This is a genomic window from Stappia sediminis (assembly GCF_009826895.1).
Taxonomy (GTDB): Bacteria; Pseudomonadota; Alphaproteobacteria; order Rhizobiales; family Stappiaceae; genus Hongsoonwoonella; species Hongsoonwoonella sediminis.
The window spans coordinates 115,344-230,686 of the sequence record NZ_WUMV01000009.1 but is presented as its reverse complement, the minus strand read 5'-3'; the positions used below and the strand labels follow the sequence as shown (position 1 = coordinate 230,686).

Here is a 115,343-nt window from a genome sequence, read left to right as displayed (position 1 = left end):
TGCGCACTGCGGTTCATGAAATCGAGGAAAAGATCGAGGAAGTCGGCACCGGCGGTTCGAGTACGGTGGAGCTGGATCCTCTGCGCGTGAAGATGCTGCAAATGCGCCGGCATGAGAAAGATTTCATCCTGCGTGGAGATGAAAAATACATCGGCCGCCTCGACAAGCGGGTGGACGAGTTCCTCACGCTATTGAAGGCGAACAGCTTCGATGAGGGCGCAAAAGCCGATATCAGGTCTTACCTGCTGAAATATCAGGAGCGATTCAAGGCATGGGCGGAAAGGAAGCAGGCGCTTTCTTCCGCTGTGGACACATTTCACGCAAGCCAGGAACTGATGAGTGAAATGCTCGCGAAATCAGAAGCCCGCGCCACGGAAATCGTTTCCGCTTCCACGATAGAACTCGATGAAACCCATGCGCGTTCTTCCTTGTTGATTGTCGTTTCCGGCGTGATCATTGCGCTGGCGAGCGCGGCCCTTGCATTTTTCATCGCGCGGTCGATCGCAACTCCCCTCTGCCACATCGCCGCAGGAATGACGGAAATTACGGAAGGCAACCTTGCAGCGGATCTTCCGGTTCTCAACTCCGGCGACGAACTGCAAGCACTTGCCGAAGCCGCTGCCGATTACAGAAAAAGCGCTGCCGCGCAAGCGGAGTTGCAGGAGTCCAGCCGCACCAGTCACGAAAAAACCCTTGCCGACCGCGATCGGCTGGAAGGCGCCATTGCGGCGTTCAGGGACCGGATCACGCAGATTGCGGCGACGCTCACGCGTCAGACCGACACCATGCGCAATTCTTCCAAGGCCCTGATCTCGATATCCGGGACTGCCTCAAGGGAAACCGAATCCGCGAAAAGGGCGGCCGAAAGCTCGTCTCGGAGCCTGGAGGGCGTCGCGGTAACGACGCAGCAATTGGCGGCCTCCGTCCAGGATATCGCAGGCCAGGCAGGCAAGGCGAGCTCGGCGATATCGAAGGCTGCCGACGTTTCCCGCTCGGCTGCCGAAGACGTCACGAATCTTTCGAACGCCGCCGAGCGGATCGGCGCCGTCGTCAGCCTGATTTCCGACATCGCGGCGCAAACGGATCTTCTGGCGCTGAACGCAACAATCGAAGCCGCCCGCGCCGGCGAAGCGGGCAAGGGTTTTGCCGTGGTTGCAACGGAAGTCAAGGAACTGGCGACGCAGACTTCGAAGGCGACCGAGGAGATTTCAGGCCAGATCCAGGCGATCCAGGCATCTACGGAATTGGCGGTCAAGGCTATAAAGGCGATCCACGAGACCATCGATGATGTCGACGGGCTTTCCGCGGGCATTTCAGCCTCTGTCAGGGAGCAGGAAGCGGCGACGCAGGAAATCGCCGACCGAATTGGCGGAGCGGCAAGCGGGGCAGGGCAGATCACGGAAAATGTCGACACGGTGGAAAGGACGATCTCCGAGAACAATCGCGAGGCGGCAAATGTCGATGAGGCGGCCAACGACCTCACCCGGCTTGCAGGGGAACTCGATGATACCCTCCACGGGTTCCTTGCATCGGTGAATGCAGGCGTGGCCGCCGCATAGCCCTCCTTCCGACGCGGGCCGATTTCGTGATCGGTCCGTTCACCGCAATGCGTCTCCCGGAAGTGGCGAAGGTATCCTATCCTGTAAGGCAAGAACGCTGCAGAAGCCTGCGGCGAACAGCCGGGGAGCAGGTATATTGCCCGCCCTATTCGTATCACACGGCGCGCCGGACCTTGCGGTTCTCGATACGCCGGAACGCGGTTTTCTGGAAGGCCTCGCAGCCGACCTGCCGCGTCCGCGCGCGATCGTCAGCGTATCGGCGCACTTCGAGACGACAAGACCCGCCGTCGTCGCCGATCCCGCGCCGGAAACGATCTACGATTTCGGCAATTTCGATCCGCGTTTGTTCGAAATCGTCTATCCGGCGCCGGGTGATCCGCAACTCGCCCAAAGGATCGCGACGGGAATGCGCGAGCAGGGGCAAGCTGTCGACGTGCTGGAACAGCGCGGGTTCGACCACGGGACATGGGTGCCGCTGACGCTTGTCTACCCGCAGGCCGACATTCCGGTCGTCCAGCTTTCCGTTCAGCCGCGCGAGGGACCGGAGCATCATTTGCGCATCGGGCGGATGCTGCGCGACATCCTGTCCGATGACGTGCTTTTGTTCGCGAGCGGCGCATTGACCCACAATCTGCGAGAGCTTTTCAGCGGCGGCATGCCAGCGCTTGATGCACCCGCGCCGGACTGGGTCAACGACTTCGGCGACTGGGTTGGCGATCGGGTGGCGGCAGGCGACGAAGCCGCACTGCTCGACTATCGCGCCCGCGCGCCGCATGCCGCGAGAAACCACCCGACGGACGAGCATCTCTTGCCGATTTTCGTTGCCATGGGATTTGCGGGAGAGGGATGGAACGGCCGCAGGCTTTTCGCAGGACACTCGCGCGGGCTTATCCGGATGGATACGTTCTCTTTCCAATGAGGCATTGAACGCTTCTACAAACCGTCTACAGCCGACCTGCCCGTACGATTGAGTTACTTGACCTAAGGTAAAAATGATTGGACACCTGATCGTACAGGGGTGAACGCGATTCGCAGTCGGAGTAGCGGGGAGGGGAGTCGTGCAACTGACCCCGATGGACCTGTCGCAGTTGTCCGTTCTGGTGATTGACGACAATTCGCACATGCGGACTCTGCTTCGTGCGATCCTGACCGGATTTGGCATTCGCCGCATTTTCGAGGCAAACGAAGGCGACCGTGGATATTCCTCCACTGTGGACCATCAGCCTGATATCGTCCTATGCGACTGGGTGATGTGGCCCGGCGATGGTGCGGACTACATGACCCGGCTGAGAGCCGATGAAGACCGACGCATCGCCATGACACCCGTCATCATGCTGAGTGCCGACACGCGTAAAGCGGTGATCCTCAAAGCGCTCCAGCTCGGCATTCACGAGTTTCTCGCAAAGCCCGTTTCTCCCGCACTCATGTATGCGCGCCTTGAACGCACGGTGCGCGAGAACCGCCCCTTCGTAAGGCGGGGGCGCTATTTCGGGCCCGTGCCAAGAGCGTCCATTCCCATGCCGGCAGCGAACGGCCAACGCAAGGAACCACCGTCAGGGGAAGACGAAGCCGTCTTCATATGATCTATCGGCGAACCGGCGATTGCATGGATGGCCATGGCGGGATAAACCGCTGACATGACCGACGAAAGCGCTTCCCGCATCGAAAACCGTATCCGTATTGCCGTAGCGCAATTCAACCCGACCGTGGGCGATGTTCGCGGCAACCTGGAACTTGCGCGAAAGGCGAGGGCCGAGGCAACGCAGGCAGGCGCCGATCTGGTGCTTTTTTCCGAATTGTTCCTCTCAGGCTATCCGCCTGAAGACCTGGTGCTGAAACCTGCATTCGTGCGCGCCTGCCGCAAGGCCCTCGACGAACTGGTGGAAGATACGAAGGACGGCGGGCCGGGCGTTGTGATCGGGTTGCCGTGGCGCGAGGGCGAACTCCTGCACAACGCGGTTGCCGTTGTCGATCGCGGCCGGGTCGAGGGGGTGCGCTTCAAGGTCGATCTGCCGAACTATGGCGAGTTCGACGAAAAGCGCGTGTTTCAGCCGGGCCTCTTGCCGAGCCCGGTCGGCTTTCGCGGCGTGCGCCTTGGCGTGCCGGTCTGCGAGGACGTGTGGACCGACGAGGTTTGCGAGTGCCTGGCGGAGACAGGCGCCGAAATGCTGCTCGTCCCGAACGGCTCGCCCTATTACGCCAACAAGGCCGAAGTGCGCCTGCAGGTGGCGGTCGCCCGTGTCGTGGAGAGCGGACTGCCCTTCATCTATTGCAACCAGGCGGGTGGTCAGGACGAACTCGTTTTCGACGGCGGATCCTTCGCGCTGCAGGCGGACCGGCGGCTCGCCTTCCAGATGAAGCAGTTCGAAGAGGGCATAGGCGTTACGGACTGGGTTCGCGGCGAGGACGGAAGCTGGATTTGCGAAAGCGGCCCGACGGCGAGCCTGCCCGATCTTCACGAGGCGAACTGGCGAGCCTGCGTCATTGGCTTGCGGGACTACGTGCGCAAGAACGGATTTCCGGGCGTGGTGCTGGGGCTTTCAGGCGGTATCGACAGCGCGGTGGTGGCGGCCATGGCCGTGGACGCGCTGGGGCCTGAAAAGGTGCACTGCGTCATGCTGCCCTACCGCTATACATCGGAAGAAAGCATCACGGACGCCGATCAGCTGGCGAGGGACCTCGGCATTCGCTACGACACCGTGCCCATCGCCGAACCCGTGGAAGGTTTCCAGCGCGCGCTTGCCAGTGTGTTCGAGGGTACGCAAACCGGCGTCACGGAAGAAAACCTGCAGTCGCGCGCGCGCGGAGTCATCCTGATGGCGATCTCCAACAAGTTCGGCTACATGGTGGTCACGACCGGCAACAAGTCCGAAATGTCGGTGGGATACGCCACGCTCTACGGGGATATGAACGGCGGCTTCAACCCGATCAAGGACCTCTACAAAACGGAAGTCTATGCGCTTGCCGCGTGGCGCAACGAAAACCGGCCCGAAGGAATGAAAGGGCCGGGGGGGATCGTCATCCCGCCGAACATCCTGACCAAGGAACCTTCGGCCGAGCTTGCCGAAGGCCAGAAGGACCAGGATAGCCTCCCGCCCTACGATGCACTGGACGACATCCTGGAATGCCTCGTGGAAAACGAGATGTCGGTGGGCGACATCGAGGCGCGCGGCCACAGTCGCGAGCTTATCCACCGGATCGAGAACCTGCTTTACATTGCCGAATACAAGCGCCGGCAATCGGCACCGGGCGTGAAGATAACGCGCAAGAATTTCGGCCGCGACCGGCGCTATCCGATAACCAACCGTTTCCGCGACCGCAGCTGATCTCAAAGGAGTGCGGGCGCAGCACCCGGTCTTTTCAAACCCAAGACCCGGTTATCGCCGGTGAGGCAATCGCAATGTCGACATACAGGTTTGTGGTCGCAAACATCCGCTGGCTTTCGGCGGGCCTGCTGCTGACGCTGTTTTCAAGCTTCGGCCAGACGTTCTTCATTTCGCTCGTCGCAGGCGACCTGCGCGAAACGTTCTCGCTGTCGCATGGCGACTTCGGCGGGCTCTACATGATGGCGACGCTGTTTTCCGCGGCAACACTCGCGATGTTCGGCAAGATCGTCGACGACCATTCGATCGCGGTTATTTCGACCGGGGTGATTCTGGGTCTTGCGCTTTTTTGCATCGGCATGGCGAACGTCTCGTCCGTGTGGATGCTCTTCGTCGTGATCTACGGTCTCAGGTTGTTCGGCCAGGGAATGATGACGCATGCGGCGATGACGGCGATGGGGCGATGGTATTCCGCCGAACGCGGCCGGGCGGTTTCGATGGCGACACTCGGCCACCAGATCGGCGAGGCGACGCTGCCATTGATTTTCGTCGCTCTTTTTGCCGTCGTCGGCTGGCGCGGCGGCTGGTGGATCGCAGCGGGGCTTCTCGTGCTTGTCGGCTTGCCCGCGCTTTTGTGGCTGTTGCAGATCGAGCGTACGCCGCGTGCAAAGAAGGTTTCCGGCGCGCCGGAAACAGGCCGTCAGTGGACGCGCGGCGAAGTGCTGCGCGATCCCGCATTCTGGATCATGTCCTGTGGAACGCTGGCGCCGGCCTTCATCGGCACGACGATCTTTTTCCACCAGGTCTATCTGGTGGAGTTGCGCGGCTGGACGATGGAGCTTTTCGCCTCGGCTTTCACGGCGATGGCGATCATGACCATCGTTTTCGCGCTGGTTACAGGCTGGCTGGTCGACAGGTTCACCGCGGTGCGGATCCTGCCGGCGTTTCTTCTGCCGCTTGCTGCGGCGTGCCTCGCGCTTGCCGGGATTACGCATCCGATCGCCGCCTTCATCTTCATGATGCTGCTGGGTGTAACCTATGGCATATCCTCCACGCTTGTCGGCGCGCTGTGGCCGGAGGTCTACGGCACGCGCCACCTCGGTGCGATCCGCTCCATCGTCGTGGCGATGATGGTGCTGTCCTCCGCCCTTGGGCCGGGCGTCACGGGCTGGCTGATCGACATCGGCGTACCTTACGAGACGCAGATGGTGGCCATGGCGGTCTATTGTGTCGGTGTCGCAATGCTGATGGGCGTTATTTCCGTACGGGTCACGCGGCGGATGAATGCGACCGCCTGATCCCGCTCTTGCCGGAAAGCTTCAATTTGGGTAGGGACTTCGCCCATGTCTGTTACCGTTCGTTTTGCCCCGTCCCCGACCGGCTATCTCCACATCGGCAATGCCCGTCCGGCGTTGATGAACTGGCTTTTCGCGCTGAAGAATGGCGGAAAGTTCGTGCTGCGCTACGACGATACCGACCGTGAGCGTTCGCGCGCCGAATATGCGGATGCGATAGCGGAGGATCTTGCCTGGCTCGGCATTCACCCGCACCGGGTGGAGCGCCAGTCGCAGCGGATCGCCATTTATGATGCAGCGGCAGAAAAGCTGAAAGCGCGAGGCCTCATCTACCCCTGCTACGAAACGCCGGACGAACTGGAACGGCGCAGGCGGCGGGCAAGAGCGCTCGGACGCCCGCCCGTCTACGACCGCGCCGGCCTGAAGCTGACCGACGAGCAGCAGGCGACGCTGGAGGCGGAAGGCCGCAAGCCGCATTGGCGCTTCCTGCTGCCGAATTTCACCGACGATCCGTTCAGGACCGAGCGAACCGAAGTGCATTGGGACGACCTTTGCCGCGGGCCGCAGACGGTCGATCTTGCATCGCTCTCCGATCCCGTGCTGATCCGCGCTGACGGCAGTTACCTCTACACGTTCCCTTCGATCCTGGACGATATCGACATGGGCGTGAGCCACGTCATCCGGGGCGAAGACCATATCGCCAACACCGGCGTGCAGATCGCGATTTTTCGGGCGCTTGGCGCGGAGCCGCCGATTTTCGCCCATCACAACCTGCTGACGACGGCCGACGGAGAGGGCCTTTCCAAGCGCTCGGGCGCCCTGTCGCTGAGAGCTTTGCGCGATGACGGGCTGGAGCCGATGGCGGTTGCCTCGCTTGCCGTGCTGACGGGCACGAGCCACGCGATCGAGCCGATTGCGACAATGGAAGAACTGGCGGTAACGCTGGACCTTGCAAGCGTCTCCAAATCCGCAGCGAAATTCGACCCTGCCGACCTCAGGCCTCTGAATGCCAAGCTGGTGCATGCGATGAGCTATGAAGAGGTGGCGGAACGGCTGAAGGAGCTTGGAACCGAAGGCAATGCCGCGTTCTGGGGTGCGATTCGCGAAAATTGCGAAACCGTCTCGGATGCGCTCGGCTGGTGGAAGGTGGTGACCGGGCCGGCCAAGCCGAAGGTCGACGACGAAGATCGAGAATTTGTCGCGCTTGCCGGCGATTGCCTGCCGGACGAACCATGGTCGGAAGAAACCTGGAGCGAGTGGACGAAACTCCTCAAGGAAAAGACCGGGCGCAAGGGACGGGGGCTTTTTATGCCGCTCAGGAAGGCGATTACGGGCCTCGACCACGGACCCGACATGAAGCGCTTCCTGCCCGTCATTGGGCGACGTAATACCTTGGACCGACTATCCTGACGTTGCTCTTGCCCGGATCGGCGGGCTTTGCGATGACGGGTTTCGGCTCTTCTTTTCGGCTGTCGCCGAGTTTCGAAACGGACGGTGACGATGCCTCGGGTGCGAAACCGAGGCGGATGTTCATTGCCGTGTCGGGATCGGCGCCATCGGGGATAACGGGGGCCGGCAGGCGATTCTCCATGCCGGAAACGAGCGTGTCCGGCTCGAACGACTGCGTATTCGCGTTGGGTCGGGCCTGAATGTCTCCGCTTCTGATCAGACTCGCGATTGCTTCTTTCCGCCGGGGATCACCCTGGCAACTGCAGCCTTCGACGAATTTATTGCGGAAAACGAACGCGTTTTCCTGCTTCCGGTAGGGGATGCCTTCGAGGGAAACCATCTCTTCCGCCGATTCGCCGGGATTGAGATGAACGTAGAGCGAGGTTTCCACTGCCGGGCACATGGAGCGGCAGATGATCTCGTCGCGCCCGAAGCCGTATTTCGTCGTCCTGAAGCTGACCGGAAAATAATAGCCGTCACAGGTCCTGACGCAGAGCGTGCGGTAATATCCGCTTCCGAAACGCGCCGAAGCGAGGCCCTGCTCCTCCTCACGCGGCTGGTTGTTGCGCGCGTAAGCGGCGCGAGACCGGTTCGCGCCATCGCGGTGGCGCGAGGATATGCCGAGCGAAGCATCCCCCTCCCGCCGGCTGGTGAAGCCGGCTTCGGACTGGTCTTCTTCGTGCGATGGCCATGGGGAGGCTATTTCTTCAATGCAGCCCTGCCGTTCGAATTGCCGCTCAAGCGCTGCGCGCCTTGTGTCGTTTTCGCCGGACGGGCCGGCATAGCGATCGCGCAGCGCTTCCATCTTCTCGAGATTGGCGCGCATGCGCTCGATCTTCGTCATCATCGGTTCGCAGGCCGAACCGAGATCGCCGTCTGCACAGCCGTAGCGCAGGGCATCATGCTCCGCGGTGCGCAACGCCATGGCCTGACGCGTGGCTGCCGCATTCCACTTCGCGTATTCGGGGTGGACGGATGCGGCGCGCCCAAGTGCCGCCAGGCGCGCTTCCAGCACCTCGCAATCCGCCGCGATAGCGGGAGGCGCCAAGAGAGCGCCAAAACCTGCCGTGATGACCACGGCTGCAACCCGCGCCCTGATCGAGCGGATATCCGGCATGCCTTCAAACGTCCTTCCCGACGGATTGCGGGTGCAAGATGCACCTGATGCGCAACCGATCACTCGATAAAGACTATCTCAGCGGAAAGAGAGGGAAACAAGCGAGGCTTTTTGCTCATGACCGCCCTTTGTCTCTTGCAAGGAGCATTTCACCTGCCAGCCGAAAGGATGTTTCCGTCAGTTGTTCCAGTATCCTTTCGAGCGATTCCTGTTCTTCCGGTGACAACGAGGCGACGAGTGCGCGGGAAAAGGCGAGGGCATCCGGGGTAAGCTCTGCATAGATCTTTCGCCCTTTGGGCGTGAGTTCGAGAAAGCTTTCACGCATGTCCTCGATGTTCGGCTGACGCTCGACAAGGCTCTTTTTTTCCAAAGAGGCCACGGCGCGGCTGACCTTCGTCTTGTGCATGCGGCTGTGTGCGCCGATATCCTTTGCCGTCATCCTGCCGTACTGACCGAGGGTGGCGACCACCCGCCATTCGGGTATGGCAATGCCGAAGCGGCTTTCGTAAAAGCGGGCAAGCGACTGGCTGACGGTTTCAGCAAGGACATTCAAGCGGTAGGGCAGGAAGTTTTCCAATTCGAGCAGGGCACGGTCACCCTTTTGTTCTTGCCGGTTCATCGATCGCCCTCTATCTCCGACCCTTGATTTTTTGAATCGGATCACGCTGAGAAATAGCGCTTCGCGTATCCAGACTATCAATCCCATCAGCTCAAGTGAAGATTGTTGCAGGTGAAATCAATTGACGGAGTCTGATGGCACGACCGGAAGCTCGAAGGCGTCCAAACCGCCTCCGCAAAGTGCGGCGCTGTTTTGGCTGGTGTCGTGCCACGTCTTTATTTTGCCGTTGTTGGGCTTCTTTACTCCCATAGTGACTGGGGTAATATTCATGTTACTTAAAGTCACGTATAACGTTGAAGCTTGGTCGCTCGCGTCAATACTTGTTCTGGCGTCAATAATCATCCACTGGCGCCTATGGTATCTGGCACGAAGCGAGGGGCGGAAACTACTTGAATGGGTCACGGTATGCCTGGGAGTTCTGAGCCTGTGCAGCCTGTTCGGGGTTGGAACAATCTCGCCGCTGGTGGCGGCAGTGCGCCTTATGGAATTGAGCATCTGATCGGAAGATGCGGTTCCGAAGTGACGCCTCGCCAGTAAAAACACTGAAAGTCGGGTCAATGAGTAAAGAGTTCGCATCCGTCGGCGATACGGAAGAAAAGTCTATTTCCTTCAACGAGATCGGCCGGGGCTGCTATGCCTTCACCGCCGAGGGCGACCCGAATACCGGAGTTGTCGTCGGCGACGACAGCGTGCTCGTGATAGATGCGCAGGCGACGCCTGCGATGGCTGAAAAAGTGGTCGACAAAATTCGCAAGGTAACGAGCAAGCCGATTCGTCATCTCGCGCTTACCCACTATCATGCGGTCCGTACTCTCGGCGCCTCCGGCCTGGAAGCGGACAACGTCATCGCTTCCGACCTGACCCGCCGAATGATCGCCGAGCGCGGCGAGGCCGACAGGAAAAGCGAAATGGGTCGCTTCCCGAGGCTTTTTCGGGATGCGGAATCGATTCCCGGCCTGACATGGCCGAGCTTCACTTTTTCCTCGGCCATGTCCGTCTGGCTCGGAAAGAGGGAGGTTCGCCTGTCAACGCTCGGCCGTGGTCACACGATGGGTGACATCGTCTGCTACGTTCCGGACGCCGGTGTCATGTTCGCGGGCGATCTCGTGGAGCATCGTTCCGCATGTTATTGCGGCGATGCCCACCTTGCCGACTGGCCGAAGACGCTTGACCGGATCAAGGCGTTCAGGCCGAAAGCGCTGATGCCCGGGCGAGGGGATGCGCTGATGGGAGCGGAGGCGGCGGACGGGGCGATCGACCTTACGCGCGGCTTCATCGTCACGCTTTTCGAGACCACGAAAAGGGCCGTCAATGATGGCGCCTCGCTCGCCGAGTGCTACGAGGCCGTACGTGCGGCGATGGATCCGAAGTTTTCGGATTTCGCAATCTACGAGCACTGCATGCCCTTCAATGTCGCGCGTGCTTTCGACGAGGCATCGGGCATCGATCACCCCGTGATCTGGACCGAGGAGCGCGACCGCGAGATGTGGGAGGCCCTTCAAGGCGTGGCCGAAGCGCCAGATGCGTCCTCGAACGGCGAGGACGATACCGACGAGGTGGTGCTCCAGGAAGAAGACGCAGCGCAGTAGAATTCCGCATTCACCGGTCGCGAGGGGACGGGAGAGTTCCTATATGCCTTTCGTGCAACCGAACGGAGTATTCTGATGCGCCTTGCCGGACTTGCCGTGGCGACCTTGATTTCAGCGGCCGCGAGCGTGGCTCACGCCCAGGACGAACCCGACCTGATATTCAAGAAATCGACCGTCTGGAAATTCCTGACGCCGGACCACAAGCTCGCGACCTATGCGATAGACGATCCGCTGATCGAAGGCGTGGCGTGCCATTTCACGGTGCCGGAAAAGGGCGGGATTTCCGGCTGGATCGGCGTGGCGGAAGAAGTGTCGGATATCTCGCTCGCCTGCCGGCAGGTGGGTCCCGTAACCTTCAAGGAAAAATTCGAGCAGGGCGACGAGATGTTCCGCCAGCGCCGCTCGTTCCTGTTCAAGAAAATGCGGATCGTGCGCGGCTGCGACACGAAACGCAATGTGCTCGTCTATCTGGTCTATTCCGACAAGATCATCGAGGGTAGCCCAAAGAATTCGACGTCGACCGTGCCGATCATGCCGTGGGGCGACAAGGCTGCGCCGCGCTGCGGGGATTGGCTCGACGAATAGCAGCGCCGATCCGGCGAACCGCCGATGCTGTCAGCCCGCGGTCTCTGCAAGCCCCTGTTTGGCGGCGGCGAGCACTTCCGGCGGGCAGAAATGGCGCTGGAGAAGGTGCATCACATCCTTGGCGGCTTCGCTCGCGAGCCTGTAGTAGATGGTCGTCCCGTCGCGGCGGGTGGCGACGATTCCTTGCGCGCGCAAAAGCGCCAGCTGCTGGGACACCGTCGGCATTCGCATGCCGGTGAGATCCGCAAGCTGGCCGACACTCACCTCTTCCTCCGCCATGTGGCAAAGGAGCATGAGACGCGGCGCTGACGCCAGCATCTTCAGGAAGGTGGCGGCTTCTTCCGCCTTGTCCTCAAGAGGGTTCATGACCATCGACCATCGTTGGACCCGGTAGACGCACGGGGATTGGGTTCTTTGCCACATTGTCGGACGCAATTGCGGCAAGGCGCGGTACGCGACGGAATAGCGCCAGAAGTATATCCACATCCGGTGTATCGATTTCAAGAGACGCCGGGAACGCACACCGATTATTCTTGGAAAAGCCGATGATTTCTCAACGGAAACCCTAAAATTTTACAGAACGACAAAAGCCGGCTCCAGGCAGGCACTGCGCATGCGCCGCATATGCACCGGCAGGTTCGCGCGGCGAAGCTACAACGCCCGCGAGCATCAGGAACGGCGCAAAAAGAGCTGTCAGGATGAAGGCGCGTGCGGCGAAGGCAAGGAGGTGCTGGTGCATCGGACGGTTCTCGCAACTCGGGTACTGATGATGCCGCAAACCTACCCGAATGCCATTGAACGCAGCCTGAGGGGACGATTTAGCTGCCGTTCAGGTTCGTAAACGCTTCGATCCATGTCTTTGCCTCGCGCTCGGGGGTTGACCGGCAGGGTCATTCGGGTCAAAAGCTTCTGTCATGACAACGGCCGCGAAGACGATCATTCCGACGATCATTATTTGCAGCTAGCGACATCGCTGGCTGTGGCCGTTCTCCTCATGCAGATGCGCCCCAAGGGGCCTTGAGACGGACGCCCCGGCCAGCCGGCTGGAGGATGGTCCGCCGCATGCGAGCGATCACCTCTTTCAATTTGTTTACCGCGCGATGGCAATTTCGCGCTGGAGGAGACGGATCGGCATGAGTGAGGCGACGCCCACCGGGCATGAGCTGACGCTTACCAATACGCTGACGCGCGGACGCGAGATATTCGTTCCGCAGGACCCGGAAAACGTGCGCATGTACGTGTGCGGGCCGACCGTCTATGACTACGCGCATATAGGCAACGCACGGCCCGTCGTCGTCTTCGACGTTCTCTACCGTCTCCTGCGCCATCTCTATGGCGAGGATCACGTCACCTATGTGCGCAACATCACTGACGTCGACGACAAGATAAACGCCCGAGCGGCGAAAGAGGGCGTTTCGATCCGCGATCTCACCGAACGCACGGCGGCGCAGTTTCATGCCGACATGCATGCGCTTGGCGCGCTTGATCCCACGATCGAGCCTCGCGCGACCGAGCACATCGAAGACATGAAGGCGATGATCGAGACGCTGGTCGAAAAGGGCAATGCCTACGAGGCCGAAGACCACGTGCTGTTCGACGTTTCCTCAATGGCGGACTACGGCAAGCTGTCCGGCCGATCCGTCGAGGACATGAAGGCAGGCGCGCGTGTCGAGGTTGCCCCCTACAAGAAAGGGCCGATGGATTTCGTGCTCTGGAAACCCTCCAAAGAGGGCGAGCCCGGCTGGACGAGCCCATGCGGGATCGAAACGCCTGGACGCCCCGGCTGGCACATCGAATGCTCGGCCATGGCGGGCAAGCATCTGGGCAAGACGTTCGACATCCACGGCGGTGGGCTGGACCTGACGTTTCCCCACCACGAGAACGAACTCGCCCAGTCGCGCTGCAGCCACGGCACGCAGATCATGGCGCGCTACTGGCTGCACAACGGCTTCCTGCAGGTGGAAGGCGAGAAGATGTCGAAGTCGCTCGGCAACTTCTTCACCGTGCATGAGCTGCTGGATACCGACAAGGTCGGCGGGCGGAAATGGCCCGGCCTGACGATCCGGCTCGTCCTTTTGATGACGCAATATCGCCAGCCGCTCGACTTTACGGAGAAATCGCTGGTGGAAGCGGAAAAGCTGCTCGACCGCTGGGCCGAACTCATGAAGGCGAACGAGACAAGCCTCGGCTTCGGGCGCAAGCCGCCGGAGGAGATCGTCACCGCCCTTTGCGACGATCTGAACACGCCGCGTGCGATCGCTGCGCTCCACGCCTTCGCGCGCGATGCACGAAAGGGCGAATTCACAGCGGCGCAGAAGCTGACGGATGCACTGGAATTCCTCGGCTTCAATCCGAAGGGAATGTTCTCACGTGCCGAAAAGACCGAGATCGCCAGCGCCGCCGACCCGGCGCTTGCGGAGCGGGTGGAGGGTCTGATCGCGCAGCGTCTTGCCGCGCGCGCGGCGAAAGACTGGGCGGAGGCCGATCGTATTCGCGATGAACTGACGTCTGAGGGAATTCTACTAAAGGACTACAAGGACAAGCAAACGGGCGAACCGAAGACATCCTGGGAGGTGAGCCGGTGACCGAAGAACTATCGATCGTGCATACCGGCGGATGTCAGTGCGGTGCGGTGCGTTTCCGCGTCGAGGGCAAGCTCGGCACGGCATCTATCTGCCATTGCCGCATGTGCCAGAAGGCCTATGGATCATTCTTCGCGCCGCTTGTTGACGTGCCCGCCAAAGGGTTCACGTGGACGCGGGGGCTGCCACGCATGTTCCAGAGTTCGAACCATGTCGCGCGCGGTTTTTGCGCCGATTGCGGCACGCAGCTTACCTACGAGGCGCCGGGAGATTCGATCGCGGTGTCGATAGGGGCGTTTGATAATCCGGATGAGATCGAGCCGACAATCGAGTACGGAACCGAGGGCAAGCTTCACTATGTCGACGATCTCGCTTCGCTGCCGAAGCGGGAAACATTGGATGATACGGAAGGTGCGCCTTTTCTGAAGTCCATCGAATCCTATCAGCATCCAGATCACGAAACCCCGGAGTGGCCCGTCAAGGAGCGCAGGAAATGAGCCGCGAGCGCCTTTATCTCTTCGACACGACCTTGCGCGACGGCCAGCAGACGAGCGGCATCGACTTTTCCGTCGATGAGAAGATCGCGATCGCGGACCTGCTGGAGCGACTTGGCGTCGACTACGTGGAGGGTGGCTACCCCGGCGCCAACCCGACCGACACGGCATTCTTCGCCGAAAAGCGGACGAAGAAAGCGGCTTTCACCGCATTCGGCATGACCAAGCGGGCGGGGAGGTCCGTCTCGAACGACCCGGGCATTCAGGGCCTGCTCGAGGCGGAGGCGGATGCGATCTGCTTCGTCGCCAAATCCTGGGATTATCATGTGCGCGTAGCGCTTGAGACCACGAACGAGGAAAACCTCGTCTCCATTCGCGACAGTGTTATCGCTGCAAGGGAGGCGGGCCGCGAGCCCCTGGTCGACTGTGAGCACTTCTTCGATGGATACAAGGCCAACCGGGACTATGCGCTGGCCTGCGCCAGGGAAGCCTATGAGGCGGGTGCCCGCTGGGTGGTGCTTTGCGACACGAACGGCGGCACCATGCCGGGCGAGGTGCGCCGGATCGTCGAGGACGTGCAAAGCGTTGTGCCCGGAAGCTACCTCGGCATCCATGCCCATGACGACACGGGACAGGCCGTCGCGAACTCGCTGGTGGCCGTGGAAGCCGGCTGCCGGCAGATCCAGGGCACGCTGAACGGTATCGGCGAGCGCTGCGGCAATGCCAATCTGACGTCGCTCATTCCGACCCTGATGCTGAAGGCGCCCTACAGCGAAATGCTCGAAGTCGGCATCAGCGAGGAGGGCCTTCGCGACATCTCGGCGATTTCCCACGCATTCGATGAGCTGATCAACCTTTCGCCGGATGTTCATGCGCCCTATGTGGGCGCGAACGCATTCGCCACGAAGGCCGGAATCCATGCCTCCGCGCTCCTGAAGGAGCCGGAGACCTATGAGCACATTCCGCCCGAAACGGTGGGCAATCGCCGGCGCGTGCTCGTCTCCGACCAAGCGGGCAAATCGAACCTTCTCAACGAGCTGACGCGGATCGGCATCGAGGTCGATCGCAAGGACCCGAGGCTCGACGGACTTCTGACCGATATCAAGGAGCGCGAGGCGCAAGGTTATTCGTATGAAGCGGCGGATGCCTCGTTCGAGCTTCTGGCGCGGCGCAGGCTAGGTGAAGTGCCGGTTTATTTCGACGTGAAATCCTTCCGCGTGATGGTGGAGCGGCGTTTCAACGCGATCGGCGAACTCGTTACCGTGTCGGAAGCCGTTGTGAAGGTCGATATCGACGGCGAGACGCGCATGTCTGTCGCCGAAGGCAACGGTCCGGTGAACGCGCTCGATATCGCGCTCAGGAAGGACCTTGGCCGATATCAGACGGCAATCGACGGGATGGAGCTCATCGACTTCAAGGTGCGTATCCTGAACGGAGGCACGGACGCCGTCACCCGCGTTTTGATCGAAAGCCAGGACAGGGCGACGCACAAGCGCTGGTTCACGATCGGTGTGTCGGGGAATATCGTGGATGCCTCCTTCCAGGCGCTTGTCGATTCCGTCACATATGCCCTCCTGAAGGCTGGCGCCTGAGCCTTCCGTCACCACTTGAAATCGAAGCCGGCGGACGAATTTCGCGCGGCCTCTTCCGGAGTTTTCATGACCGAGATCGCCCACGCACGGACGGCGGAGCAGGCGGAGTTCCGCCTTGGAATGATGGCGGGCCTTTCCGCCTATCTGCTTTGGGGTTTCCTGCCGATCTACTACACGCTTACCGATGAGGTGTCGGCGCTCATCGTCGTGGCGTATCGCGTGATCTGGTCGGTCGGTTTCGTCGCCCTTTATCTCGCGCTCGTCGGGCGCATGGGCGAAGTTCGCGCGATCCTCGGTGACCGGAAGCTTCTTTCGCGGCTTTTCGTGTCGGCCTGCGTGATCTCGCTTAACTGGCTGACCTTCATCTGGGCGATCGATGTGGGGCGCGTGCTCGAAGTCAGCTTCGGCTATTTCATCAATCCGCTCGTCAGCATCGTCATAGGCATGGTGCTGCTGGGCGAAAGGCTGAACAGGACGCAAGCTGTGGCCGTCTGTCTGACGGTGGTCGCAATCGGCATTCAGGCCGTCTCTATCGGCGCTTTGCCCTGGGTTTCGCTGGTGCTCGCCTTCACTTTCGCGACCTACGGCTATCTGCGGAAGACAATTCCCGTTGGTGCGACACCCGGTCTCCTGACAGAGGCGTTGGTCGTCAGCCCGTTCTTCCTAGCTCTGCTGCTCTACCTCGGCGGCAGCGGGGAAAACGTCCTGCCGTTGGAAGCTCCCGGCCTGATGGCCGCCCTGATCGGCACGGGAGCCGTCACGGCGCTGCCGCTGATCCTGTTTGCGACCGGTGCCCGGCGGCTGCCGCTTTCCGTCATGGGGTTCATGCAGTATGTCGCACCGTCCATCCACTTCATCCTGGCGATCTCTCTGTGGAACGAGCCGCTATCGCAAGCGAAACTGGCAAGCTTCGTGATGATCTGGATATCGCTGGCGATATTCTCCGTCGACATGCTGCGCAGGGGGCGGGGTCGGTAAGACCCTCACAGAGCCGCAACAACTCCGACAACCGCTGCCTGGATCGCACATGCGCCGCAGTAAACACGCAAGGCACGCGTAATATCGTCGGCATCCGCTTCCCGCCGGCCTTTTTCGTTCATGAACGGATCCTCGACGGCATAGCCGCGGTAGCGGCGCGGACCGGCGAGGGCGAGATCAAGAGCACCGGCCATGGCGGCTTCCGGCCAGCCTGCGTTGGGCGAACGGTGGCGGGGGGCATCCGCCATCATGACCTTGAACGCATTGGCGATACTGCCGCGCGCAAGCGGAGCGGAAAATGCGATGAAAAACCCCGCAAGACGGGAGGCGGGAAGGTTTACCAGATCGTCGAAGCGGGCCGACGCCCAGCCGAAATCCCGATGCCTTTCGGTCTTGTGGCCGACCATGGAATCGGCCGTGTTCACGGCCTTGTAGGCCATGAGGCCCGGAAGCCCCAGCAGTAAGAACCATAAAGCCGGCGCGACGATGCCGTCCGAAAAATTTTCCGAACAGGATTCGATTGACGCACGGGAAACGCCGGCTTCGTCCAGCAGGTCGGGGTCGCGCCCGACGATCATCGCAACCTCGCGACGCGCCGCGTCTAGAGCGCTTTCCACGAAAGCGGGATCGCTTTCGTGACAAGAATTCGCTCCAGAATCATTATCTTGAGCATAACCTTTTCGCGAAATCCGATCCGGGTTTCGCGGATTATGCTCTAGGCCATGCCTTGCCAAAGAGTCGCGAACGCGTGCGACGTGGTCATAAAGGCTGCGTTGCGCAAGAAAGATGGCGGCAATGAGCACGATGCCGATCTCGCCATAGGGAATGAGGCGAAGGATGCCTTCGATCAGCAGACCCAGCGCGAACGAGACGGCGACAAGTGCGGCCAGAAAGGCCGTCCCATAGGTCTTCTTCAGGCGTGGCGACAGGTCCGATGTGTTGAAATCCTGATCGGCAATGGAAATCACTGCGCCGAACAGCGCGACCGGATGAGGCAGGCGGCGCCATAACCAGTCCGGATCGCCCAAGGCCGCATCCAGAAGCAGGGCTGCGAGCAAGAGGGCGGCAACGTCGGGAAACAGCAGCATGCCGTGTCAGATTTCGGCCAGAGATTCCTGAAGGCCCGTCTTCAGCCGCTCAAGTTTGTGAGTGCCGCCAGGCAGGCCGAACCGGATCCAAGTGGGAGCGTAGGCGAATTTCCGCGTCCAGATGTGCCTTTTTCCAAGTGCGCTGTGAAGAGCTTCCGCCTTTTCATGCGCGGCCAACGCGAACAGGGGCGTTCCGCCGAAAACCGTGAGGCCGCATTCGTGAAGAGCGATGTTCAGGTCGGCGATCTCATCGGCGAGCGTGGAAAAAGCCTTTGCCTGCCATTGCTTGTCGGACAGGGCCTTTGCCCCGATTTCGATTGCCGGACCGGACACGGCCCAACTTTCAAGCGAGGCGGCAATGCTCGCCGTGATGTTTCTTGGGCCGACGAGAAAGCCCAGCCGCAAGCCCGCAAGCCCGAAAAACTTGCCGAACGAGCGCAGCACGACGACCGGCTCATTGGTTATGTGCGGCAGGATGCTTGCCCCGGGGACGCAATCGGCGAACGCTTCGTCGACGATCAGCCAGCCGCCCCGGCCGCCGAGTTCGCGCGCCAGATGCAGGAGCGATTTCACGTCCGTCAGCCTACCGTCCGGATTGTTGGGATTGACGATGACGGCAATCCGGCAGCTTTCCGGCATGGAATATGGATTTGCGGATTCGACGACCGTTCTGCCCGCGCCACGCCAGATTTCGGCGTGGCTGGCGTAGGTCGGCGAAACCACCGCCACATCCCCATCCGGCAGGAGGCGCGGCAGCCAGCTCAGGATCGATTGGGTGCCAGGCGCTGCCGCAACCCCCAGGGCATCCGGAATTGCGTAGCTTTTCCGCGCTGCCTCAAGCAAGCCGTTGAGATCGCCCGCCGATGGCAAGCGTTGCCAGGCATGGTGCGGAAGGTCTTCAGGCAGGGGGTAGGCGTGCGGGTTTATGCCGGTCGACAGGTCGAGCCAGTCTTCTAGAGTACCGCCGTATCGGCGCATTGCCGCGCCGAGGTCTCCGCCATGTTCCATCGTCAGCTCTCATTTTGCAGCGCAGGGAATCCGAACCTCGCGAGTATCGCTTCTATATCTTCCGGCGCCGGCTCGCCAACCACCCTTGCGACACTTCATGCCTTGACAGCGGCGGTATTCAAGCGCATTGAAAAGAACAAAAGAAGAACATTATACTATCACCTCCGTGCCGTGGACATCCGCCGATGACGAGCCGAAGAGCCAGATCACCCCTTGATTTCGATAGCAAGGCGCTGCTTGCGTGCCTGGGAAACGCCCGCGGCGAGCTGATCGCCGCGCGCAGCGCCATGAGGCCGCGCTCTGGCCTTGCGCGATGCGTCGATGCGTTGATCGACGATATCGACGAACTGGCACTCGTCATGACCGGGCGGCGAGAATATTTCCACTCCGGGGGACATGCGAGGCTTTCGGGAAAAGCCGCCGAAGGGTGAAGTCAACCCATCCCCGTCACGCTTGGACGGTCGCCGAAGCGCTTGCGGTCGTCCCACTCGCTCCAGACGGCCATGGCGCACCATGCGGCAACGTAAATGGCGCCCATCGCGATCATCACTTCTCCTGGAATCGGCCCCACGTCCGCCCTGCGCATGAACTGGTCCATGCTGGTGAGGGGAATCGGGTGGACGATCAGCTTGCCGACATAGGAAGCGGCCTGGATCAGCAGAATCCACAGGTAGTTGCGGCGGATGCGTCGGCCGAGCGCCGTCATGAAGGAGATGTGATAGTGCGGATGCCAGTAATCCTCGGCAAGCGTCGCCTGCCAGCCTTCTTCCATGTGCAAATCGCCATCGACCAGCATCGGCGCGTAAAGATGGTTTTCAATCCATCGGGCCCGAGCGCGCCAGACATTGAAGTACCGATATCGCCGCGCTTCCAACATCAGGAAGAACAGGATCAATATGCCGACAAGGACGAGGGGCAGCGGCGATGCGCTCGGTGAGGAAAAGGTGATCGAAAGCGCGACGCCAAGCGTCACCACCGCCCAGTTGGTCGTAGTGTCCAGCCGCGTACGCCAGATCGTGCTGCGGTAGATCTCGCCGCGATAAAGATGCGCAATTGCGCCAAGTTCGGCGCTCGAGAGTTCCCGCCGCCGCTTTTTCGTATCGGTATCGGCCATCCCGTCCTCCCGGCGTTTCCGGCCGAACGCATCGGAGAACTATAAAGTCTATCTCACAAGCCGTTGGAATTCACGGATTTCCGGCAAGAGCTAAATCGCGGCTCATACTGCGGAGGCAAAAAAGGCGGAAAGGAAGAATGCAACGGCCACACGCGATGCCGCCACGCCGGGGCGTGTCTCAATCTCTTGGCAAACCGAGGAATTTCAGGATGGAGGCCTCGCCCGGAATCGAACCGGGGTATACGGATTTGCAGTCCGCTGCGTCACCACTCCGCCACGAGGCCATGCAGCGTCTTTTCAATCAGTTGCCATGCGCTGTCAATCGGTGTGTGCGAAATTGTCGATGTATGTGTGCAAAAATTTGTTTGCCGGCCGCACGCTCACGAACTCGACAGGCTGTAGAGATGGCGCACGCCGGCGGAACTCCAGAAAGGCAGGATCAGGCGATTGATCGTCATGCCATGCTCGCCTTCAAGCGTCTGCACGCTGATTTGCACGGTATCGTGAACCGGATGATCCGTGCGTATGGCGTCGTGAAGTCCTGCCGCGATCTTTCGTCGTACCGACGGCGGCAGGGCCGGTCGACTCAGGTTCGGCGAATTGGCCCATTCAAGCCCCATCCAGCGGGCGATTACACTGTCTTCTCCGCAATAAAAGAGCGCGGGGCTGTCTCCGTCCTCCGCCTTGTCGTCGAATATCGCAATTTGTTTCATCAATGGATGCAGGGCTTTGTCCGGCCGTCCGCCCGTCTTTTGCCAGATCCGATAAAGTTCAGACTGGGCGGCATTCAGATGCGAGGGCGGAGGCATGTCGAATGGTGCGTGAACCGGCGCCCGGCAGGGGCCGTGCAGCGCAAGGCCGACGATGGCGCTTGCCAGGCAAAGCCGGCAACGTTCCAGAACAAGCTCCTTTTCCGCGTCGCTTAGATTTTCCGTGTCGCAAACCCCGAAGAGTTGCCGGATGGCGCCTTCGAAAAAGGTTTCCAGACCAAGGCGCGAAACCGTTTCGCGAAACTCCACAAAGCGGGAGGAAATCGGTCGCTTCAGGCTGAGATAGGGCGGAGTCGCAGCGTAATTGCCAAACATATAACCGAACGAAAATGAGGCCTACAAACGCAAGCCCGCAACGCGCGAGCCTTCAAGTATCTGATTTTTCGGGCTTCTGCGTTATGAGATCGTTATAGACCCAGGCCATGATCTTTCCGAAATCGTCCAGTGAACCACTTCCGCCGATGAGGGAACGTTCGAAGGCCACGGCCTGACCATAGGCCTGCTCGATCAATGTGTAGCTCGCCAGTTCGCCGTCCGATGGCCGTGCAAGCGAAGAAGCGCCATGCACGTCCATGCCGCCCAGATCCCGGATGAAATGGAAAGAGCTCTGAGCCGGCGCGTCGAACAGAAAATGCGCTCCCGCATCCTCCATTCCCGGAAATCCGATGACGCCTTGAGACACGTTCGAAAAACCGGACGGATGCCGGTTCTCGTTATCGCGCTCGCTTGCAAGCTTTTCTGCCTTGTCTGGATCGTTGTCGGAATCGCTCATCGCGCAAATCTGAAATTGCTGCAGGAAACAAAGGCCTTCGACAAAGCCGGATAATACCCATCATCCGCGGCCATTTTATTTCGAACCGTCGTTACCGTCCAGTTTACGGCGCGGGAAAGGGATGTGGATTGTGCACAGTCTGGCCCCCGGCGGACTGAAACAGCGCCTTTGCAACGCTGTGTGCGACGTGGGCGAGGTTCGCCCCTCTTCGATTCGCATGACGGGAGAGCTTGTCATGAGCGGCTTCGCCCGCTAATGAGGCTTCGGCGCAGACGCGAATATGAACGAGGTACGCCATGGGCGACTTTACCCAGTCCCGAATCCGTATGGTGGACACCCAGCTTAGAACCAACGATGTCACCGACTATCGGGTTCTCGACGCCATGCAGGAAGTGCCGCGAGAGCGCTTCGTACCGAGCGCCAGGCGGACCGTCGCCTATATCGATCAGGATATTCCCGTTCAGGGGGACGGGGCCGGACGCTATCTCCTGAAGCCCCATATCCTGGGCCGCCTCGTGCAACTTGCCGATGTGAAGCAAGACGACGTGGTACTGGTGGTGGGATGCAGCACGGGCTACAGCGTAGCCGTCCTTGCCAAGATCGCTCAGTCGGTCGTGGGGCTGGAAGGCGACGAAGCTCTGGTGGACGCCGCGTCCGCCACCCTGATCGAACTCGGCATCGAGAATGGAGCGGTGGTCCAGGGCGAACTTACCGCCGGCTGCGCTTCCGAAGGACCGTATGACGTCATCCTGATTGACGGAGCGGTGGAACGTCTGCCCGATGCCTTGACAGCTCAACTCAAGGACGGAGGCCGGCTGGTCACGATCGAAGGGCGCGGCGGCTCGGCATCGGCCCGGATCTATACGCGCTCCGGCGACACCGTTTCCGGTCGATTTGCCTTCAACGCGGCGGCGCATGTCCTGCCGGGCTTTGAGCGACCGAAGGAATTCAGTTTTTAGTCAGGCGAATACAAAGCCTCTCTCTATACGCGGAAGGCCCCGAAAGAACTTCAATTTCAAAAGCATGACGGCCGAGTATATGTTCCCCGTGTGGTTATGGAGTTTGAAATACGCTGCAGAGGCGGCTGCTGAAACGAGGCGTATTTAAAGTACGCCACACGAGGTTGCAGCGACAATTTAACGGTTCGAGGCGCCTGAACCCGAAATCGCTTCTCCGGCATGAGAATAGAATGGGGCCGCGCGGCCGGTCTCCAGCTATAACGAAGTGTTTGGCCGGGTGGCTGGCCGCTGCATCTTGTTTTCCGACATGTATTTCTTTGGCGTTTCGTACGCCATTTCTATCAATCCGACAGATCCTGCTCACGTTAATGTGCCGGCCAATTGGCCGACACATAGTACCTTCGCCGGAACTGCCGCTATTTAAGAGGCGATTGCAGGTGGCTGGCTTGCCGCGAGGTGTCGCATTTCTTGGAGCTTCCGCTGTTGCTGCAATGCCGCAGGTGGCAAAAATCGATGGGAATTCCTGCGTTTCGGTGTTGTTTGTTTGCTTGATCCGGATATCAGTAAGGGAACCGTTAGGAGTCGTGCGTGCAACCTGAGGGGACACGCCATGGGGGAAAACTCCGGCCTGCCGCCATAACGACAACGCCGGCAGGCATCCGGACCAAGGGTGAAGATGAGCGTAGTGATGCGGACAAGTGTAGTTTACCGAGGACTTCTGAGCGCGCTGGCCGGTGTAGCGCTTCCACTTGTCGCCATGTCGTCAAGCCACGCGCAATCCATCAGCGAAGCGCTGGCGCTCGCCTACCGAAACAATCCGACAATCAACACGGCCCGGGCCGAGCTGCGATCGGTCGACGAATCGGTGCCGCAGGCGCTTTCAGGCTGGCGCCCTCAGATTTTCGGCAATTTCGACGTGGGCGGCGTTTACAGCAACAACAATCCGGGGTCGGACAACTACAGCAATACGGCGTCGCTCGGCTTGTCCGTGCAACAGGCGCTCTTCCGCGGATTTAGAACCGTGAATTCGACGCGGCAGGCGGAGGCGATCGTCCGCTCGCAGCGCGAAAGCCTCAGGGCCACGGAACAGAATATCCTTTTCGATGCCGCCGCATCCTACATGGATGTGATTCGCGATACCGCCATCGTTTCCCTGCGCCGGAGCAATATCTCGTTCCTGCAGGAGCAGGTGCGCGCCGCGCAGGACCGGTTCGAGGTCGGTGAGGGAACCCGCACGGACGTTTCCCAGGCGCAGGCCCGTCTGGCCGATGCCCAGGCACAGCTGAACCTTGCGCTTGCGAACGTAAATACGAGCCGCGCCATTTTCCGGCAGGTGATCGGACAGGATCCGAAGAGCCTTTCCGCCAGCACGAGCATTCTGAAATTCCTGCCGAAGTCCGTGGAACTCGCTATCAGCATCGGTGCGCAGGAACATCCGGCGATCCAGGGGTCGCTGCATCTGGTCGACGCCGCCATCTTCAACGTGAAGACAATCGAGGGCGAGCTTCTTCCGACCGTGACGCTGGAAGGCAACGTCGGGCGCCAGTGGTATCCGCCGAATTCGAACCAGACTTCTTCGGATGCGGCCACTATCTTCGGACGTGTGTCGGTACCTATCTATCAGGGTGGCCAGGTATCCTCGCGTGTTCGCGAAGCCAAGGAAGACCTGGGTCAGGCACAGGTACAGGTGGATGTGGCACGTGACCAGATCCGCGCTTCGATCGTTTCCGCCTGGGGGCAGTATCAGGCGTCGGTGGCGTCCATTTCCGCGGCACAGGCGGCAGTGTCGGCAAACCAGCTGGCGCTTGAAGGCGTCATCGAAGAGCAGCGGGTGGGGCAGCGCACAACTCTTGATGTGCTCAATGCGCAGCTGGAACTCGTGGACAGCCGCGTGCAGCTCGTGACGTCGCAGCGTGATCGTGTCGTTGCCGCTTACCTGCTGATCTCGACGATTGGCAGGTTGAGTGCGGAGCGGCTCGGCGTGCCCGCCCAAATTTACAAGCCCAAGGAACATTACGAGGAAGTGCGCAACAGCTGGTTTGGTATCAGGACGCCGGACGGCCGCTGAAGCTTACCTACCGGCAGTGCTGCCGGGCTGCGAAATTTCGACAGATTATTGGACTTGACGGCCGCAATCGTAAGGATTCGCGGCCGTTTAGCTCTTTGCCCGACTCTGTCGCACGCGGTATATTTTGTTTACCGATTCGCGATTTCGCGCGTCGACCTGACGAAAGCAATCGTGCAGCGAACGGAAATGCTGTCAGGACGCATCGCGCGGCGAATTCGGCCGGCCATTCAGCTTCCGGGCGAATTCCCGGAATGCGGTTGGACCTAAAGCGCTTTCCATTCGGATGGAATCATCTGAAGATCGTGAAAGCGTTTATTTCGACCCGAAAGGGTGTTTATGGCCGTTGCTCCGGACAACCGGGCAACGGACCACCCACGGGGTGGGGCACGTTGAAGTTTTGGGGGACCTGATGGCCAATCCAAACCCGGCTCAAGAACCGTCGATGGAAGAAATTCTGGCGTCGATACGGCGGATCATTTCCGACGAAGACGCTCCGGCGGCTGAGCCATCCGGCGGCGAGCCCGCACCAAGTGCGAAGACTGGCGAGGCGGACCAGATGGAAGCTACCGGGGAGGCCATGTCCCAGGACGATCTGGACAAGCTTTTCGATTCCGATGCGGATACCGCAATCGAGGAGCCGGAAGCCGCGCCTTCGGAGACGGAAGAAGAGGATATTCTGGAGCTGACCGAAGAGCAGGCGGTTTCGGGAGACACTGCTGAAAAGCAGGAAGCAGGCGAGGAGCAGCCTGATCCCCTTGAAGACGGGGCAAACGATGAGGATGAGTCCGAAATCGCGTTCGTAGATTCCGGTGAGGTCGATGAAGCGGCCGATAACGCCGCCGAATTTTCCGAGCCGGACAAGTTGGAAATTGCCGCGGCCGTTCGTGCGGGGACTTCGGAGGAAGTCGATCGCCTCGTTTCGCCTTCGGTCGATACCGCGGTGAACAGCGCTTTCAACAGTCTTGCCAATACCGTGCTGATGAACAACGCCCGCACGCTTGAGGATCTGGTAAAGGATATGTTGCGGCCGATGTTGAAGGACTGGCTCGACCAGAACCTGCCCCCGCTTGTGGAGCGTCTCGTGCGACAGGAAATAGAAAGAGTTACCCGGGGGCGGTGACAATCGGGACAGACCGGACGAAGCCGCCTCCAGGGGCGGCTTTTTTGTTGCTGGCATCGTATGAAATTGCGCCGGGAGTATGCCGTGACGGCGGATAACGGGATAGAAGTAACAAAGCGCAACCGTGGCGAAGCGTTGCGGCGGTTGACTTAGCTTCAAGCTTCCGATTTACACCCTCTCGACATCCTTGAGATCTGGAACACTCCATGCTGGACAAAACTTACGATGCGGCGGCGGTGGAGCCGCGGATCTACGACACGTGGGAAAGCGCCGATGCATTCCGGGCCGGCGCCGGGGCGGAACCGGGCGCAGCGACCTATTCGATCGTGATCCCGCCGCCGAACGTCACCGGTTCGCTGCACATGGGCCATGCGCTGAACAATACGCTGCAGGACATCCTTGTAAGGTTCGAGCGTATGCGCGGGCGTGACGTGCTCTGGCAGCCGGGTGTGGACCACGCCGGTATCGCCGCCCAGATGGTCGTCGAGCGGCAGTTGATGGAGCGTCAGGAACCGGGGCGCCGCGAAATGGGACGCGAAGCCTTCGTCAAGCGCGTTTGGGATTGGAAGGCCGAGTCCGGCGGCATGATCCTGAACCAGTTGAAGCGGCTTGGCGCGTCCTGCGATTGGTCGCGCGAGCGCTTCACAATGGACGAAGGGCTTTCCCGCGCCGTCCTCGAGGTCTTCGTTTCCCTTTTCAAGGAAGGCCTGATCTACAAGGACAAGCGCCTCGTCAACTGGGACCCGAAGCTTCAGACCGCAATCTCCGATCTTGAGGTCCAGCAGCTCGAGATCAAGGGAAATCTCTGGCACTTCCGCTATCCGCTCGAAGGTGGGGAAACCTACCAGGCCCCGGTCGAGTGGGACGATGAGGGCAATGCGACGGCGTTCGAAACGCGCGACTACATCGTCGTCGCCACGACGCGGCCGGAAACGATGCTGGGCGATACCGCCGTTGCCGTTAACCCGGAAGACGAACGCTACAAGGGCCTGATCGGAAAGCATGTGATCCTGCCGCTCGTCGGCCGCCGGATTCCGATCGTCGCCGACGACTATGCCGATCCGGAAGCGGGTTCCGGCGCGGTGAAGATCACGCCGGCGCACGACTTCAACGACTTCGAGGTCGGAAAGCGCCACGGCCTTGCGATGATTTCGGTCCTCGACCGGGAAGCCAATATCAGCCTTGGCGAGAACGAAGACTTCCTTGACGGGGTACCGGCGGACGAGAGGCTGCGCAAAACCGTCGATGCGCTCGACGGGCAGGAACGATTTGCCGCCCGCAAGAAGCTCGTCGGGATGATGGAGGCCGAAGGCTGCCTGCATGCCATTGAAGACCATACGCATATGGTTCCGCATGGCGACCGCGGCGGCGTCCCGATCGAGCCGTTCCTGACCGACCAGTGGTATGTGGATGCCGCGACGCTCGCCAAACCCGCGATTGAAAGCGTGCGGGAGGGACGCACGGCCTTCGTGCCCAAGACATGGGAGAAGACCTACTACGACTGGATGGAAAACATCCAGCCGTGGTGCATCTCGCGCCAGCTATGGTGGGGACATCAGATTCCGGCGTGGTACGGGCCTGACGGCGCGGTATTCGTGGAAAAATCCGAGGAAGACGCGCTCAAGGCCGCTCAGGCGAAATTCGGCCGCCCGGTCGAAATCGTCTCGCAAGCGCAAGCGCTGGCGCGCTGGGAAGAGGGCGGCGAGGAGACTGTCGCTCTTCATCGCGACGAAGATGTGCTCGACACCTGGTTTTCCTCGGCACTCTGGCCGTTTTCCACCCTCGGCTGGCCCGACAAGACCGAAGAGCTTGCCCGCTATTACCCGACGAGCGTTCTGGTTACAGGCTTCGACATCATTTTCTTCTGGGTCGCGCGGATGATGATGATGGGCCTTCACTACATGAAGACCGAGCCGTTTCATACGGTCTACATCCATGCCCTCGTTCGCGACGAAAAAGGGCAGAAGATGTCGAAGTCCAAAGGAAACGTGATCGATCCGCTCGATCTGATAGAGGAGTATGGTGCGGATTCTCTGCGTTTCACCCTGGCGGCAATGGCGGCGCAAGGACGAGACATCAAGCTCTCTCCGAGCCGCGTTGCCGGATACCGCAATTTCACGACCAAGCTCTGGAATGCCGCGCGCTTCGTCGAGATGAACGGGGGCGTTCGCGTTGCCGGCTTCGACCCCGCGCAAGTGTCGCAGACGATAAACCGCTGGATCGTCACCGAGACGGGCCGCACGATCGGCGCCGTGACCGAAGCGCTGGAAAACTACCGGTTCAACGATGCAGCCAACGCGGCTTACCGCTTCGTCTGGAACACATATTGCGATTGGTTCCTGGAGTTCGCGAAGCCGATCTTCAACGGCGATAACGAGGAGGCCAAGGCGGAAACGCGTGCGACGGCCGCGTGGGCTCTGGATGAAACCCTGAAGATCCTGCATCCGTTCATGCCATTCCTGACGGAAGAGCTTTGGGCGCGTACCGTTGAAGGTGCTGCACCGCGCGCCGAGCTTCTTCTTCATACGCGGTGGCCGGGCTCTGTCGGCGGCGATGATGTCGCGGCAGCGGAAATCAACTGGCTGGTCGACGTCATTTCGGAAATCCGCTCGGTGAGAGCGGAAATGAACGTGCCGGCTGGCGCGCAAATCCCGCTCGTCGTTACCGGCGCGCAAGCGGTGACGCGTACAAGGCTCGATACGCATGAGGCCCTGATCAAGCGCCTTGCACGCGTCGAATCGATTGCCCTGCAGGAGGCCCTGCCGAAAGGATCGGCCCAGATCGTCGTCGGCGAAGCTACATTCTGCCTTCCTCTGGAGGGCGTTATCGACCTTTCGGCGGAACGTGCGCGCCTTTCCAAGGAGCTTGCCAAGATCGACGGCGAGATTGCACGCATTGATAAAAAACTCAACAATTCCGGTTTCTTGGCCAAGGCACCTGAGGATGTGGTGGAAGGTGAGAAGGAAAAGCGCGGCGAATACGGTGAGCGGCGAGGCAAGGTTGAGGATGCGCTTGCGCGGCTTGCCAATCTGGGGTGAGGATTGAAGTCACGGTCGGGAAAATGCATCGTCGAGCAATACTCGGGCGATGCCTTTTCCGGGCCGCAATCCGTGCCTAGAGCATATTTCGCCAAAGCTGAACCGGATTTGGCTACAGGGATATGTGCAAGGTATCGGATCCGGAGAAAATTCTTGTCACGAAAGCGGCTGTGCATTCGTGGGAAGCGCTCTCAACGCTTGAAATGATCTTGGTCACACGAGGATAGACGGCAAGCAATGGCAACGAGGCTGATGAACGCGGCGAAGCGAAGCGCCTCTGCCGTTGCAAGAGGCTGCGGTCTCCTTGTAATCGTTTCGGCGTGGATTTTGAATGCGCCTTCCGCCCAAGCGGAGAAGATAGCCAATCCCGTCGCAGTCTTTTCCGGCCTCGACAAGATCACGGGCCGGATCATCTCCTTCGATGTCTATGTGGGCGAGACCGTTCAGTTCGGCGCGCTGCAGGTCACACCGCGTGTGTGCTACACGCGCCCGCCAACGGAAGCGCCCCAGACCACGGCCTTCCTGGAAGTCGATGAAATAACGCTCAACAATGAAGTGCGGCGGATCTTCACCGGCTGGATGTTTGCCGCAAGCCCCGGCCTGCATGCCGTGGAACATGCCGTCTACGACGTCTGGCTCACTGACTGCAAGAGATCGTCGACCGTGCCGCCGCCAGAGGGATATTCCGGCCCGCCCGTGGAAGTCATCGAGGATGCGGGCGAGGACGTGCTCGCGGGCGATACGCCGCCTTCCGATGCAAGCGAAGTCAAACCCGTTCCCAAGCCCTTGTTCTGAAGTGCCTTTTCCGCAATGACAGGTCGGTCAGGGTTGGTCCTCATCTAGGATAGAAAGAACTTCCGCTCCGAGTATGCGGTCTGGAAGGACATCGAAATCGCCTTCATGGCGCAGCGCCTCTTCCAGGATCTGGTTGTACTTCGACTTGGGAACCTCGACAGCGCCCATGCTTGCCAGATGGTCCGTCACGAATTGCGTGTCGAGAAGCGTGAAGCCGCCAGCTTTAAGGCGCGCGACAAGATGCACGAGTGCAACCTTCGAGGCATCGCGGGCAAAGGCAAACATGCTTTCGCCGAAGAACGCTCCGCCGAGGCGCACCCCATAAAGGCCACCGACAAGCACGCCTGCCTGCCACGCTTCGACCGTATGACAGTGCCCCATATCGAACAGCGCGCCGTAGAGGCGGCGGATTTCCGCGTTAATCCAGGTCTTGCGGCGGCCGGGCGCGGGTGCCGCGCAACCGTTGATCACGCCCTCGAAATCGTGATCGATCCGGATGTCGTAGACGTCCTGACGGATGGTCCGCCTTAGTCTGCGGGGGGTGTGCAGCCCATCGATCGGGATGATGCCGCGCCGCTCCGGCTCAATCCAGAACAGCCCCGGATCGTCCTCCGATTCGGCCATCGGGAAGATGCCGCAGGCATAGGCTTTCAGCAAAACCTGCGGCGTTATTTCGAAGGCAATGTCACCGCCTCTGCCGGCCATGATTCTCCAACGGGACTCGAATCAGTCACTCTTGGCTTCGAGATATTTTTCAAGCCAATGGATATCATACATTCCGTTCGCGATGTCCTGATTTTGCAGGAGGTCGCGGAAAAGCGGGATGGTCGACTGGATTCCGTCGACGACGAATTCGTCCAGGCAGCGGCGCAGGCGCATCATGCATTCCACGCGGCTGCGACCGTGAACGATGAGCTTGCCGATCAGGCTGTCGTAGTAGGGCGGGATCCTGTAGCCCTGATAAACCCCGGAATCGACCCTAACGCCAAGTCCGCCGGGCGGGTGGTAATAGGTAATCGTGCCGGGGGACGGAGCGAATGTGCGCGGATCTTCCGCATTGATGCGGCACTCGATCGCGTGCCCCTCGAAGGTCACGTCCGACTGTTCGATCGACAGCGACGCACCAGCCGCGATGCGTATCTGTTCGTTGACCAGATCGATCCCGGTAATCATCTCCGTCACCGGATGCTCCACCTGAAGACGGGTGTTCATTTCGATGAAATAGAAGTTGCCGTCCTCATAAAGGAACTCGATCGTGCCGACGCCGCGATACTTCAGCTTGCGCATGGCATCGGCGACGATGCCGCCGATCTCTTCCCGCTGGCTCTTGTTGAGTGCCGGAGAGGGAGCTTCTTCCCAGACCTTCTGGTGGCGGCGCTGCAGCGAACAGTCACGCTCGCCGAGGTGAATGGCATTGCCCTTGCCGTCGCCGAGAACCTGGATTTCGATGTGGCGGGGCTTGCCGAGGTATTTTTCGATATAGAGCGCATCGTCGCCGAAGGCGGCTTTCGCTTCCGCGCGCGCGGTGGAAAGGGCGGTATCCAGGTCTGCTTCGCTCCTGGCGACCTTCATGCCGCGCCCGCCGCCTCCGGCTGCCGCTTTCACCAGCACCGGATAGCCGATCTCGCGGGCGATCGCATGGGCGTCATCTGTGGGTTTCACTGCGCCGTCGGAACCCGGCACCACCGGAATACCGAGCTTTTCCGCGGTCAGCTTCGCCTCGATCTTGTCACCCATGATGCGGATATGTTCCGCCGTGGGGCCGATGAAGGTGATCTTGTGTGCTTCGAGAATTTCCGCGAAACGTGCGTTTTCGGAAAGAAAGCCGTATCCCGGGTGCACCGCATCGGCGCCCGTGATCTCGCAGGCTGCGAGAAGCTGCGGAATATTGAGATAGCTTTCGCGCGCGGCAGGAGGGCCTATGCACACGCTCTCGTCGGCGAGCCTCACGTGCATCGCATCTGCATCCGCGGTCGAATGAACGGCAACGGTCTGGATGCCGAGTTCCTTGCACGCTCGCAGGACGCGAAGGGCAATCTCGCCGCGGTTTGCGATCAGGATCTTGGAGAACATGGAAGCCACTCCGTCATTCGATGACGACAAGAGGTTCGCCAAATTCGACCGGCTGGCCATCCTCCACGAGAATTGCGGAGACCCTGCCCGCACGTGGCGCGGGGATCTGGTTCATCGTCTTCATGGCCTCGATGATGACGATCGTATCGCCCTGGGCCACGGTATCGCCAACTTCCACGAATGCGCGCGCGCCCGGCTCCGGAGAGCGATAGGCCGTCCCGACCATGGGCGAGGGAACCGCGCCGGGATGGCCCGCGGGGTTGGAAGTGGGGGCGGCTTGCGGCGCCTCGGCCTGAGCACCGGCCGGTGTGGCGGCGGGTGCCGCCGCCGGGGCGGCCTGCACCGGTGCCTCGACCGTCAACTGACGGGCGACACGGACGCGGAAACCTTCACGTTCGAGTTCGATTTCGGACAGATTCGTTTCGTCGAGCAGCGTAGCGAGTTGCCGGATCAGTTCACGGTCGAACTGGTTTTTCTTTTCTGACATGGTCTTTGGTCTTCCGGTTCCCGATTGTTTGTCAGGGGCGGATCACGGTGGAAATCGCCTCGAGCGCCAGCCTGTAGCCGGTTGCGCCGAAGCCGCAGATCACCCCGCGCGCCACGGGTGAAACATAGGAATGATGGCGAAACGCCTCTCGCGCGAAGACGTTCGACAGATGCACTTCCACTGTCGGAATGTCGGCGGCGCGTATGGCGTCATGGATAGCGATGGACGTGTGGGTGTAGGCGGCCGGGTTGATCACCAGACCCTGCGCCAGGTCACCGGCTTCCTGAATCCAGTCGACAAGGATGCCTTCCACATTGGTTTGGCGGAATTCGATATCCAGATCCAGATCTTCCCCGACCTCCCGGCACATCATCTCAATTCCCGACAGGGTGAGCGAGCCGTATTCGTCCGGCTCCCGCGTGCCGAGAAGATTGAGGTTGGGACCGTTGAGGATGTAGATGGAGGCGGACATCGGACTCCCGTCGCGGTGGCGTGGACGCAGCGTCCCCGCTCACATATCCGCTCCTTATAGGCATTCGCACGGGTAAGGAAAAGCCCTCAGTCGCTTTGATCACAACCGGTTGCGGTCAGCAGGATGCCGAACCGCAATCGCGAAGGGCTGCGATCTTCTGTTTCAGCGTGTCATAGCCAACCGCACCCATGACAACCTCGTCGCCCAACACGAATGAAGGCGTGCCGGTAAGGCCCAGGCGGTTCGCCAGGGAATAGACTTCTTCGATCGTTGCGCGAACTTCCGGCGAAGACCCCATGGTGGCTTCGATGTCCGAACGGTTAAGGCCGATCTTTTCAGCCACCTGGAGCGCAAGCTCCTGATTGGCCTGCCCGCGGGAGCCCAGGAGGTTCTTGTGGAACTCCAGGTATTTCTCCGGGGCATTCTCTTTGACGGCGACGGCTACACGGGCCGCTTCGACCGAACCTTGGCCCAGAACGGGAAATTCCTTCAGGACGACGCGCAGGTTGTCGTCCTCGTCGAGAAGGCGAAGGACATCATCCATCGCGCGGCGGCAGTAACCGCAGTTGTAGTCGAAGAATTCGACCAACGTAACGTCGCCCTGGGGATTGCCGAGTTCCACCTGGCGCGTGGAGTTGAAGAGGTGTTCGGATGCCGAGCTTACGGCTTCCCGCCGGGCTGCGTTCTGCGCTGCCTCGTCGCGACGCTCAAGCTCGATCAACGCGTCGCGAACGACTTCAGGATTTTCCAGAAGGTATTCGCGCACGATCGAGCGGATCGCATCCCGGTCGGCCTCATCAACCTCCGCCAGGCCGGGAGTGGTGAAGGCGATGGATGCGATCGCGATCGCGAAAACGGCGCCGATGGCGCGGCGGAAACGGGTGGTCATTGCAAGCTCCCTTGTCGGCGGCAGCGGGAGGACATGTCTGCGCCGACGCATCTCGATTACCGTCTTAACTGAGGAGGTTTATACGACAGGATATCATCCGCTTGCAGCCATTCACGCGACCCGCGCTTCAAATTTTTTTGTGCGCGGCTGGCGTATTGCTTGGCGCCCCTGAGGTCGCCGCTGCTCATCAAGCCCTGGGCCGTGGCGAGATTTGCCTCCGCGGTTTCGCCCTGCCGGGAATGGGCAATGGCAAGCTGCTGATATCCTATCGGTGAATTGGCATCCATCTGAAGTCCGGCCTTCAGTATCTTTTCCGCTTCGGGAAGCAGCCCCGGATCATCCGAAGCGACCATCGCGAAACCGAGCCATATCAGGAACTGGCCTTCGCGCGGTCTCAGAGAGACCGCCCTGCGGAACGGTTCGATAGCCGCTCTCGGATTGCCGGATTCCAGAAGCGCCTGGCCCTTGAGCTCGTAGAAGTACGGGTTGTTGGGCTGCTGCCTGAGAAGACCGTCGATGATTTTCGAGGCGGCTCTGCCGTTGCGGCTTTGCGCGGCGACGACGGCCCTTGCGTATTGTGCGGCCATGCTCTTGTCGGAACGCGGGTAGGCGCGCTCCACCGAGCGCGGGTGGCTGGTGAACGCAAGCAGCTTGGCCCGCACCAGATCATGGCGTGCCTGAAGGGAAGCGGGAGCGGGCGTATCGTAGTACCGGCTTTTCTTCGCAAGCGTTTCCAGCGCATTCAACCGTTCGCGCGGAAGCGGGTGGCTGATGGCGTAGGGGTCCGCGTATTTCGCCGAAAAGAGGTTCTGGTCGGCAAAGCGGCTGAAGGTCGTCAGCATTCCCTTCGCCGATTGGCCGGTACGCTCGAGGTAGGTGAGCGCCGCGCGATCGGCGGTTGCTTCTTCGCCGCGCTGGTAGGACAGGAGAGAGCGTTTGGCAAAGCCCGCGCCCGCGGTCGCAAGCCCCGCGCCGCCGCCGGCCAGATCGGCCGAACCCGCGCCCGTGCCCGCCGCAATCGCGCCGACGCCCAGCAGTGCCCCGATCACGCCGATGATCTGGGCATTGGCGACGGCCTGGCGAAGGCGCGTCAGATGGTTGCCGGCAATATGCCCGGTTTCGTGCGCGATCACGCCGATGACTTCGCCAGGCGTTTCGGCGTCGAGAACGACGCCGATGTTGATGAACATGCGCCGTGAATCCGGAACGAAAGCGTTGAAGCCTTTATCGTTCACCAAGATTATTTCGACCTGCGAGCTGGGAATGCCCGCCGCCTTGAAGATCGGCTGTGCGTAATCGCGAAGGAGATCTTCCGTCTCGGCGTCGCGAACAAGCGGAAGCTTGCCCCTTTGCGCCTCGGCGGGAAGGGGAGCGCTGGACGCGGCTATCGCCATTGCCGCGATAAGCGCGGTCGCGCGGCGCCCGGCGCGTGACAACGAACGCTTCATCTTCGAAAGACGCTTTAACGCCAGGAGACTCTGGGGTAGTGGGTTTAAAATCATACTCACGCTCAGGCTCGCTTTCGCACGGTTTCGACCGAAGGTAGGAAGGCTCGCATATCCGGTCAACCGGGGCTTTCAATCGGCGCGATTAGGGAGCGGGATTGCGGCAGCAGGGTGGCGCGCAAGGCGCCGATATCGTGAAAATGCCGTAACGGGTTTCGTACCGTCGGCATCAGGGATCAATCTATGTTCGAACCGTCTCGAAGAAGCGCAGTTGAACCGTTCATCGCCATGGACGTGATGGCGGCGGCAAATGCACGTGAAGCGGATGGCCGGCGCGTCATACACATGGAGGTGGGCCAGCCCGGAGCGCCTGCTCCGCGCGCCGTGCTTGATGAAGCGCAATCCGCGCTCGGGCACGGGCGTTTCGGCTATACCGAGGCCAAGGGCATGCCGATACTTCGCGAAGCGATTTCCGCGCACTACGGCAGGGCATACGGAGTGGATGTTCCCGCGGAGCGGATCGTTGCCACGACAGGCTCGTCGGCCGGTTTCAACCTCGCGTTCCTTGCGGCATTCGACGCCGGCGACCGCGTCGCCCTGACCACGCCCGGATATCCCGCTTATCGCAATATTCTTTCGGCACTTGGCCTTGAGGCAGTCGAAATCGAAGTGGGCCCGGAAACACGTTGGGCGCTTACGCCGGAACTGCTCGAGGCGGCGCACAGGGAAAAGCCGCTGAAAGGCGTGCTCGTGGCAAGTCCCGCCAACCCGACCGGCACGATGATGACGCCCGATGCGCTGAAAGCGCTGGCGCAAGCGTGCGAATACCTTGGGATCTGGTTCATTTCCGACGAGATCTACCATGGCCTCGTGTTCGCGGGCGAACAGGAGACGGCGCTGCGCTATTCCGACAAGGCGATAATCATCAACAGCTTCTCGAAATATTACTGCATGACGGGCTGGCGCATCGGCTGGATGATTCTGCCCGAGATGCTGCTCAGGCCGGTCGAGCGGCTTGCCCAAAGCCTTTATATCTCGGCGCCCTATGTTTCCCAGATCGCTGCAGTCAAGGCGTTTTCCGCCACGAATGAACTGGAGGCCGTAAAGCAGGGTTACGCCGAGAACCGCGCAACGCTTCTGGAGAAGCTGCCGCGGATCGGCTTCGATGAATTGCTGCCGGTGGACGGCGCATTCTACGTCTATGCGAGCGTGCGCCGTTTTTCGAACGATTCGCATGATTTCGCCACGCGAATGCTTCAGGAAACGGGTATTGCGGCAACGCCGGGCGCGGATTTCGATCATAACCGCGGCCATCGTTACATGCGCTTTTCGTTCGCGGGCAACCATCAGGACATGGTCGACGCGATGGACCTGCTATCGGACTGGCTGAAATAGCAGCGGGATTGGGGCGAAATACTTCGCCCCAAGGTCTGGTTCGTTGCCCTTTGCGTTCAGAATTTCTCGGTGAACGGGCGCAATTCCAGTTCCCATGTCCAGGCACTTCGGGGCTGCGTCGCCACGTTCCAGTAAGTTTCGGCAATGGCATCCGGATGCAGGCGGCTGTCGTCGTCGGTGATGCCGACCTGGCCGTCGATGACGAAATGGGCGACGTGGATGTTCTTCGGCGCGAGCTCCCGCGCCATCGATTGCGCAAGTCCGCGAAGCGCGAATTTGCCCATGGCGAAAGCCGCCGATTGGGGAACGCCCTTGACGCTGGCAGTCGCGCCCGTCAGCAGGATCGTGCCGTGCCCCTGAGCTTCCATGCGTCTTGCCGCTTCCTGGCTGGCGACGAAGCCGCCCCAGGCACTGACCCGGATCGCGTTCAGCACGCCATCGCGGTCAAGCCCCGTCAGCGGCCCCCGCACGCGAGCGCTCGGGTTGTAGAGAAGGATATCTACCGAACCCAGCGCTTCATCGGCGTATTCGAAAAGCTTCTCGATAGCGTTCGCGTCGGCGGCATCGGCCTGAAACGTATGGGCGCCGGTCTCGGCTGCAAGATTTTTGAGTTTTTCGATATTGCGGGCGGCGAGAAGGACTTTCGCCCCAGCCTCGCTGGCGCGGCGGGCGAAAGCGCCGCTTATGCCTTCTCCCGCCCCCAAAATGACGACGGATCTGTTCGGGTTGGCTTTCATCTTCATTCCCGTTTCGAGGCGTTGTTTGGCGAATTAGCTCGCGGAGAAGATCGGTCGAATGTTTCGTGGCGGCAAGGCTGGTGCCAATCACATTCGAGATAGTCCATACGCAGGCGAATGGCGATGGAAACCTGTGGATTTTTGGCGTGCAATGAAATTCAAAAATGAAAAACCCCGCCGTAACTGACGGCGGGGCTTCAAACATTTGGATTGCGCTGAACGTCGGATCAAAAGAAGCCGCGGCGCTGCCACCAGCCGGAACGTTTCGGCTTTTTTTCTTCCTTCTCGACCTCGACGGTCGATCCATCGGGTTTTTCGGACACCACAACGGGCTCCTGCGAAGCAGCCGTTTGGCTTTCCAGCGGTGCCGAGGAAGCCTCCCGAGCGGCCGGCTCGGCCAAGTCCACCGATGCTACTGCCGCTCCTTCCGGCTTTGCGGGTTCGGCTTCTTCGACGGAAACCGTCGCCTCCGCTGCTTCAACGGGTTCTGCCGGGGCTTCCGCATTTACCTCGGCAGGCACAGAATCGTCCGCCTTGTCCGGCTCGGGGTTTGCGTCCGTCGATACCTGCTCGGGAATTTCCGTATCATCCGACGGCGCAGTTTCGTCCGTTTCCGCTTCCTCGGAGGCTGCCTCCTGATTTGCGGTATCGCCCTCGCGATCACCCTTGCGGCCCCGCCGCCCCCCTCGGCGGCCCCTGCGGCGCTTGCGCTTGCGGTCGTCTTCCTGTTGCTCGTCGTCGGCATCCGAAGCAGCGCTCTCCGCCTCGTCGTCCGGCTCCTCGTTGTCGTTGGAGACATTTGCGTCGGCTTCTGCACTTGCCGCCTCGCCGTCTCCCTGACCGGATTTGCGCCGGCGGCGCCGACGGCGGCGCTTGCCGCGTCCGCCTTCCTCGTCTTCACCGTTTTCGTCGGCGGCTATCGTTTCCTCAATGGTTTCGGCGACCGGCACAATCGTATCCGGCTGGACGATGACCGGTGCCGCGGCGGCATCGCGGTCAAGCAATTCGCCACGCTCGAGGACATAGTGCTGGCCGTTCACCATCGTATCGGCCAGCACCGAGATGCCGAGTACGAAGCGCGTTTCCAGATCGATGAGGTGGCTGCGCTTCTGGTTCAGGATATAGAGCGCAACCTCGGCCGGCGTGCGAACGATGATATTGTGCGTAACACCCTTGAGGAGCTGATCTTCCAGCGAACGAAGGACGTGAAGCGCGACCGATTCCACCGAGCGGATCATGCCCGAACCATGGCAATGCGGGCACACGGTGGTGGAACTTTCCAGAACGCCCGTGCGCAGGCGCTGGCGCGACATTTCCAGCAGGCCGAAATGCGAAATCCGGCCGACCTGGATACGCGCCCGGTCGTTCTTCAGGCATTCCTTCATGCGCCGCTCGACCGACCGGTTGTTCTTGTTCTCCTCCATGTCGATGAAGTCGATCACGATCAGGCCGGCGAGGTCGCGCAGGCGAAGCTGGCGGGCGATCTCTTCCGCCGCCTCCAGGTTCGTCTGAAGGGCGGTATCCTCGATATTGTGCTCGCGCGTGGATTTGCCGGAGTTCACGTCGATGGAAACGAGAGCCTCGGTCTGGTTGATGACGATATAGCCGCCGGACTTCAGCGTCACCTGCGGCGAGAACATCGCATCGAGCTGGGCCTCTACGCCGAACCGGGTGAAGACGGGCGTTGGCTCGCGATAGGGCTGGACGTTGCGTGCGTGGCTCGGCATGAGCATGCGCATGAAGTCCTTGGCCTCGCGATACCCTTCATCGCCGGCCACCAGCACCTGGTCGATGTCCTTGTTGTAGAGGTCCCGGATCGAGCGCTTGATGAGCGAGCCTTCCTCATAGACGAGACAAGGCGCGGAAGACTGAAGCGTGAGGTCGCGCACGTTTTCCCAAAGGCGCAGAAGATATTCGAAATCGCGCTTGATTTCCGCCTTGGTGCGGGACGCCCCGGCCGTACGCAGGATCACGCCCATACCTTCCGGCACATCCAGTTCCGAGGCGATCTTCTTGAGGCGCTTTCGGTCGGTCGGATTGGTGATCTTGCGCGAGATTCCGCCGCCCCGGCCGGTGTTCGGCATGAGCACGGAATAGCGTCCGGCAAGCGAAAGATACGTGGTGAGCGCAGCGCCCTTGTTGCCGCGCTCCTCTTTCACGACCTGGACGAGAAGCACCTGCCGGCGCTTGATCACTTCCTGGATCTTGTATTGCTTGCGGATCTTGGGCGTGCGCTGGGGCACTTCCTCCATCGCGTCTTCGGCGCCGACGGATTCGACTTCGTCTTCATCCCCTTCGTCGTCCGCCCCATTCGCGTCGCCCCCGTTCGCGTCGGAAGCCTTCGCGCGTTTCGGCTTGTCGTTCGCCTCTTCGCCGTTTTCCTCCGCGCCGCGCTCCTCAGCGTCTTCCGCCTCCAGAAGCGCCTGCCGGTCGGCGACGGGGATCTGGTAGTAATCGGGATGGATTTCGCTGAAGGCGAGGAAGCCGTGCCTGTTTCCGCCGTATTCGACGAAGGCGGCCTGAAGCGACGGTTCGACCCGGGTTACCCGGGCCAGATAGATATTGCCGCGTAGCTGCTTTCGATTTGCTGCCTCAAAATCGAATTCTTCGACACGATTGCCGCGCACCACGACCACCCGGGTCTCTTCCGGGTGGGCGGCGTCTATGAGCATTTTGTTCGCCATTGACTAGGATCTCCACGGCCGGTCCCCGGGGCCGGAGCGCATATGCGGCTCCGTGCGGCCCGATAGGTCCGGTCGCCTGGTTGTTCTTGCTGCGGGAAGGGAGCAGGACGTTGCGCGCGTAGGCACCGCGGAGCGCCGCGACGGGAGTGTCGCGTCTTGTCGCTCCTTGAGTTTTCGGTCTCGCGCTGTTGCTCATGGCAACGCCTGCTCAAATTGATACCACGTGGGTTCGCCATTCTGGCGAACGTCGGAATTTGCCGGCAGGTAAACCTGTCGTCGAACGCGCCCCGGATTCGAGCTGCTCTGAAGAAATGGACTTTACGCCACGCGCGTGATGCGCGTTCGGACTACACCTCTCAACGAGGGCTCGGCCAGTACGCGCCGGAACATGACGCCCCCGACCGAGGTTTGTCGGTCATGGACGGCACAGTCTGCCTTGCCGCGTTGCCCGGATCCATCGGGATCAACGGTATTCGGTCGCGACGCGGAACCCGGCGCGGGCTCCAAACCTTCGAGATACCCGGTTCAGACATAATCTGAATCCGAAACCCGTTCTTTTCCTTTTACGGGCGGGAACGGCGGAACGCAAGCAATGTTAAACGACGTAGGGGAAACAATATCGCGCCGGATCGTGACAGCCATTGTTGCCCGTCGCCCACACCCCAGCGCAGACCGGCCCGGCATGGGGCTGCCCGTATTGTCAATGGAAGGTTAACTTGCCATCCATTATGCAATACGCAGGTGGTGCGCCGCCGCATCACCGCAGCAAGTCGACAGGAGCCCCGGTGATCCGAAGCATTCAGATAAAAACAGCGATTTTTCTGGCGCTTGCGATCTTCACGGGCGCGTCCAGGGCGGAAGAAGCCGATTCCTCGGCAAAACCCGTTGCCGAAGCTGCGCGCCTTGCGGGCGATGCGGTGCGCACGCGCTTTGTCATGGACCTTGTCGAGCCGGTGGATTTCGCGATCTCCACGCTTGCCGATCCCTATCGGGTGATCATCGACCTGCCGGAGACGAGGTTCGATTTCGGCGAAGATGCCGGCAAGGATGGCCGCGGCCTCGTTTCGGCGTGGCGCTATGGCCGATTCGCGCGCGGCAAGTCGCGCATCGTTCTCGATGCGGTCGAGCCGGTCACGGTCGACAAATCCTTTATTCTCCCTCCGGTGGACGACCAGCCCGCCAGGCTCGTGCTGGACCTCGTGAAGACGACGCGTGAAGCGTTCCTCGAAGGTGTCTCGCGGCCCGAGGCGTCGGCGCACACGGTCACCAAGGGTGACAAGTTGACCGCCAAGCAGGCCTCTTCGCGCCCCCTCATCGTCATCGATCCGGGGCACGGCGGCATCGACACCGGGGCGACGGGCAGGGGCGGGACGCTTGAAAAGCAGGTCGCGCTCGACTTTTCGAGCCTGCTGAAACGGAAACTGGAGGAAACCGGCCGCTACGATGTGGAGATGACCCGCGACAGCGACGTTTTCATTCCGCTCAAGAACCGTGTGGAGATCGCCCGGTCTCTGGAGGCCGACCTTTTTATCTCGGTGCATGCGGATTCGGTGCGGGTCGGCAAGAACGAAGTTCGCGGCGCATCCGTCTATACGTTGTCCGAAAAGGCATCCGACGCCGTTGCAGCCGAATTGGCAGAACGCGAAAACCGTTCGGATATCATCGCCGGTGTGCATCTGGAGGATGAGCAGAGCGAAGTTGCCGATATTCTGATCGACCTTGCCCGGCGCGAGACGAAGAAGTTTTCGATCTTCTTCGCGCGCACGCTTGTGGACGAACTCAAATCTGCGGCGCGCGTGATCAAGAATCCGCACAGATCGGCGGGCTTCCGGGTTCTTGAAGCGCATGATATGCCCTCCGCGCTCGTCGAACTTGGATATCTTTCGAATCGGCTTGATGAAAAACTGCTGACGAGCGATGAGTGGAGAGAGCGCATGTCGACATCGCTCGTCGCCGCCGTCGACCGGTTTTTTCGTCCGCGCCTCGTCAGGAACGGGGCGGTAAGTTCGGCGGAAACGGCCCGATAAGTTTGACGTTTGCCGTGACATCGACGGAGAAAACCGTTTGCACCGCCTCAGCATCGCCATATTGGTTGCGGAATGAGAGGTTGAGAGAAAACGCGTTGTGCGGGGCCGGAACACACTGAGCGCCGGCCGATGAATGAAAGTCCCGATTGAGCCGGCTGGCGGCATATGGCAGACAGGCACAACGCAGGATCGGAAAACGAGCCGACAATATGAAGTTTTTTGTCAAGTTCTTCGGCTACCTTTTCGGCATCGGAACGGTCATGTTCCTGATTGTCGCGGCAGGGGTGTGGATGTACCTGTCGGAGATGGGCAAGGACCTGCCCGACTACACGGCGCTGAAGAACTACGAACCGCCGGTCATGACGCGCGTGCACGCCGCCGACGGGCAGCTGATGGCGGAGTATGCGCGCGAGCGCAGGCTGTTCCTGCCGATACAGGCTGTGCCCGATGTTCTCAAGCAGGCCTACATCTCTGCTGAGGACAAGAATTTCTACGATCATCTGGGTATCGACCCGGAGGGTATTGCGCGTGCCGTCCTGGCGTTCGTGCAGAACTACGGCTCCGGCCGGCGGCCGCAGGGTGCTTCCACGATCACGCAGCAGGTGGCGAAGAACTTCCTCCTCACGAATGAGCTTTCCATCGAACGCAAGATCAAGGAAGCGGTGCTGGCGCTGCGTATCGAGCAGACGTTCACGAAGCCCGAGATCCTCGAACTGTACCTGAACGAGATCTACCTTGGCCTTGGCGCCTATGGCGTGGCGGCGGCCGCGCTCGTCTATTTCGACAAGTCCGTGCATGAGCTTACCGTCGCCGAGGCGGCATATCTCGCAGCCCTTCCCAAGGCGCCCAACAACTATCATCCGTTCAAGCACACCGATGCGGCAATCGCGCGCCGCAACTGGGTGATCGACCGAATGGTCGAAAACGGCTACGTCGATGTGGAAACTGGCGAAAAGGCCAAGGCAACGCCGCTTGAAGTCACCCCGCGCACGCGTGGCTCGCATCTCTTCGCATCGGAATATTTCTCCGAGGAAGTGCGGCGCACGCTGGCCGATATGTATGGCGAGGACCGGCTTTACGAAGGTGGTTTGTCCGTCCGTTCCACGCTCGATCCGGAAATGCAGGAACTTGCGCGCAAGTCGCTGATGGACGGCCTGATCGAGTTCGACCGCCGCCGCGGCGGATGGCGCGGGCCGGTCGAGAAGATCGAACTCGGATCCGGCGATTGGGGCGCGCCGCTTGCCGAAGTCGAGGGCCTTGGCGACGTACCGGAGTGGACACTGGCTGTCGTGCTGTCGGTTGAGGGCGGCGAGGCGGAAATCGGCCTGCAGCCGGAAAGGCTGGTGTCGGGCGCGCTCTCCACCGAACGCAAGCGCGGCGTCATTCCTTTCGACGCGATGAAATGGGCAAGGGTGAAGGGCCGCAGCCCCAGTTCGCCCGCCGATGTTCTTGCGCCCGGAGACGTGGTCTATGTCGCAAAGCAGGAAGGCCCGGCAGCGTCCTACTATGAACTGATGCAGGTGCCGAAGGTTTCCGGGGCGCTTGTCGCGCTCGATCCCTATACGGGCCGTGTGCTGGCGATGTCCGGCGGCTTCAGCTTCGCCGAAAGCGAGTTCAACCGCGCGACGCAAGCCTATCGGCAGCCGGGTTCCTCGTTCAAGCCGTTCATATATGCCGCAGCGCTCGATAACGGTTATACCCCGTCGAGCGTGGTTCTCGACGCACCGCTGGAGATCAGTCAGGGACCGGGTCTGGCGACGTGGCGCCCGCAGAACTACGGCGGCAAATTCTACGGCCCCTCGACGCTGCGCACTGGTATCGAACTTTCGCGAAACGTCATGACCGTGCGCCTTGCGCAGGACATGGGCATGCCGCTTGTCGCCGAATATGCCAAGCGTTTCGGCATATACGACAACATGCTACCGGTCCTTTCCATGTCGCTTGGTGCGGGCGAGACGACCGTCCTGCGCCTGACAACCGCCTATGCGACGATCGCCAATGGCGGGCGCAAGCTTGACCCGACGCTTATCGACCGTATCCAGGACCGCTACGGCAAGACGATCTTCAAGCACGACCAGCGCATTTGCGATGCCTGCGTCGCCGAGACCTGGGACGGCCAGCCGGAGCCTGAACTGGAAGACAATCGCGAGCAGGTTCTCGACCCGATGACGGCCTATCAGATCACCTCGATGATGGAAGGTGTGGTCCAGCGCGGCACGGCGACCAAGGTGCAGGCCGTCGGCCGGCCCGTTGCCGGCAAGACCGGTACGACGAACGACGAAAAGGATGCATGGTTCGTCGGCTTCACGCCCAACCTGGCCGTCGGCGTTTTCGTCGGTTACGACACGCCGAAGCCTATGGGCCGCGGGGCGACGGGCGGGCAGGTCGCCGCGCCGATTTTCACCGAGTTCATGAAGCAGGCCCTTGCCGATGAACCGCCGGTGGAGTTCCGGGTGCCCGAAGGCCTGCAACTCATTCCGATCAACCGTCGTACGGGCCTTCGCGCCTCGGCCGGAGCGCCCGGCACGATCCTTGAATCCTTCAAGCCGGGCACCGCACCGCCTGATGAATATTCGATTATCGGCTTTCAGGACGAGATCGGTATCCCGCGCGATGTTTCGCCGGATGCAGGGCGCGCGGTGTTGACGGGAACCGGCGGTCTCTATTGATCGCCGGGTGAGGATTTCTCATATATTTACAGTGTCAGGGGGTGCGGCTATGGTCGCGCCCCGCGGAGCCGTCAGGCTCGGCTTAAAATTCACCTGCAAGAAAAAGAGGATACGATGCGCGCCGAAACCGAGGCCGTGGTCGACGAAATCAAGCAGGCCATAAGCCTGCTGAGGAGGCATCTTTGACTGGGATACCGCTATATCCCGGCTTGATGAACTGAACGCGCTTTCAGAGGATCCGGAGCTTTGGAACGATCCCTCGCGCGCACAAAAGCTGATGCGCGAACGCCAGCACCTGGATGACAATATCGGCGGCGTACGCCGGCTGGAAAGCGATCTGACCGATAATCTGGAGCTGATCGAGCTTGGCGAGGCCGAAGGCGATCAGGACGTTGTCACGGAAGCCGAAACCACGCTGAAATCGCTCAAGAGCGAAGTCGAGAAGCGACAGCTTGCCTCCCTTTTGTCCGGTGAGGCGGACGCCAACGATACCTATATCGAAATCAACGCGGGCGCCGGGGGAACGGAAAGCCAGGACTGGGCGAGCATGCTTTTGCGCATGTATACCCGCTGGGCGGAGCAGCACGGCCACAAGGTGGAGCTTCTGGAAGTGCATGACGGGGAAGAGGCCGGCATCAAGTCCGCCACGCTTCTCGTCAAGGGCGAATGGGCCTACGGCTGGCTGAAGACCGAATCCGGCGTCCATCGCCTCGTGCGGATTTCGCCTTACGACAGTCAGGCGCGACGCCACACGAGTTTCGCTTCCGTCTGGGTCTATCCCGTGATCGACGATTCCATCGAGATCGAAGTCAACGAGAGCGACTGCCGGATCGACACCTATCGCGCTTCCGGGGCGGGCGGCCAGCACGTCAACACGACGGATTCTGCGGTTCGCATTACACACCAGCCGACGGGCATCGTGGTTCAGTGCCAGAACGAACGCTCACAGCACAAGAACCGCGCGCAGGCATGGTCGATGCTGAAAGCGCGGCTCTATGAACTCGAGCTGCAAAAGCGTGAGGAAGCCGCCAGCGCGGAAGCGGCGTCGAAAACGTCGATCGGCTGGGGGCACCAGATTCGGTCCTACGTTCTCCAGCCCTATCAGCTCGTCAAGGATCTGAGAACGGGTGTGGAGACGACCAACCCGCAGGCCGTGCTTGACGGCGCCCTCGATGCGTTCATGGAAGCAGCGCTTGCCCAGCGCGTTCTGGGCGGGGAGCCGGTCGAGGTCGAGGACGTGGAATAACGAAAACGCGAAAAAGGGGCGGGGTGTTTCCCGCCCTTATTCGTTCGAAGCGGGCATTCAGATCACGCTCGCGATGCGATAGCCCGCATTCAAATATTTGCGCGGATTTATCGCTTTACCCCCAAATCGCAATTCATAATGCAGATGCGGGCCCGTGGACCGGCCGGTGGAGCCGACCAGCCCCAGCGCCTGGTTCACGTCCAGTTCATCGCCCTTTTTCACGAGAATGCGACGCAGGTGGGCGAAACGGCTGACGATGCCGCTCGGGTGTTCGATTTCCACCATCAGTCCGTAACCGCCATTGCGCCCGGCATATGTCACCCTGCCGGAAGCCGGTGCCTTCACGGTCGTTCCGCTGGAGGCGCGAAAGTCTATCCCGGTATGCATGGCCATGCGCCGGATGAAGGGGTCGAGCCGCGGGCCGAAGGAGGACGTTACCTTCGCCCCCTCGATCGGTGCGCGGAACGGCACGCCCTGGGCAGCGGTCTTGAGCGTTTCCAGCCTGGAAAGTGCTGTTTCCGCACGGGTAATGCGTTGAACGAATTCATCGTCCTCGATATCGACGAGCGGTCCCCCCAAGCCGGTACCGTCGTCTTTTTCTTCTTCGGCGGACGAAGCGAGATCGATGCCAAGGTCCGAGGCAGCGCGTTCGATCTTGCGGCTATCCCGGTCGGCGGAGACCGCGATGATGTCGAGCGCGGAGTATGTCTCGTCGCTCATCCTGTCGAGAGAAGACGTGATTGTGCTGAATAGCGTATCGCGCCCATCGTCGAGAATCAGGGAAGCTCCCTTGCCGGGCAGAGAAGTCGAACCGCGCAACCCGATCGCGTCATCAAGTTCGATCGGTTCGCTCGTGCCGCCAATGCCGTCCGACGATTCCGGAGCGCTTGCGGTAACCGGCTGCAGCGTTCCCTCAGGTTTGCGGCGAGGCAAGTTGTCTGTAGGCGAAAGTGTTATCCCGTTGTCCGCGGCTTTGGCGAGAAGGACGGATACGCGGGCGTGGCGTTCATCCAGTTCGCGCTGGCGCAGGACAAGACTATCCACCCTTTCTTCAAGCGTAGCACGGTCCATAACCGAGCGGCTGGTCAGCCGATCGATCTGCGCTCTCAGGTTGGCGATCCGGTCTTCATAGGTCAGCTGGAGCTGCGCCTGCTTTTCGCTCGACGTGCGCAGGATGTCGTCGCGAAGGACCAGATAACCGGTCGCGCCGATATAGCCGATCGCAAACAGCATCCCGGCTCCGGTTATCAACCCCATGGTCCAGGGGGACACCGTAAAGGAGCGTACGTTACCGGCCCGCGAGATGGTTATGCGATGTGGTTCGCGCCGCTTGCCGAATTGCCGATGGGTGTCTCGTGATCGCATCTCAGCCCCGAAGCTGCGTCTTCTTGAAAATGACCTTTATGTCGAGGCTGATTAGAAATTAGTAAGGTTAACAAACCCTTTTGACGTATGGGCATTCACCCCACGAGGCGAACGAGAGGACGGTAAAAACCGGGCGTGAGGCCGGCTTCCGAGCGCGCGCGGTCATTGAACGGCGGCTTGAGGCCGCCCTTGAAATGGGTGCGCACGAGTTGCTGGAAACGCGATTCGGGCTTCAGGCCCTGACGGTCGCAGATATAGCGAAACCACTTGGCCCCAAACGCAACATGTCGTTTTTCATCCCGGTAGATGATCTCGAGAATCGATGCCGTTTGCGTATCGCCCAACGCACCGGATTTCTCGATCATGCCGGGCGTGATATCGAGGCCGCGCGCTTCGAGTACGAGCGGTATGATGGCAAGCCTGGCGGCAAGGTCGTGTCCGGTGGCTTGTGCGGCTTGCCAGAGCCCGTCATGGGCGGGAAGTGCCCCATAATGCGAATCGAGGTCTTCAAGCCGGCGCTCAAGAAGCGAAAAATGCTTGGCTTCCTCCAGACCGACCTGAACCCAGTCGTCAAAATAGGATCGCGGCATCTTCGCATGCGCAAACCGGCCTATAAGGTCCCACGTCAGATCCACCGCGTTGAGTTCGATATGCGCGAGGGAATGAACAAGCGCGATTCGGCCGGCCTCGCCACCGACGGATCGCCGGGGCATGTCTCGCGGCGGCAGGAGAACGGGCTTGTCCGGGCGGCCGGGACGGTCCGGCATGGCGAGCGGTCCGGAGCCGCGCCTTAACGACAGTTCACGCCGGAACCACGCTCGCGATGTCGCATAGGCCAGTTCGACCTTCCGCGCGGTATCGGCTTCGGCGACGATTGCACGTGCGCCTTCTTCCAGGGACGCGGGCTTTTCCACGGAAATGCATTCTTCCGATTCAGCGTCGACGTTTTCCATCATGCCTCAAAGCGCCTTTACCGCTTCCAGCACTTCTTCCGCATGGCCGGGAACCTTTACCTTCCGCCAGACGCACGCGACATTTCCATTTGCATCGATCAGGAATGTCGAGCGTTCGACGCCCATGTACTTCTTGCCGTACATGGATTTTTCCACCAATACGCCGTAGGCCGAGGCCGTTTCGGTTTGCGTGTCGGCAGCCAGCGTCACCGTCAACTTGTGCTTTGCCTTGAACTTGTCGTGCTTGGCGACGCCGTCCGGCGAAACGCCGACTACGGTTACACCCAATTCTTCGAACTGTGGGCCAAGTTCGGTGAAGGCGATCGCCTCCCTGGTGCAGCCCGGCGTATCGTCCTTGGGATAGAAGTAGACGACTACCGGCTTTCCGCGCAGGTTCGACAGCCTGATCTTATCCCCGCCGTCTGTGGGCAGGTCAAAATCAGGTGCTATGCTGCCTTCGATGATCTCGCTCATTTTTGCCTTCCTTTCGACACAGGATGCAGGGAAAGGGGTGTGTGACACAATTTCAACACGCATTGCGGCGATATGCGGCGGTAAAGATGCGTCGAATGTGGCCGCCGGAACGCCGGTAAAGCGCTATCATGTCGACATTGAAAAAGCGAAGCGAACAAACGCTCCGGGAAGGAAACGGACGCCCTGACTAGAGGACTGTTTCGGCGAAGAGATTCCAAAACTGCACCGGCCGGCAGGCGCTGGGGCAGACGAATCGCCATTGCGTTTTTTCTGTTGATCGCGATTCTCGCCGGAACGGCGGCATATTTTGTGGCCGCCGGCCCCGTGGATGTGCCGAGGCTTGCGCGTCTTGTCGAAGATCGCATTGCGGAAAAAGGCCTCTCGGCAACCGTTACCAGTGCGTCGATCGATCTTACGCTCTCGAATGAAGCCTCGATCACATTTGAGAACATGATGATCGGTCCGCTTGACGGACAGGACTTTGCCGTAACCATCCCGCGTGTGACGATCCCGGTGGAGCTTTCCGCCTTGCTGACCGGACAGGTCAGGATCGGCGCCCTGGTGCTTGAGCGCCTGCATCTGGTTTTCCGGCCGAAGCCCGCCGGGAAAGACATTCCGAAAATGGCGCAGGTGATCGAGACGATCGACCAGGTGTCGCAATCCGTTCTGGATGCGTTCGGCGAGCGGGGTCTGGAATCCATAGAGGTCGACAATGGTGACGTAACCATTCGTTCGCAAACCGATCGCCATATCTCCGGAATCGATGCTCGTCTTTCGAGAGGCGAGAAAAAGAGCCTGATTCTCGAGGCCGATATTGCAGGACGCTTCGGCCGTTGGGAGGTCGAGTTCCGCCGCATGATCGACCCCGACAGTGGCGAACGGATCGTTTCCGCATCCTCAAGCCCGGTAACGCTTGGCGAGTTCATGGCGCCAGACCGGGAACTCGTGCCGGGAAAGGGGCTCGGAGTGCCGTTCCAGCCGCGATTCGAGGGACGGCTGACACCGAAGGGCGGCTTCAAGACCGCGCGCTTCAACGTCGAAGTTGCCGGTGGCTGGATAAAAACCGGCCGTTCGGTCGTGGCATTCGACCGGATAAACGTCGGCCTTGCATGGGCTCCGGATCTCGACGGCTTTCGTATCCAGCCTTCTCATTATGTGAAGGGGCGGACGGTGATCCCGTTTCAGGGTGTCGTGGAAAGTCCGCGCGATTGGGAGGACACCTGGTCCTACAAGATAATATCGCGCAACGCGCGCATCCTTCCGAGCGATGTTACAGGCATGCCGCTGCCCGTCAGCACCGCGCTTGTGCAGGGAAGGGCCGATGTGGGCAAGCGTACGGTCTTCTTCGACCGTATGGCGATCCGCGCGGCGACCGCCAAGATCGATGGAGCCGGGTCCCTCCAGTTGACCGACGAAGGTCCTTATATGGCGCTGGCGCTGGAAAGCGACGGGATGCCGGTCGCCACCTTGAAGCGCCTGTGGCCTGTAACCTTCGCGCCGCCGGCACGTGCCTGGGTGATCGATCACCTGCTGTCCGGCAACGTCGAATATGGCCGGGCGAATGTATCGGTGGGGCCGGGGGCGTTCGATCGCTCCAGCCCGGACCCGGGCTGGAGCGGTGATGATGTCACTGCGGAAATTAAGTTCAACGGGCTTGGGCTTACCAGTATAGGCACCGTTCCGGCATTGCAGGACGTGGCGGGTACGCTCGTGATCGCCGACGAGGTGCTGACGATTGCCGGCACCGACGGCTACTTCGACCCGGGTGGGGGAGAGACGATCGCGGCCCCGCAGGTGCAATTCTCCATTCCGAACTTTCGCCAGCAGAAAGGCAAGATCGGCCGGCTGGACATATCGGGAGAAGGGGCCGCCAAGGCGCTCGGCGCCATTGTCGACAGCAAGCCTTTCCGTGCGCTCCAAAAGCAGGGCATCACGCCGGAAGATCTCACAGGTGACGGCAAGTTGGTGCTGGAGGCCGAATTCCCGCTGGAAAAGGAGCGGAATTTAGCGGATGTCGACTGGAACCTGACCGGGAACCTCAACGATTTTTCGATTGCAAGGCCGGTGAAGGGGCGGCGGATCCAGAATGCCGATCTGACGTTTTCGGTCGATGGCAAGAGTTTCGCGGTCAAGGGGAGAGGCCGGCTCGACGGATTGGCGGCGGATATCGACATTTTCGAGCCCCTCGGCGGTTTGACCGGTGACGACAGCGAAAACCTTGCCCGCCAGGGTATCGTGCTGGACGTTACGGCCGCGGATCTGAAAAAACGCGGCATCGACCTCGGATCATTGGTGAGCGGTTCCATGACCGTTTCGCTCGACAACAGCGGCCAGGGCCAGCTTTACGAGATAGATCTTACAAACGCCAAAGTCGCGATCGACGAGTTGGGATGGCAGAAAAGCTCGGGCGTTGCCGGAACCGCGCAATTCGAGTTGGTGAAATCCGACGCAGGGCAGGTTCTCAAGGATTTCAGGCTGACTTCGGAAGGTGTGGATATTCAGGGGACCGTCGATCTGGGTGCGTCAGGCGACCTCAAGCAGGCGCGTTTCAGCCAGTTCAAGCTTCGCCCGAGCGATTCCGCATCGCTCAAAATCACGAAGACCGGCCGCAATTCCCTTCGCGCGGACCTCAATGCGCAACAGTTCGACGGGCGCGGGCTGATCGCGGCCATTCGCTCGGACAGCACGGAAGGGAGCCGCAATGAAGCCGGCGGAGGCGGGTCCATTTCGGTCAATGCCGACATCGGCCTCCTGATCGGTTTCAACGGTGTGTCGGCGCAAAATGTGCGGATCGACTTCGACCGGTCGGGCAAGACCCTCAAGAATTTTTCGATGAAGGGGCAGACCGGCGGCAAGAACGACTTCGACGTCGATTATTCGCCGGGCGGCGGCGGAGGAACGCTGAGCGGCACGCTCGCGAACACCGGCGAAGTCCTCAGATTTCTTGATTTTTACAAGCGAATGCGGGGCGGGCGCGGCCGCCTTTCCGTTGATATGGACGCAAACGACAATTGGGTCGGCTCGCTTGTGGTCAAGGATCTTTCGATTACTGAAGACCCTGCCATCAAGCAGTTGAGTACGATACGTGAGGCGGCAGGAGACGAAGGCGCGCTCATCCGCAACCTCGGTGCCGTGCGCCAGGGCGAGGCATCGTTCCAGCGCATGAGCGTTTCCTTCCGCCGCAGCGGCGACACGATTACCGTGACCGATGGCACCATGACGGGCGCGACCGTTGGCGGCACATTCTCCGGTACGGTGAACCTTGGCAGCAAAACCCTTGATCTGACAGGGACTTTCGTGCCGGCATTCGCGCTCAACAACCTTTTCGCGAAGATCCCTGTGCTCGGTTTTGCGCTCGGCGGCGGCAGCGACGAAGGGTTGATCGGTGTGACATACCGGGTGACCGGCGCGCTCAGCGAGCCGCAGCTTTCGGTGAACCCGGTTTCGGCCATCGCCCCCGGAATCTTCCGTAAATTATTCGAATATCGATGAATTTCAATAGGTTAGAAGAATTTCCGGAATCAATCCGCGAAAGCGGCGAGCTCAATTCCAAAATTGCCGGAATCGATGCTTTAAGGGGTTGAATCGGTAAATTAAAAATCCGGCGACTCTTTCGAACCGCCGGATTCTGTTTCTCAAGACTGTTGCCGAAATCGCTCGTCCGAGCGGGGATAAGTCAGACCGGCTTCAGAAGAACGTGGCGCTTCTTCCCCAGCGAGAGTTTGATCACGCCGTCTTCCACCACGTCCGAGGCCGTCAGCACGCGCCGGTCGTCGCTTTCCGGCTTGTCGTTGATGCGGATCGCACCGCCCTTGATGTTGCGGCGAACCTCGCTGTTGGTGGCGCACAGCCCGGCGGTCACGACGGCACTCAAAAGGCCCAGGCCTTCGCTGAGGTCACCCTGGCTGATCTCGACCGTCGGCAGACCCTGGGCCAGCGCGCCTTCCTCGAAGGCCTTGCGGGCCGTCTCGGCCGCCTGGTCCGCCGCCTCGCGGCCATGGGCCATGGCGGTTGCCTCCGTCGCCAGCACCTTCTTGGCCTCGTTGATCTCCGATCCGCCAAGGCCGGAAAGCCGCGCGATCTCGTCAAGCGGCAACGTGGTGAAGAGCTTCAGGAAACGCTCGACGTCCGCATCCTCGGTGTTGCGCCAGTACTGCCAGTAGTCGTAAGCCGACAGCATGTCCGGGTTGAGCCAGACGGCACCGGCCGCCGTCTTGCCCATCTTCGCGCCGGAAGACGTGGTGAGCAGCGGCGTGGTGATGGCGAAAAGCTCGACATCCTCCATGCGCCGGCCGAGATCGACACCGGAGACGATGTTGCCCCACTGGTCCGACCCGCCAAGCTGGACGCGGCAGCCGGTGCGCCGGTAAAGCTCCACGAAGTCATAGGCCTGAAGCAGCATGTAGTTGAACTCAAGGAACGACAGATGCTGCTCGCGCTCCAGACGCAGGCGAACGGAATCGCGCTGGATCATCTGGTTGACCGAAAAATGCCGCCCGACATCGCGCAGGAACGGCAGATATTCAAGCTTCATCAGCCAGTCGGCGTTGTCGAGCATCAGCGCATCCTTCGGCCCGTCGCCGAAGGAGAGGAAGCGGTCGAACACCTTGCGGATGCCGGACTTGTTGTCCTCGATCATCTCCTCGGTCAGAAGAGGGCGGGCCTCGTCGCGGAACGACGGGTCGCCCACACGGGTGGTGCCGCTGCCCATCAGCGCGATGGGCTGGTGCCCGCACTTTTGCATCCAGTGCAGGATCATGATCTGGACGAGGGAGCCGACATGCAGGCTCTTCGCCGTGCAGTCGAAGCCGATATAGGCGGTAACCGTCTCGGACGAATACAGCTTGTCGAGCCCTTCCGGGTTCGACACCTGATGGATGAAGCCTCGCTCCTGGAGGGTCTTCAGAAAGTCCGATTTGAAAGCGGTCATTTCGCCAGTTTCCATATTTCCCGTGATTGGATTGAGTAGCCGGCCCGATAAGTACTCAGAAACAAGGCCGGCCCGCTCTATAGCCGATGCGGGACGGGATTTCACGGGGAAATGGGAGAGGCAGTCCGCCTAAGTTTTTTTTTGAATGCTTTGGTTTCGGGACATGCGAGGAGGTGACCTTCGCGTATTACACGCAAATTTACGCTTGATCGTTCCACATTTTTGACCGCCCCCTGAAATCGGGAGAAGTCGAAGTTCGTTAGAATAAATCCTTTTCGAAGAACCGCGCAGATGGTGCGACAATTTTTGATTGCGAAAACGCAGGTTCTGGCGAGGCACTTCCGGTCTGCAGCCCCATAGCTGCGTAATTCTTGCAACGTATGTTCGATGATATCGACAGCTGCATACCGACGCGCTAATTTGGAGACCGATTGCCAGATGGTGGAAGATGTTACGTTTATATTTGAAAATTCTAATCGCTGCGATCTTGCTACAAATTCCAGTATCGAGTGAGGTAAGGGCCAATCTCCGTTACAAATTTGTCGAATTTGATGGCTTCCGTATTGCTCTAGTTACAGGTGCGTTCGAGCCATCTGACCGGTTGGAGACTTTCGCCCGCTTCATTGAAGCGCGCGGGGTGCGTGTCATATTATTCGATTCGGGCGGTGGAAATCCTTACAAGGCGATGGAGTTCGGGAGATACATTCGCTCCACCGGCCTCGCCACGACGCAGGTCAAGGAGGGCGAATGTGCATCGGCCTGCGCGCTTGCCTTTATGGGCGGCGTAATCCGCTTAGCCGAACCTGGCTCCATTGGCGTTCACAAGTCGTCATTCAGTGGTGAATTCGGCATCAACGCGCACGCTGCCGTTTCCGCGATACAGGAACTAACGGCAGAAACCATTTCTTACATGATAGAAATGGGTGTCGATCCCGCCCTTTTGCAACTCGCGCTCAAATACGAAAGCAACGATATCCGCTATTTATCGGGAAGCGAAATGAAGCGCTTCCGACTGATCACGGAGGGCGTCGATGCGCCGCCACGGGATGTGACCGTGTCGCCAAGGGCTGCCAATCTACCTCCTCTTGGCGGTGAACAGAGCACTGCCGTTTTCTTGTCGCCTGAAGCAGCGCGAAGCGGCGCTGTACGCCATCCGGCTGGCCAGGCGCCGCTCAAGCAAGCCGCTCGGGGGAAGTCTGCTGATCTGGCGGTTCTTTCGAACGGTGAACGGCTTACCATTCTCGGTAATCACGACCGATGGTATCGCGTTAGGGCCGGCACCCTCACTGGCTACATGCATCATACTTGGGTTTATGTCGACCAGTTCGCTTTGGCGCCGTTCGACCAAAGGCATGTCCAAGTCAGAAGCTTCCGTAGTATCGAGGAGGTAAATCGCTACGTGCGCTCATCGAGGCTTCCGCTGTCCGCCTATCGGGCGAGCAACGGTTGGTATGCTGTGACGTTGCGTAATACTTATGACAAGCAGCACGCTATCAATTTGGCGCGAAAGCTAAAGAATCAAGGCGCAATACCCTCCGATTCTTTCATCACTTATGGCAATACATACCTTGAGAAGGTGTGCTGCGAGTAGGATCCCAAATTGCTCGAAATATGCCAGTTAGCATCATCGGTTGCTGGGTCTGGGCCTTCTTAGTCAAGTCGGAGACAAACGGCGAAGACGAAGGAGAGGTTACGGCGTGTGGCACGAGATGCCCGTCTTCACGGGCATGACAGGTGGAGAGGGCGCGGCATGTGGTGTGACGACGGGGCACGGCGCGTGGAGGGAGGTCCCCCGATCGAGCCGAGGGCAAGCCCCGCCCTTCGCGGGGAAGACAGGAGTGATGCGCCGCGTCCGGAATGACAGGATGCTAAGCGGGATTTCACGGGGGAAATGGGGAAGGGGCGCTATGCGAACGCCTTGGATATCAAAACCACGCCATAACCGAACATGAAGGCCAGAAACAACCTCTCATATACGGCCTGATGAAGGCTGGCGAACGTTCGTCGGCCCAAGGCAACATATACCGCTCCGGCTATGGACATCAGGTATAACTGGCTCCACGTGAATATTTCCGGTTTGAAATTATATAAAATAAGCAGTTGGATACATGCAAAACAGAGATAGCAGAAGGCGATGGTTTTACGGACATCGGATTTTTCATGGAAACAGGAATTCGCGACCAACGCCAATACACTGCCGCCGAGATTTGAGATGCCATGAACGGCGCCCATTATGAAAAACCATGCTTTAAGGTGGTGGCGGATCATGCCGTTCGTTTTCACCGAATACCGCGGCAACATCTGGAAACAGACACTCAAGAGCATGATCGTGCCGAGTGCGAGCTCCAGCGAAATCGCAGCCCCGAACTCCAGCAGTGCAATGAGCCCCAATCCCAGCGCGGGAAGGCACCAGACGATAAACTGACGTGCGAAACGCCCATCCACCAATTTGTCTTCGTAAAGCTGCAACAAGCTGATTACGATTGAGGCTGGCAGTAAAATTGCCAGTACTTCAGAGAATTCAAAACCCAATAAAAGCAAGGTTGGCGTTCCGAACACAAGCAACCCCATCCCGAACAAGGATTGTATGAAGCTGAAAAAGATGACGGTAGCGGCAGCTTCCATGTCGGTCCTTTTTGAAGCGGTCTCTTCCACCTGAATAGAAAGAAGCCGGAGACTTTACGCTGGTCGTTTCTGCGGGTGATCGTTCTCCTGCATTATCGGCGAAATGTCCCAATGAAGTGCTTCGGCCAGATCGCCGATGCGATGGGTCTGGATGAGGTTCATCCGATTGCCCGAACGCGGGTAACCGACGGTCGTGACGAGCACGACATCCTCAAGCGTCAGTTCGCCCTGAAGAAAAAGAGCTTCCAGGCATTCGGCTATGTGGTCGGTGGATGTGCGCGGAAACTCGATGTCGAGATGAATGCCCCGCACGCCCTGAAGCAGATTGAAGCTGCGCGCCGCCATGCGGTCATTGCTCACGGCCAATACGGGCTGTCTAAGCGAGCGGGAGGACACCAGACGCGCCGCAAATCCGGAGATCGTGATGGCCACCACCTTGGTGATCGCCAGTTCGTTGCAGATCAAGCCGATCGCATCGCCCATGGCCTGAGGCGTTTCGAGGTGTCCGTTCACGGCACCGGAGCCGACCACATGATGCATGGCCGCATCAACGATGCGGCGCATCGTCCTGACCGATTCGACCGGAAAGGCGCCGAATGCGGTCTCGCCCGACAACATCGTTGCAGCACAACCATCGAGCACCGCATTCGTGATGTCGCTGACTTCCGCCTTGGTCGGCATGGGCGACTCGATCATGCTGTGCAGCATTTCGGTGGCGACGATGACCGGCTTGCTGTGCGCTTTGGCGGCGCTCAGGACGCGCTTCTGGTAAAGCGCGACGTTTTCCACGTTGGTTTCGACCGACAGGTCGCCACGGTCGATCATGACGGCATCAGTCGCCTTGAGAATGTCTTCAACATTGTCGAGGCCGATCTGGTTTTCGACCTTGGCGACGATGCGCGGCCAGTTGCCGCCGGCAAGCTCACGGATACGTTCGACGTGGGCGGCGGATTCCACAAAGCTGATGCCGACGAAATCGACCTCCTGTTCGACGGCGAATGCCATCATGTCCCGGTCCCGCTGGGTGATCATGGGAGTGCGAAGGCGAACGAAGGGAACGTTGATGCCCTTGCGGCTTCTCAACCGGCCATCGCAATTGGCTTCGACGTAAATGTCCCGGCCGACGACCTCGATGACCGTAAACCTGAGCGTTCCGTCGTCGGCGAGAATGATATTTCCAGGCGCCAGATCCTCGTGAAGGCTCGGATAATTCACAGGCACCTTTTCACCGCCCGCATATGAGATATCCGTCGTCAGGACGATGGTATCTCCGGCCTTGAACCTGGGCTCCGCCATGAGCTGGGTCGTGCGGATTTTCCGGCCCGGGATATCGAGCAGGATTGGCGTGTTGGGCAAGACCTCTCGAATGAGCGCGATTGTTTCGGCGTGCCAGCCCAGTTCGTTATGCGATCCGTTCAACCGCGCAACCGTCATGCCCGCGTCTTCAAGCTCGCGCAGCATTTGGGCAGACGCGCTCACCGGCCCGATTGTCGCGACGATCTGGATCTTGCTCACATTTCCTCTCCCTCAATGAACAAGGGTACGTCCGCCAGTGCGGCCACGATTTCGGGCCGGATGATCTTTGCGTCGACCGCCTTTTTGCCCGCCAGGGCCGAGCGAATATCCGTACCGGAAATTTCGGTGATCATCGCTGGCGCTTGAGAGAAGTGCCGGCACGTGTGTTCCGTGACGATCGTTCGGCATCCGTTGCAATAAAAAGGGCCGTTCAGCCGCAGGACTTCGATGCCGAGTTCGCCTTCGAATTCACGCGTCGCTTCGTGCGCCTCATACTTGCCGTAATAGCTGCCGACGCCCGCGTGGTCCCGGCCGACGACGAAATGGGTGCAACCGTAGTTGCGGCGGATGATTGCGTGAAACACAGCCTCGCGCGGACCGGCGTATCGCATCGATGTCGTCAAGATGCCGAGGACCACGCGCTCCGGCGGAAAGAACCCGTCGATCAGCGCCCGGTATCCCGCGACAACGGCCTCGGGCGTATAGTCGCCGGCTTTTCTCAAACCGACGAGAGGCTGAACGAAAAGGCCGTCCGCAATCTCGAGTGCGACGCGCTGCAGGTATTCATGCGCCCGATGCGGCACGTTTCGCGTCTGAAAGCCCACGACGCTCTTCCAGCCCCTGGACCTGAAAAGCCGGCGCGTCTCCGCCGGTGTCAGCTCATATTTGGTAAGACTGTGCGTAATCCGTTTCTTGAGGGAAACCGGACCTCCGACGAACCAGTCTCCGCCTTGCATGAAGAACCGGACACCGGGATGGGCGATGTCGTCGGTGCCGTATATCTTCCTTGCCGCAGCCGCCTTGTCGACCGTGAAAACGCTTTGCGGATCGATCTCTCCGACTTCATGCCCCTCGTGCAGCAGTGAAACGCGATGCGCTCCCCGCATCCGCTCGGCATCGCTTGCGCCGACGCCAAGGACGATCGGCAGGGGAAAGGGCGATCCATCCGGCAGCCGCCGCCTTTCGACCACGCTGTTGAACTCGTCCTCCGTCATGAACCCGGTGACCGGCTGGAATGCGCCGAAGGCTAGCTTTTCCAGCTCGAAATACCGGATGCGGTCGAGAACGAGTTCGCTCATGAAACGGCGTCCAGATGGTCGATCTGCAGCGCCGCCGCAAAGCGCGGTATTGCCCGCGCAACCTTTCTTGCAAGCTCCGCCGGCCTGGGGACCGTGGCCGCATCAATTCGAAGATCGGGATTTGCGGGCGGGTTCCACGGCACGTCTATACCGACGACGAATTCCATTTCCCCGCGGTCGGCCTTGCCGTAAAGCCCTTTGGGGTCGCGCTGGCGAACCAACGAGAGCGGTGCGTCCAGATAAATCTCGAAATAGTCTTTGAAGTTTTGCCTGTTCCAGCTGAGAAGATCGGGATGCGCATAAAGGGCGGCGACGATAACGACCTGTTCTTGCTTGTCTAGCTCTCGCGCAAGGCTTTGTATGCGTTTGATCTGGCGTGCGCGATCCGCCTCGCCAAAGCCAAGATCCCCGCCGAAAATCTCGCGCACGACATCGCCGTCGATAAGTACAAGTTCCGGTATCCGCGGCTTCAGCAGCGATCTCAGCGCCTCGCACAAAGTCGTTTTGCCCGAACCGGAAAGACCCGTGACCCAAACAACCACTCCACACCCCCGCTTCCTGGAGCATATCCCGCAAATTCCGAATAGGTATCTGCGATAAGGATATGCTCAAGACGTTGAATTTAGGACGAATCCCTGTCCCGATAGCGATCCCGCTTTCAGGACAAGCGCTCTATGCGGCGTTAGAAGAATCGACCCTCCGCCATTCGTCGAGATCCCTTCCAAGGAGACGGGCAAGCCGCTCCGTTTCCGGCTGAAAGTAGGCCGCAAGGCGTGCGCGTATCGGTTCGGTCAGCGGGGGATAGCGGTTCGGCTTCGCGAGCAAGGCACGCGCCGACTTGAACGCCGACGTATGGCGAAATGGAGCGACGACACCTTTCATCGGCCCAAGAAGCCTGCGCACGCCCAACGGCAGCATTGCGGTGTCCCTGGCCTTGGCCCGTTTGCCGATATCTTGAGGAATGACCGGATCATCCACGCCGACATGCCGGGAAATCGAGCGAAGGACGCCGGCGGGATCCCTTTCCATCTCTTCGTAGATCGTCACCAGAACCTGATCCGGCGGGAAAAAATCGAGATACCTGGTAAGGTGCGTATGATAGCGACCGTCGTTCAACAGCCGTGGTATCGGGGTGCGGTCCGGATCGAGATAACGCTCGATGTCGCCACTTGCCTGACCCCTGCGAAAATGCATGCAGTAGTCCGAATAGGCGCGGTCCACCGGATTGCGCAATTGCGCAATCAGGCGCGCATGAGGCAGCAGTTCTTTCAAGCGTGCGGGAACATCGGGATGCGGCAGATAACTTGCCGATTTCTCGCCGACGAACCTGATTTCGTCGCTGATGCCGGAGAAATGCTTGAGGTACCAATCCGTCCCGCGTTCGAAATTTCTGCTGAAATAGTGCACTCCGGCGCTTGGTTGCATCGGAATCGATACATCTTCTTGTAGCTGAAGGTTGGCAACGATCCAACTCGTGCCACCTTTGGTCGCACCGATAATAATGAAATCCGGATACCGCACATTTTCCAGCACGCGAACACTCCATACACTAGCGTATAATGCGCAGTCTAAATTTATTAAATATGATTATATTAAAATCGGCATATCAACTTATTAGCAAGTTAGCCAACTAAGCTAAAATATAAAACATTTTTGCGCAATATTTCATCTATTCCTTCATGGATTGCAGTTTTTCCTAAGTGCGAAAGGGAAAAACCTTTCATGCAAGCGCAAGCGCCGCGAAGAGTTCCGGGAACGCTAGGTAGCCGAGTTCCTGGCGTGGCGCCGCCTGCGCCGGTTCCATCAATGCGGTCTCCGTGACCGAACGCTCAAGCGAGCGTGACAGGTGCGATACGGCTATCGGAGTCAAAAAAATGGCGGCCCGTGAGGGCCGCCTAGTTTGCGGGTAAGGACCGACCGGCAATTGGGCTGCGTACGCCGCACGAAGCGAAACCCAAATGCCGGCCGGCCCCAAGGCATGGCAAGGGCAGAGCTTCCAAGCCTTGGGACGGATTACTAACTGTCTACGATGACGGCTGCGTGACAGATTACCGATAAGAGAAAAAGCCCGCGCCGGGGTGGCGCGGGCTTTGCAATAATCAGTCTTGCAAACTGGCGAAAGCCTCTGGCTTAGACCGAATAGTACATGTCGTATTCGACCGGATGCGGCGTCATTTCGAACCGCATGTTCTCTTCCATCTTCAGTTCGATGTAAGCGTCGATCTGGTCGTCGTCCATCACGCCGCCGGCCTTCAGGAACTCGCGGTCGGCATCGAGCGATTCCAGGGCTTCGCGAAGCGAGGCGGAAACGGTCGGGATGTCCTTCAGCTCTTCCGGCGGCAGGTCGTAGAGGTTCTTGTCCATCGGGTCGCCCGGATGGATCTTGTTCTTGATGCCGTCGAGGCCGGCCATGAGCATGGCGGCAAAGCAGAGGTACGGGTTCGCAGACGGATCGGGGAAGCGGACCTCGACGCGCTTGGCCTTCGGCGATGCCGTGAACGGAATGCGGCAGGAGGCCGAACGGTTGCGCGAGGAATAGGCCAGAAGCACCGGAGCCTCGTAACCCGGAACCAGACGCTTGTAGGAGTTGGTCGACGGGTTGGTGAAGGCGTTGAGCGCCTTGGCGTGCTTCAGGATGCCGCCGATGTAGTAGAGGCAGTTCTCCGAAAGGTCGGCATACTGGTTGCCGGCGAAGACGGGCTGGCCTTCCTTCCAGATCGACTGGTGGCAGTGCATGCCCGTGCCGTTGTCGCCGAAGACCGGCTTGGGCATGAAGGTGGCCGTCTTGCCGTAGGCGTGGGCGACCTGATGCACCGCGTACTTGTAAATCTGCATCTTGTCGGCGTTGCGCACCATCGTGTCGAACTTGATGCCGAGCTCATGCTGGGCTGCGGCCACCTCGTGGTGGTGCTTTTCGACGACGACGCCCATCTCGGTCAGGACTGTCAGCATTTCGGAGCGGATGTCCTGGGCGCTGTCGACCGGGGGAACCGGGAAATAACCGCCCTTGGTGCGCGGACGGTGGCCGAGGTTGCCCGTCTCGTATTCCGAACCCATGTTGGTCGGCAGTTCCATGGAATCGACCTGGAAGCCGGTGTTGTAGGGATCGGCGGAGAAGCGAACGTCGTCGAAGATGAAGAACTCGGCTTCAGGGCCGAAGAAGACGGTGTCGCCGATGCCGAGCGTCTTCATGTAGGCCTCGGCCTTCTTGGCCGTGGTGCGCGGGTCGCGGTTGTAGGCCTCTCCGGAGACCGGGTCGATGATGTCGCACATGATGGCAAGCGTGGACTGGGCGAAGAACGGATCGACGTGCGCGCTCTCCGGATCGAGAACGAGTTGCATGTCGGACTCGTTGATCGCCTTCCAGCCGGCGATCGAAGAGCCGTCGAAGGCGACGCCTTCGGCGAACATGTCCTCATCGACGAGGCCGGCATCCATCGTGACATGCTGCATCTTGCCGCGCGGGTCGGTGAAGCGCAGGTCGACGAACTTGATGTCCTTTTCCTTGATTTCCTTCAGAATTTCGCTTGCGGTCGTCATTACGTTTTTTCCCAGGTTTCGCTTTGGATTGGCGACTTGGAGCATGTTCCGCCGAAATATGGACGTTTTCGGGAAAACAGGCCCATGCATCGCTTGGCCCGAGCCGGCGCGGAAGCACGTTCGTGCGCCCGCGACCCGTCAGGCGGTTCAGATGGCGTCCACGCCGGTCTCGCCGGTACGGATGCGAACGGCTTCCTCGATGTTGGAGACGAAAATCTTTCCGTCGCCGATTCTGCCGGTTTGGGCGGCGTTGCGAATCGCCTCGACAGCCTTCTCCACCAGGTCGTCGGCAAGGACGATTTCGACCTTGACCTTGGGAAGGAAGTCAACGACGTATTCGGCGCCGCGATAAAGCTCGGTATGGCCCTTCTGGCGGCCGAAACCCTTCGCCTCGGTGACGGTGATGCCCTGGAGGCCGACCTCCTGAAGCGCTTCCTTCACTTCGTCCAGCTTGAAGGGTTTGATGATCGCTTCGATTTTCTTCATAGCCTCCGTCTCTCCGCATCAGATGCATTCGGCCGGGCGGCCGGTGCCGACCTGACGATCGGCTGGAGCTCTTTCGTCTTCGTCCCGACGGCCAAGCCCCGGCCTTCCCAGATCGATCAACGTCTCTGCATCCAGGTGGGATCACCTGCATGAAGGTTGATCTAGCACGAGCCATGCCAAGCGCGCATGCCGAAAAAGTCGCCTCCAAATGCGGCAATTCGGGCTGGAAAATCCGGGATGTAGAGCGCCGTGCCGGCCGAGAGTGATCATAAAGTGATCAGAACGCTCATTAAATAGGCAAAGAATCGGCCGAACCAAGCTCCGCCGAAGGCCATTGGAACAGTATGCCGCTTTGCGAAAGCTTGCCGAAAAACGCCGGCCAGTGTGAGAATGGTGCGAGGATAAAGGCAGATTGACAACGATGTGTGCACGCGGAGCGGATCCACCATGCGTATTCTTTCGCTCGATCATGTGGTGCTGACGGTCAAGGACATCGACCAGACGGTGGCCTTCTATTCCGGCGTCCTCGGCATGGAGGAGGTGGTCTTCGCCGGTGGGCGAAGGGCACTTCGGTTCGGCGGCCAGAAGATCAACCTGCACAAGGCCGGTGCGGAGTTCCTGCCGCATGCGCAAATGCCGACATCCGGTGCGGGCGACCTCTGCTTTCTGGTGGAAAGCCTGGAGGCGGTGGAAAGGCGGCTTGCCGAGGCGCAGGTACATATAGAAGAGGGACCCGTGTTCCGAGCCGGTGCCGTGTCGCCCCTGCGGTCCATATATATACGCGACCCGGACGGAAACCTTGTGGAACTCGCAGAACCGCAGGACGTCGTCATCGCGGGTGGAAGCTGAAACGGGAGGTCCTTGTGTGGAAGTTCTCCTGACACCGGAGGAAATGAGCGAGGCGGACCAGCGCACGATCCGCGGCGGCACGCCGGGCATCGAGCTTATGGATGAGGCGGGACGCGCGGTCGCCGACACCTGCGCGCGAATGATGGACCACGTTGCGCAGGTACTGGTGCTGGCGGGCCCGGGAAACAACGGCGGGGACGGGTTCGTGGCCGCGCGCATCCTCAAGAAACGGGGATACCCGGTGCGGCTCCTGCTGCTTGGCGAGGCGAGCCGGCTGAAGGGTGACGCGGCAACGGCGCGTGACGACGCGGCCAATGCCGGCGTGCCGATCGAAAGGCTCAATCTTGCAAAGCTGCCCGAACGGCTGAAGGAAGCGCGGCTTGTGGTCGACGCATTGTTCGGCGCGGGCCTCGACAGGCCGCTTGAAGGCGATGCCGCTCAGGTGGTGCACCTCGTCAATGAACGGCGGGCAAAGACGATCGCCGTGGACCTTCCGTCAGGCGTTTCCGGAGGAAGCGGGGCGGTACTCGGCGAGGCGATCCGCGCGACACGCACCGTCACCTTCTTTCGCCGAAAGCCGGGACATCTGCTGTTTCCCGGACGCGAACTCTGCGGCGGGGTGAGCGTGGCCGATATCGGCATAAGCGCGGACGTACTGGAGGAGATACGCCCCCGCACCTTCGTGAACGACAGGGAACTGTGGCGACCCCATTGGAATCCGCCGACGGTCACCGGCCACAAATACGACCGCGGCCATGCCCTGATCGTTTCCGGACCGGCTGTGCGGACAGGCGCTGCAAGGCTTGCGGCAGTCGCCGCCCTCCGCGCCGGCGCGGGGCTTTCGACAGTGGCGGCATCGCCCTCGGCGGCCTCCGTTCATGCCGCGCATCTGACGGCCGTCATGCTGAAGGCCTACAAGGACGAGGAACAGTTTGCCGCGATCCTTGCCGACAGGCGGTTGAACAGCGTCGTGATCGGCCCGGCGGCGGGCGTGGGCGAGGAAACGAGGCGGCGCGTGGCGATGTGCCTGGACGGCGAACGCGCCGTCGTGCTTGACGCCGATGCGCTGACGAGTTTCGCAGAAGAGCCGGAAGCGCTGTTCGCATCGATCCGCAACAAGACGAGCGGCGGCGTCGTCATGACGCCGCACGACGGCGAATTCGCGCGGCTGTTCCCCGATATCGCGGCTCAAGCCTCGATGTCGAAGCCGGACCGCGCGCGCGAGGCGGCCAGGCTGAGCGGAGCGGTGATCGTCCTGAAAGGCGCCGACACGGTGATCGCGTCCGCCGACGGGCGCGCCGCGATTACGGAAAACGCATCGCCATGGCTTGCGACCGCCGGGTCGGGCGATGTTCTTGCCGGGATCGTCTGTGCTATGATGGCCCAGGGATTGCCGGTTTTCGAGGCAGCTTGCGCAGGCGTGTGGATACATGGGCAAGCGGCGAAAAAGGCGGGTCCCGGGTTGATCTCGGAGGACCTTCTGCCGGTTCTCAAGGATGTGATCGCGGAGCTTGCGGAGGACCGGGCCTGAGAAGGAGCGCCGATCGCCTCGTTTTTTCTTTGACCCTGCCGATCCCGATGTTATAGAGGCCGCGCCTCGGCTGCGGGCGTTTTCGACCGTTGCGGGCGTGGTGGAATTGGTAGACACGCCAGATTTAGGTTCTGGTGGCGCAAGCCGTGGGGGTTCAAGTCCCTCCGCCCGCACCATGCCTGGAGAGCCGGATACCGGTCTTAGCGGCGAAGTCGTAGGCAATTCTCAATTCATCCTGCCAGCGCCGTACGCTGACAGACAGACGTTCTAGACCGAGGACGAAACACATTACCATGCAGGTGACCGAAACCCTGGCCGAGGGGCTGAAGCGCGAACTGAAAGTCGTCATTCCGGCTTCGGATCTGTCGAGCCGCCTCGATTCCTATCTCGACGACCTTAAAGGCAAGGTCCGCATCAACGGATTCCGGCCGGGCAAGGTGCCCAAGGCCCACCTGAAGCGTCTTTACGGACGCCAGGCGATGGCCGAGCTTTTGTCCAACCTGATCCAGGAAACCACCCAGAAGGCGATCGAGGAGCGCGAGGAAAAGCCTGCGCTGCAGCCCGAGATCGATCTTCCCGAGGAGGAGGCGGAAGCCATCCTGGAAGGCAACGCCGATCTCGCCTTCAAGATGTCCTACGACCTCATGCCCGAGTTCGAGCTGATCGATCTTTCGACGCTCGAACTGGAGCGCCCGATCGTCGAAATCTCCGATGAGGAAATCGATGAGCAGGCGCTCGGCATCGCCGACGCCAACCGTCCGTACGAGACAAAGGACGGCGCAGCGGAAGAGGGCGACCGCGTCTCCATGAGCTATGTCGGCAAGCTCGACGGCGAAGCCTTCGAGGGTGGCAGCGACGAGGACGGACATCTCGTCATCGGCTCCAAGAGCTTCATCCCCGGTTTCGAGGAGCAGCTCGTGGGCCTGAAGGCCGGCGACGAGAAGACGATCTCCGTGACCTTCCCCGAGGAATATGCCGCCAAGCACCTTGCCGGCAAGGAAGTGACCTTCGACATCGTGGTCAAGGAAATCCAGGCTCCCGGCGAAGTGAAGCTCGACGACGAGCTTGCCAAGACGCTGGGCCTTGAGTCCATCGACAAGCTGAAAGAGCTGATCCGCGAGCAGATCGAGAGCCAGTACGGCGCGATGACGCGCCAGAAGATCAAGCGCCAGCTTCTCGACAAGCTCGACGAGGCCTATTCGTTCGATCTGCCCGGCAAGCTGGTGGAGACCGAGTTCGACAACGTCTGGCGCCAGGTCAAGAACGACATGGAGCGGGAAGGCAAGACCTTCGAGGACGAAGAGACGACCGAGGAAGAGGCGAAGGCCGAATACCAGCGCATCGCCGAGCGGCGCGTGCGCCTTGGCCTCGTGCTGTCGGAAATCGGCGAGAAGAACGAAATCCAGGTGTCCGACGACGAGGTGCAGCGCGCCCTTTACGACCGCGTGCGCCAGTTCCCGGGCCAGGAGCAGCAGGTGTTCGAGTTCTATCGCGGCAACCCGCAGGCGCTCGCCAGCCTTCGCGCCCCGATCTACGAGGAAAAGGTTGTCGACTACATCATGACCCTTGCCAAGGTGACCGACAAAACGGTTACCAAGGAAGAGCTGATGGCAGAGGACGACGAGGACGGCGAGACGGCCGCCTGAGTCCAAAGCGAGATATGGCGCGACGCATTCGCTTAACCTTGTATAGCGTGATGCGTCGCCTATCTTTCGAAACGAAGCGACATCCCCTATGTTCCGGGTGTCGCTTTTTTCGACTCATGACGAACGAACACGGGCGAGGGCGCGCGACGCCTTAGTGGAAACGGGTTTCCGCTCCTGGCCCTCCCAGTTTTCGCCAAACCATGGACGAGGCATGCAAGATCCTGTCGATTTCGCGGTTAACACGCTTGTGCCGATGGTCGTCGAACAGACGAACCGCGGAGAACGCGCCTACGACATCTATTCGCGCCTTCTCAAGGAGCGCATCATCTTCCTGACCGGCCCGGTCGAGGATCATATGGCTGCGCTGATCAGCGCCCAGCTCCTTTATCTGGAAGCCGAGAACCCGAACAAGGAGATTGCGCTTTATATCAATTCTCCGGGAGGTCTCGTGACCTCGGGGCTCGCGATCTACGACACGATGCAGTTCGTGCGCCCGGAAATCTCCACGCTGTGCATCGGCCAGGCGGCTTCCATGGGATCGCTGCTTCTTGCCGCGGGCACCAAGGGAATGCGTTATTCGCTGCCCAACGCCCGCGTGATGGTGCACCAGCCGTCCGGCGGCTTCCGAGGGCAGGCGGCCGACATCATGCTGCATGCCCAGGAAATCCTGAAGCTCAAGCGCCGGCTCAACGATATCTACGTCAAGCACACGGGCCAGACGCTCGACTCCGTCGAAGAAGCGCTTGAGCGCGACAACTTCATGACGGCGGAACGGGCGCAGGACTTCGGCATCATCGACGAGGTGATCTTCGACCGCTCGAAACTGGGCGAGACGGAGGAGAAATGAGGCGTCGCGCTTTTGCCACAGTATTCTGTGGTGATCGCCGGGTTAACCGTAACGCTTTAGCTTTGCCTTAAACGTATGTTGATTTTTGAGGGCGAAGCATGGTGACATTCTTGGAACATCGCCGATTGTGACCCACAATCGGCGAGTGCGTTGGCCGGACATCGGATAATGCGATATCCGGAGGCAAAGAGGGGGCTGGGCCTGCTCTTTGTCCGCAACATGAAACGGGAAGGCATTTGGCGCTTCCCAGGAAATGCGGGGACTAACATATGAGCAAGGCCAGCGGCGGCGACTCGAAAAACACGCTCTACTGCTCGTTTTGCGGCAAGAGCCAGCACGAGGTTCGCAAGCTGATCGCCGGCCCGACCGTTTTCATCTGCGATGAGTGCGTCGAGCTGTGCATGGATATCATCCGCGAGGAGAACAAATCCTCGCTGGTGAAGTCGCGCGATGGAGTGCCGACCCCGCAAGAGATCAGGCAGGTGCTTGACGACTACGTGATCGGCCAGGACAGCGCGAAGAAGGTTCTCTCCGTTGCCGTCCACAACCACTACAAGCGGCTGAACCACGCCTCAAAGAGCAACGACGTCGAACTTGCGAAGTCGAACATCCTGCTGGTCGGTCCGACCGGCTGCGGCAAGACGCTGCTTGCCCAGACGCTGGCGCGGATCCTCGATGTGCCGTTCACCATGGCCGATGCGACGACGCTGACCGAGGCGGGCTACGTCGGCGAGGATGTGGAAAACATCATCCTCAAGCTTTTGCAGTCGGCCGACTACAACGTGGAACGAGCGCAGCGCGGCATCGTCTACATCGACGAAGTAGACAAGATCAGCCGCAAGTCCGACAACCCCTCGATCACCCGCGACGTGTCGGGCGAGGGCGTGCAGCAGGCGCTTCTGAAGATCATGGAAGGCACGGTGGCGAGCGTTCCCCCGCAAGGCGGACGCAAGCACCCGCAGCAGGAATTCCTGCAGGTCGACACCACGAACATCCTGTTCATCTGCGGCGGTGCCTTCGCGGGGCTGGAGAAGATCATCTCCGACCGCGGCAGCAAGACCTCGATCGGCTTCAAGGCGAACGTAAGAGCGCCGGAAGACCGCAAGACCGGCGAACTGTTCGCCGAACTCGAGCCGGAAGATCTGCTGAAATTCGGCCTGATTCCCGAATTCGTCGGCCGCCTGCCGGTAATCGCGACGCTGGAGGACCTCGACGAGGATGCGCTCATCACCATCCTCATGGAGCCCAAGAACGCGCTCGTGAAGCAGTATCAGCGGCTCTTCGAGATGGAGAACGTGGACCTCACCTTCCACGAGGAAGCGCTGCGGGCCATCGCGCGCAAGGCAATCGAGCGCAAGACCGGCGCCCGCGGCCTGCGTTCCATCCTCGAGGCGATCCTCCTCGACACGATGTACGAGCTTCCCGGCCTGAAGGGCGTGAAGGAAGTCGTGATCTCGCCGGAGGTCGTGGAGGGCAAGGCGCGACCCCTCTATATCTACGAGGACAGGGCCGAGGAATCCGCGACGAGCGCTTGACCAGAAGCGACTCGCCATAGTCAGCCAAAGGCGCCGAACCAGACCGTTCGGCGCCTTTTTTCGTCTCGATGGCTGCAATTTCGCCACTCTCCGCGGCTTTGTTCACTCTTACTTGAGGTAATCAACAGGGAACCTGTATCGCGCCCCATTGCGCGTCCTTGACACCCATGCCCGCGGTAGCCACCTAATAGGACAACCCACGGCGGGGCGAGCCCGGCATGCTCTTGCAGGAGGTGCCGCGTATCGGCCGCTTTCCGGAAAGAATTTCCGGCCGCCGTCTATTGAGCGCCCGTCCGTTTTTCGCGAGTAACTCGGGGCGGCGGGCCGCGATGAGAGGAAATGAAATGACAGATTTCCAGACGCGACCTGCGGACGAGGGCGGCGGTGCCATCTACCCGGTTCTGCCGCTCCGCGACATCGTCGTTTTTCCGCATATGATCGTGCCTCTGTTTGTCGGGCGCGAAAAGTCGATCCGCGCGCTGGAAGAGGTGATGAACTCGGACAAGCAGATCCTGCTGGCAACGCAGGTGAACGCTTCCGACGACGAGCCCTCTCCCGAAGACATCTACAACGTTGGCACCCTCGCGACCGTTCTTCAGCTCCTGAAGCTTCCCGATAATACGGTGAAGGTTCTGGTGGAAGGCGTTTCGCGCGCCAACATCGGCGCATATACGCAGCGCGACGACCTGTTCGAGGCGCATGCGGAACCGCTGCCGGACACGGACGCCGAAACCGTCGAGGTCGAGGCGCTGGCCCGTTCCGTCGTGTCGGAATTCGAGAGCTATGTGAAACTCAACAAGAAGGTCTCGCCCGAGGTTCTGGGCGCCGTCGGCCAGATCGACGAGTATTCGAAGCTCGCCGACACGATCGCATCCCACCTTGCGGTGAAGATCCCCGAAAAGCAGGAAATCCTGGGGATTGCCTCGGTTTCCCAGCGGCTTGAGCGCGTGCTCGGCCTGATGGAGAGCGAGATTTCCGTCCTGCAGGTGGAAAAGCGCATCCGTTCGCGCGTCAAGCGCCAGATGGAGAAGACGCAGCGCGAGTACTACCTGAACGAACAGATGAAGGCGATCCAGAAGGAACTCGGCGACGGCGAGGACGGCCGCGACGAGGTGGCCGAACTGGAAGAGCGCATCTCCAAGACCAAGCTTTCCAAGGAAGCGCGCGAAAAGGCCAATGCGGAGCTGAAGAAGCTCAAGCAGATGAGCCCGATGTCAGCCGAAGCGACGGTGGTGCGCAACTACCTCGACTGGCTGCTCGGCATCCCCTGGGGGCGCCGCAGCAAGGTCAAGCACGATCTCGCCTTTGCCGAGGAGGTGCTGAATTCCGACCATTACGGTCTTGAGAAGGTCAAGGAGCGCATTGTCGAATACCTGGCGGTGCAGAAGCGGGCCAACAAGCTGAAAGGCCCGATCCTGTGCCTTGTCGGCCCTCCCGGCGTCGGCAAGACCTCGCTCGGCAAGTCGATCGCCAAGGCGACGGGGCGCGAATTCATCCGCATGTCGCTCGGCGGCGTGCGTGACGAAGCCGAAATCCGCGGCCACCGCCGCACCTACATCGGCTCGATGCCCGGCAAGGTCATCCAGTCGATGAAGAAGGCGAAGAAGTCCAATCCGCTCTTCCTGCTCGACGAGATCGACAAGATGGGCATGGACTTCCGCGGCGACCCGTCCTCGGCCCTTCTCGAAGTGCTCGATCCGGAGCAGAACTCGACGTTCATGGACCACTATCTCGAGGTCGAATACGACCTGTCGGAAGTGATGTTCGTGACCACGGCGAACACGCTGAACATTCCGGGCCCCCTGATGGACCGCATGGAGATCATCCGTATCGCGGGCTACACGGAGGACGAGAAGGTCGAGATCGCCAAGCGGCACCTGCTGCCCAAGAGCATCAAGGACCACGGCCTCAAGGAGGGCGAGTTCGAGGTGGGCGACGATGCGCTGCGCACCGTCATCCGCCGCTACACCCGCGAGGCGGGCGTGCGTAACCTCGAACGCGAACTCGCCACGCTCGCGCGCAAGGCGGTGAAGGACATCCTCATGTCCGACAAGACCAAGATCGCTGTCGACGACAAGATCGTCGAGGACTATCTCGGCGTGCCGCGCTACCGCTACGGCGAGGTGGAACAGGAAGACCAGGTCGGTGTCGTTACCGGCCTTGCCTGGACGGAAGTGGGCGGCGAACTGCTTACGGTCGAAGGCGTCATGATGCCCGGCAAGGGCAAGATGACGGTGACCGGCAACCTGCGCGACGTGATGAAGGAATCGATCTCCGCAGCCGCTTCCTACGTGCGCTCGCGCAGCGTCGATTTCGGCATCGAACCGCCGCTCTTCGAGAAGCGCGACATCCACGTGCACGTCCCGGAAGGCGCGACGCCGAAGGATGGGCCGTCCGCCGGCATTGCCATGGCAACGGCCGTGATCTCCATCATGACGGGCATTCCGGTGCGCCGGGATGTGGCCATGACCGGCGAGATCACGCTTCGCGGCCGTGTACTGCCGATCGGCGGGCTGAAGGAGAAGTTGCTTGCAGCCCTTCGCGGCGGCATGAAGACGGTTCTGATCCCGGAGGATAACGCGAAGGACCTCGCGGACATCCCCGATAACGTGAAGAACAGTCTGGATATCGTGCCCGTTTCGCGCATGGACGAAGTGCTTTCCAAGGCGCTGACCCGCATGCCGGAGGCGATAGAGTGGAGCGAGGAGAAGGCTTCCGCACCGGCTGATACCGCCGCGACGGAGGAAGAATCACCCGGTCTCGTCGCCCACTGAAGCGGTTTGCGAAACGAAAATTTGAAGGCCTCGGCATCCGCCGGGGCCTTTTCTTTTGAAAAAATGGTGTTTTTGGGCAAAAAATCCCGGATTTCCGCCACTTTCGGCTTGCGTTAGACAATGATTCGAAAGACTGTCGCCTCCGGAGCCCGTTCGAATCGGCGGGCATACCGAGGTTTCCAAGAAAGGTGACTGCCATGAACAAGAATGATCTGATCGCAGCCGTGGCCGAGAAGACCGGGCTGACCAAGGCGCAGGCGGGTGAGGCTGTGGACGCGACTTTCGATGCGATTACCGGCACTTTGAAGTCCGGTAGCGAAGTCCGCATCATCGGCTTCGGCAACTTCTCCGTTTCCGAACGCGCCGCCACCGAAGGCCGCAACCCGCGCACCGGCGAAGCGATCAAGATCCCGGCTTCCAAAACGCCGAAGTTCAAGGCCGGCAAAGGTCTCAAGGACGCCGTCAACGCCTGAGGCGGTTGACCGGACGGTTCTCAAAACCCTGCGGGACGGATGTCCTGCAGGGTTTTTTGTTTGTCGAGGCCCTTTACCAGGGGCATGGCGAAGCGGGATTAGTGGATTGTGGGTGATGTGATGCATGAGACTTGCAATCCGCAGCCCAAGCGCATAGACATCCGCAATCCCATGACGAGCGCAAATTGCGCCGCGAGGGGCGGTTAGCTCAGTTGGTAGAGCGCCTCGTTTACACCGAGGATGTCGGGAGTTCGAGTCTCTCACCGCCCACCATCTTCCCTTCGATCGACAATCCGTCATTCCCATCGCGTGTGCGCGGGCACGGCGACTGAAAACCACAGCCGTATGGTCGTCGAAACGCGGCTTGCCGATTTTGCTTTTTCCACAGTGGAAGAGCTTAAAATCAGGCGGGGAAGGGCGGCTAAGCGCGGCGGACTGCAATCGTTTCGGGAAATCGTCACAAACAGCTGCCGCCGACCCTTGACTAAAGCGGCGCAGCGCCGTACATCAGCGCCACTTCAAGCGGTCACGCACCGCTTCGATGCAAGCGGGTGTAGCTCAGTTGGTTAGAGTGCCGGCCTGTCACGCCGGAGGTCGCGGGTTCGAGCCCCGTCACTCGCGCCACTTCCCTGAAAGACTTTATGTTTCAGCGAAGTGGCCAACATCATACGACCAGGCGAGCGGGTGTAGCTCAGATGGTTAGAGTGCCGGCCTGTCACGCCGGAGGTCGCGGGTTCGAGCCCCGTCACTCGCGCCAGTCGTATGTCTTCTCCTCCGAATAAATCATCCGATTGCGGTTGCGCCTTCACGGCGCGCCGGAGCACGCGCCCCCGGGGCGCATTCCTTGTTTCATGTCAGAGTTCTAAGTTCCGCGCGCCGCGACTCGCGTCAGCGAAATGGCGGGTTGTCGGATGCTGCAAGGATGTTAGTTTTCCTCGTGTGGGAAATCGCGCGTTATTGATCGCCGCCGGCTGTGGGTATCCTCCCCCGTGCCGTGCGGTTATCCGCAACCCGTCGCGATTATAAGCGCTTGTGGGACTTGCGTTGGGCATGAGCGTGGGCTAAGCGTGCCGACGCGATCCGATGCATCGTTCCACGAGCATTCGATCGCCGGTCATGACCGGGGGCTTTCCGAGTGCGGCGGTGCCGCATCCCACCAGCGGGAAGCCTTTGGGTTTTCGCCGGTAATTCGGTCCATTGGCAGGGACACGGCTGAAAAATGGAAGACCTCCTGAGGGAATACGTTCCCATCATCGTGTTCATCGGCGTTGCACTGGCAATCGGCCTGGCGCTCTTGCTGTCGCCATTCCTGATTGCCTACAAGAACCCGGATTCGGAGAAGCTGTCGGCCTATGAGTGCGGCTTCAACGCGTTCGACGACGCCCGAATGAAGTTCGACGTCCGGTTCTACCTGGTCTCGATTCTCTTCATCATCTTCGATCTGGAGGTGGCGTTCCTGTTTCCGTGGTCCGCGGTGTTCGGCGACCTCGGCTGGTACGGCTTCTGGTCGATGGCGATCTTCCTGGCCGTGCTCACGATCGGCTTCATCTACGAATGGAAGAAGGGAGCCCTGGAATGGGATTGACGACTTCCGAGCCGCTCGTCGCGCCGCAGCCGAAGGGCATCATCGACCCCAATACGGGCAATCCCGTGGGTGCGGACGACGCCTATTTCCTCGAAATCAACAACGAGCTGGCGGACAAGGGGTTCCTCGTCACGGCCTCCGACAGCCTCATCCAATGGGCGCGCACCGGCTCGCTCATGTGGATGACCTTCGGCCTCGCCTGCTGCGCGGTGGAAATGATGCAGATGTCGATGCCGCGCTATGACGGCGAGCGCTTCGGCTTCGCGCCGCGCGCTAGCCCGCGCCAGTCCGACGTCATGATCGTGGCCGGCACGCTGACCAACAAGATGGCCCCCGCGCTTCGCAAGGTCTACGACCAGATGCCGGAGCCGCGCTACGTGATCTCCATGGGATCCTGCGCGAACGGCGGCGGCTATTATCACTATTCCTATTCGGTCGTTCGCGGGTGTGACCGCGTCGTTCCGGTCGATATCTACGTGCCGGGGTGCCCGCCGACGGCGGAAGCGTTGCTGTACGGCGTTCTTCTTTTGCAAAAGAAGATCCGGCGCACGGGTACGATCGAACGCTGAGGCGGTACGGGAAATTGCAGGTTCAAACGGGTCCAAACGGGACGGGTGGAAATCTCATGGACGAGACGCTCGCGGAACTTGGCGAACACATCCAGGCATCGCTCGGCGATGCGCTCGACGGATGGAACGTCGCCTACGGGGAGCTGACGCTGGTCGCGCGCGCGGCGGAAATCGTATCCGTGCTGCGATTCCTGCGCGACGATGCAAGCTGCCAGTTCATCGCACTTGTCGATATCTGCGGTGTCGACTGGCCGAGCCGGGAGCGGCGTTTCGACGTGGTCTACCACCTTCTTTCGCCGCGCCAGAACCTGCGCGTGCGGGTGAAGGTTGAGGCGGACGAAGACACACAGGTGCCGTCCGCATTCGGCGTCTTCCCGGGGGCCGACTGGTTCGAGCGGGAAGTCTACGACATGTACGGCGTGCTCTTCTCCGCCCATCCGGACCTGCGCCGCATCCTCACGGACTATGGTTTCGACGGTTTCCCGCTGCGCAAGGATTTCCCGCTCACGGGCTACGTCGAGGTGCGCTACGACGACGAGAAGAAGCGGGTCGTCTACGAGCCTGTGCGCCTGACGCAGGAGTTCCGCGATTTCGATTTTCTGTCTCCCTGGGAAGGCACGGACTACGTGCTGCCGGGTGACGAAAAAGCCAAGACGAATTGAGGCGGTCGATGGCAGAGGCTCAGGTTCGCAATTTCAACATCAACTTCGGCCCGCAGCATCCGGCGGCGCATGGCGTTCTTCGCCTCGTGCTGGAGCTTGACGGCGAGGTGGTCACCCGCGTCGACCCGCACATCGGCCTGCTGCATCGCGGCACCGAGAAGCTTCTGGAGCACAAGACCTATCTCCAGGGCGTGCCCTATTTCGACCGGCTGGACTACGTCGCGCCGATGAACCAGGAGCATGCCTTCGCGCTGGCCGTCGAAAAGCTCGTCGGCATCACCGTGCCGAAGCGCGGCCAGCTCATCCGCGTGCTTTATTCCGAAATCGGCCGCATACTTTCGCATATCCTGAATATCACGACGCAGGCGCTCGACGTCGGCGCGCTCACGCCTCCGCTCTGGGGTTTCGAGGAGCGCGAGAAACTTATGGTGTTCTATGAGCGCGCGTCCGGCTCGCGCATGCATGCGGCCTATGTGCGCCCGGGTGGCGTGCATCAGGACCTGCCGAAGGAATTGCTCGACGATATCTGGGATTTCTGCGATCCGTTCCTCAAGGTTTGCGATGATCTCGAAGGCCTTTTGACGGAAAACCGCATCTTCAAGCAACGCAACGTCGATATCGGCGTCGTGTCGCTGGACGAAGCATGGGCGCGCGGCTTTTCCGGCGTGATGGTGCGCGGTTCCGGCGCGCCTTGGGACCTGCGCAAGGCGCAGCCCTACGAGTGCTACGACGAACTGGACTTCGACATCCCGATCGGCAAGAACGGCGACTGCTACGACCGATATCTCATCCGGATGGAAGAGATGCGCCAGTCCGTACGCATCATGAAGCAGTGCCTGGAAAAGCTGACGGTGGAAACCGGCCCGGTATTTACGACCGACGGCAAGGTGTTTCCGCCCAAGCGCGGAGAGATGAAGCGCTCCATGGAAGCGCTGATCCACCACTTCAAGCTCTATACCGAAGGCTACCACGTGCCCGAGGGCGAGGTTTATGCCGCCGTGGAGGCGCCGAAAGGCGAATTCGGCGTCTACCTCGTCTCAGACGGGACCAACAAGCCCTATCGCTGCAAGATCAAGGCGCCCGGTTTCGCGCATCTTGAGGCGATGGATTTCCTTTGCCGGGGACATATGCTTGCCGACGTTTCGGCCATCCTCGGTTCCCTCGATATCGTGTTCGGAGAGGTTGACCGGTAATGGCCGTTCGTCGCCTTTATCACGAGCAGCCCGAAAGCTTCGCCTTCAGCGATGCGAATTACGACTGGGCGCAAAAAGTGATCAGCCGCTACCCGGAAGGGCGGCAGGCATCCGCCGTCATCCCGCTTCTTTGGCGGGCACAGGAACAGCATGACGGCTGGCTTCCGGAGCCGGCGATCCGCTATATCGCGGAAATGCTGGGGATGCCTCATATCCGCGTGCTGGAGGTCGCGACCTTCTACACGATGTTCCAGCTGCAGCCGGTCGGCAAAAAGGCGCACATCCAGGTGTGCGGCACGACACCCTGCCAGCTGCGCGGGGCAGAAGACCTGATCAAGGTCTGCAAGCGCAAGATCGCTGAACATGCGCACGACCTTTCCGAAGACGGCGATTTTTCGTGGGAGGAGGTCGAGTGCCTCGGAGCCTGCGTGAATGCGCCGATGATCCAGATCTTCAAGGATACCTACGAGGATCTGACGCCGGAAAGCCTTGAGCAGCTGATCGACGATATTTCGGCCGGACGAGAAGTGACGCCCGGTCCGCAGATCGACCGCCGCTTCGGTGCTCCGGAGGGCGGGGTGACGACGCTTTCCGAGATCAAGGACAAGACGAAGGGCGGCGACCCGGTCGCCCATGTCGTGAATGGTGCCGAAGTTGCGTCGCATGCCTTTGCGGGCGTTTCGATCAATTCCGGCGGCAACGACTTCGACGGAATTCCCGGTGACGGGAAAGGCCCGAAGGGAAAGAAGCCGAGCGCGAAGAAGGAAGCGAAGGAGACTTCGCCCCGCACGAAGACGGCGAAGGCGGAAAACGCCGGCAAGCCAAGCTCGGAAGACAGGCCTGAGGTTGAGGCCGCGCGCTCTCAGCCGACGGACGAACATGCCGTTTCCGACGATCACAAGCCAGAACTTCTGGACGGACCGCGCGACGGCAAGGCCGATGACCTGAAGCGCATTCGCGGCGTGGGTCCGAAGATCGAGGGCATCCTGAACGATATGGGTGTCTATCACTTCGCTCAGATCGCGTCGTGGGACGAGAACAACAAGGCGTGGGTGGACGAGCGCCTGATGTTCAAGGGCCGCATCGACCGCGAAGACTGGATCGCGCAGGCCAAAACGCTGGCCGAGGGCGGTGAAACCGAATTTTCCAAGCGCGTCGACGATGGCGACGTGCCGACATCGAAGTCATGAGGTGAGGGAACGGGATGCTGAAGGATCAGGATCGGATCTTCACCAATATCTACGGCCTGCACGACTGGGGCCTTGAAGGCGCGCGCCAGCGCGGCCAATGGGACGGGACCAAGGCGATCCTCGAAAAGGGGCGCGACTGGATCATCGATCAGATGAAATCCTCGGGCCTGCGCGGGCGCGGCGGAGCGGGCTTCCCGACCGGGCTCAAGTGGTCCTTCATGCCGAAGGAAAGCGACGGACGTCCGGCCTATCTTGTCGTCAATGCCGATGAGTCGGAGCCGGGAACCTGCAAGGACCGCGAGATCATGCGCCACGACCCGCATACGCTGGTCGAGGGATGCCTGGTCGCCGGTTTCGCCATGGGCGCGATTGCCGCCTACATCTACGTGCGCGGCGAATTCATCCGCGAGCGCGAGCGCCTGCAGGCGGCGATCGACCAGGCTTACGAGGCCGGGCTGATCGGCAAGAACAACGTTCACGGCTACGACTTCGATATCCACGTCCACCATGGCGCGGGCGCTTATATCTGCGGCGAGGAAACGGCACTTCTGGAAAGCCTTGAAGGCAAGAAGGGGCAGCCGCGCCTGAAACCGCCGTTCCCGGCGAACGTGGGCCTCTATGGTTGCCCGACGACGGTCAACAACGTGGAATCGATCGCGGTCGCTCCGACGATCCTTCGCCGGGGAGCTGCGTGGTTCGCGGGTCTCGGCAAGCCCAACAACACAGGCACGAAGCTCTTTTGCGTCTCCGGCCATGTGAACAAGCCCTGCACCGTGGAGGAGGAGATGGGCATCTCCTTCCGCGAACTGGTCGACAAGCACTGTGGCGGCATTCGCGGCGGCTGGGACAATCTCATGGCCGTGATCCCGGGCGGTTCTTCCGTTCCTTGCGTCAAGGGCGAGGATATCGCCGATTGCGGAATGGATTTCGACAGCCTGAAGGAAAAGGGCTCGGGGCTCGGGACGGCGGCGGTGATCGTCATGGACAAGTCCACCGACATCATCAAGGCGATTGCCAGGCTCAGCTACTTCTACAAGCACGAAAGCTGCGGCCAGTGCACGCCCTGCCGGGAAGGCACCGGCTGGATGTGGCGCGTGATGGAGCGCATGGTCAAGGGCAATGCCTCGCGCGAGGAAATCGACATGCTCTTCCAGGTGACGAAGCAGGTCGAAGGCCACACAATCTGCGCCCTCGGGGATGCCGCGGCATGGCCGATCCAGGGGCTTATCAGGAATTTCCGCCCGGTTATCGAAGAGCGTATCGACCAGTACACCGCCAAGGCGCGGTCGTCGGGCGCCGCTCTTGCGGCGGCTGAATAACGCCGGTCAAGGAATTCGGAGACAACGATGCGCACGATCATCGTCGACGGGAAGGAAATCGAGGTACCGCCCGAGTACACGCTTCTTCAAGCGTGTGAGGAAGCCGGTGCCGAGATCCCGCGATTCTGCTTCCACGACCGGCTGTCGATCGCCGGCAATTGCCGCATGTGCCTGGTAGAAGTGAAGGGCGGCCCGCCAAAGCCGGTCGCTTCCTGCGCCATGAACGTGCGCGACCTGCGCCCCGGACCGAACGGCGAGGCGCCCGAAATCTTTACCAAGACGCCGATGGTCAAGAAGGCCCGCGAAGGCGTCATGGAGTTCCTGCTGATCAACCATCCGCTGGACTGCCCGATCTGCGACCAGGGCGGCGAATGCGACCTGCAGGACCAGGCGATGGCCTATGGCGTCGATGCCTCGCGCTACCATGAAAACAAACGCGCGGTAGAGGACAAATACATCGGCCCGCTCGTGAAAACGATCATGACGCGCTGCATCCACTGCACGCGCTGTGTGCGCTTCACGACCGAGGTATGCGGTGTCTCCGACCTCGGCCTGATCGGCCGTGGCGAGGATGCCGAAATCACGTCCTATCTGGAGCAGTCGCTGTCATCCGAAATGCAGGGTAATGTCGTCGACCTTTGCCCGGTCGGCGCGCTGACGCACAAGCCCTATGCCTTCAAGGCACGGCCTTGGGAGCTGAAAAAGACCGAGGGCGTGGACGTGATGGACGCGCTTGGTTCGGCGATCCGCATCGATACGCGCGGACGCGAAGTGATGCGCATCCTGCCCCGCCTGAACGAGGCGGTGAACGAGGAATGGATCTCCGACAAGTCCCGCTATATCTGGGACGGCCTGCGCGCGCAGCGCCTCGACAAGCCTTACATCAAACGGGACGGCAAGCTCGTCGCAGCTTCCTGGAAGGATGCGTTCGGCACGATCGCCGAAAAGGTGAAGGCGGCCGGGGGCAGCAAGCTCGCGGCGATCGCCGGCGATCTGGCAAGCGTTGAAGAGGTCTTCGCGCTGAAGAGCCTGATGGAAGCGCTCGAGAGCCCGCACATGGATTGTCGCCAGGACGGAACGGCGCTCGATCCGAGCCTGGGGCGTGCCTCCTATCTCTTCAATGCAACCGTCCAGGGCATCGAAGATGCCGACGCCGTGCTGATCATCGGTTCCAATCCGCGGATCGAAGCGCCGGTGCTGAACGCGCGCATCCGCAAGCGCATGCGGATGGGCCGGCTGCCGGTCGGCGTCATCGGCGAGGCTGCGGACCTGACATACCCGACGACCTATCTCGGCGCCGGACCGGAAACGCTTTCCGACATCGCTTCGGGCAAATCGGAATTCGCGAAGGTCCTGAAGGACGCCGAAAGGCCGCTGATCATCGTCGGCCAGGGCGCGCTGATGCGCGCCGACGGCAAGGCGGTGCTTTCGGCAGCCGCGAAGCTTGCAACAGATTTCGGGGCCGTGACCGACGAATGGATCGGCTTCAGCGTGTTGCACACGGCAGCCTCCCGGGTCGGGGCGCTCGACATCGGCTTCGTGCCGGGCGAGGGCGGGCGCGACACCGGCGGGATCCAGGATGGCGCCGCCAAGGGCGATATCGAAGTCGTGTTCCTGCTTGGCGCCGACGAGCTCGACATGTCGGCTTTCGGCGATGCGTTCGTCGTTTATATCGGTACGCATGGCGACCGTGGCGCGCACCGGGCCGACGTGATCCTGCCGGGTGCGGCCTATACGGAAAAATCCGGCACATGGGTGAACACCGAAGGCCGTGTCCAGCTTGGCGATCGCGCCGGCTTCCCGCCGGGCGACGCACGTGAGGACTGGGCGATCCTGCGCGCACTTTCGGCGGAGCTGGGAAAAGCGCTTGCCTTCGATTCGCTCGGGGAGTTGCGCGGGGCGCTTTACGAGGCTTGCCCGCATATGGCCGAGATCGAGCAGATCGTCGAAACCGGCGGGCAAGGCGTGGAGAACGCAGCCAAGCTTGGCGGCAAAATGGACAAGGCGCCATTCGCCAATGCTTTCCAGGATTTCTATCTGACCAACCCGATCGCTCGGGCGTCCAGCGTCATGGCCGAATGCTCGGCCGAGGCGAAGGCCCGCGCGGTCGAGGCAGCCGAGTAAGGGGCGGAGGCTAGAATGGCTGATCTTTGGGCGGATTATCTTCTGCCGCTGATTATCATGGTGGCCCAGAGCGTCCTGCTCATGGTCGTGCTGCTCATTGCGATCGCCTATATCCTTTATGCCGACCGCAAGATCTGGGCAGCCGTGCAGATCCGCCGTGGCCCGAACGTCGTCGGGCCCTGGGGCTTGCTGCAGTCCTTCGCCGATCTTCTGAAGTTCGTGCTGAAGGAACCGGTCATCCCGGCCAGTTCAAACAAGGGGCTCTTCCTGCTTGCCCCGCTTGTTATGGTGATGCTGTCACTTGCCGCATGGGCGGTGGTGCCCGTGGCCGAAGGCTGGGTGATCGCCGATATCAACGTCGGCATCCTCTATATTTTCGCCATCTCATCGCTCGGCGTCTATGGCGTCATCATCGGGGGATGGGCATCGAACTCGAAATATCCGTTCCTTTCGGCGCTGCGTTCGGCCGCTCAGATGGTCTCTTACGAAGTCTCGATCGGCTTCGTGATCGTCACCGTCCTTCTTTGCGCCGGTTCCCTGAACCTCACCGATATCGTGAAGTCACAGGAGACGGGGCTTGCGACGATGATCGGCCTGCCGTGGCTGACGTTCCTGAACTGGTACTGGCTGCCGCTCCTGCCGATGTTCGTCGTCTTTTTCGTGTCCGCGCTTGCAGAAACGAACCGTCCGCCGTTCGATCTGGCTGAAGCCGAATCGGAACTGGTCGCGGGCTTCATGGTCGAATACGGCTCCACGCCGTACATGATGTTCATGCTCGGCGAATACGTCGCTATCGCGCTGATGTGCGCCCTGACGACGATCCTGTTCATGGGTGGCTGGCTGCCCCCCTTCGATTTCGCGCCGTTCACCTGGGTTCCAGGCATCATCTGGTTCACTTTGAAAGCGGTGTTCGTTTTCTTCATGTTCGCGATGGTCAAGGCGATGGTGCCGCGCTATCGCTACGACCAGCTGATGCGTCTTGGCTGGAAGGTGTTCCTGCCGCTGTCGCTCGCCATGGTGTTCATCGTCGCGGCCGTGCTGATGGCGACGGGGTGGGCGCCTTGAGGACAAGACCATGCCGGTATCGCTCGCAGGGGTGATCGGAGCTGCCATCGGGCTCTATATCGGTTGGTTGGACTATAAAATCGTCGCCGGTGTCCTGAACGGGAGACTGGATCGGCGAAAGCAGAGGAAGGGTGCCGAAGATTTCCTGGTGCGAAACCGGGAAGGCATTCGGATCCTCGTCCTGATCACCACGATCATCGGGTTTCCGGTGATCGGATACATAGCCGCCGTGTCGATGACCGGCTGAGTTGAACCGCGAGAGAGGCATTTGGGTCATGGGACTGCAACAGGCCGCCAATTCGCTCTTTCTGAAGGAGTTCGTGTCGGCGTTCTTTCTCGCCATGAGATACTTCTTCAAGCCGAAACCGACGATCAACTACCCCTTCGAAAAGGGGCCGGTGAGCCCGAGGTTTCGTGGAGAACATGCGCTGAGACGCTATCCCAACGGCGAAGAACGCTGCATTGCCTGCAAGCTGTGCGAGGCGATCTGCCCGGCACAGGCGATCACCATCGAGGCCGGCCCGCGACGCAACGACGGCACGCGCCGCACCACGCGCTACGACATCGACATGGTGAAATGCATCTACTGCGGCTTCTGTCAGGAAGCTTGCCCGGTGGACGCGATCGTCGAGGGACCGAATTTCGAGTTCGCCACGGAAACCCGTGAAGAACTCTACTACGACAAGGAAAAGCTTCTCGCCAATGGCGACCGTTGGGAGCGGGAAATCGCACGCAATATGGCGATGGATGCACCCTACCGCTGATGGCAGGCCGAGCGGAAGCGAAGTGGACGTGACGGCGGGCCCGGTGTAAAGCCGGTGCGCGCCGGCAAAAGCCCTCCTGGGCTACTGAATTTTCGGAGCAAGAGGCGTTCTGGCGAATGCCGTTCATGCTCCGGCAACTGGAAAGCGATCGGTTTATCTGTTTTGGGGTAATCCAACCCGAAGGCAGGCCGGTCTTGGAGAGTGACGGGGGCAATCCCAGACATGGTCCTGCAAGCCGTCTTTTTTTACCTTTTCGCGGCGATATGCGTCGCCTCGGGCTTCATGGTGATTGCATCGCGCAATCCCGTGCATTCGGTCCTGTTCCTGATCCTCGCGTTCTTCAACGCCGCGGGATTGTTCATCCTGCTCGGCGCGGAGTTCCTCGCAATGATCCTGATCGTCGTCTACGTCGGCGCGGTCATGGTGCTGTTCCTATTCGTCGTCATGATGCTTGACGTCGATTTCGTGGAACTCAGGCAGGGCTTTCTTCAATATCTGCCGGTGGGTGCTCTCGTCGGCATCATTCTTCTGGTCGAATTGCTTCTCGGTCTCGGAGCTTGGGCGTTCGCGCCCGAAGTGCCGGCCAATGTGGCGGCGCCCATACCCCCGCTCGAGCAGGCCTCGAATATCCAGGCGCTCGGCGAGGTTCTCTACACACGCTACATCTTCTTCTTCCAGATCGCCGGGCTCGTTCTTCTGGTGGCCATGGTCGGCGCGATCGTCCTGACGCTGCGTTACAAAGAAGGGGTGAAGCGGCAGGACATCCCGACGCAGGTCGCGCGAAACCGCGAGACGGCGATCGAGGTTCGCAAGGTCGAGACCGGCAAGGGCATCTGATGCCACCGGCTCGGCCAGGAAATTAAACGTTTGCATGGATGGTCCCGCGCCCCGCGGGATCATCTGCTGGATGAATACGGGGGAGCACGGCGAGGCGCCCATGGAAATCGGTCTGTCACACTATCTGACGGTAGCGGCGATCCTGTTCACGATCGGGATCTTCGGCATCTTCCTGAACAGGAAGAACGTCATCATCATCCTGATGTCGATCGAACTGCTGCTCTTGGCCGTCAACATCAATCTCGTCGCGTTCTCATCCTTCCTGGGCGACCTGGTCGGGCAGGTGTTCGCGCTTCTGGTTCTTACCGTCGCGGCGGCGGAGGCGGCCATCGGGCTTGCCATTCTCGTCGCATTCTTCCGAAACCGCGGCTCCATCGCCGTGGAAGACATCAACATGATGAAAGGCTGAGGGGCGGATGTATTCGGCTATCGTCTTCCTGCCGCTTATCGGCTTTCTGATCGCCGGCCTGTTCGGCCGCATGATCGGCTCAAAGGCCAGTGAGTATATCACCTCGGGTCTTTTGATCGTGGCCGCGATCCTTTCCTGGATCGCCTTCTTCTCCGTCGGATTCACCGACGCGCCACCTCAGCATGTGACGATCCTGAGGTGGATCAACTCCGGTACGCTCGACGTGAACTGGATGATCCGCGTCGATACGCTGACCGTTGTCATGCTCGTGGTGGTCAACACCGTTTCGTCGCTGGTGCATGTCTATTCCATCGGCTACATGCACCACGATCCGCACCGCCCGCGCTTCTTCGCCTATCTATCCCTCTTCACTTTCGCGATGCTGACGCTGGTGACGGCAGACAATCTCCTCCAGATGTTCTTCGGCTGGGAAGGCGTGGGCCTTGCGTCCTATCTTCTGATCGGCTTCTGGTACCAGAAGCCGTCCGCTAACGCGGCAGCGATCAAGGCGTTCGTGGTGAACCGCGTCGGCGATTTCGGTTTCGCGCTCGGTATCTTCGGCGTTTTCTACCTCTTCAATTCGATCGATCTCGACACGGTCTTCGCCAACGCACACGCGTTCGTCGAGGGAGAGCACAGCGAACCTGTACTCGATTTCCTCGGCTACCAACTCGACGCTCACGGCGCGATGACGGCCCTGTGCCTGCTGCTTTTCATGGGTGCTATGGGCAAGTCCGCCCAGTTCCTGCTGCACACCTGGCTGCCGGACGCGATGGAAGGCCCTACGCCGGTTTCCGCGCTCATCCATGCGGCGACGATGGTGACGGCCGGGGTCTTCATGGTCGCGCGCCTGTCGCCGCTCTTCGAGCTTTCGCATACCGCGCTCACGTTCGTGACCTTTATCGGTGCAACGACGGCGTTCTTCGCCGCCACCGTGGGTTTGGTGCAAAACGACATCAAGCGCGTGATCGCCTATTCGACCTGTTCGCAGCTTGGCTACATGTTCGTCGCGCTCGGCGTTGGCGCCTATTCGGTCGGCATCTTCCACCTGTTCACTCATGCCTTTTTCAAGGCACTCTTGTTCCTTGGCGCCGGCTCGGTTATCCACGCTGTTTCGGATGAGCAGGACATGCGCAAGATGGGCGGGCTGAGGAAGCATATCCCGGTCACCTACTGGATGATGATCATAGGGACGCTTGCGCTGACCGGCTTCCCGTTGACCGCCGGGTACTTCTCGAAGGATGCGATTATCGAATCCGCATTCGTCGGCCACAACAGCTTCGCCCTTTACGGCTTCTGGCTGACGGTGGCGGCCGCCGCTCTGACATCCTTCTACTCATGGCGGCTAGCGTTCATGACCTTCCACGGCAAGCCTCGCGCGCCGGTGGACGTGATGAAGCACGTTCATGAATCGCCCTACGTCATGACCGTCCCGCTGATGATCCTGGCAGCAGGCGCGTTGTTCGCTGGCCTGATCTTCTCGGGTGTCTTCATCGGCGAAGGCTACGGCGAGTTCTGGCGTACGTCGCTCTTCACATCGTCGGAAAACCACGTCCTGCACGACATGCACGATGTGCCGACCTGGGTGAAGTTCGCTCCGCTCGTCATGATGATCGGCGGTTTCGCGCTGGCGTGGCTCTTCTACATTCGTTCGCCCGAAACGCCGAAGCGCCTGGCGGAGCGCCATGAGGGGCTCTACAAGTTCCTGCTCAACAAGTGGTACTTCGACGAGCTTTACGATGCGATCTTCGTGCGGCCCGCGATGTGGGTCGGCCGTCAGCTCTGGAAAAAGGGCGATGGCGCGACGATCGACGGCCTGGGGCCGGACGGCATCGCCGCACGGGTGCAGAACGTGACGACATGGGTCGTCCGGCTGCAGACGGGCTACATCTACCACTATGCCTTCGCCATGCTCATCGGCGTTGCGGCCCTTGTAACCTGGTCCATGTTTGGCGGCGGGAGTGCCCATTAATGAGCTGGCCTATTCTCAGCACCATAACGTTTCTTCCGCTCGTCGGCGTTCTCTTCATCCTCCTCGTCCGCGGCGAGGAGGAGAGCGCCAAGGAAAACATCCGCCGCGTTTCGCTGATCACGACGGTGTTCACGTTCGTCGTCTCACTGATCATCTGGATCAATTTCGATACGCAGAGCCCGGGCTTCCAGTTCGAGGAGCGGGCGGACTGGCTCGGCGGAAACATCACCTATCGGATGGGCGTCGACGGCATCTCCATGCTGTTCGTCATCCTGACGACATTCCTGATGCCGTTCTGTATTCTGGCGAGCTGGCGCAGCATCGAGAACCGCGTCAAGGAATACATGATCGCGTTCCTCGTTCTGGAAACGCTGATGATCGGCGTGTTCTGCGCACTCGACCTCGTCGTCTTCTACGTCTTCTTCGAAGGCGGACTTATCCCGATGTTCCTGATCATCGGCGTGTGGGGCGGCAAGCGGCGCGTTTATGCGAGCTACAAGTTCTTCCTCTACACGCTGCTCGGCTCCGTGCTGATGCTCATCGCCATCATGGCGATGTACTGGAACGCCGGAACGACGGATATACCGACGCTGCTCGCCCATTCCTTCCCGGCCGAAATGCAGACGTGGCTGTGGATTGCCTTCTTCGCGAGCTTTGCCGTGAAGATGCCGATGTGGCCAGTCCACACCTGGTTGCCCGATGCTCACGTGGAGGCGCCGACGGCAGGTTCGGTGATCCTGGCGGGCATCCTTCTGAAAATGGGCGGCTACGGGTTCCTGCGGTTCTCTCTGCCGATGTTCCCGATCGCGAGCGACCTGTTCGCGCCGTTCATCTTCACATTGTCGGTGGTGGCGATCATTTACACCTCGCTCGTGGCGCTGGCGCAGGAAGACATCAAGAAGCTGATCGCCTATTCGTCCGTCGCGCACATGGGTTACGTTACCATGGGCATCTTCACGATGACGGAACAGGGCGTGCAGGGCGGTATCTTCCAGATGCTTTCGCACGGCATCGTGTCGGGCGCGCTCTTCCTCTGCGTGGGCGTGATCTACGATCGGATGCACACCCGCGAGATCGACGCCTACGGCGGGCTCGTCAACCGCATGCCGGCCTATGCCGTCGCATTCATGATCTTCACGATGGCGAATGTCGGGCTGCCGGGCACAAGCGGCTTCGTCGGCGAATTCCTGACGCTGATCGGCGCTTTCAAGGTGAACACCTGGGTAGCGCTTTTCGCAACTTCCGGCGTGATCCTTTCGGCGGCCTACGCGCTTTATCTCTACAGGCGCGTGATCTTTGGTGTCATCGACAAGGAAAGCCTTAAGTCGATCCTGGATCTGTCGGTTCGCGAGCGCGTGATCCTGGTGCCGCTCGTGGTGCTGACGATCTTCTTCGGCTTCTACCCGGCACCTGTCTTCGATGTGACGCAGGCGTCCGTCGATCAACTCATCCAGAACTACCAAGCCGCGCTTGATACGGCACAGCAGACAGCATCGCTGGCGCATTAAGGTCAGAAGGGCGAGATTAAACGATGGTTAGCGAACTTCCCGATCTGATGCCGGCCCTGCCGGAACTGCTTCTGGCCGCAGGTGCACTTGTTCTTCTGATGGTCGGCGTTTTCGGCGGCGAACGCTCTACCCCGATCGTCACGGGCATGTCGGTCGCACTCCTCGCGGTTGCCGTGCTGATCTATATCTTCAGCCCGGCGGAGGGGACGACTTTCGGCGGGGCCTTCATTCAGGACGGCTTCGCCCGTTACCTGAAGATCCTGACGCTGATCGGCTCGGGTTTGGCGATCGCCATGTCGGTCGCCTACGCCCGCAACGAGCATTTCGAGCGTTTCGAGTATCCGGTGCTGATCGTCATCGCCACGCTCGGCATGCTTCTGATGCTGTCGGCGAACGACATGATCTCGCTCTATCTTGGGTTGGAGCTGCAATCGCTATCGCTCTATGTCGTGGCCTCGATCAACCGTGACAGCATCCGTTCGACGGAAGCCGGCCTGAAGTACTTTGTTCTCGGGGCGCTCTCTTCCGGCATGCTGCTATACGGAATGTCGCTGGTCTATGGCTTTACGGGCCATACCGGTTTCGGACCGATTGCCGAGGTGCTGGCGGCCGACGAGCCATCGCTCGGGCTCATCTTCGGCCTTGTCTTCATTCTCGCGGGCATCGCCTTCAAGATTTCCGCCGTCCCGTTCCACATGTGGACGCCGGATGTCTATGAAGGGGCGCCGACGCCTGTTACCGCATTCTTCGCCGCGGCACCGAAGATCGCCGCGATGGGCATGCTGACGCGCATTGTCATGGATGCATTTCATCCAATCACCGCGGACTGGCAGCAGATCATCGTCTTCGTGTCGATCGCTTCCATGGCGCTCGGTGCTTTCGCCGCTATCGGCCAGCGCAACATCAAGCGGCTGATGGCTTATTCGTCGATCGGTCACATGGGGTACGCGCTCGTCGGCCTGGCAGCCGGCACGGAGCAGGGCGTCGAAGGCGTCATCGTCTATCTGACGGCCTATATGGCGATGACGCTCGGTGCGTTCGCCTGCATTCTCGCCATGCGGCGAAAGGAAGGGATGGTCGAGGAGATCTACGAGCTGTCCGGCCTGTCGCGCACGAACCTGCCGATGGCGATCCTGCTTGCGGTGATCCTGTTCTCGCTCGCCGGCATCCCCCCGTTCGTCGGCTTTTTCGCGAAGTTCTACGTCTTCCTGGCGGCCGTGGAAGCGGGCCTCTATCCGCTCGCCGTGATCGGTGTGCTGACCTCGGTCGTCGGCGCATATTATTACCTGCGCATCATCAAGGTGATGTTCTTCGACGAGCCGGCACCGAAATTCCTGCCCATGCCGGGCGAGATGAAGATCGTGCTCGGCGTATCGGGCGCTTTCGTCCTCTTCTTCGTCGTCATCGCCGGCCCGATCGTGGAGATGGCCGGGACCGCAGCGAAGACGCTGTTCTGAACGCCATGCAATACGACGGAAACGAACGCCCGGTGCCAGGTGTGCCGGGCTATCGTTTCAGGGCCTATTCCTCTGTCGGGTCCACCAATGCGCTTGCCATGGACGCGGCACAAGCCGGCGATACGGGGAAACTCTGGATCGTCGGAATGGAACAAACCGCGGGAAGGGCACGGCGCGGACGGGACTGGACTTCCGAAAGAGGCAATCTCTACGCTTCGCTTCTGATCGTCGATCCGGCGCCGCCTGAACGTATTGGCGAATTGCCGATGGTCGCGGCGGTCGCGCTTGCCGACGCCGTGGAAGCGGCCTGTGGCGTGCTGGGTGTCGTCAAGCTCAAATGGCCGAACGATCTCCTGATCGAGGGGCGCAAGATTTCCGGCATCCTGCTCGAGGCTCTGACGCTTGATGCACACAGGCGGGCGATTGTCTGCGGTTTCGGGGTCAATTGCGCGCATCATCCCGATCTTGGCCTCTATCCGGCGGGTGACCTGGCTGGATTTGGTTTCAGAGCGACGTCGGATGCTGTTTTCTCTCATCTTGCCAGAAAGATGTCCGAGAAACTTGAGGCATGGTCGTATCCGGATGGATTCGCCGATATCCGGACAGGCTGGCTCAAACGTGCGACCGGCGTCGGCGAGCGGATCAACGTGCGATTTGCCGACCGGGAGATTGCCGGTGTCTTTCTTGGCATCGACACGGATGGCCGCTTGCGCTTGCGCCTCGACAACGGCGAAATAGACCGTATATCGGCAGGCGACGTTTTCTTCGGTGATTAGGGTTCAGACCCTGGGAACCTCCGACGGTCGGCAGGCCATCTTTCAGGAGTGCATGCATGTCGAGCGACAATGAGCTCGTATTCGTCGCCCTAGGCGGCCTAGGCGAAATCGGGATGAACCTCGGCCTTTATGGTTACGGCCCGGAGGACGACCGCCGCTGGCTCGTGGTCGATTGCGGGGTAAGCTTCGCCGGGCCCGACTTGCCGGGTATCGACCTTGTCATGCCCGATATCCGTTTTCTGGAGGATGAGCGCGACCGGATTGACGGGATCGTCATCACCCACGCGCATGAAGACCATTACGGCGCGCTGATCCATCTCTGGCCCAAGCTGCGGGCACCGCTATACATGACGGCTTTCACCGCCGGCCTCCTGGAAGCGAAAAAGGAGAGCGAATACGGTGTGGAACATATTCCGGTAACGGTGGTGAAGCAGGGAGAGCGGCTCGAAATCGGGGCTTTCGACGTCGAGGTGATCGCCATGTCGCACTCGATCCCCGAACCTTGTGCCCTTGCGATCCGCACCGGCGTCGGCACGGTCGTGCATTCCGGCGACTGGAAGATCGATCCGGAACCGGGTGTCGGCAAGCCGATCGACCTGGAGCGGCTTGCCGAAATCGGCCGGGAAGGCGTGCGTGCCCTTATTTGCGACAGCACGAATGCGGTGCGCGACGGGGTGAGCCCCAGCGAAGCGGACGTTGCGCGCGAGCTTGCCAATATCATCGGCAAGGCGGCGAACCGCGTGGTGGTAACGACATTCGCGTCCAATGTGGCGCGCATCCGCTCCATCGCGCTTGCGGCGAAGGCTGCCGGGCGCGAGGTCGTTGTCATGGGACGCTCGATGCAACGGGTGATCGAGGTGGCGTCGGAACTCGGTTATCTCGACGGCCTGCCGCCGTTCCTCGATGAAGAGGCCTTCGGATATCTGCCCCGCGACAAGGTGGTGGCGCTGCTGACCGGCAGCCAGGGCGAGGCGAGGGCCGCCATGGCGCGCGTTGCCCAGGGCGACCACCGCAATGTTGCGCTTGCGAAAAAGGACCTTGTGATCTTTTCCTCGCGCACCATCCCCGGCAACGAAAAGGCAGTCAACGCCATCATTAACCAGCTTATCGAACAGGGCATCGAGGTGATGACCGACCGGGACGGGCTGGTGCATGTTTCCGGCCATCCGCGAAAGGGCGAACTGGAGCGGCTATACGATGTGCTGAAACCCCAGGCACTGGTGCCCGCGCATGGCGAGGCGATGCATCTGGCGGCGCAGGAGGCGTTTGCGCGCCAGCAAGGGATCAAGGAGACCACGATCGCACGAAATGGCGACATGGTTCGTCTGGCGCCCGGCAAACTGGAACTCATCGATGAAGTGCCCGTAGGCATTTCGGTAAAGGATGGCGCGATCCTGGGCGACCCGGAAGAAACCGGCGTGCGCGAAAGGCGCAAGCTTTCGTTTGCCGGCGCCGTCGTCGTGACGCTCACGGTCGACGGCAAGGGGATGCTGGTCGGCGAACCTGAAGCCGTGCTCTTCGGCCTGCCGGACGCCGACAACAAGGGGCGCGACTTCGAGGATATCGTGCTCGATGCGGTGATAGGTGCGGTGGAGAGCATTCCCAAGGCGCGGCGCAAGGACCCTGACCTTGTGGCCGAGGCCGCAAGGCGGGCGGCGCGGAGTGCCGTCAATGAAGCCTGGGGCAAGAAACCGCTGACGCGCGCGATCGCCACGCGCGTGTGACCTTTGGCCGACTTGAATACCGAGCCGTTTGCCGTCACATCGGGAAAAGCAGCGAACGGGAAGGATGGATCATGATCGGACGTCTCAATCACGTGGCAATTGCGGTGCCGGATCTTGAAGCGGCAACGGCGACGTATCGCGATACGCTTGGCGCCAAGGTCTCTCCGCCGCAGGAAGAGCCCGACCACGGTGTCACGGTCGTCTTCATCGAGCTTCCCAACACCAAGATCGAGCTGCTGGAGCCGCTCGGCGAAAATTCGCCGATACAGGCGTTCCTCGACCGCAGCCCGTCCGGCGGCATCCACCATGTATGCTACGAGGTCGACGATATTATTTCGGCACGAGACCGGTTGAAGGAGCAGGGCGCGCGCGTTCTCGGCAACGGTGAGCCGAAGGTCGGCGCACATGGAAAGCCGGTGCTTTTCCTGCACCCCAAGGATTTCAACGGAACGCTCGTGGAACTGGAGCAAGCATGAGAAGAATTATCGGAGCCAAGCCGTGTCGCTGACGTCGGGCCTTGCGATCTATTTCATTATCTGGTGGGTGGTGCTTTTCGCGGTGCTGCCGATCGGCGTGCGCACGCAGGAAGAAGAAGGCGAAATCGTTCCGGGCACGGTGCCAAGTGCGCCGCATGCCCCGCAACTGGCCAAAAAGGCCGTTCTAACGACGATTGTCGCGGGCGTGGTTTTCGCGATCTTTTATTGGGTGAAGGTCCATTCCGGCCTGACCCTGGACGATTTTCCGATCTGATCGAAAAATCTAACTGTAGAATTCGACTTCGCCGATGTTCTTGGCACGTGCGACGCTGCGCCGGCCATAGCGCCGCTGGACGGTCTCGCCGAGCTCGGCACGGAATTCGGCGCTGATCCTGATGTCACCGGGCGCGGGCTCGCCATCGAGAATGTCTTCCTTGTGGACTTCCTCAAGACGGGCCGCCTTGTTCACGTCCTTGCCGATCAGCGTGAATTGATGACGGGTAGCGGAGCCGAAATCCCCGCTGAGCACGAGGCCGATGTGCAAACCGACGCGTAGATGCAGCTTCGTATTGCCCACGCGAATCCCGGATACGGCCTTTACCGCCTTCTCCGCCGCCCGCAGCGCCTCAAGGCATGCTTCCGATGCGCTGCCGCTATCCTGAAGGACCCAGAATGCCATCAGCCCGTCGCCTATGAATTTGTCGATATATCCGCCATGCGCGGAAATCGGCACTGACTGGGCATTGAAGAAACGCTGGACGATATCCGCCGTGCGCTCCGGGCTCATCGACAGCGTATGTTCGCTAAAGCCGACAATATCCGAGAACCAGACGATCGCGCGGTCGACCTTGTAGTCGGTCAAGCGGCCGCCGCCGGCCTGCATGCGCCGGCTGAGCGCGTACTGGTTGGTATAGGCGTGCAGGATGCGCGTGTCGTCCTGAAGCTGACGGCTCAAGGACGCGACCTTGATGCTGGCATTCTTCAGCTTGAGCGAGATGATGCGGGCGATATTGCGGTAGATGACATCCCTTTCGGGATGTTTTTCTATGTTGGCCTTGTCGACGACCAGCACTTCGACATTCATTTCGCTGGCGACGAGGTCGTACATTCGACGGTAGCCGTTTCCCAGTAGGTTCTGCTCTCCAACGACCTCGCCACGCCTGCGGACGAAGAGCGTTCGGTCTCCCTCCTTGACGGCGACGGACCCCGTGACGATCACCCAAAGAGATTCGGCCACGTCGCCATGCCGGCAGATGAACTCGCCCTCGGCATAGCGATAGGGGCGAGGTTCGAGATCGGAGATGTCGGCGATATCATCCACAAGGCCACTTGCGATGATCGCTTCGATATATTCACGTCCCAACGTTTCGAGAGGACGCGGTTCGGTTTTTCTTGCCATCTGCTTGTTCCGGGTCGACCGTCTCACGTAGTACGGGCCATGCTGGAGAAATTATAACCCGGAGCTGTCGCTGCCGGTTTGATATGGATCGAACCGGCGAAAACAGCCTGATGCGCCGCGTGTGTAAGTGACCTTACGTAATTGTGATCGATGGCGCGTGCGATTTACGCGATCGGCCACAATTGGCGTCAAAAGATAAGTATTGTTTGTGCAGCCCTTAAAGAGGGCAGATCAGGGAGGAGCAATATGGTGTTTTCCCATCGGAAACTATTATTCGCCTTTGCATTCGTCTCGGCAGCCGCCATTCCGGCCTACGCCCAGTCCCCGGACATGACATTCTTCATCACGAGCGCCGGCCCCGGCAACGGGGCGAACCTGGGTGGCCTTGAGGGGGCGGATGCACATTGCCAGGCGCTGGCCGAGGCCGCGGGCATTACCGGCAAGACATGGCGCGCCTACCTCAGCACATCCTCGACGAATGCACGCGACCGCATCGGCAGCGGCCCCTGGGCAAATGCCAAGGGCGAGGTAATTGCCGAAAGCGTGGACGCGTTGCATTCCGACGCGAATGCGATCAGCAAACAAACCGGTCTCACCGAAAAAGGCGAAATGGTGAATGGGCGCGGTGACGACCCGAATCGGCACGATATCCTGACCGGCAGCAACGCGGACGGGACGGCGAACGAGAACACCTGCGGGGATTGGACTCTGAACGGGGAAGGCAGCGCGATCGTTGGCCATCACGACCGCATGGGCTTGCGCGACGATGCACCTTCCAAGTCCTGGAATTCATCACACCCAAGCAGAGGCTGCAGCCAGGAAAACCTGCGAGGCACGGGCGGTGATGGCCTGTTTTACTGCTTCGCCATTAACTGAACGCGAGTTGTCCCCAAGCTCGGAACAAAAAAAAGCAAGGCCTGATGGCCTTGCTTTTTAGAAGTTGCGCGTCTTCAACCCTTCATCACCGGAATTGGCTTACACCTAGTTTCCGGCGGGCAGCTACCAATAGTGGGCGCCGAAAGGTCTTTCCTCCCAAGACTCAGACCGCGATGTCTGTTATGTGGTGTGAACTGCTTGATACAGCCCATCCCTTTTTATGAGGCGAGACGTTACTCCATCGAAATCCACTTGTCATCATTTTGTGCAGGGTCCGCCTAAATTTTTTGCTTGGCAGATAAAATGAATCCTGCATTCGTATTTGACCATTTGGTCAAAAAATCCGGACGTAAGCAAATACTTTCATGACGCCACAAACGAATTGCCGGCGGATGCTTCATTCGGAATGCGAGGCGGGCATCGGCGGGGCTTGTGTTTTTCAGACGCATAAGGTTTGACTGCACGCGAAAGATTTAGTTGAAGCGCGAGCCGCGAGAACCCCGATGCGCCTATCCCGATATTTCCTTCCCATCCTCAAGGAAACCCCCAAGGAAGCGGAGATCGTTTCCCACCGTCTGATGTTGCGCGCGGGCATGATCCGGCAGGAATCAGCGGGCATTTACGCCTGGCTGCCGCTTGGATACCGGGTGCTGCGAAAGATCGAGCAAATCGTGCGAGAGGAGCAGAACAGGGCAGGGGCGGTCGAGCTTTTGATGCCGACCATCCAGTCCGCCGACCTGTGGCGCGAAAGCGGACGGTACGACGCCTATGGCCGCGAGATGCTGCGTATTACCGACCGGCATGAGCGCGACATGCTTTTCGGCCCCACCAACGAGGAAATGATCACGGAGATCTTCCGCGCCTATGTTCGCTCCTACAAGGACCTTCCGCTCAATCTCTACCATATCCAGTGGAAGTTCCGTGACGAAGTGCGGCCGCGCTTCGGCATCATGCGCGGGCGCGAATTCCTGATGAAGGACGCCTATTCATTCGACGTCGACAAGGAAAGCGCACGCCACGCCTACAACCGGATGTTCGTGGCCTATCTCAGGACATTCCACCGCATGGGCCTGAAAGCGATTCCCATGCGCGCGGAAACCGGCCCGATCGGCGGCGACATGAGCCACGAATTCATCATCCTGGCTTCAACCGGCGAGAGCGAGGTTTTCTGCCACAAGGACATATTGGATCTGCCGATCCCGGGAGCGGACACCGACTTCCAGGCTGATCTGTCGCCGATCGTTAGCGCCTGGACAGCGCCTTATGCGGCGACGGACGAAATGCACGACAAGGCGGCGTTCGACGCTATTGCCGAAGACCGGCGCGTTACGGCACGTGGTATCGAAGTCGGCCATATCTTCTATTTCGGCACGAAATATTCAGAACCGATGAAGGCTAATGTGACGCTTTCCGACGGGACGGAGACGCCGGTGCACATGGGCTCCTACGGCGTTGGCGTTTCACGGCTTCTCGGCGCCCTCATCGAAGCTCACCATGACGATGACGGCATAATCTGGCCGACTTCCGTGGCGCCTTTCCATGTCGGTCTCGTCAACCTCAAGACGGGTGACGCTGCCACCGACGCAGCGTGCGAAGACCTTTACGCCCAACTCGAGAATGCGGGCGTGGAAGTGCTCTACGACGACGAAGACACGCGCGCGGGCGCGAAATTCGCGACGATGGACCTGATCGGCCTGCCGTGGCAGCTGGTGGTGGGACCGCGCGGGCTAAAGGATGGTATCGTTGAGTTGAAGAATCGCTCCAGTGGCGAACGCGTCTCGCTTTCGCCACAAGAAGCGGTCAATCGGCTGGTGGCGGATATCAAGGGATGACGCCGCACGCTTAACAGGCCCACGGGACCGATAACGCGATGACAGCAGAAGCAGCCGACGAAAACCTCGAGGGAACACGCCCCTTCGCAAGGTTCGAGTGGATGCTGGCCGGGCGCTACCTGCGTTCCAGGCGGCGGGAGACGTTCATCTCCATCATCGCGGGGTTCTCGTTCATCGGCATCATGCTGGGCGTTGCCACCCTCATCATCGTCATGGCGGTGATGAACGGCTTTCGCGGGGAATTGCTGTCGAAGATCCTGGGCGTGAACGGACATATGCTTGTCCAGCCGATCGACAGCGCACTCGACGACTACGATGCGGTGGCGGCGCGAATCGACAATCTGGACGGCGTGCGATTCGCGATGCCCTTCGTGGAAGGGCAGGCACTCGTCTCCGGTCCGGTGGGTGCGCTTGGCGGATTGGTGCGCGGAGTACGCGAGGTCGACCTGCGCCGCGTGCCCCTCGTAACCAAAACGATCCGCGCCGGCGCCTTCGACGATTTCGATACGAGCGGCGGCGTCGCCATAGGCACGCGCATGGCCCAGCAACTGGGCGTAGCCGTTGGCGACCGGGTGACGATCGTCAGCCCGCGCGGCAACATCACGCCGCTCGGCACGACGCCTCGCGTGAAGGGGTATCCGGTGGTCGCGATCTTCGAGATCGGCATGTCGGAATACGACAGCACATTCGTGTTCATGCCCTTCGAGGAAGCGCAACTCTACTTCAACCAGGAGGAAGCGGCGACGGGGATCGAAGTGTTCGTTGATGATCCCGACAACGTAGGCCCGATGCGCCGGGCCGTGGAAGACGGTGCGGGCAGGCCCGCCTTCGTGACCGACTGGCGGCAAAGAAACATCACATTCTTCTCGGCGCTTGAAGTGGAGCGGAATGTCATGTTCCTGATCCTGACCCTCATCGTGCTGGTCGCTGCCTTGAACATCATTTCCGGCATGACCATGCTCGTGAAGGACAAGGGACATGACATCGCGATCCTGCGGACGATGGGCGCGACGCGCGGCGCGATCATGCGTGTCTTCGTGATAACGGGCGCAAGCATAGGTGTCGTCGGGACGGTCGCCGGGTTCATCCTCGGCTTCATCGTCTGCCTGAACGTCGAGACGATCCGCCAGGGAATATCATGGCTGACCAGAACGGAGATCTTTTCCCCGGAGCTTTATTTCCTGAGCCGCCTGCCGGCGGATATGGACACCGGAGAGACCATCACCGTGGTCGTCATGGCGCTCGTCCTTTCTCTGCTGGCGACGCTTTATCCCGCATGGCGCGCGGCGCGGCTCGACCCGGTGGAGGCGCTTAGATACGAATGAGCGAGGAAGCGCATTATCAGATGGACGAGACGCCGCACCTTCGCCAGGCCGCAATGGTTTATCCGTTGCATCTCAAGGGTATTACCCGAAGCTTCAAGGAAGGACATGGCCGCCTTCAGGTGCTTAAAGGCGCGGACCTGACGCTCTATCCCGGCCAGATCGTGGCGCTTGTCGCACCCTCCGGCGCCGGCAAATCCACGCTTCTTCACATCGCCGGACTTCTGGAGCGTCCCGACAGCGGCGAAGTCTTCATCGGCGGCACGCCATGCGGCAAGGCGAATGACGCGGAGCGCACGAGAATCCGGCGCAACGACATCGGCTTCGTCTACCAGTTCCATCATCTGCTGCCCGAGTTCTCAGCGCTCGAGAACGTAGCCATGCCGCAGCTCATTCGCGGGCTTGAGCGGAAGGAAGCCCTGGAGCGCAGCAGTCAGCTTCTCGGCTACATGCGCCTGCAGGAAAGAATGGACCACAGGCCCGCCGAGCTTTCCGGCGGCGAGCAACAGCGCGTGGCGATCGCAAGGGCCGTCGCCAACGCTCCGAAGGTACTGCTTGCCGACGAGCCAACGGGCAACCTCGATCCCAAGACGGCGACATATGTGTTCGATGCGCTGGTGGCGCTGGTGCGCGCATCAGGGCTCGCGGCACTTTTCGCGACGCATAACATGGAACTTGCCGAACGCATGGACCGCTGCATCACCTTGGAAGATGGACACGTCGTCGAGATCGAGCGCTGATAGGCGACGACGTCATGTCCAGACGATTCAGTTCCAGTCGCAAGGCCAATTAACGATTGATTTACCAGCGAAAGAACAAGAACAAAACGAGATTGCAAAAAGAACAAAGAAAGAACAATATAAATGCCGTGACGTGATCATGACGAAGGAGAACCATCATGGCCGCCGACATCAGAGGATTTTTTCAGGACCTTGCCGCATTCGGTTCGATTATCGCCTTCACCGCCACGATGGCCGTCTGGAGCGATGTGTTGCTCTATGCGGGATAATGCTGGCGAATGTCCACAAGGCCCGCGTAATTCAGTGGGTGACGGGCTTTGAGCTGTCGACATCATGTGGCCGAACGTGGACTCTTTAAGCCTGAGACTCAGTGGCGAGGGAACGGCAAATGGCGGACGTCGGGTTTGTGCACCTTAGAACCCATTCGGCATACTCGCTTCTGGAAGGTGCGCTGCCGCTTGCCAAACTGATCGACCTTGCCAAGTCGGACGAGCAGCCCGCGCTCGCGGTGACCGATTCCGGAAACCTGTTCGGCGCCCTCGAATTTTCCGAGAAGGCCTGGGGATCCGGAATCCAGCCGATCGTCGGTGTACAGATTCTCGTCGATTTCGAAGACGGGGGCATCAGCTCGCGCCGTGGAACGGAATATCTGAGCGAACTCGTTCTCATTGCACAAAGCCGGACCGGTTATGAAAACCTGATGGACCTCGCCAGCCGGGCCTACCTCGATACCGATCCGACCAAGCTTGCCCACGTTCCGATGAGCCGCGTTGTCGCGAAGGCGGAAGGCGTGATCGCATTGACGGGCGGTCTGGCGGGCCCGCTCGCCCAGGCCCTGCTTGCCGGTGACAAGGACAAGGCGCTAGCGCGCCTGACTACGCTCCACGCCGCATTCGGCGACCGCCTTTATATTGAGCTTCAACGCCATGGACTTGGCGCCGAGGCTCAGGCGGAGCAGGGACTTCTCGATCTTGCCTACAGCCGGAATATTCCAATCGTCGCCACGAACGACGCATATTTTCCGAAGGCGGAGGATTTCGAGGCGCACGACGCGCTGATCTGCATCGCCGAGGGAAGAGTCGTCGCCGATGACGAGCGGCGGCGATTGACGCCGGAGCATTACTTCAAGACCAGGGCCGAAATGATCGAGCTTTTCGCCGATCTGCCTGAAGCCGTTCAAAATACGGTCGAGATCGCGAAACGTTGTCATTTCCGTCCGCTGAAGCACAGCCCGATCCTGCCGCGATTTACAGGTGCGGGTGCCGACCCGGAAGAAGCGCTGAATGCGGAGGCTGCGGAACTTCGCAGGCAGGCGCGGGAGGGACTGAAGGAACGCCTTGCCGCGCATGGTCTTGCGCCTGGCATGGAGGAAAAGGACTACTGGGAACGGCTGGACTACGAACTCGGCATTATCGAGCGGATGAAGTTTCCGGGTTACTTCCTGATCGTGGCGGACTTCATCAAATGGGCGAAGCTGCGCGATATCCCGGTCGGGCCGGGGCGCGGTTCGGGTGCCGGCTCGCTGGTGGCGTGGTCGCTTACCATTACAGACCTCGACCCGATGCGTTTTGCGCTGCTGTTCGAGCGTTTTCTAAACCCGGAACGCGTTTCGATGCCGGATTTCGACATCGACTTCTGCCAGAACCGGCGCGAGGAAGTGATCCGCTACGTTCAGGAAAAATACGGCCGGGAGCAGGTTGCCCAGATCATCACCTTCGGAACGCTGCAGGCGCGCGCCGTGCTTCGCGACGTCGGCCGTGTGCTGCAGATGCCGTACGGCCAGGTCGACCGACTGTCGAAGCTAGTCCCCGCCGCGCCCGGAAAGCAGGTGACGCTGGCGCAGGCAATCCAGGACGAGGCTCGCCTCCAGGAAGCCCAGCAGAATGAGGACGGCGTCGACAAGCTGCTCGACGTGGCGCAGAAACTGGAAGGCCTCTATCGTCACGCTTCCACGCATGCCGCCGGTGTCGTGATCGGCGACAGGCCGCTTGAACAGCTCGTGCCGCTCTACCGCGACCCGCGCTCCGACATGCCGGTTGCGCAGTTCAACATGAAATGGGTCGAGCAAGCAGGCCTGGTCAAGTTCGACTTCCTGGGCCTGAAGACGCTGACGGTGATCGACACCGCGGTGAAACTCATCAAACGAAAGGGCATCGACGTCGATATGGCGGCTCTGCCGATCGACGACGAAAAGACCTACAAGCTTCTGGCGGCTGGTGAAACGGTTGGCGTGTTCCAGCTGGAAAGCCAGGGCATGCGCCGGGCGATCGCCGGCATGAAGCCCGACCGTTTCGAGGATATCATCGCGCTTGTCGCGCTCTATCGTCCGGGGCCGATGGACAACATCCCGGTCTACAACGCGGTGAAGCACGGCGAGCAGGAACCGGACTATCTGCATCCTCTGCTCGAACCCATCCTGAAGGAGACGAACGGTATCATCGTCTATCAGGAGCAGGTGATGCAGATTGCGCAGGTCCTCTCCGGTTATTCGCTCGGCGAAGCCGACCTCCTGCGCCGCGCCATGGGCAAGAAGATCGCCTCGGAAATGGAGATCCAGCGCGCGCGTTTTACCGATGGCGCGGTGGAGCGAGGCATCGACAAGGAGCAGGCGGGGACGATCTTCGACCTCGTCGCGAAGTTCGCCAACTACGGCTTCAACAAGTCGCACGCCGCCGCCTATGCGCTCGTCTCCTACCAGACGGCATGGCTGAAGGCGAATTACCCGGTCGAGTTCATGGCCGCCTCCATGACGCTCGATCTGGGCAATACCGACAAGTTGAGCGATTTTTGCCAGGAAGCGCGGCGAATGGGCATCGAGGTGCTGCCGCCGTCGATCAATCGCTCCGATGTGCATTTCGAAGTGGAGGACGGAAAGGTCCGATATGCACTCGGCGCAATCAAGGGCGTTGGCGAACAGGTCGTCGAACATATCGTTTCGGTGCGTCGCGACGGGCTCTTCAAGACGATCAGCGATTTTTCCCGCAGGATAGGCGCGCGAAATCTCAACAAGCGTACGCTTGAAAGCCTCGTTGCAGCAGGCGCGTTCGATGATCTTGAAAGAAATCGGGCCCGCGTCTTCGAAGGGCTCGACCGGATCGTTGGAGTGGCGCAACTGACCGAAGAAGAAAGCGTGTCCGGCCAGGGCAACATGTTTGGCGGCGGCGAAGAGGAAGAGGCGGTGCATCTTCCCGATGTTTCGCCGTGGATGCCGGACGATCAGCTTCAGCGCGAGCATGCGGCGATCGGCTTTTATCTTTCAGCCCACCCGCTTGATGAATATCTCACGCTTTTGAAGCGGATGCGGGTGCAGATGTGGGCGGAATTCGAGCAGGCGGTAAAGGCGGGTGCTTCCGCAGGAAAACTGGCCGGAACGGTGATTTCCAAGCAGGAGCGCAAGACGCGGACCGGCAACCGGATGGGGATCGTGCGGCTTTCCGATCCGACCGGACAATACGAAGCACTGCTTTTCTCCGAAACGCTCTTTCAATACCGCGACCAGATAGAGCCGGGACAATCCGTTGTGCTCGTTGTTGGAGCCGACATGCGCGATGAGGAAGTGAGCCTTCGCATACAATCCGTCGACAGGCTGGAGACGGCTGCATCGCGCGTCCAGAAGAGCCTTACCGTCTTCGTCAGGGAAGGCGTCTCTGCTGCCAGTCTTTCCAGGCATTTGAAAGACCGCGGCGACGGCGATGTGAACGTGGTGGTACTCCTGGACCAGGGGCAGCGGGAGATAGAAGTGAAGCTTCCAAGCCGCTACCGGCTCTCTCCGCAAATCGCCGGGGCGGTGAAGGCGATCCCCGGCGTCGTCGACGTCCAGATGGCCTGAGGTCGCGCAGCTGGGCTCTATTGAAAATCCATTTCGGATGTAATTCGCGAAAAAGCGCCGGTTTGATTGACATTGTGGACTTGAATTGCGGCCGCGCGCTGCTTATAAGGCGCTCATTCCACACGCAGGGTTCGGTATTCGCGCCTTCCATAGATGCGAAGTCCATCCGGTGATCGTACGGTCCGGCCGTAAAACCCTGCGGAGGTCAAACCGGAAAAACAGGAGTAGCAAGGCCATGGCCCTGCCTGATTTCACTATGCGCCAGCTTCTGGAAGCTGGTGTTCACTTCGGCCACCAGAAACACCGCTGGAACCCCAAGATGGGCTCCTACATCTTTGGTGTGCGCAACAACATCCACATCATCGATCTTGCGCAGACGGTGCCGCTGCTGCACCAGGCGCTGAAGGCGGTGTCCGACACCGTGGCCGGAGGCGGCCGCGTTCTCGTCGTCGGTACGAAGCGCCAGGCCCAGGAGGCGGTTGCCGATTCCGCCCGCCGGTCCGCGCAGTATTTCGTCAACGCACGTTGGCTTGGCGGCATGCTGACGAACTGGAAAACCATTTCCAATTCGATCCAGCGCCTGCGCAAGCTCGAAGAGACGCTTTCCAACGAAGGCAGCGGCCTGACGAAGAAAGAGCGTCTGTTCATGGACCGCGAGCGCGAGAAGCTTGAGCGCAACCTTGGCGGTATCAAGGATATGGGCGGGCTGCCCAACCTGATTTTCGTCATCGATACGAACCGCGAAGCGATCGCGATCCAGGAAGCGCGCCGTCTCGGCATTCCGGTTGCCGCCGTCGTCGATTCCAATTGCGATCCGGATGGCATCGACTTTCCGATCCCCGGCAACGACGACGCCGGCCGCGCGATCACGCTCTACTGCGATTTGATCGCTCGCGCCGCGATTGACGGCATTTCGCGCGCCCAGGGCAACATGGGTGTCGATGTCGGCGCTTCGGAAGAAGCCCCGGTCGAACCCGCCGTGGTGAGCGAGGCTGCGGCGGAAGAAACTGCGCCGGCGGCCGAGGAAGCTCCGGCTGCGGCGGACGAAACCGCGGCACAGTAATCGTGAAGACTTCGGTGCGGATGAGCCGCGCCGAAGATCGTCCATGTGCGCCGCCGAATAACGTTCCGGCGGCGCTGTCATAATTTCGAGGTTAGCCAGGGGCTAAACCCTCGTTCAAACTGGATTCTCATCCACGAGGCGATTGATGAGCATTACCGCAGCGATGGTGAAAGAACTCCGCGAGACCACTGGCGCGGGGATGATGGACTGCAAGACGGCCTTGAAAGAGACCGACGGCAACATGGAAGCAGCTATTGATTGGCTGCGCGCCAAGGGGCTTTCCAAGGCCGCCAAGAAAGCCGGCCGCGTGGCCGCGGAAGGTCTTGTCGGCGTATCTTCCGCCGACGGCAAGGCCGCCGTTATCGAACTCAATTCCGAAACGGACTTCGTCGCGCGCAACGAAAACTTCCAGAAGCTCGTAAAGGGCGTCGCGGAAGCCGCCCTCGATGCCGATGGCGATCTCGGAAAGCTGAATGGCGCCTCCTTCCCGGGTTCTTCGAAGACCGTCGAGGACGAAATCAAGGACGCGGTCGCGACTATCGGCGAAAACATGACGCTGCGCCGCGTGGCGAGCCTTTCGGTCTCCGAAGGTGTGGTGGCCTCCTATGTCCACTCCGCCGTCATTGAGAACCTCGGCAAGATCGGCGTGCTTGTCGCTATTGAGTCTTCCGGCGACAAGGCCAAGCTGAACGACTTCGGCCGCAAGGTCGCAATGCATGTCGCGGCGACCAATCCGCTTGCCCTCACGGTCGACCAGCTGGATGCCGATGTCGTCGAGCGCGAGCGCGCCGTATTTGTGGAGCAGGCGCGCGAGTCCGGCAAGCCGGAGAACATCATCGAAAAGATGGTGGAAGGCCGCATGCGCAAGTTCTACGAGGAAGTGACGCTTCTCAAGCAGGCATTCGTGATCGACCCGGACAACACGGTCGAAAAGGCTGCCGAGGCGCTCGCGGCCGAGCTTGGCACGCCCGTGAAGATAACGGCGTTCGTGCGCTTCGCGCTTGGGGAAGGCATAGAAAAAGAAGAATCGGACTTCGCCGCGGAGGTCGCGGCGGCGGCCGGTAACTGACCAGGAAAGCGCCGGTTTATCCGGCGCTTTTTTTTGCCTGCGGCCTGGATGAGGACTGCGACGGTCGACTGAAGTCGGCTGGGGATTTGCCTGAAAGCTGCAACAAGACGGTTTCCTTGAGCCGTTTGCGGCGATAGGTATACCTGCTTTCATACGCCGCCGGGTGCGGCTGCGCCTCGGTTGGCGTTCCTGACAGCAAACATTTCGAAAAACAACGCGTGGGATGAACGATGACCAGCAAGCTTCGGTGGCGCCGTGTGCTCGTCAAGCTTTCCGGCGAGGCATTGATGGGCTCGCAGGACTTCGGAATCGATCCGGAAACCGTGGATCGGGTGGCGAAGGAAATTGCCGAAGCTGTGCGCCTTGGCGCTCAGGTCGGAGTCGTCGTGGGCGGCGGCAATATATTTCGCGGCGTGGCTGTTGCGGCGAAGGGTGGCAACCGGGTGACGGGCGATCACCTGGGCATGCTCGCCACAGTGATGAACAGCCTGACGCTTGCGGACGCCCTGCGCCGTTTCGGTGTGCAAGCGCGCGTGCTTTCTGCCGTGCCTGTGCCTTCGATCTGCGAAACGTTTACGCAGCGTGGTGCCGATCGCTACATGGAAGATGGCGATGTTATCGTTTTCGCCGGCGGCACGGGCAATCCGTTTTTCACCACCGATAGCGGCGCCGCGCTGCGCGCGGCGGAAATGCGCTGCGATGCATTTTTGAAGGGGACCAGCGTGGATGGCGTCTATTCGGACGACCCCAAGACGAATGCAGATGCCGAACGTTACGAGACGTTGACGCCACAGGAAGTGCTCGAGCGCGACCTCAAGGTTATGGACGCAACAGCGATTGCACTTGCCCGGGACAATGCAATTCCGGTAATCGTCTTTTCAATTCGTACTCCCGGTGCACTGGTCGATGTCATGAACGGCGAGGGCCGCTATACGGTGATTGAAGGCTGACAGGTGCCGCCTTTCCTGTCGATAGCGTGGCTTACGTTCAGGTTTGGACCATCGCGCGGTTGATGAACCGGCCTTTTCGGTGAAAGGATGCCTTCACGTACTGAAACGATTAGCCGGAACGGGAGTTTCATGGCTATCCCGCCACATGCAAGAATGTGGCGGCAATAAGAATCGCAGGAGAAGATCCATGCCCGACCAGGATGTCGACTATAGTGACCTGCAACGCCGGATGAATGGCGCCATAGGTGTGCTTAAGACCGAACTTGCCGGCTTGCGCACAGGGCGTGCGTCTGCCGGCATGCTTGACCCGATCTCCGTCGATGCCTACGGCAGCTCGATGCCGCTCAACCAGGTGGCGACGGTCAGCGTGCCCGAACCTAGAATGATTTCCGTGCAGGTGTGGGACCGCTCGATGGTTGCGGCCGTCGAAAAGGCAATCCGCGAATCGAGCCTTGGCCTGAATCCGGTCGTCGACGGGCAGAACCTGCGGCTGCCGATTCCCGAACTCAACGAAGAACGACGCCTGGAACTGATCAAGGTGGCGCACAAATATGCCGAACAGGCGAAGGTTGCCGTTCGCCACGTCCGCCGCGATGGAATGGACATGATCAAGAAACTGGAAAAAGATGGCGACCTAAGCCAGGACGATGGCCGCGCCTCTTCGGACAAGGTTCAGAAACTGACCGATGACATGATTGCCGAAATCGATGCGGTGCTTGCGAAGAAAGAGCAGGAAATCTCGCAAATCTGAAGCGTGCTCCTGCATCGGCATTGGCTCAGTGCGGTGCTGAACGTGAGGGATTGAAATGACGGCGACGGCGCAGCGAAACGCATTTGACAATGCCTGCCCCGACGGGAAGGCAGCGTTTCCGCGCCATGTCGCCATCATAATGGACGGCAACGGACGTTGGGCGCGCGAGCGAGATCTTCCACGCACGGAGGGTCACCGAAAAGGCGTAGATACGCTGCGAAAGATCGTGCGTCATGCCGCAAAACGGGGAATTGGCTATCTCACGCTGTTCAGTTTTTCGTCCGAAAACTGGACGAGGCCGGAAGCCGAAGTCAGCTTCCTGATGGGGCTGCTGCAGCGGTTCGTGCAGCGAGACCTTGCCGATCTTGACCGTAACAACATCAAGGTGCGGATCATTGGTGAGCGAACGGGGCTTTCCCCGGACATTCTGAGCCTTCTGGAAGAGGCGGAAACGGTTACCGGCAAGAACACGGGACTGGTGCTCGTCGTCGCGTTCAACTATGGCGCCAGAAATGAGCTGACGCGCGCCGTCAGGTCGATTGCCGAAGCCGTTAGCCGGGGCGAAGTCGCACCGGAGGAGGTCGATGAGACCATGATCGCAAGCCGGCTGGACACGGCCGGCCTTCCGGATCCCGATCTGATCATTCGCACGAGCGGAGAACAGCGCCTGTCCAATTTTCTTTTGTGGCAAGCCGCTTACGCGGAATTCCTGTTTCCAAGCTCTAACTGGCCGGACTTCAATGAGGATGCCTTCGACGAGGCACTTGCCGTCTTTGCCGGACGCGAGCGCCGCTATGGCGGATTGTCCGGACAGGCAGGCGGATGAACGCTGAAAGAAGGACAGAATCTGAAGGCACGGGCCAGCCGTCCAACCTTCGGCTTCGTGTGATTTCGGCCCTCATCCTTGCTCCCGTAGCGCTTGCGGCCGTCTGGTTCGGTGGTCTCGTATATTCCGTTTTCGTGGCGGCCGCCTGTCTTCTGCTTCTTCACGAATGGATGAAAATCGTCGGGGGAAGTTTCCCGCAGGTGGATGCCATTGCGAGTTTCATCGCCCTTTTCGGCGCGCTCGTGCTTGGCCATGTAGGGCAGTATCTTCCTGCGGTGGTGCTGCTCTTTGCGGGAGCGCTTCTTGTCGCTGTCGTCCTGCGCTTCAACGCATCCCATAAATGGATGGCGGAAGGTCTTGTTTATGCAGGGCTTTCTGGAATTTCGCTAATCGCCCTGCGAACTGGAGAGCACGGGCTGGTCGTCATTTTCTTCCTGCTCGGAATCGTATGGGCGACGGATATCGCAGCCTATTTCGCCGGACGTTCCATAGGAGGGCCGAAGCTTTGGCCGAAAGTTTCGCCGAAAAAGACCTGGAGCGGGGCACTTGGCGGATTGATGGCGGCCCTCATCGTCGGAGCGATATTTTCTTATTTCACCGGGGCGGGATTTCCGGTGGCCTGGATTGGCGCCGCGCTGGTGCTTTCGGTCGCTTCACAATTCGGAGACCTGTTTGAATCCGCTGTCAAAAGGCGGTTCGACGTGAAAGACTCTGGCACCCTGATCCCTGGACACGGCGGCATCATGGACCGGGTGGACGGGCTCGTCGCCGGGGGTGTGGTTCTTTATTTTCTGGCAGTTGCCGCGACCGGGAACTTTGCCGATCCAATTGGCGAGTTGGTAGCACTCTATGGCACATGAACACGGCAATTCGCTTAAACTGGCGGTGCCCCGCAAGGTTGGCGCGCAAGCGGCACCAAAGCAAAAGCATGGCCAGCTGCGGCTGTCGATACTCGGCGCGACCGGATCGATCGGCCAGAGCACGCTGGACATAATTACGCACAATCCGGAACGCTTTGCCGTCGCCGCCGTAACCGCCAACAGGAATGCGCATGGGCTGGCCGATGCCGCGATCAGGGTCGGGGCGGAACGCGCCGTGCTGGCGGATGCCGAAGGGTACGGTCTGCTCAAGGACCTGCTGGCCGGAACCGGGATCGGGGTTGCGGCCGGGCCGGAAGCGGTGGAGGAGGCTGCGACGTGCGATGCCGGGATGGTCGTGGCCGCGATTGTCGGCGCGGCGGGCCTCGCGCCCACCCTTGCCGCCGTCAAGAAGGGACGTGCGATCGCGCTTGCCAACAAGGAATGCCTTGTTTGTGCCGGTTCGCTTTTCATGGAAATGGCCGATCGGCACGGGGCGACGATCCTGCCGGTGGATTCGGAACACAATGCCATATTCCAGGTTCTGGAGGCGCGGAACGCGGAGCAGGTCGAAAAGGTGATCCTCACGGCATCCGGCGGTCCGTTTCGCGACAAGACCCTGGAAGAAATGCGCAGTGTTTCGCCGGAAGAGGCGCTGAAGCATCCCAACTGGGACATGGGGCAGCGCATATCCATCGACAGTGCGACGATGATGAACAAGGGCTTCGAGGTTATCGAGGCGCACCATCTTTATGGCCTGCCCGCCGAGCGCCTTGAGGTTCTGGTGCATCCCCAATCGGCAGTGCATGGCCTTGTCCAATACCGCGACGGGTCCTTGCTTGCCCAGATGGGCACCCCGGACATGCGCACGCCGATCGCCCACTGCCTCGCATGGCCTGAACGCATCCCCGTTGCCACGCAACGCCTTGATCTTGCCGCATTGGGATCGCTCACCTTCGAGAAGCCGGACGGCTTGCGTTTTCCGGCGCTGCCACTGGCCTACAGGGCGCTGGAGACGGGCATGGCGGCCACGGCGGCGCTCAACGCCGCGGACGAAGTCGCCGTCGATGCGTTCCTTCGCCGCAGGATCGGTTTCCTCGACATCACCGCGATCGTCGAGAGAACGATCGAAACGCTTGAGCGCGCGGGTGATTTGTCGGGCTGCGGTTCTATATTCGACGTAATGAACGTCGATGGAGCGGCGAGACGTCTGGCGGAAGGTTTTTCGCGCAGCTGAGCCGGCAACAAAGTATTTACCGCTGTTACGGAAACTTGCAGCGGAGGAATGGGGACAGGTCATGGATTTTCTGCAATCGATCTTCAGCACGGCGTTCGGCTATATATTGCCGTTCCTCTTTGTGCTTACGATCGTTGTCTTCTTCCATGAACTCGGACACTTCCTTGTCGCGCGCTGGTGCGGCGTAACCGTCAAGGCATTCTCGGTCGGGTTCGGGCGGGAGTTGGTCGGCTGGACCGACCGAAAGGGAACCCGCTGGAAACTTTCAGCCATCCCGCTTGGCGGATATGTGAAGTTCGCTGGCGACGAGAACGAGGCGAGCGCTCCCGACCATCAGGCGCTGGAGCGGATGAGCGAGGAAGAGCTGCGCGGCGCCTTTCAGACCAAGAGTGTTGCAAAACGTTCTGCCGTCGTTGCCGCCGGGCCAATTGCCAATTTCATCCTGTCCATCGTGCTTTTCGCGCTCATCTTCGGAATAATGGGGCGTGCGGAAATCGCGCCGCGCGTCGATGCGGTTCAACCGGGAAGTGCCGCGGCCGAAGCGGGATTGCAGCCGGGCGACCTGATCGTTCGCATAGACGGCTCGCCGATAGAAACCTTCACCGACCTGCAACGCCTGATCTCCGCGAGCGCAGATATAGGGCTGGATGTCACGGTCGAGCGGAACGGCGAACTCCTGACATTTCCCGTGACGCCGCAGCGGCGGGAAATCGAGGATCCGTTCGGAAACGTCCAGAAAATCGGCGTCCTCGGCGTGAGCCGCAGCCCATCGCCGGAAGATATCGTGGAACGGACCTACGGGCCCATCGAGGCGCTTGGCGAAGGCGTGAAGGAAACCTGGTTCGTCGTGGAACGGACCGGCGGCTATCTCGCTGGAATCATTGTCGGGCGCGAATCCGCCGATCAACTCGGGGGGCCGATCCGCGTTGCCCAGATATCGGGACAGGTGGCTACGCTGGGGTTTGCCGCTCTCATCAACCTGACCGCTATCCTGTCGGTCAGCATCGGACTGTTGAACCTGCTTCCGATTCCGATGCTCGACGGCGGGCACCTGCTTTTCTATGCCGCGGAAGCAATCCGCGGAAAACCGCTCAGCGAGCGGATCCAGGACTACGGCTTCCGAATCGGGATCGCGATCGTCCTGATGCTCATGATCTTCGCAACATGGAACGATGTCATGCACTTGAGTTCGCTTTAGCGTGTATCGGCGTGTCACCGGGGCAACGCTTCAAAACGAAAATACACAGCCCTCACGACAGCGGTTGCGTCATCGCCAAAAGCCTGTAAAACGGCTGACGACATTAAAGAATCTCCAATGGGAGTCTCCGCACCGCGGACCGCAGGACGGACCGCTGCGAGGCGAAGAAGAAAAGGCATAGCGTTTCTATGCAGCGTTTCCAGACTTTGACCAGGGCGTTTCTGCTGGCAACCGTGGCCATGGGTGTCGGTGCCGTCGCTCCCGAGGGAGTGCCCGTCATTGGTATCAAGGCCGCTCAGGCTGCCGTCGCAAGCAGGATTCAGGTTGAAGGGACGACCCGCATCGAGGATGCGACCGTCGAAAGCTACATCACGATCCGTCCCGGACAGCCCTATGGCCCGTCCGATGTCGATGAATCGCTGAAAGCACTGTTCGCAACCGGCCTGTTCGAAGACGTCTCGATTTCGCAGAGCGGCGGCACCCTGATCGTCCGTGTCGTCGAAAATCCGATCGTCAGCCGCATCTCGTTCGAAGGAAACGACAAGATTTCCGACGAGTCGCTGACAGCCGTCGTCAGAACGACCGAGCGTTCCGTGCTGACGAAGGCGAAAGTTCAGTCGGATGTGCAGAACATCCTGGAGGCCTATCGCCGCTCCGGAAGGTATCGCGCCTCCGTGGAGCCGAAGATCATCAGCCGCGACAACAACCGCGTCGATCTCGTGTTCGAGATCAACGAGGGCGACAAGACCGGCATCGAGCGCATCACTTTCATCGGCAACGAGAAATACAGCGACAGCCGCCTTCGCGACGTGATCCGCACCCGCGAAACCGGACTGCTCGGCTTCCTGCGCACGACCGACACATTCGATCCCGACAGGCTGGATGCCGACCAGGAGCTGATCCGTCAGTTCTATTACCGGCATGGTTATGCCGATTTCCGCATCGTTTCCGCCGTGGCGGACCTCGATCGCGAGGAGAACGTCTTCTACGTGACCTTCACGGTGGAAGAGGGCGATCAATACACCTTCGGCGATATCGACGTGCAGACTTCGCTGTCGGCTGTCGACCCGGAAGAGTTGCGCGGCGTCGTGCGAACCGATTCGGGCGATACCTACGATTCGCTCGACGTCGAGAAGACGCTCGAGGATATGACCGTCGAGGTTTCCAAGCAGGGTTACGCTTTCGCCCAGGTGCGTCCGCGCGCCAACCGCGATTTTGAAAACCGCACGATCTCGATCACCTATTTCATCGAGGAAGGCCCGCGCGCCTACGTGGAACGGATCAACGTGCGCGGCAACGACCGCACGCGCGACTATGTTATCCGCCGTGAGTTCGACCTTGCCGAAGGCGACGCGTTCAACCGCGTTCTCATCGACAAGGCGGAGCGCCGGCTCAAGAACCTGCGTTTCTTCAAGGAAGTGCGGGTGACGACGTCACGCGGCAGCGCGCCTGACCGCGTTATCATCAATGTCGATGTGGTCGAGCAGCCGACGGGTGAGGTCTCCTTCGGCATCGGTTACTCCACCTCGGACGGCGTTCTGGGTGATATCACCATCCAGGAGAAGAACTTCCTCGGCCGTGGACAGTTCGTCCGCGCGAAATTCGGCCTCGGCGAATCCCAGCAGACTTACGAGTTCGCCTTTACCGAGCCGTTCTTCCTCGGCCGCCGCATCTCCATGTCGCTGGAAGCGTATCAGCGGTCCTATGATGCCAATGATTTCCGCCAGTACGACGAGACGACGACGGGCGGTAGCGTTGCCTTCGGCCTGCCGCTTCGCGAGGATGAACTGCGGCTGAACCTCTACTACGCGATTTTCAATCGTGATGTGGAGCTGGACAACACCACGATCAACAATATCAACGTTTCCGCGGCCATTCGCGATGGCTTGGGAACGGTTCTGACGTCGGCGCCGGGTTATTCGATCGTCTACAACACGCTCGACCAGAACTTCAATCCGAACGAGGGCATCTACGCCAAGTTCGACCAGCAGATCGCAGGGGCCGGTGGCGATGCGCAATACATCCGCACGACTGCCGAAGTACGCGCCTATGAGGAAATCTACTCGGATTGGGGCCTGATCGGGCAGTTGCGTGCCGGCGGTGGTTATATCACCAGCATCGGCAACGATCTGCGCGTTCAGGAGCAGTTCCAGCACAGTCAGGACTGGCTGCGTGGCTTCCAGACGCGCGGCATTGGCCCGCGAGACGCATTGACCGGAGATGCGCTCGGCGGGCGCTGGTATGCGCATGTGAATGCGGAAGGCCGCTTCCCGTTCCCCTGGATTCCGAAGGAACTCGGGCTTTCGGGCGCCGTATTCGCGGATGCCGGCGCGCTGTGGGATGTCGATCCTTCGATCAACGACTGCGTCACGACTCCGGCTTCTTGCGGTTTTGTCGCGTCCGTACCAAATGTGCCTAGCGATACAGCTTATAGCGGTGATACTGTTCAATCCAACGGCTTCGCACCGCGCGCATCGATCGGTGCGGGTATCCAGTGGATTTCGCCTTTCGGCCCGCTGCGCATGGACTTTGCCTGGGCCGTGCTCAAGGAAGACGAGGACAAGACCGAGATCTTCCGCCTGAGCGGCGGCACGCGCTTCTGATCCGGCCGGATTACGCCCGGCCGCATCTGATACAATTTTTATGACCAATGATCCGGCGAAGTGATTTCACTTCGCCGGATCATTCGTTAAAAGGGGCGCGTCTCGGCCTGTCCGTCAAACATTCGAAAGTTTGAGATGAGCGATCCCGTCTTCTTCCAAGTTTTTGCGCCTCTGAGTGTTGCCGATGTTGCGGCGTTGGCCAATGGGGAACTGCCGGCTGGCGGCGGCGAAAAGATCATCGATGGTGTCGGCCCTCTTGACGATGCGAGGGAGGGACAACTCGTCTTTCTCGACAATCCGAAATATGTCCCGCATCTCGAGACGACGAAGGCGACGGCCTGCCTGATCGCGAAGAAGCACGTCGGCAAGGTTCCCGCATCCATCGTGCCGATCGTCGTTGCCGATCCCTACAGGAGCTGGGGCATCATCCTCGGCAGGCTCTATCCGCAAGGCCTGCGCCCGCCGGGCGCGACCGGCGAGACCGCGGTTTCCGCCGCCGCTCACGTGGATGGCGCGGCGCATCTTGAGGATGGCGTCGTTGTCGAGGCTGGTGCCGTGATCGGCCCGGGAGCGGAAATCGGCTCCGGCAGCCGCATTGGCGCGAATGCGGTAATTGCGGCGGGAGTGCGTATCGGGCGATCTTGCGATATCGGGGCGAATGTCACCGTTCAATATGCGCTGATCGGCAATAACGTTATCCTGCATCCGGGGGTCAAGGTCGGTCAGGACGGCTTCGGTTTCGCAATGGGAGCGCAAGGCCATCTGAAGGTGCCGCAGATCGGGCGCGTGATCATACAAGACAATGTGGAAATCGGCGCGAACTCAACCGTGGACCGTGGCGCCAACCGCGATACGATCATTGGAGAGGGAACGAAGATCGACAATCAGGTTCAGGTGGGCCACAACGTCGTTATCGGGCGTCACTGCGTGATCGTTGCCCAGGTTGGCCTGTCGGGAAGCTGCACCCTTGAGGACTATGTTGCGATCGGCGGCCAGACAGGCGTGCGGGGGCACGTCACGATTGGCATGGGAGCGCAGATCGCAGCGGTGAGCGTGGTGGAAAGTGACGTACCGAGAGGTGCGCGCTATGGCGGTGTACCCGCTAAACCGGTAAAGCTTTGGTTCCGCGAAATCACGGCGTTGCGGAAACTTGCGGAAAGGGGCACTTCCGTACCTAAAGCGCCTTCCAATCGGGCTGAAACGCCCGATTGATAGGAAAACGGCTTGGGATCAATGTCTTGAGCATATTCTTGTCGTTCGGACTGATTCAAAGCCGAACGGAATATACTTAAAGGCGTGAGTTGGGGGCAGGATCGCGCGGGAAGCGGTCTTGAAGGACAGACGAATGAGCGAAGTAAGAGACACGACACTGGAGAGCGCAGACATCATGCGCCTTCTGGAGCTTTTGCCACACCGCTATCCGTTCCTGATGGTCGACCGGATCATCAACATGAATGGAGATGCATCCGGGGTCGGCATCAAGAACGTGACGGCGAACGAACCTCAGTTCATGGGACACTTCCCGAACCAGCCGGTCATGCCGGGCGTGCTCATGATCGAGGGTATGGCCCAGACGGCCGGGGCCATGTGCGTGGCGGCGAGAGGCAAGGACAACCCGCCTAAGCTCGTCTACTTCATGACGATCGACCGGGCGAAATTCCGCAAGCCTGTCATGCCTGGTGATCGGGTCGAATACCACGTAACCAAGATCCGCAATCGCGCCAATATCTGGAAGTACGACGCTGTAGCGCTCGTGGAGGGCGTGAAAGTGGCGGAAGCTGAAATCAGCGCGATGCTTGTTGACGATTGAACCGGAACGAATGACGAAGATACATCCAAGCGCGGTGGTTGAGGACGGCGCCGTACTCGGCGCCGATGTCGTGGTCGGCCCGTTCTGCCATGTCGGAGGGAATGTGCGGCTTGGCGACGGCGTGGATCTGAAGTCTCACGTGGTCGTTGCAGGCCACACGACAATCGGCGCAAATACGACGATCTTTCCCTTTGCGTCCGTCGGCCATCAGGCGCAGGACCTGAAGTATCGCGGTGAGAAGGCGACGCTGGAAGTTGGCGCGAACTGCCTTGTTCGCGAAGGCGTCACGCTGAATTCCGGTACGGAAGGCGGTGGCGGAAAGACCGTGATCGGCGACAACTGCGCTTTTCTCGCCAATTCGCATGTCGGCCATGACAGCATTCTCGGCGACAACATCATCCTGTCGAACAACGTCATGATCGCTGGCCATGTCACGGTGCAGGACAACGTGATTTTCGGTGGCGGCGCTGCGGTTATCCAGTTCACGAGGATCGGCGCCCATGCTTTCATCGGCGGCCTGGCGGGACTTGAGAACGACCTCATACCTTTCGGCATGGTGACCGGGAACCGGGCGCGTCTGCAGGGGTTGAATCTCGTAGGCCTCAAACGGCGTGGGTATCCGCGCGACCAGATTCACGCGTTACGCAACGCCTACAAGGTGCTGTTTGAATCCGCTGAAGGAACATTGAAG

General features: G+C 60.4%; 97 protein-coding genes and 5 tRNA genes (2 of these 102 cut by a window edge). 71 read left to right on the top strand and 31 right to left on the bottom strand.

Going from position 1 to position 115,343, the window contains the following annotated elements:
• The 6 genes from GR183_RS19500 to gltX form a co-directional block, all read left to right on the top strand.
• A protein-coding gene (locus GR183_RS19500) for a methyl-accepting chemotaxis protein (RefSeq protein WP_160777340.1) crosses the window boundary here: on the top strand, positions 1-1,559 show its 3' portion. Its footprint begins 427 nt before the window's first position; only the last 1,559 of its 1,986 coding nucleotides appear in the window; the start codon falls outside the window, past its left edge; its stop codon occupies positions 1,557-1,559.
• Between the two features lie 136 nt (positions 1,560-1,695).
• On the top strand, positions 1,696-2,478 hold the full coding sequence (locus GR183_RS19495; RefSeq protein WP_202396202.1) for a DODA-type extradiol aromatic ring-opening family dioxygenase: 783 nt from the start codon (positions 1,696-1,698) through the stop codon (positions 2,476-2,478).
• Between the two features lie 139 nt (positions 2,479-2,617).
• Positions 2,618-3,142 (top strand): response regulator, encoded by a 525-nt coding sequence (locus GR183_RS19490; protein WP_160777338.1) that lies wholly within the window; start codon positions 2,618-2,620, stop codon positions 3,140-3,142.
• Positions 3,143-3,196: 54 nt separating this feature from the next.
• Positions 3,197-4,885, top strand: coding sequence for an NAD+ synthase (locus GR183_RS19485; protein WP_160777337.1), 1,689 nt, complete (start codon positions 3,197-3,199; stop codon positions 4,883-4,885).
• Positions 4,886-4,959: 74 nt separating this feature from the next.
• The gene (locus tag GR183_RS19480; protein ID WP_160777336.1) at positions 4,960-6,180 is read left to right on the top strand and encodes an MFS transporter; all 1,221 of its coding nucleotides are present in this window, start codon (positions 4,960-4,962) and stop codon (positions 6,178-6,180) included.
• A gap of 45 nt (positions 6,181-6,225) precedes the next feature.
• Positions 6,226-7,587 carry a glutamate--tRNA ligase gene (gltX, locus tag GR183_RS19475; RefSeq protein WP_160777335.1) on the top strand — a complete coding sequence of 454 codons (1,362 nt, stop codon included), beginning with the start codon at positions 6,226-6,228 and terminating at the stop codon, positions 7,585-7,587.
• On the opposite strand, the gene GR183_RS19470 is transcribed toward gltX, so the two are convergent.
• The gene (locus GR183_RS19470) at positions 7,550-8,743 is read right to left on the bottom strand and encodes a DUF2865 domain-containing protein (RefSeq protein ID WP_160777334.1); all 1,194 of its coding nucleotides are present in this window, start codon (positions 8,741-8,743) and stop codon (positions 7,550-7,552) included. The genes gltX and GR183_RS19470 overlap by 38 nt on opposite strands.
• A gap of 115 nt (positions 8,744-8,858) precedes the next feature.
• On the bottom strand, positions 8,859-9,449 hold the full coding sequence (locus GR183_RS19465; RefSeq protein WP_244313816.1) for a MarR family winged helix-turn-helix transcriptional regulator: 591 nt from the start codon (positions 9,447-9,449) through the stop codon (positions 8,859-8,861).
• A gap of 470 nt (positions 9,450-9,919) precedes the next feature.
• On the opposite strand from GR183_RS19465, the gene GR183_RS19460 reads away from it, so the two are divergent.
• Positions 9,920-10,951 (top strand): MBL fold metallo-hydrolase, encoded by a 1,032-nt coding sequence (locus GR183_RS19460; protein ID WP_244313815.1) that lies wholly within the window; start codon positions 9,920-9,922, stop codon positions 10,949-10,951.
• 75 nt (positions 10,952-11,026) lie between these two features.
• Positions 11,027-11,536 carry a CreA family protein gene (locus GR183_RS19455; protein ID WP_160777333.1) on the top strand — a complete coding sequence of 170 codons (510 nt, stop codon included), beginning with the start codon at positions 11,027-11,029 and terminating at the stop codon, positions 11,534-11,536.
• A 30-nt stretch (positions 11,537-11,566) separates the two neighbouring features.
• Here the strand turns inward: GR183_RS19455 and GR183_RS19450 are convergent, their stop codons facing one another.
• Entirely contained in the window at positions 11,567-11,902 is a 336-nt protein-coding gene (locus GR183_RS19450) for an ArsR/SmtB family transcription factor (protein ID WP_244313814.1), read from the bottom strand.
• A 767-nt stretch (positions 11,903-12,669) separates the two neighbouring features.
• Here GR183_RS19450 and cysS point away from each other — a divergent pair.
• The 4 genes from cysS to rarD all read left to right on the top strand — a co-directional run bounded on the left by cysS (position 12,670) and on the right by rarD (position 17,182).
• Complete coding sequence (gene cysS / locus GR183_RS19445; protein WP_160777331.1) at positions 12,670-14,121, top strand: cysteine--tRNA ligase; 1,452 nt, start codon at positions 12,670-12,672, stop codon at positions 14,119-14,121.
• Positions 14,118-14,615, top strand: coding sequence for a GFA family protein (locus GR183_RS19440; RefSeq protein WP_312846860.1), 498 nt, complete (start codon positions 14,118-14,120; stop codon positions 14,613-14,615). The genes cysS and GR183_RS19440 overlap by 4 nt, the downstream gene beginning before the upstream one ends.
• Positions 14,612-16,204 (top strand): citramalate synthase, encoded by a 1,593-nt coding sequence (gene cimA / locus GR183_RS19435; protein WP_160777330.1) that lies wholly within the window; start codon positions 14,612-14,614, stop codon positions 16,202-16,204. The genes GR183_RS19440 and cimA overlap by 4 nt, the downstream gene beginning before the upstream one ends.
• 66 nt (positions 16,205-16,270) lie before the next feature.
• The gene (rarD, locus tag GR183_RS19430) at positions 16,271-17,182 is read left to right on the top strand and encodes an EamA family transporter RarD (RefSeq protein WP_160777329.1); all 912 of its coding nucleotides are present in this window, start codon (positions 16,271-16,273) and stop codon (positions 17,180-17,182) included.
• A gap of 5 nt (positions 17,183-17,187) precedes the next feature.
• Here rarD and GR183_RS19425 read toward each other — a convergent pair whose 3' ends face one another.
• From GR183_RS19425 to GR183_RS19395, 7 genes are all read right to left on the bottom strand, one after another.
• Positions 17,188-18,270: a cobalamin biosynthesis protein CobD/CbiB gene (locus GR183_RS19425; protein WP_160777328.1), complete on the bottom strand. Its 1,083-nt coding sequence runs from the start codon at positions 18,268-18,270 to the stop codon at positions 17,188-17,190.
• 6 nt (positions 18,271-18,276) lie between these two features.
• Positions 18,277-19,278 carry a threonine-phosphate decarboxylase CobD gene (gene cobD, locus GR183_RS19420; RefSeq protein WP_160777327.1) on the bottom strand — a complete coding sequence of 334 codons (1,002 nt, stop codon included), beginning with the start codon at positions 19,276-19,278 and terminating at the stop codon, positions 18,277-18,279.
• A gap of 206 nt (positions 19,279-19,484) precedes the next feature.
• Positions 19,485-19,676, bottom strand: a complete 192-nt coding sequence (locus tag GR183_RS21820) for a hypothetical protein (RefSeq protein WP_208999922.1) — start codon at positions 19,674-19,676, stop codon at positions 19,485-19,487.
• A 35-nt stretch (positions 19,677-19,711) separates the two neighbouring features.
• Positions 19,712-20,392: a DUF2270 domain-containing protein gene (locus GR183_RS19410; protein WP_160777325.1), complete on the bottom strand. Its 681-nt coding sequence runs from the start codon at positions 20,390-20,392 to the stop codon at positions 19,712-19,714.
• A 210-nt stretch (positions 20,393-20,602) separates the two neighbouring features.
• Positions 20,603-20,676: transfer RNA gene (locus tag GR183_RS19405), tRNA-Cys, on the bottom strand.
• 96 nt (positions 20,677-20,772) lie between these two features.
• A complete protein-coding gene (locus tag GR183_RS19400) occupies positions 20,773-21,477 on the bottom strand; it encodes a hypothetical protein (RefSeq protein ID WP_160777324.1) in 705 nt (234 codons plus the stop codon).
• A gap of 52 nt (positions 21,478-21,529) precedes the next feature.
• The gene (locus GR183_RS19395; RefSeq protein WP_160777323.1) at positions 21,530-21,934 is read right to left on the bottom strand and encodes a hypothetical protein; all 405 of its coding nucleotides are present in this window, start codon (positions 21,932-21,934) and stop codon (positions 21,530-21,532) included.
• A gap of 130 nt (positions 21,935-22,064) precedes the next feature.
• On the opposite strand from GR183_RS19395, the gene GR183_RS22220 reads away from it, so the two are divergent.
• The 6 genes from GR183_RS22220 (at position 22,065) to GR183_RS19370 (ending at position 29,914) form a co-directional block, all read left to right on the top strand.
• Complete coding sequence (locus GR183_RS22220; protein ID WP_260514001.1) at positions 22,065-22,190, top strand: hypothetical protein; 126 nt, start codon at positions 22,065-22,067, stop codon at positions 22,188-22,190.
• Between the two features lie 40 nt (positions 22,191-22,230).
• Positions 22,231-22,893, top strand: a complete 663-nt coding sequence (locus GR183_RS19390) for a protein-L-isoaspartate O-methyltransferase family protein (protein WP_160777322.1) — start codon at positions 22,231-22,233, stop codon at positions 22,891-22,893.
• Positions 22,894-23,581: 688 nt separating this feature from the next.
• Entirely contained in the window at positions 23,582-24,961 is a 1,380-nt protein-coding gene (locus tag GR183_RS19385) for a TolC family outer membrane protein (RefSeq protein ID WP_244313813.1), read from the top strand.
• Between the two features lie 283 nt (positions 24,962-25,244).
• Positions 25,245-26,081: a PopZ family protein gene (gene popZ / locus GR183_RS22300; protein WP_312846859.1), complete on the top strand. Its 837-nt coding sequence runs from the start codon at positions 25,245-25,247 to the stop codon at positions 26,079-26,081.
• A 206-nt stretch (positions 26,082-26,287) separates the two neighbouring features.
• Positions 26,288-29,119, top strand: a complete 2,832-nt coding sequence (locus tag GR183_RS19375; protein ID WP_160777320.1) for a valine--tRNA ligase — start codon at positions 26,288-26,290, stop codon at positions 29,117-29,119.
• 237 nt (positions 29,120-29,356) lie between these two features.
• The gene (locus tag GR183_RS19370) at positions 29,357-29,914 is read left to right on the top strand and encodes a DUF2155 domain-containing protein (protein ID WP_208999921.1); all 558 of its coding nucleotides are present in this window, start codon (positions 29,357-29,359) and stop codon (positions 29,912-29,914) included.
• A gap of 27 nt (positions 29,915-29,941) precedes the next feature.
• Here GR183_RS19370 and aat read toward each other — a convergent pair whose 3' ends face one another.
• The 6 genes from aat to GR183_RS19340 all read right to left on the bottom strand — a co-directional run bounded on the left by aat (position 29,942) and on the right by GR183_RS19340 (position 35,283).
• Positions 29,942-30,619 (bottom strand): leucyl/phenylalanyl-tRNA--protein transferase, encoded by a 678-nt coding sequence (aat, locus tag GR183_RS19365; protein WP_160777319.1) that lies wholly within the window; start codon positions 30,617-30,619, stop codon positions 29,942-29,944.
• 21 nt (positions 30,620-30,640) lie between these two features.
• Positions 30,641-31,987, bottom strand: a complete 1,347-nt coding sequence (gene accC / locus GR183_RS19360; RefSeq protein WP_160777318.1) for an acetyl-CoA carboxylase biotin carboxylase subunit — start codon at positions 31,985-31,987, stop codon at positions 30,641-30,643.
• Between the two features lie 13 nt (positions 31,988-32,000).
• On the bottom strand, positions 32,001-32,474 hold the full coding sequence (gene accB, locus GR183_RS19355) for an acetyl-CoA carboxylase biotin carboxyl carrier protein (protein WP_160777317.1): 474 nt from the start codon (positions 32,472-32,474) through the stop codon (positions 32,001-32,003).
• 31 nt (positions 32,475-32,505) lie between these two features.
• Complete coding sequence (gene aroQ / locus GR183_RS19350; RefSeq protein ID WP_160777316.1) at positions 32,506-32,946, bottom strand: type II 3-dehydroquinate dehydratase; 441 nt, start codon at positions 32,944-32,946, stop codon at positions 32,506-32,508.
• Positions 32,947-33,061: 115 nt separating this feature from the next.
• Entirely contained in the window at positions 33,062-33,835 is a 774-nt protein-coding gene (locus tag GR183_RS19345) for a DsbA family protein (RefSeq protein ID WP_160777315.1), read from the bottom strand.
• 56 nt (positions 33,836-33,891) lie between these two features.
• Positions 33,892-35,283, bottom strand: coding sequence for a M48 family metalloprotease (locus GR183_RS19340; RefSeq protein WP_160777314.1), 1,392 nt, complete (start codon positions 35,281-35,283; stop codon positions 33,892-33,894).
• A 240-nt stretch (positions 35,284-35,523) separates the two neighbouring features.
• Here GR183_RS19340 and GR183_RS19335 point away from each other — a divergent pair, with 240 nt between their 5' ends.
• Positions 35,524-36,675, top strand: coding sequence for a pyridoxal phosphate-dependent aminotransferase (locus GR183_RS19335; protein WP_208999920.1), 1,152 nt, complete (start codon positions 35,524-35,526; stop codon positions 36,673-36,675).
• 56 nt (positions 36,676-36,731) lie between these two features.
• Here GR183_RS19335 and GR183_RS19330 read toward each other — a convergent pair whose 3' ends face one another.
• The gene (locus GR183_RS19330) at positions 36,732-37,412 is read right to left on the bottom strand and encodes an SDR family NAD(P)-dependent oxidoreductase (RefSeq protein WP_160777489.1); all 681 of its coding nucleotides are present in this window, start codon (positions 37,410-37,412) and stop codon (positions 36,732-36,734) included.
• Between the two features lie 227 nt (positions 37,413-37,639).
• Positions 37,640-40,096, bottom strand: coding sequence for a ribonuclease E/G (locus GR183_RS19325; RefSeq protein ID WP_160777313.1), 2,457 nt, complete (start codon positions 40,094-40,096; stop codon positions 37,640-37,642).
• A 785-nt stretch (positions 40,097-40,881) separates the two neighbouring features.
• On the opposite strand from GR183_RS19325, the gene GR183_RS19320 reads away from it, so the two are divergent.
• The 3 genes from GR183_RS19320 (at position 40,882) to prfB (ending at position 46,038) form a co-directional block, all read left to right on the top strand.
• Positions 40,882-42,123: an N-acetylmuramoyl-L-alanine amidase gene (locus tag GR183_RS19320; protein WP_312846858.1), complete on the top strand. Its 1,242-nt coding sequence runs from the start codon at positions 40,882-40,884 to the stop codon at positions 42,121-42,123.
• A 209-nt stretch (positions 42,124-42,332) separates the two neighbouring features.
• The gene (locus tag GR183_RS19315) at positions 42,333-44,792 is read left to right on the top strand and encodes a penicillin-binding protein 1A (RefSeq protein ID WP_160777312.1); all 2,460 of its coding nucleotides are present in this window, start codon (positions 42,333-42,335) and stop codon (positions 44,790-44,792) included.
• Positions 44,793-44,906: 114 nt separating this feature from the next.
• A protein-coding gene (prfB, locus tag GR183_RS19310; protein ID WP_160777311.1) for a peptide chain release factor 2 occupies positions 44,907-46,038 on the top strand; the annotation gives its coding sequence in 2 pieces (ribosomal slippage) (positions 44,907-44,975 and positions 44,977-46,038; 1,131 coding nt in all).
• Positions 46,039-46,095: 57 nt separating this feature from the next.
• On the opposite strand, the gene GR183_RS19305 is transcribed toward prfB, so the two are convergent.
• The 3 genes from GR183_RS19305 to GR183_RS19295 form a co-directional block, all read right to left on the bottom strand.
• Complete coding sequence (locus tag GR183_RS19305; RefSeq protein WP_160777310.1) at positions 46,096-47,271, bottom strand: M23 family metallopeptidase; 1,176 nt, start codon at positions 47,269-47,271, stop codon at positions 46,096-46,098.
• 227 nt (positions 47,272-47,498) lie between these two features.
• Positions 47,499-48,356, bottom strand: a complete 858-nt coding sequence (locus GR183_RS19300) for a ferritin-like domain-containing protein (protein ID WP_202396201.1) — start codon at positions 48,354-48,356, stop codon at positions 47,499-47,501.
• 6 nt (positions 48,357-48,362) lie between these two features.
• Positions 48,363-48,830 carry a peroxiredoxin gene (locus tag GR183_RS19295; protein WP_160777308.1) on the bottom strand — a complete coding sequence of 156 codons (468 nt, stop codon included), beginning with the start codon at positions 48,828-48,830 and terminating at the stop codon, positions 48,363-48,365.
• Between the two features lie 309 nt (positions 48,831-49,139).
• Between GR183_RS19295 and GR183_RS22295 the strand changes: the two genes are divergently transcribed.
• On the top strand, positions 49,140-52,322 hold the full coding sequence (locus GR183_RS22295; protein WP_160777307.1) for an AsmA-like C-terminal domain-containing protein: 3,183 nt from the start codon (positions 49,140-49,142) through the stop codon (positions 52,320-52,322).
• A 184-nt stretch (positions 52,323-52,506) separates the two neighbouring features.
• On the opposite strand, the gene tyrS is transcribed toward GR183_RS22295, so the two are convergent.
• Complete coding sequence (gene tyrS, locus GR183_RS19285) at positions 52,507-53,760, bottom strand: tyrosine--tRNA ligase (RefSeq protein ID WP_160777306.1); 1,254 nt, start codon at positions 53,758-53,760, stop codon at positions 52,507-52,509.
• A gap of 448 nt (positions 53,761-54,208) precedes the next feature.
• Between tyrS and GR183_RS19280 the strand changes: the two genes are divergently transcribed.
• Entirely contained in the window at positions 54,209-55,351 is a 1,143-nt protein-coding gene (locus GR183_RS19280) for an SH3 domain-containing protein (protein WP_160777305.1), read from the top strand.
• A 314-nt stretch (positions 55,352-55,665) separates the two neighbouring features.
• Here the strand turns inward: GR183_RS19280 and GR183_RS19275 are convergent, their stop codons facing one another.
• The 8 genes from GR183_RS19275 to GR183_RS19240 all read right to left on the bottom strand — a co-directional run bounded on the left by GR183_RS19275 (position 55,666) and on the right by GR183_RS19240 (position 63,005).
• Positions 55,666-56,385: a TSUP family transporter gene (locus GR183_RS19275; protein ID WP_160777304.1), complete on the bottom strand. Its 720-nt coding sequence runs from the start codon at positions 56,383-56,385 to the stop codon at positions 55,666-55,668.
• 54 nt (positions 56,386-56,439) lie between these two features.
• Positions 56,440-57,900 carry a pyruvate kinase gene (gene pyk, locus GR183_RS19270; protein WP_160777303.1) on the bottom strand — a complete coding sequence of 487 codons (1,461 nt, stop codon included), beginning with the start codon at positions 57,898-57,900 and terminating at the stop codon, positions 56,440-56,442.
• Positions 57,897-58,979: a sulfate adenylyltransferase gene (gene sat / locus GR183_RS19265; protein WP_160777302.1), complete on the bottom strand. Its 1,083-nt coding sequence runs from the start codon at positions 58,977-58,979 to the stop codon at positions 57,897-57,899. Before sat ends, pyk begins: the two co-directional genes overlap by 4 nt.
• Positions 58,976-59,521 carry an adenylyl-sulfate kinase gene (locus GR183_RS19260; protein ID WP_160777301.1) on the bottom strand — a complete coding sequence of 182 codons (546 nt, stop codon included), beginning with the start codon at positions 59,519-59,521 and terminating at the stop codon, positions 58,976-58,978. Before GR183_RS19260 ends, sat begins: the two co-directional genes overlap by 4 nt.
• A 130-nt stretch (positions 59,522-59,651) precedes the next feature.
• Complete coding sequence (locus tag GR183_RS19255) at positions 59,652-60,500, bottom strand: sulfotransferase domain-containing protein (RefSeq protein ID WP_312846865.1); 849 nt, start codon at positions 60,498-60,500, stop codon at positions 59,652-59,654.
• Positions 60,501-60,699: 199 nt separating this feature from the next.
• Positions 60,700-60,849, bottom strand: a complete 150-nt coding sequence (locus GR183_RS19250) for a hypothetical protein (RefSeq protein ID WP_160777299.1) — start codon at positions 60,847-60,849, stop codon at positions 60,700-60,702.
• 260 nt (positions 60,850-61,109) lie between these two features.
• Positions 61,110-62,519, bottom strand: a complete 1,410-nt coding sequence (gene glnA, locus GR183_RS19245) for a type I glutamate--ammonia ligase (protein ID WP_160777298.1) — start codon at positions 62,517-62,519, stop codon at positions 61,110-61,112.
• Between the two features lie 147 nt (positions 62,520-62,666).
• Complete coding sequence (locus GR183_RS19240; protein WP_160777297.1) at positions 62,667-63,005, bottom strand: P-II family nitrogen regulator; 339 nt, start codon at positions 63,003-63,005, stop codon at positions 62,667-62,669.
• 447 nt (positions 63,006-63,452) lie between these two features.
• On the opposite strand from GR183_RS19240, the gene GR183_RS19235 reads away from it, so the two are divergent.
• The 30 genes from GR183_RS19235 (at position 63,453) to GR183_RS19090 (ending at position 92,564) form a co-directional block, all read left to right on the top strand.
• The gene (locus GR183_RS19235) at positions 63,453-63,854 is read left to right on the top strand and encodes a VOC family protein (protein ID WP_160777296.1); all 402 of its coding nucleotides are present in this window, start codon (positions 63,453-63,455) and stop codon (positions 63,852-63,854) included.
• Positions 63,855-63,870: 16 nt separating this feature from the next.
• The gene (locus GR183_RS19230; RefSeq protein WP_160777295.1) at positions 63,871-65,385 is read left to right on the top strand and encodes an NAD(P)H-hydrate dehydratase; all 1,515 of its coding nucleotides are present in this window, start codon (positions 63,871-63,873) and stop codon (positions 65,383-65,385) included.
• A 91-nt stretch (positions 65,386-65,476) separates the two neighbouring features.
• A tRNA-Leu gene (locus GR183_RS19225) sits at positions 65,477-65,561 on the top strand.
• 117 nt (positions 65,562-65,678) lie between these two features.
• Positions 65,679-67,031, top strand: a complete 1,353-nt coding sequence (tig, locus tag GR183_RS19220) for a trigger factor (protein WP_160777294.1) — start codon at positions 65,679-65,681, stop codon at positions 67,029-67,031.
• A 211-nt stretch (positions 67,032-67,242) separates the two neighbouring features.
• Complete coding sequence (clpP, locus tag GR183_RS19215) at positions 67,243-67,878, top strand: ATP-dependent Clp endopeptidase proteolytic subunit ClpP (RefSeq protein ID WP_160777293.1); 636 nt, start codon at positions 67,243-67,245, stop codon at positions 67,876-67,878.
• A gap of 269 nt (positions 67,879-68,147) precedes the next feature.
• The gene (clpX, locus tag GR183_RS19210; protein ID WP_160777292.1) at positions 68,148-69,413 is read left to right on the top strand and encodes an ATP-dependent Clp protease ATP-binding subunit ClpX; all 1,266 of its coding nucleotides are present in this window, start codon (positions 68,148-68,150) and stop codon (positions 69,411-69,413) included.
• Positions 69,414-69,757: 344 nt separating this feature from the next.
• A complete protein-coding gene (gene lon / locus GR183_RS19205) occupies positions 69,758-72,187 on the top strand; it encodes an endopeptidase La (protein ID WP_160777291.1) in 2,430 nt (809 codons plus the stop codon).
• A 197-nt stretch (positions 72,188-72,384) separates the two neighbouring features.
• Positions 72,385-72,660: a non-specific DNA-binding protein Hbs gene (gene hbs / locus GR183_RS19200; protein ID WP_160777290.1), complete on the top strand. Its 276-nt coding sequence runs from the start codon at positions 72,385-72,387 to the stop codon at positions 72,658-72,660.
• A gap of 197 nt (positions 72,661-72,857) precedes the next feature.
• Positions 72,858-72,933 (top strand) — tRNA-Val (locus GR183_RS19195).
• 274 nt (positions 72,934-73,207) lie between these two features.
• Positions 73,208-73,284 (top strand) — tRNA-Asp (locus tag GR183_RS19190).
• 56 nt (positions 73,285-73,340) lie between these two features.
• A tRNA-Asp gene (locus tag GR183_RS19185) sits at positions 73,341-73,417 on the top strand.
• Between the two features lie 462 nt (positions 73,418-73,879).
• Positions 73,880-74,245, top strand: a complete 366-nt coding sequence (locus GR183_RS19180; protein WP_160777289.1) for an NADH-quinone oxidoreductase subunit A — start codon at positions 73,880-73,882, stop codon at positions 74,243-74,245.
• Positions 74,236-74,814: a NuoB/complex I 20 kDa subunit family protein gene (locus tag GR183_RS19175; RefSeq protein WP_160777288.1), complete on the top strand. Its 579-nt coding sequence runs from the start codon at positions 74,236-74,238 to the stop codon at positions 74,812-74,814. Before GR183_RS19180 ends, GR183_RS19175 begins: the two co-directional genes overlap by 10 nt.
• A 56-nt stretch (positions 74,815-74,870) precedes the next feature.
• A complete protein-coding gene (locus GR183_RS19170) occupies positions 74,871-75,476 on the top strand; it encodes an NADH-quinone oxidoreductase subunit C (protein WP_160777287.1) in 606 nt (201 codons plus the stop codon).
• 8 nt (positions 75,477-75,484) lie between these two features.
• Positions 75,485-76,669: an NADH-quinone oxidoreductase subunit D gene (locus GR183_RS19165; RefSeq protein ID WP_160777286.1), complete on the top strand. Its 1,185-nt coding sequence runs from the start codon at positions 75,485-75,487 to the stop codon at positions 76,667-76,669.
• The gene (locus GR183_RS19160; RefSeq protein WP_160777285.1) at positions 76,669-77,859 is read left to right on the top strand and encodes an NADH-quinone oxidoreductase subunit E; all 1,191 of its coding nucleotides are present in this window, start codon (positions 76,669-76,671) and stop codon (positions 77,857-77,859) included. The genes GR183_RS19165 and GR183_RS19160 overlap by 1 nt, the downstream gene beginning before the upstream one ends.
• Before the next feature lie 14 nt (positions 77,860-77,873).
• Positions 77,874-79,178: an NADH-quinone oxidoreductase subunit NuoF gene (nuoF, locus tag GR183_RS19155; RefSeq protein WP_160777284.1), complete on the top strand. Its 1,305-nt coding sequence runs from the start codon at positions 77,874-77,876 to the stop codon at positions 79,176-79,178.
• Positions 79,179-79,205: 27 nt separating this feature from the next.
• On the top strand, positions 79,206-81,302 hold the full coding sequence (nuoG, locus tag GR183_RS19150) for an NADH-quinone oxidoreductase subunit NuoG (protein WP_160777283.1): 2,097 nt from the start codon (positions 79,206-79,208) through the stop codon (positions 81,300-81,302).
• 15 nt (positions 81,303-81,317) lie between these two features.
• Complete coding sequence (gene nuoH, locus GR183_RS19145; protein WP_160777282.1) at positions 81,318-82,367, top strand: NADH-quinone oxidoreductase subunit NuoH; 1,050 nt, start codon at positions 81,318-81,320, stop codon at positions 82,365-82,367.
• Positions 82,368-82,377: 10 nt separating this feature from the next.
• Positions 82,378-82,614, top strand: a complete 237-nt coding sequence (locus tag GR183_RS19140) for a hypothetical protein (protein ID WP_160777281.1) — start codon at positions 82,378-82,380, stop codon at positions 82,612-82,614.
• 28 nt (positions 82,615-82,642) lie between these two features.
• Complete coding sequence (nuoI, locus tag GR183_RS19135; protein ID WP_160777280.1) at positions 82,643-83,131, top strand: NADH-quinone oxidoreductase subunit NuoI; 489 nt, start codon at positions 82,643-82,645, stop codon at positions 83,129-83,131.
• Between the two features lie 222 nt (positions 83,132-83,353).
• The gene (locus GR183_RS19130) at positions 83,354-83,968 is read left to right on the top strand and encodes an NADH-quinone oxidoreductase subunit J (RefSeq protein WP_160777279.1); all 615 of its coding nucleotides are present in this window, start codon (positions 83,354-83,356) and stop codon (positions 83,966-83,968) included.
• A gap of 100 nt (positions 83,969-84,068) precedes the next feature.
• On the top strand, positions 84,069-84,377 hold the full coding sequence (gene nuoK, locus GR183_RS19125; protein WP_160777487.1) for an NADH-quinone oxidoreductase subunit NuoK: 309 nt from the start codon (positions 84,069-84,071) through the stop codon (positions 84,375-84,377).
• 7 nt (positions 84,378-84,384) lie between these two features.
• Positions 84,385-86,349, top strand: a complete 1,965-nt coding sequence (gene nuoL / locus GR183_RS19120; protein WP_160777278.1) for an NADH-quinone oxidoreductase subunit L — start codon at positions 84,385-84,387, stop codon at positions 86,347-86,349.
• Positions 86,349-87,857 carry an NADH-quinone oxidoreductase subunit M gene (locus GR183_RS19115; protein WP_160777277.1) on the top strand — a complete coding sequence of 503 codons (1,509 nt, stop codon included), beginning with the start codon at positions 86,349-86,351 and terminating at the stop codon, positions 87,855-87,857. The genes nuoL and GR183_RS19115 overlap by 1 nt, the downstream gene beginning before the upstream one ends.
• A 23-nt stretch (positions 87,858-87,880) precedes the next feature.
• Positions 87,881-89,314, top strand: coding sequence for an NADH-quinone oxidoreductase subunit NuoN (nuoN, locus tag GR183_RS19110; protein ID WP_160777276.1), 1,434 nt, complete (start codon positions 87,881-87,883; stop codon positions 89,312-89,314).
• Positions 89,315-89,346: 32 nt separating this feature from the next.
• Entirely contained in the window at positions 89,347-90,090 is a 744-nt protein-coding gene (locus GR183_RS19105) for a biotin--[acetyl-CoA-carboxylase] ligase (RefSeq protein WP_208999919.1), read from the top strand.
• 56 nt (positions 90,091-90,146) lie between these two features.
• Positions 90,147-91,814, top strand: coding sequence for a ribonuclease J (locus GR183_RS19100; RefSeq protein WP_160777274.1), 1,668 nt, complete (start codon positions 90,147-90,149; stop codon positions 91,812-91,814).
• A 71-nt stretch (positions 91,815-91,885) separates the two neighbouring features.
• Complete coding sequence (gene mce / locus GR183_RS19095) at positions 91,886-92,290, top strand: methylmalonyl-CoA epimerase (protein WP_160777273.1); 405 nt, start codon at positions 91,886-91,888, stop codon at positions 92,288-92,290.
• 22 nt (positions 92,291-92,312) lie between these two features.
• Positions 92,313-92,564, top strand: a complete 252-nt coding sequence (locus GR183_RS19090; RefSeq protein WP_312846857.1) for a DUF1467 family protein — start codon at positions 92,313-92,315, stop codon at positions 92,562-92,564.
• 9 nt (positions 92,565-92,573) lie between these two features.
• On the opposite strand, the gene GR183_RS19085 is transcribed toward GR183_RS19090, so the two are convergent.
• Positions 92,574-93,689 (bottom strand): adenylate/guanylate cyclase domain-containing protein, encoded by a 1,116-nt coding sequence (locus GR183_RS19085; RefSeq protein WP_160777271.1) that lies wholly within the window; start codon positions 93,687-93,689, stop codon positions 92,574-92,576.
• Positions 93,690-93,935: 246 nt separating this feature from the next.
• On the opposite strand from GR183_RS19085, the gene GR183_RS19080 reads away from it, so the two are divergent.
• The 17 genes from GR183_RS19080 to lpxA form a co-directional block, all read left to right on the top strand.
• On the top strand, positions 93,936-94,565 hold the full coding sequence (locus GR183_RS19080) for a hypothetical protein (RefSeq protein WP_160777486.1): 630 nt from the start codon (positions 93,936-93,938) through the stop codon (positions 94,563-94,565).
• Positions 94,566-95,068: 503 nt separating this feature from the next.
• A complete protein-coding gene (proS, locus tag GR183_RS19075) occupies positions 95,069-96,397 on the top strand; it encodes a proline--tRNA ligase (RefSeq protein ID WP_160777270.1) in 1,329 nt (442 codons plus the stop codon).
• Positions 96,398-96,435: 38 nt separating this feature from the next.
• Entirely contained in the window at positions 96,436-97,722 is a 1,287-nt protein-coding gene (locus tag GR183_RS19070) for a lipoprotein-releasing ABC transporter permease subunit (RefSeq protein ID WP_160777269.1), read from the top strand.
• A 53-nt stretch (positions 97,723-97,775) separates the two neighbouring features.
• The gene (locus GR183_RS19065; protein ID WP_208999937.1) at positions 97,776-98,459 is read left to right on the top strand and encodes an ABC transporter ATP-binding protein; all 684 of its coding nucleotides are present in this window, start codon (positions 97,776-97,778) and stop codon (positions 98,457-98,459) included.
• A 388-nt stretch (positions 98,460-98,847) separates the two neighbouring features.
• Positions 98,848-102,288: a DNA polymerase III subunit alpha gene (gene dnaE / locus GR183_RS19060; protein ID WP_160777268.1), complete on the top strand. Its 3,441-nt coding sequence runs from the start codon at positions 98,848-98,850 to the stop codon at positions 102,286-102,288.
• A 235-nt stretch (positions 102,289-102,523) separates the two neighbouring features.
• A complete protein-coding gene (gene rpsB, locus GR183_RS19055) occupies positions 102,524-103,351 on the top strand; it encodes a 30S ribosomal protein S2 (protein WP_160777267.1) in 828 nt (275 codons plus the stop codon).
• Between the two features lie 145 nt (positions 103,352-103,496).
• A complete protein-coding gene (gene tsf, locus GR183_RS19050) occupies positions 103,497-104,420 on the top strand; it encodes a translation elongation factor Ts (protein WP_160777266.1) in 924 nt (307 codons plus the stop codon).
• A gap of 230 nt (positions 104,421-104,650) precedes the next feature.
• Positions 104,651-105,370, top strand: a complete 720-nt coding sequence (gene pyrH / locus GR183_RS19045) for a UMP kinase (protein ID WP_160777265.1) — start codon at positions 104,651-104,653, stop codon at positions 105,368-105,370.
• Between the two features lie 187 nt (positions 105,371-105,557).
• Positions 105,558-106,121: a ribosome recycling factor gene (frr, locus tag GR183_RS19040; protein ID WP_160777264.1), complete on the top strand. Its 564-nt coding sequence runs from the start codon at positions 105,558-105,560 to the stop codon at positions 106,119-106,121.
• Positions 106,122-106,176: 55 nt separating this feature from the next.
• On the top strand, positions 106,177-106,947 hold the full coding sequence (locus tag GR183_RS19035; RefSeq protein ID WP_160777263.1) for an isoprenyl transferase: 771 nt from the start codon (positions 106,177-106,179) through the stop codon (positions 106,945-106,947).
• Positions 106,944-107,807 (top strand): phosphatidate cytidylyltransferase, encoded by an 864-nt coding sequence (locus tag GR183_RS19030; RefSeq protein ID WP_160777262.1) that lies wholly within the window; start codon positions 106,944-106,946, stop codon positions 107,805-107,807. The genes GR183_RS19035 and GR183_RS19030 overlap by 4 nt, the downstream gene beginning before the upstream one ends.
• A complete protein-coding gene (locus tag GR183_RS19025; RefSeq protein WP_160777261.1) occupies positions 107,797-109,041 on the top strand; it encodes a 1-deoxy-D-xylulose-5-phosphate reductoisomerase in 1,245 nt (414 codons plus the stop codon). Before GR183_RS19030 ends, GR183_RS19025 begins: the two co-directional genes overlap by 11 nt.
• A 61-nt stretch (positions 109,042-109,102) precedes the next feature.
• A complete protein-coding gene (gene rseP, locus GR183_RS19020; RefSeq protein WP_160777260.1) occupies positions 109,103-110,239 on the top strand; it encodes an RIP metalloprotease RseP in 1,137 nt (378 codons plus the stop codon).
• A 188-nt stretch (positions 110,240-110,427) separates the two neighbouring features.
• Positions 110,428-112,842: an outer membrane protein assembly factor BamA gene (gene bamA, locus GR183_RS19015; protein WP_160777259.1), complete on the top strand. Its 2,415-nt coding sequence runs from the start codon at positions 110,428-110,430 to the stop codon at positions 112,840-112,842.
• 135 nt (positions 112,843-112,977) lie between these two features.
• Positions 112,978-114,054 carry a UDP-3-O-(3-hydroxymyristoyl)glucosamine N-acyltransferase gene (gene lpxD, locus GR183_RS19010; RefSeq protein ID WP_160777258.1) on the top strand — a complete coding sequence of 359 codons (1,077 nt, stop codon included), beginning with the start codon at positions 112,978-112,980 and terminating at the stop codon, positions 114,052-114,054.
• Between the two features lie 133 nt (positions 114,055-114,187).
• Positions 114,188-114,652, top strand: coding sequence for a 3-hydroxyacyl-ACP dehydratase FabZ (fabZ, locus tag GR183_RS19005; protein ID WP_160777257.1), 465 nt, complete (start codon positions 114,188-114,190; stop codon positions 114,650-114,652).
• Between the two features lie 10 nt (positions 114,653-114,662).
• A protein-coding gene (gene lpxA / locus GR183_RS19000) for an acyl-ACP--UDP-N-acetylglucosamine O-acyltransferase (protein ID WP_160777256.1) crosses the window boundary here: on the top strand, positions 114,663-115,343 show its 5' portion. The gene runs 120 nt beyond the window's last position; the window shows 681 of its 801 coding nt (coding positions 1-681); it begins with the start codon at positions 114,663-114,665; its stop codon lies off the right edge, out of view.

Bases quoted from the DNA above. Each gene is read 5' to 3' on its own strand.
- GR183_RS19410 (WP_160777325.1), bottom strand. From the start codon at position 20,392: ATGGCCGATACCGATACGAAAAAGCGGCGGCGGGAACTCTCGAGCGCC.
- GR183_RS19455 (WP_160777333.1), top strand. From the start codon at position 11,027: ATGCGCCTTGCCGGACTTGCCGTGGCGACCTTGATTTCAGCGGCCGCG.
- GR183_RS19480 (WP_160777336.1), top strand. From the start codon at position 4,960: ATGTCGACATACAGGTTTGTGGTCGCAAACATCCGCTGGCTTTCGGCG.
- GR183_RS19305 (WP_160777310.1), bottom strand. From the start codon at position 47,271: ATGCTGTTTGCGATCGGCTATATCGGCGCGACCGGTTATCTGGTCCTT.
- GR183_RS19315 (WP_160777312.1), top strand. From the start codon at position 42,333: ATGAAGTTTTTTGTCAAGTTCTTCGGCTACCTTTTCGGCATCGGAACG.
- nuoI (WP_160777280.1), top strand. From the start codon at position 82,643: ATGGGACTGCAACAGGCCGCCAATTCGCTCTTTCTGAAGGAGTTCGTG.
- GR183_RS19085 (WP_160777271.1), bottom strand. From the start codon at position 93,689: ATGGCAAGAAAAACCGAACCGCGTCCTCTCGAAACGTTGGGACGTGAA.
- GR183_RS19335 (WP_208999920.1), top strand. From the start codon at position 35,524: ATGTTCGAACCGTCTCGAAGAAGCGCAGTTGAACCGTTCATCGCCATG.
- aroQ (WP_160777316.1), bottom strand. From the start codon at position 32,946: ATGTCCGCCTCCATCTACATCCTCAACGGTCCCAACCTCAATCTTCTC.
- glnA (WP_160777298.1), bottom strand. From the start codon at position 62,519: ATGACGACCGCAAGCGAAATTCTGAAGGAAATCAAGGAAAAGGACATC.
- GR183_RS19395 (WP_160777323.1), bottom strand. From the start codon at position 21,934: ATGAGCGATTCCGACAACGATCCAGACAAGGCAGAAAAGCTTGCAAGC.
- GR183_RS19065 (WP_208999937.1), top strand. From the start codon at position 97,776: ATGGTTTATCCGTTGCATCTCAAGGGTATTACCCGAAGCTTCAAGGAA.
- accB (WP_160777317.1), bottom strand. From the start codon at position 32,474: ATGTCAGAAAAGAAAAACCAGTTCGACCGTGAACTGATCCGGCAACTC.
- frr (WP_160777264.1), top strand. From the start codon at position 105,558: ATGCCCGACCAGGATGTCGACTATAGTGACCTGCAACGCCGGATGAAT.
- gltX (WP_160777335.1), top strand. From the start codon at position 6,226: ATGTCTGTTACCGTTCGTTTTGCCCCGTCCCCGACCGGCTATCTCCAC.
- nuoF (WP_160777284.1), top strand. From the start codon at position 77,874: ATGCTGAAGGATCAGGATCGGATCTTCACCAATATCTACGGCCTGCAC.
- GR183_RS19070 (WP_160777269.1), top strand. From the start codon at position 96,436: ATGACAGCAGAAGCAGCCGACGAAAACCTCGAGGGAACACGCCCCTTC.
- tig (WP_160777294.1), top strand. From the start codon at position 65,679: ATGCAGGTGACCGAAACCCTGGCCGAGGGGCTGAAGCGCGAACTGAAA.
- GR183_RS19170 (WP_160777287.1), top strand. From the start codon at position 74,871: ATGGACGAGACGCTCGCGGAACTTGGCGAACACATCCAGGCATCGCTC.
- GR183_RS19370 (WP_208999921.1), top strand. From the start codon at position 29,357: ATGGCAACGAGGCTGATGAACGCGGCGAAGCGAAGCGCCTCTGCCGTT.
- GR183_RS19465 (WP_244313816.1), bottom strand. From the start codon at position 9,449: ATGGGATTGATAGTCTGGATACGCGAAGCGCTATTTCTCAGCGTGATC.
- nuoL (WP_160777278.1), top strand. From the start codon at position 84,385: ATGTATTCGGCTATCGTCTTCCTGCCGCTTATCGGCTTTCTGATCGCC.
- GR183_RS19345 (WP_160777315.1), bottom strand. From the start codon at position 33,835: ATGACCACCCGTTTCCGCCGCGCCATCGGCGCCGTTTTCGCGATCGCG.
- GR183_RS19035 (WP_160777263.1), top strand. From the start codon at position 106,177: ATGACGGCGACGGCGCAGCGAAACGCATTTGACAATGCCTGCCCCGAC.
- rarD (WP_160777329.1), top strand. From the start codon at position 16,271: ATGACCGAGATCGCCCACGCACGGACGGCGGAGCAGGCGGAGTTCCGC.
- GR183_RS19325 (WP_160777313.1), bottom strand. From the start codon at position 40,096: ATGGCGAACAAAATGCTCATAGACGCCGCCCACCCGGAAGAGACCCGG.
- fabZ (WP_160777257.1), top strand. From the start codon at position 114,188: ATGAGCGAAGTAAGAGACACGACACTGGAGAGCGCAGACATCATGCGC.
- popZ (WP_312846859.1), top strand. From the start codon at position 25,245: ATGGAATCATCTGAAGATCGTGAAAGCGTTTATTTCGACCCGAAAGGG.
- lpxD (WP_160777258.1), top strand. From the start codon at position 112,978: ATGAGCGATCCCGTCTTCTTCCAAGTTTTTGCGCCTCTGAGTGTTGCC.
- pyrH (WP_160777265.1), top strand. From the start codon at position 104,651: ATGACCAGCAAGCTTCGGTGGCGCCGTGTGCTCGTCAAGCTTTCCGGC.
- GR183_RS19280 (WP_160777305.1), top strand. From the start codon at position 54,209: ATGTTACGTTTATATTTGAAAATTCTAATCGCTGCGATCTTGCTACAA.
- GR183_RS19450 (WP_244313814.1), bottom strand. From the start codon at position 11,902: ATGAACCCTCTTGAGGACAAGGCGGAAGAAGCCGCCACCTTCCTGAAG.
- GR183_RS19235 (WP_160777296.1), top strand. From the start codon at position 63,453: ATGCGTATTCTTTCGCTCGATCATGTGGTGCTGACGGTCAAGGACATC.
- GR183_RS19390 (WP_160777322.1), top strand. From the start codon at position 22,231: ATGGGCGACTTTACCCAGTCCCGAATCCGTATGGTGGACACCCAGCTT.
- GR183_RS19160 (WP_160777285.1), top strand. From the start codon at position 76,669: ATGGCCGTTCGTCGCCTTTATCACGAGCAGCCCGAAAGCTTCGCCTTC.
- tsf (WP_160777266.1), top strand. From the start codon at position 103,497: ATGAGCATTACCGCAGCGATGGTGAAAGAACTCCGCGAGACCACTGGC.
- GR183_RS19240 (WP_160777297.1), bottom strand. From the start codon at position 63,005: ATGAAGAAAATCGAAGCGATCATCAAACCCTTCAAGCTGGACGAAGTG.
- aat (WP_160777319.1), bottom strand. From the start codon at position 30,619: ATGGCCGGCAGAGGCGGTGACATTGCCTTCGAAATAACGCCGCAGGTT.
- hbs (WP_160777290.1), top strand. From the start codon at position 72,385: ATGAACAAGAATGATCTGATCGCAGCCGTGGCCGAGAAGACCGGGCTG.
- GR183_RS19165 (WP_160777286.1), top strand. From the start codon at position 75,485: ATGGCAGAGGCTCAGGTTCGCAATTTCAACATCAACTTCGGCCCGCAG.
- mce (WP_160777273.1), top strand. From the start codon at position 91,886: ATGATCGGACGTCTCAATCACGTGGCAATTGCGGTGCCGGATCTTGAA.
- clpP (WP_160777293.1), top strand. From the start codon at position 67,243: ATGCAAGATCCTGTCGATTTCGCGGTTAACACGCTTGTGCCGATGGTC.
- GR183_RS19295 (WP_160777308.1), bottom strand. From the start codon at position 48,830: ATGAGCGAGATCATCGAAGGCAGCATAGCACCTGATTTTGACCTGCCC.
- cobD (WP_160777327.1), bottom strand. From the start codon at position 19,278: ATGGAACATGGCGGAGACCTCGGCGCGGCAATGCGCCGATACGGCGGT.
- GR183_RS19460 (WP_244313815.1), top strand. From the start codon at position 9,920: ATGAGTAAAGAGTTCGCATCCGTCGGCGATACGGAAGAAAAGTCTATT.
- nuoN (WP_160777276.1), top strand. From the start codon at position 87,881: ATGGTTAGCGAACTTCCCGATCTGATGCCGGCCCTGCCGGAACTGCTT.
- GR183_RS19385 (WP_244313813.1), top strand. From the start codon at position 23,582: ATGCGGACAAGTGTAGTTTACCGAGGACTTCTGAGCGCGCTGGCCGGT.
- dnaE (WP_160777268.1), top strand. From the start codon at position 98,848: ATGGCGGACGTCGGGTTTGTGCACCTTAGAACCCATTCGGCATACTCG.
- accC (WP_160777318.1), bottom strand. From the start codon at position 31,987: ATGTTCTCCAAGATCCTGATCGCAAACCGCGGCGAGATTGCCCTTCGC.
- GR183_RS19375 (WP_160777320.1), top strand. From the start codon at position 26,288: ATGCTGGACAAAACTTACGATGCGGCGGCGGTGGAGCCGCGGATCTAC.
- GR183_RS19470 (WP_160777334.1), bottom strand. From the start codon at position 8,743: ATGCCGGATATCCGCTCGATCAGGGCGCGGGTTGCAGCCGTGGTCATC.
- cysS (WP_160777331.1), top strand. From the start codon at position 12,670: ATGAGTGAGGCGACGCCCACCGGGCATGAGCTGACGCTTACCAATACG.
- GR183_RS19175 (WP_160777288.1), top strand. From the start codon at position 74,236: ATGGGATTGACGACTTCCGAGCCGCTCGTCGCGCCGCAGCCGAAGGGC.
- GR183_RS19115 (WP_160777277.1), top strand. From the start codon at position 86,349: ATGAGCTGGCCTATTCTCAGCACCATAACGTTTCTTCCGCTCGTCGGC.
- GR183_RS19485 (WP_160777337.1), top strand. From the start codon at position 3,197: ATGACCGACGAAAGCGCTTCCCGCATCGAAAACCGTATCCGTATTGCC.
- GR183_RS19140 (WP_160777281.1), top strand. From the start codon at position 82,378: ATGCCGGTATCGCTCGCAGGGGTGATCGGAGCTGCCATCGGGCTCTAT.
- nuoG (WP_160777283.1), top strand. From the start codon at position 79,206: ATGCGCACGATCATCGTCGACGGGAAGGAAATCGAGGTACCGCCCGAG.
- clpX (WP_160777292.1), top strand. From the start codon at position 68,148: ATGAGCAAGGCCAGCGGCGGCGACTCGAAAAACACGCTCTACTGCTCG.
- rpsB (WP_160777267.1), top strand. From the start codon at position 102,524: ATGGCCCTGCCTGATTTCACTATGCGCCAGCTTCTGGAAGCTGGTGTT.
- GR183_RS19100 (WP_160777274.1), top strand. From the start codon at position 90,147: ATGTCGAGCGACAATGAGCTCGTATTCGTCGCCCTAGGCGGCCTAGGC.
- GR183_RS19330 (WP_160777489.1), bottom strand. From the start codon at position 37,412: ATGAAAGCCAACCCGAACAGATCCGTCGTCATTTTGGGGGCGGGAGAA.
- GR183_RS19030 (WP_160777262.1), top strand. From the start codon at position 106,944: ATGAACGCTGAAAGAAGGACAGAATCTGAAGGCACGGGCCAGCCGTCC.
- tyrS (WP_160777306.1), bottom strand. From the start codon at position 53,760: ATGACCGCTTTCAAATCGGACTTTCTGAAGACCCTCCAGGAGCGAGGC.
- nuoK (WP_160777487.1), top strand. From the start codon at position 84,069: ATGGAAATCGGTCTGTCACACTATCTGACGGTAGCGGCGATCCTGTTC.
- GR183_RS19425 (WP_160777328.1), bottom strand. From the start codon at position 18,270: ATGCTGCTGTTTCCCGACGTTGCCGCCCTCTTGCTCGCAGCCCTGCTT.
- GR183_RS19180 (WP_160777289.1), top strand. From the start codon at position 73,880: ATGGAAGACCTCCTGAGGGAATACGTTCCCATCATCGTGTTCATCGGC.
- GR183_RS19080 (WP_160777486.1), top strand. From the start codon at position 93,936: ATGGTGTTTTCCCATCGGAAACTATTATTCGCCTTTGCATTCGTCTCG.
- proS (WP_160777270.1), top strand. From the start codon at position 95,069: ATGCGCCTATCCCGATATTTCCTTCCCATCCTCAAGGAAACCCCCAAG.
- GR183_RS19340 (WP_160777314.1), bottom strand. From the start codon at position 35,283: ATGAAGCGTTCGTTGTCACGCGCCGGGCGCCGCGCGACCGCGCTTATC.
- sat (WP_160777302.1), bottom strand. From the start codon at position 58,979: ATGAGCGAACTCGTTCTCGACCGCATCCGGTATTTCGAGCTGGAAAAG.
- rseP (WP_160777260.1), top strand. From the start codon at position 109,103: ATGGATTTTCTGCAATCGATCTTCAGCACGGCGTTCGGCTATATATTG.
- GR183_RS19300 (WP_202396201.1), bottom strand. From the start codon at position 48,356: ATGGAAAACGTCGACGCTGAATCGGAAGAATGCATTTCCGTGGAAAAG.
- lon (WP_160777291.1), top strand. From the start codon at position 69,758: ATGACAGATTTCCAGACGCGACCTGCGGACGAGGGCGGCGGTGCCATC.
- GR183_RS21820 (WP_208999922.1), bottom strand. From the start codon at position 19,676: ATGTCCCCCGGAGTGGAAATATTCTCGCCGCCCGGTCATGACGAGTGC.
- bamA (WP_160777259.1), top strand. From the start codon at position 110,428: ATGCAGCGTTTCCAGACTTTGACCAGGGCGTTTCTGCTGGCAACCGTG.
- GR183_RS19400 (WP_160777324.1), bottom strand. From the start codon at position 21,477: ATGTTTGGCAATTACGCTGCGACTCCGCCCTATCTCAGCCTGAAGCGA.
- cimA (WP_160777330.1), top strand. From the start codon at position 14,612: ATGAGCCGCGAGCGCCTTTATCTCTTCGACACGACCTTGCGCGACGGC.
- GR183_RS19275 (WP_160777304.1), bottom strand. From the start codon at position 56,385: ATGGAAGCTGCCGCTACCGTCATCTTTTTCAGCTTCATACAATCCTTG.
- nuoH (WP_160777282.1), top strand. From the start codon at position 81,318: ATGGCTGATCTTTGGGCGGATTATCTTCTGCCGCTGATTATCATGGTG.
- GR183_RS19025 (WP_160777261.1), top strand. From the start codon at position 107,797: ATGGCACATGAACACGGCAATTCGCTTAAACTGGCGGTGCCCCGCAAG.
- GR183_RS19130 (WP_160777279.1), top strand. From the start codon at position 83,354: ATGGTCCTGCAAGCCGTCTTTTTTTACCTTTTCGCGGCGATATGCGTC.